At 62.8% G+C, this 115,343-nt stretch carries 96 protein-coding genes and 4 tRNA genes (2 of these 100 cut by a window edge); 38 read left to right on the plus strand and 62 right to left on the minus strand.

What is annotated here, in order from left to right; all coding sequences use genetic code 11:
* Both RIG82_00245 and RIG82_00250 read right to left on the minus strand, forming a co-directional pair.
* Nucleotides 1-580, minus strand: partial view of a response regulator gene (locus RIG82_00245; GenBank protein MEQ9459368.1) — the 5' portion only. Its footprint begins 65 nt before the window's first position; 580 of the gene's 645 nt are visible here — the first part of the coding sequence; the start codon lies at nucleotides 578-580; its stop codon lies beyond the left edge, outside the window.
* A gap of 95 nt (nucleotides 581-675) precedes the next feature.
* Nucleotides 676-1,941, minus strand: a complete 1,266-nt coding sequence (locus RIG82_00250; protein MEQ9459369.1) for an ATP-binding protein — start codon at nucleotides 1,939-1,941, stop codon at nucleotides 676-678.
* Between the two features lie 213 nt (nucleotides 1,942-2,154).
* On the opposite strand from RIG82_00250, the gene RIG82_00255 reads away from it, so the two are divergent.
* Nucleotides 2,155-3,090: an MBL fold metallo-hydrolase gene (locus tag RIG82_00255; protein MEQ9459370.1), complete on the plus strand. Its 936-nt coding sequence runs from the start codon at nucleotides 2,155-2,157 to the stop codon at nucleotides 3,088-3,090.
* Nucleotides 3,087-3,881 (plus strand): class I SAM-dependent methyltransferase, encoded by a 795-nt coding sequence (locus RIG82_00260; GenBank protein ID MEQ9459371.1) that lies wholly within the window; start codon nucleotides 3,087-3,089, stop codon nucleotides 3,879-3,881. Before RIG82_00255 ends, RIG82_00260 begins: the two co-directional genes overlap by 4 nt.
* Before the next feature lie 59 nt (nucleotides 3,882-3,940).
* Here RIG82_00260 and secD read toward each other — a convergent pair whose 3' ends face one another.
* The 11 genes from secD to RIG82_00315 all read right to left on the minus strand — a co-directional run bounded on the left by secD (nucleotide 3,941) and on the right by RIG82_00315 (nucleotide 17,194).
* Complete coding sequence (gene secD / locus RIG82_00265; protein ID MEQ9459372.1) at nucleotides 3,941-7,747, minus strand: protein translocase subunit SecD; 3,807 nt, start codon at nucleotides 7,745-7,747, stop codon at nucleotides 3,941-3,943.
* Nucleotides 7,748-7,822: 75 nt separating this feature from the next.
* A complete protein-coding gene (gene yajC / locus RIG82_00270) occupies nucleotides 7,823-8,239 on the minus strand; it encodes a preprotein translocase subunit YajC (protein MEQ9459373.1) in 417 nt (138 codons plus the stop codon).
* Nucleotides 8,232-9,461 carry a tRNA guanosine(34) transglycosylase Tgt gene (gene tgt, locus RIG82_00275; GenBank protein MEQ9459374.1) on the minus strand — a complete coding sequence of 410 codons (1,230 nt, stop codon included), beginning with the start codon at nucleotides 9,459-9,461 and terminating at the stop codon, nucleotides 8,232-8,234. The genes yajC and tgt overlap by 8 nt, the downstream gene beginning before the upstream one ends.
* A gap of 25 nt (nucleotides 9,462-9,486) precedes the next feature.
* Nucleotides 9,487-10,371 (minus strand): rhomboid family intramembrane serine protease, encoded by an 885-nt coding sequence (locus RIG82_00280; protein MEQ9459375.1) that lies wholly within the window; start codon nucleotides 10,369-10,371, stop codon nucleotides 9,487-9,489.
* Nucleotides 10,368-10,898, minus strand: a complete 531-nt coding sequence (locus tag RIG82_00285; protein ID MEQ9459376.1) for an NUDIX hydrolase — start codon at nucleotides 10,896-10,898, stop codon at nucleotides 10,368-10,370. Before RIG82_00285 ends, RIG82_00280 begins: the two co-directional genes overlap by 4 nt.
* Nucleotides 10,895-11,965 carry an aldo/keto reductase gene (locus tag RIG82_00290; GenBank protein ID MEQ9459377.1) on the minus strand — a complete coding sequence of 357 codons (1,071 nt, stop codon included), beginning with the start codon at nucleotides 11,963-11,965 and terminating at the stop codon, nucleotides 10,895-10,897. Before RIG82_00290 ends, RIG82_00285 begins: the two co-directional genes overlap by 4 nt.
* Before the next feature lie 78 nt (nucleotides 11,966-12,043).
* Nucleotides 12,044-14,557, minus strand: coding sequence for a hypothetical protein (locus RIG82_00295; GenBank protein ID MEQ9459378.1), 2,514 nt, complete (start codon nucleotides 14,555-14,557; stop codon nucleotides 12,044-12,046).
* On the minus strand, nucleotides 14,554-15,030 hold the full coding sequence (locus RIG82_00300) for a biopolymer transporter ExbD (GenBank protein ID MEQ9459379.1): 477 nt from the start codon (nucleotides 15,028-15,030) through the stop codon (nucleotides 14,554-14,556). The genes RIG82_00295 and RIG82_00300 overlap by 4 nt, the downstream gene beginning before the upstream one ends.
* Nucleotides 15,031-15,033: 3 nt before the next feature.
* Nucleotides 15,034-15,507, minus strand: a complete 474-nt coding sequence (locus RIG82_00305; GenBank protein ID MEQ9459380.1) for a biopolymer transporter ExbD — start codon at nucleotides 15,505-15,507, stop codon at nucleotides 15,034-15,036.
* A gap of 12 nt (nucleotides 15,508-15,519) precedes the next feature.
* Nucleotides 15,520-16,212 carry a MotA/TolQ/ExbB proton channel family protein gene (locus tag RIG82_00310; protein ID MEQ9459381.1) on the minus strand — a complete coding sequence of 231 codons (693 nt, stop codon included), beginning with the start codon at nucleotides 16,210-16,212 and terminating at the stop codon, nucleotides 15,520-15,522.
* A 49-nt stretch (nucleotides 16,213-16,261) separates the two neighbouring features.
* Nucleotides 16,262-17,194 carry a hypothetical protein gene (locus tag RIG82_00315; GenBank protein MEQ9459382.1) on the minus strand — a complete coding sequence of 311 codons (933 nt, stop codon included), beginning with the start codon at nucleotides 17,192-17,194 and terminating at the stop codon, nucleotides 16,262-16,264.
* 105 nt (nucleotides 17,195-17,299) lie between these two features.
* On the opposite strand from RIG82_00315, the gene RIG82_00320 reads away from it, so the two are divergent.
* On the plus strand, nucleotides 17,300-18,376 hold the full coding sequence (locus RIG82_00320) for a Gfo/Idh/MocA family oxidoreductase (protein ID MEQ9459383.1): 1,077 nt from the start codon (nucleotides 17,300-17,302) through the stop codon (nucleotides 18,374-18,376).
* A 121-nt stretch (nucleotides 18,377-18,497) separates the two neighbouring features.
* Here RIG82_00320 and RIG82_00325 read toward each other — a convergent pair whose 3' ends face one another.
* Nucleotides 18,498-19,514 (minus strand): dipeptide epimerase, encoded by a 1,017-nt coding sequence (locus RIG82_00325; protein MEQ9459384.1) that lies wholly within the window; start codon nucleotides 19,512-19,514, stop codon nucleotides 18,498-18,500.
* Nucleotides 19,515-19,555: 41 nt separating this feature from the next.
* A tRNA-Lys gene (locus tag RIG82_00330) sits at nucleotides 19,556-19,628 on the minus strand.
* A 95-nt stretch (nucleotides 19,629-19,723) separates the two neighbouring features.
* On the opposite strand from RIG82_00330, the gene RIG82_00335 reads away from it, so the two are divergent.
* Genes RIG82_00335 through RIG82_00355 form a run of 5 tightly spaced genes read left to right on the plus strand, consistent with a single transcriptional unit; the run spans nucleotide 19,724 to nucleotide 25,133 of the window.
* Complete coding sequence (locus RIG82_00335; protein ID MEQ9459385.1) at nucleotides 19,724-21,061, plus strand: hypothetical protein; 1,338 nt, start codon at nucleotides 19,724-19,726, stop codon at nucleotides 21,059-21,061.
* A gap of 23 nt (nucleotides 21,062-21,084) precedes the next feature.
* Nucleotides 21,085-22,116: a glycosyltransferase gene (locus RIG82_00340; GenBank protein ID MEQ9459386.1), complete on the plus strand. Its 1,032-nt coding sequence runs from the start codon at nucleotides 21,085-21,087 to the stop codon at nucleotides 22,114-22,116.
* Nucleotides 22,116-22,709 (plus strand): HAD-IIIA family hydrolase, encoded by a 594-nt coding sequence (locus RIG82_00345; protein ID MEQ9459387.1) that lies wholly within the window; start codon nucleotides 22,116-22,118, stop codon nucleotides 22,707-22,709. The genes RIG82_00340 and RIG82_00345 overlap by 1 nt, the downstream gene beginning before the upstream one ends.
* Nucleotides 22,710-22,722: 13 nt before the next feature.
* Nucleotides 22,723-23,931 carry a glycosyltransferase gene (locus RIG82_00350; GenBank protein MEQ9459388.1) on the plus strand — a complete coding sequence of 403 codons (1,209 nt, stop codon included), beginning with the start codon at nucleotides 22,723-22,725 and terminating at the stop codon, nucleotides 23,929-23,931.
* Nucleotides 23,928-25,133, plus strand: a complete 1,206-nt coding sequence (locus RIG82_00355) for a glycosyltransferase family 2 protein (GenBank protein ID MEQ9459389.1) — start codon at nucleotides 23,928-23,930, stop codon at nucleotides 25,131-25,133. The genes RIG82_00350 and RIG82_00355 overlap by 4 nt, the downstream gene beginning before the upstream one ends.
* A gap of 11 nt (nucleotides 25,134-25,144) precedes the next feature.
* Here RIG82_00355 and cysN read toward each other — a convergent pair whose 3' ends face one another.
* Both cysN and cysD read right to left on the minus strand, forming a co-directional pair.
* On the minus strand, nucleotides 25,145-27,130 hold the full coding sequence (cysN, locus tag RIG82_00360) for a sulfate adenylyltransferase subunit CysN (GenBank protein ID MEQ9459390.1): 1,986 nt from the start codon (nucleotides 27,128-27,130) through the stop codon (nucleotides 25,145-25,147).
* Nucleotides 27,131-27,151: 21 nt separating this feature from the next.
* Entirely contained in the window at nucleotides 27,152-28,096 is a 945-nt protein-coding gene (gene cysD / locus RIG82_00365) for a sulfate adenylyltransferase subunit CysD (GenBank protein ID MEQ9459391.1), read from the minus strand.
* A 155-nt stretch (nucleotides 28,097-28,251) separates the two neighbouring features.
* On the opposite strand from cysD, the gene RIG82_00370 reads away from it, so the two are divergent.
* The 3 genes from RIG82_00370 to RIG82_00380 are packed head-to-tail and all read left to right on the plus strand — an operon-like array spanning nucleotide 28,252 to nucleotide 31,689.
* Entirely contained in the window at nucleotides 28,252-29,256 is a 1,005-nt protein-coding gene (locus RIG82_00370; GenBank protein ID MEQ9459392.1) for a 3'(2'),5'-bisphosphate nucleotidase, read from the plus strand.
* A gap of 3 nt (nucleotides 29,257-29,259) precedes the next feature.
* Nucleotides 29,260-29,877 (plus strand): adenylyl-sulfate kinase, encoded by a 618-nt coding sequence (gene cysC / locus RIG82_00375; protein MEQ9459393.1) that lies wholly within the window; start codon nucleotides 29,260-29,262, stop codon nucleotides 29,875-29,877.
* A 24-nt stretch (nucleotides 29,878-29,901) separates the two neighbouring features.
* Nucleotides 29,902-31,689, plus strand: coding sequence for an SLC13 family permease (locus RIG82_00380; protein ID MEQ9459394.1), 1,788 nt, complete (start codon nucleotides 29,902-29,904; stop codon nucleotides 31,687-31,689).
* A gap of 1 nt (nucleotide 31,690) precedes the next feature.
* Here the strand turns inward: RIG82_00380 and rfbD are convergent, their stop codons facing one another.
* Genes rfbD through RIG82_00400 form a run of 4 tightly spaced genes read right to left on the minus strand, consistent with a single transcriptional unit; the run spans nucleotide 31,691 to nucleotide 34,505 of the window.
* On the minus strand, nucleotides 31,691-32,524 hold the full coding sequence (gene rfbD, locus RIG82_00385; protein MEQ9459395.1) for a dTDP-4-dehydrorhamnose reductase: 834 nt from the start codon (nucleotides 32,522-32,524) through the stop codon (nucleotides 31,691-31,693).
* On the minus strand, nucleotides 32,524-33,096 hold the full coding sequence (rfbC, locus tag RIG82_00390) for a dTDP-4-dehydrorhamnose 3,5-epimerase (protein ID MEQ9459396.1): 573 nt from the start codon (nucleotides 33,094-33,096) through the stop codon (nucleotides 32,524-32,526). Before rfbC ends, rfbD begins: the two co-directional genes overlap by 1 nt.
* On the minus strand, nucleotides 33,083-33,697 hold the full coding sequence (locus RIG82_00395; protein MEQ9459397.1) for a hypothetical protein: 615 nt from the start codon (nucleotides 33,695-33,697) through the stop codon (nucleotides 33,083-33,085). Before RIG82_00395 ends, rfbC begins: the two co-directional genes overlap by 14 nt.
* Nucleotides 33,698-33,725: 28 nt before the next feature.
* Nucleotides 33,726-34,505, minus strand: coding sequence for a sugar phosphate nucleotidyltransferase (locus tag RIG82_00400; protein MEQ9459398.1), 780 nt, complete (start codon nucleotides 34,503-34,505; stop codon nucleotides 33,726-33,728).
* A gap of 96 nt (nucleotides 34,506-34,601) precedes the next feature.
* On the opposite strand from RIG82_00400, the gene rfbB reads away from it, so the two are divergent.
* Both rfbB and RIG82_00410 read left to right on the plus strand, forming a co-directional pair.
* Nucleotides 34,602-35,651 carry a dTDP-glucose 4,6-dehydratase gene (gene rfbB / locus RIG82_00405; GenBank protein MEQ9459399.1) on the plus strand — a complete coding sequence of 350 codons (1,050 nt, stop codon included), beginning with the start codon at nucleotides 34,602-34,604 and terminating at the stop codon, nucleotides 35,649-35,651.
* A 24-nt stretch (nucleotides 35,652-35,675) separates the two neighbouring features.
* On the plus strand, nucleotides 35,676-36,728 hold the full coding sequence (locus RIG82_00410) for an N-acetylneuraminate synthase family protein (protein ID MEQ9459400.1): 1,053 nt from the start codon (nucleotides 35,676-35,678) through the stop codon (nucleotides 36,726-36,728).
* A 65-nt stretch (nucleotides 36,729-36,793) separates the two neighbouring features.
* Here RIG82_00410 and ftsH read toward each other — a convergent pair whose 3' ends face one another.
* From ftsH to bamD, 3 genes are all read right to left on the minus strand, one after another.
* Nucleotides 36,794-38,848, minus strand: a complete 2,055-nt coding sequence (gene ftsH / locus RIG82_00415) for an ATP-dependent zinc metalloprotease FtsH (GenBank protein MEQ9459401.1) — start codon at nucleotides 38,846-38,848, stop codon at nucleotides 36,794-36,796.
* 126 nt (nucleotides 38,849-38,974) lie between these two features.
* Nucleotides 38,975-39,472, minus strand: coding sequence for an LptE family protein (locus tag RIG82_00420; protein ID MEQ9459402.1), 498 nt, complete (start codon nucleotides 39,470-39,472; stop codon nucleotides 38,975-38,977).
* On the minus strand, nucleotides 39,469-40,431 hold the full coding sequence (gene bamD / locus RIG82_00425; protein ID MEQ9459403.1) for an outer membrane protein assembly factor BamD: 963 nt from the start codon (nucleotides 40,429-40,431) through the stop codon (nucleotides 39,469-39,471). Before bamD ends, RIG82_00420 begins: the two co-directional genes overlap by 4 nt.
* 107 nt (nucleotides 40,432-40,538) lie before the next feature.
* On the opposite strand from bamD, the gene RIG82_00430 reads away from it, so the two are divergent.
* Nucleotides 40,539-40,611: transfer RNA gene (locus tag RIG82_00430), tRNA-Lys, on the plus strand.
* 51 nt (nucleotides 40,612-40,662) lie between these two features.
* Here RIG82_00430 and RIG82_00435 read toward each other — a convergent pair.
* From RIG82_00435 to RIG82_00480, 10 genes are all read right to left on the minus strand, one after another.
* Nucleotides 40,663-41,232, minus strand: coding sequence for an FkbM family methyltransferase (locus tag RIG82_00435; GenBank protein ID MEQ9459404.1), 570 nt, complete (start codon nucleotides 41,230-41,232; stop codon nucleotides 40,663-40,665).
* 177 nt (nucleotides 41,233-41,409) lie between these two features.
* Complete coding sequence (locus RIG82_00440) at nucleotides 41,410-42,042, minus strand: methyltransferase domain-containing protein (protein ID MEQ9459405.1); 633 nt, start codon at nucleotides 42,040-42,042, stop codon at nucleotides 41,410-41,412.
* 245 nt (nucleotides 42,043-42,287) lie between these two features.
* Nucleotides 42,288-43,310: a glycosyltransferase family 4 protein gene (locus RIG82_00445; protein MEQ9459406.1), complete on the minus strand. Its 1,023-nt coding sequence runs from the start codon at nucleotides 43,308-43,310 to the stop codon at nucleotides 42,288-42,290.
* 71 nt (nucleotides 43,311-43,381) lie between these two features.
* On the minus strand, nucleotides 43,382-44,359 hold the full coding sequence (locus tag RIG82_00450) for a glycosyltransferase family A protein (GenBank protein MEQ9459407.1): 978 nt from the start codon (nucleotides 44,357-44,359) through the stop codon (nucleotides 43,382-43,384).
* Nucleotides 44,360-44,752: 393 nt separating this feature from the next.
* Nucleotides 44,753-45,316, minus strand: a complete 564-nt coding sequence (locus tag RIG82_00455; protein ID MEQ9459408.1) for a PEP-CTERM sorting domain-containing protein — start codon at nucleotides 45,314-45,316, stop codon at nucleotides 44,753-44,755.
* A gap of 174 nt (nucleotides 45,317-45,490) precedes the next feature.
* Nucleotides 45,491-47,443, minus strand: coding sequence for a translational GTPase TypA (gene typA, locus RIG82_00460; GenBank protein ID MEQ9459409.1), 1,953 nt, complete (start codon nucleotides 47,441-47,443; stop codon nucleotides 45,491-45,493).
* A gap of 167 nt (nucleotides 47,444-47,610) precedes the next feature.
* The gene (locus RIG82_00465; protein MEQ9459410.1) at nucleotides 47,611-49,023 is read right to left on the minus strand and encodes a hypothetical protein; all 1,413 of its coding nucleotides are present in this window, start codon (nucleotides 49,021-49,023) and stop codon (nucleotides 47,611-47,613) included.
* A gap of 203 nt (nucleotides 49,024-49,226) precedes the next feature.
* Nucleotides 49,227-50,786, minus strand: coding sequence for an Asp-tRNA(Asn)/Glu-tRNA(Gln) amidotransferase subunit GatB (gene gatB, locus RIG82_00470; GenBank protein MEQ9459411.1), 1,560 nt, complete (start codon nucleotides 50,784-50,786; stop codon nucleotides 49,227-49,229).
* 47 nt (nucleotides 50,787-50,833) lie between these two features.
* Nucleotides 50,834-51,547 (minus strand): 7-cyano-7-deazaguanine synthase QueC, encoded by a 714-nt coding sequence (gene queC / locus RIG82_00475; GenBank protein ID MEQ9459412.1) that lies wholly within the window; start codon nucleotides 51,545-51,547, stop codon nucleotides 50,834-50,836.
* On the minus strand, nucleotides 51,534-53,288 hold the full coding sequence (locus tag RIG82_00480) for an RDD family protein (GenBank protein ID MEQ9459413.1): 1,755 nt from the start codon (nucleotides 53,286-53,288) through the stop codon (nucleotides 51,534-51,536). The genes queC and RIG82_00480 overlap by 14 nt, the downstream gene beginning before the upstream one ends.
* A 63-nt stretch (nucleotides 53,289-53,351) precedes the next feature.
* Between RIG82_00480 and RIG82_00485 the strand changes: the two genes are divergently transcribed.
* From RIG82_00485 to RIG82_00495, 3 genes are all read left to right on the plus strand, one after another.
* Nucleotides 53,352-54,323: a phosphatidate cytidylyltransferase gene (locus tag RIG82_00485; protein MEQ9459414.1), complete on the plus strand. Its 972-nt coding sequence runs from the start codon at nucleotides 53,352-53,354 to the stop codon at nucleotides 54,321-54,323.
* 229 nt (nucleotides 54,324-54,552) lie between these two features.
* Nucleotides 54,553-55,176, plus strand: a complete 624-nt coding sequence (infC, locus tag RIG82_00490) for a translation initiation factor IF-3 (GenBank protein ID MEQ9459415.1) — start codon at nucleotides 54,553-54,555, stop codon at nucleotides 55,174-55,176.
* Nucleotides 55,177-55,231: 55 nt separating this feature from the next.
* Nucleotides 55,232-56,233: an HD domain-containing phosphohydrolase gene (locus RIG82_00495; protein MEQ9459416.1), complete on the plus strand. Its 1,002-nt coding sequence runs from the start codon at nucleotides 55,232-55,234 to the stop codon at nucleotides 56,231-56,233.
* A gap of 38 nt (nucleotides 56,234-56,271) precedes the next feature.
* Here the strand turns inward: RIG82_00495 and ahcY are convergent, their stop codons facing one another.
* Both ahcY and RIG82_00505 read right to left on the minus strand, forming a co-directional pair.
* Nucleotides 56,272-57,759 carry an adenosylhomocysteinase gene (gene ahcY / locus RIG82_00500; protein ID MEQ9459417.1) on the minus strand — a complete coding sequence of 496 codons (1,488 nt, stop codon included), beginning with the start codon at nucleotides 57,757-57,759 and terminating at the stop codon, nucleotides 56,272-56,274.
* A gap of 39 nt (nucleotides 57,760-57,798) precedes the next feature.
* The gene (locus RIG82_00505) at nucleotides 57,799-58,743 is read right to left on the minus strand and encodes a metalloregulator ArsR/SmtB family transcription factor (protein ID MEQ9459418.1); all 945 of its coding nucleotides are present in this window, start codon (nucleotides 58,741-58,743) and stop codon (nucleotides 57,799-57,801) included.
* 136 nt (nucleotides 58,744-58,879) lie between these two features.
* On the opposite strand from RIG82_00505, the gene RIG82_00510 reads away from it, so the two are divergent.
* A complete protein-coding gene (locus tag RIG82_00510) occupies nucleotides 58,880-59,668 on the plus strand; it encodes a hypothetical protein (GenBank protein MEQ9459419.1) in 789 nt (262 codons plus the stop codon).
* On the opposite strand, the gene RIG82_00515 is transcribed toward RIG82_00510, so the two are convergent.
* Both RIG82_00515 and lipB read right to left on the minus strand, forming a co-directional pair.
* Nucleotides 59,648-61,060 (minus strand): hypothetical protein, encoded by a 1,413-nt coding sequence (locus RIG82_00515; GenBank protein MEQ9459420.1) that lies wholly within the window; start codon nucleotides 61,058-61,060, stop codon nucleotides 59,648-59,650. The two genes, RIG82_00510 and RIG82_00515, sit on opposite strands and share 21 nt — an antisense overlap.
* Nucleotides 61,053-61,769 (minus strand): lipoyl(octanoyl) transferase LipB, encoded by a 717-nt coding sequence (lipB, locus tag RIG82_00520; GenBank protein ID MEQ9459421.1) that lies wholly within the window; start codon nucleotides 61,767-61,769, stop codon nucleotides 61,053-61,055. Before lipB ends, RIG82_00515 begins: the two co-directional genes overlap by 8 nt.
* A gap of 53 nt (nucleotides 61,770-61,822) precedes the next feature.
* On the opposite strand from lipB, the gene lpxA reads away from it, so the two are divergent.
* Nucleotides 61,823-62,629 (plus strand): acyl-ACP--UDP-N-acetylglucosamine O-acyltransferase, encoded by an 807-nt coding sequence (gene lpxA, locus RIG82_00525; protein ID MEQ9459422.1) that lies wholly within the window; start codon nucleotides 61,823-61,825, stop codon nucleotides 62,627-62,629.
* On the opposite strand, the gene purB is transcribed toward lpxA, so the two are convergent.
* Nucleotides 62,630-64,090, minus strand: coding sequence for an adenylosuccinate lyase (purB, locus tag RIG82_00530; protein ID MEQ9459423.1), 1,461 nt, complete (start codon nucleotides 64,088-64,090; stop codon nucleotides 62,630-62,632). It lies immediately after the preceding gene.
* An 87-nt stretch (nucleotides 64,091-64,177) separates the two neighbouring features.
* Between purB and RIG82_00535 the strand changes: the two genes are divergently transcribed.
* The gene (locus tag RIG82_00535; GenBank protein ID MEQ9459424.1) at nucleotides 64,178-64,780 is read left to right on the plus strand and encodes a sigma-70 family RNA polymerase sigma factor; all 603 of its coding nucleotides are present in this window, start codon (nucleotides 64,178-64,180) and stop codon (nucleotides 64,778-64,780) included.
* Nucleotides 64,773-66,278, plus strand: a complete 1,506-nt coding sequence (locus tag RIG82_00540) for a hypothetical protein (protein MEQ9459425.1) — start codon at nucleotides 64,773-64,775, stop codon at nucleotides 66,276-66,278. The genes RIG82_00535 and RIG82_00540 overlap by 8 nt, the downstream gene beginning before the upstream one ends.
* Nucleotides 66,279-66,510: 232 nt before the next feature.
* Here the strand turns inward: RIG82_00540 and RIG82_00545 are convergent, their stop codons facing one another.
* From RIG82_00545 to RIG82_00560, 4 genes are all read right to left on the minus strand, one after another.
* A complete protein-coding gene (locus tag RIG82_00545) occupies nucleotides 66,511-68,970 on the minus strand; it encodes a ComEC/Rec2 family competence protein (GenBank protein MEQ9459426.1) in 2,460 nt (819 codons plus the stop codon).
* 46 nt (nucleotides 68,971-69,016) lie between these two features.
* Nucleotides 69,017-69,868 (minus strand): serine/threonine-protein kinase, encoded by an 852-nt coding sequence (locus RIG82_00550; GenBank protein ID MEQ9459427.1) that lies wholly within the window; start codon nucleotides 69,866-69,868, stop codon nucleotides 69,017-69,019.
* Nucleotides 69,869-70,079: 211 nt separating this feature from the next.
* Nucleotides 70,080-70,709, minus strand: a complete 630-nt coding sequence (locus RIG82_00555; protein MEQ9459428.1) for a peptidoglycan recognition family protein — start codon at nucleotides 70,707-70,709, stop codon at nucleotides 70,080-70,082.
* Nucleotides 70,710-70,864: 155 nt separating this feature from the next.
* The gene (locus RIG82_00560) at nucleotides 70,865-71,089 is read right to left on the minus strand and encodes a hypothetical protein (protein ID MEQ9459429.1); all 225 of its coding nucleotides are present in this window, start codon (nucleotides 71,087-71,089) and stop codon (nucleotides 70,865-70,867) included.
* An 89-nt stretch (nucleotides 71,090-71,178) separates the two neighbouring features.
* Here RIG82_00560 and RIG82_00565 point away from each other — a divergent pair, with 89 nt between their 5' ends.
* The 3 genes from RIG82_00565 to RIG82_00575 all read left to right on the plus strand — a co-directional run bounded on the left by RIG82_00565 (nucleotide 71,179) and on the right by RIG82_00575 (nucleotide 74,036).
* Nucleotides 71,179-72,450 carry a CCA tRNA nucleotidyltransferase gene (locus RIG82_00565; GenBank protein ID MEQ9459430.1) on the plus strand — a complete coding sequence of 424 codons (1,272 nt, stop codon included), beginning with the start codon at nucleotides 71,179-71,181 and terminating at the stop codon, nucleotides 72,448-72,450.
* Nucleotides 72,451-72,540: 90 nt separating this feature from the next.
* Nucleotides 72,541-73,176: a DedA family protein gene (locus tag RIG82_00570; GenBank protein MEQ9459431.1), complete on the plus strand. Its 636-nt coding sequence runs from the start codon at nucleotides 72,541-72,543 to the stop codon at nucleotides 73,174-73,176.
* Nucleotides 73,177-73,241: 65 nt separating this feature from the next.
* Nucleotides 73,242-74,036: a YggS family pyridoxal phosphate-dependent enzyme gene (locus tag RIG82_00575; protein ID MEQ9459432.1), complete on the plus strand. Its 795-nt coding sequence runs from the start codon at nucleotides 73,242-73,244 to the stop codon at nucleotides 74,034-74,036.
* A 10-nt stretch (nucleotides 74,037-74,046) separates the two neighbouring features.
* Here RIG82_00575 and priA read toward each other — a convergent pair whose 3' ends face one another.
* Nucleotides 74,047-76,377, minus strand: coding sequence for a primosomal protein N' (gene priA / locus RIG82_00580; GenBank protein MEQ9459433.1), 2,331 nt, complete (start codon nucleotides 76,375-76,377; stop codon nucleotides 74,047-74,049).
* 90 nt (nucleotides 76,378-76,467) lie between these two features.
* Entirely contained in the window at nucleotides 76,468-78,756 is a 2,289-nt protein-coding gene (locus RIG82_00585; protein ID MEQ9459434.1) for a hypothetical protein, read from the minus strand.
* Nucleotides 78,757-79,317: 561 nt separating this feature from the next.
* Between RIG82_00585 and RIG82_00590 the strand changes: the two genes are divergently transcribed.
* The 3 genes from RIG82_00590 to tpx all read left to right on the plus strand — a co-directional run bounded on the left by RIG82_00590 (nucleotide 79,318) and on the right by tpx (nucleotide 81,035).
* Nucleotides 79,318-79,824, plus strand: coding sequence for a sigma-70 family RNA polymerase sigma factor (locus RIG82_00590; GenBank protein MEQ9459435.1), 507 nt, complete (start codon nucleotides 79,318-79,320; stop codon nucleotides 79,822-79,824).
* Nucleotides 79,821-80,444 (plus strand): NrsF family protein, encoded by a 624-nt coding sequence (locus RIG82_00595; GenBank protein MEQ9459436.1) that lies wholly within the window; start codon nucleotides 79,821-79,823, stop codon nucleotides 80,442-80,444. Before RIG82_00590 ends, RIG82_00595 begins: the two co-directional genes overlap by 4 nt.
* Before the next feature lie 75 nt (nucleotides 80,445-80,519).
* The gene (tpx, locus tag RIG82_00600) at nucleotides 80,520-81,035 is read left to right on the plus strand and encodes a thiol peroxidase (protein MEQ9459437.1); all 516 of its coding nucleotides are present in this window, start codon (nucleotides 80,520-80,522) and stop codon (nucleotides 81,033-81,035) included.
* A gap of 112 nt (nucleotides 81,036-81,147) precedes the next feature.
* Here the strand turns inward: tpx and RIG82_00605 are convergent, their stop codons facing one another.
* Both RIG82_00605 and RIG82_00610 read right to left on the minus strand, forming a co-directional pair.
* Nucleotides 81,148-81,924 carry an SDR family oxidoreductase gene (locus RIG82_00605; GenBank protein MEQ9459438.1) on the minus strand — a complete coding sequence of 259 codons (777 nt, stop codon included), beginning with the start codon at nucleotides 81,922-81,924 and terminating at the stop codon, nucleotides 81,148-81,150.
* On the minus strand, nucleotides 81,917-82,939 hold the full coding sequence (locus RIG82_00610; protein ID MEQ9459439.1) for a zinc-binding alcohol dehydrogenase family protein: 1,023 nt from the start codon (nucleotides 82,937-82,939) through the stop codon (nucleotides 81,917-81,919). The genes RIG82_00605 and RIG82_00610 overlap by 8 nt, the downstream gene beginning before the upstream one ends.
* Nucleotides 82,940-83,127: 188 nt before the next feature.
* Here RIG82_00610 and RIG82_00615 point away from each other — a divergent pair, with 188 nt between their 5' ends.
* Entirely contained in the window at nucleotides 83,128-83,979 is an 852-nt protein-coding gene (locus RIG82_00615; protein ID MEQ9459440.1) for a DUF1559 domain-containing protein, read from the plus strand.
* Between the two features lie 342 nt (nucleotides 83,980-84,321).
* On the opposite strand, the gene RIG82_00620 is transcribed toward RIG82_00615, so the two are convergent.
* The gene (locus tag RIG82_00620; GenBank protein ID MEQ9459441.1) at nucleotides 84,322-85,344 is read right to left on the minus strand and encodes an amidohydrolase family protein; all 1,023 of its coding nucleotides are present in this window, start codon (nucleotides 85,342-85,344) and stop codon (nucleotides 84,322-84,324) included.
* Between the two features lie 35 nt (nucleotides 85,345-85,379).
* On the opposite strand from RIG82_00620, the gene RIG82_00625 reads away from it, so the two are divergent.
* The gene (locus RIG82_00625) at nucleotides 85,380-86,195 is read left to right on the plus strand and encodes an HAD family hydrolase (protein ID MEQ9459442.1); all 816 of its coding nucleotides are present in this window, start codon (nucleotides 85,380-85,382) and stop codon (nucleotides 86,193-86,195) included.
* A gap of 122 nt (nucleotides 86,196-86,317) precedes the next feature.
* Here the strand turns inward: RIG82_00625 and RIG82_00630 are convergent, their stop codons facing one another.
* Nucleotides 86,318-86,791 carry an Hsp20/alpha crystallin family protein gene (locus RIG82_00630; GenBank protein ID MEQ9459443.1) on the minus strand — a complete coding sequence of 158 codons (474 nt, stop codon included), beginning with the start codon at nucleotides 86,789-86,791 and terminating at the stop codon, nucleotides 86,318-86,320.
* 225 nt (nucleotides 86,792-87,016) lie between these two features.
* On the opposite strand from RIG82_00630, the gene argC reads away from it, so the two are divergent.
* Nucleotides 87,017-88,060: an N-acetyl-gamma-glutamyl-phosphate reductase gene (gene argC, locus RIG82_00635; protein ID MEQ9459444.1), complete on the plus strand. Its 1,044-nt coding sequence runs from the start codon at nucleotides 87,017-87,019 to the stop codon at nucleotides 88,058-88,060.
* Nucleotides 88,061-88,150: 90 nt separating this feature from the next.
* Nucleotides 88,151-88,654, plus strand: coding sequence for a DinB family protein (locus RIG82_00640; protein MEQ9459445.1), 504 nt, complete (start codon nucleotides 88,151-88,153; stop codon nucleotides 88,652-88,654).
* Between the two features lie 19 nt (nucleotides 88,655-88,673).
* Here RIG82_00640 and nth read toward each other — a convergent pair whose 3' ends face one another.
* From nth to RIG82_00660, 4 genes are read right to left on the minus strand one after another with little or no spacing between them, the layout of a single operon-like run.
* Nucleotides 88,674-89,357 (minus strand): endonuclease III, encoded by a 684-nt coding sequence (gene nth / locus RIG82_00645; protein MEQ9459446.1) that lies wholly within the window; start codon nucleotides 89,355-89,357, stop codon nucleotides 88,674-88,676.
* Nucleotides 89,354-89,941 (minus strand): hypothetical protein, encoded by a 588-nt coding sequence (locus tag RIG82_00650; GenBank protein ID MEQ9459447.1) that lies wholly within the window; start codon nucleotides 89,939-89,941, stop codon nucleotides 89,354-89,356. Before RIG82_00650 ends, nth begins: the two co-directional genes overlap by 4 nt.
* Before the next feature lie 8 nt (nucleotides 89,942-89,949).
* Nucleotides 89,950-92,661 (minus strand): DNA mismatch repair protein MutS, encoded by a 2,712-nt coding sequence (gene mutS / locus RIG82_00655; GenBank protein ID MEQ9459448.1) that lies wholly within the window; start codon nucleotides 92,659-92,661, stop codon nucleotides 89,950-89,952.
* 4 nt (nucleotides 92,662-92,665) lie between these two features.
* Complete coding sequence (locus RIG82_00660; protein ID MEQ9459449.1) at nucleotides 92,666-93,556, minus strand: alpha/beta hydrolase; 891 nt, start codon at nucleotides 93,554-93,556, stop codon at nucleotides 92,666-92,668.
* Nucleotides 93,557-93,687: 131 nt separating this feature from the next.
* Here RIG82_00660 and cysK point away from each other — a divergent pair, with 131 nt between their 5' ends.
* Nucleotides 93,688-94,650: a cysteine synthase A gene (gene cysK, locus RIG82_00665; protein MEQ9459450.1), complete on the plus strand. Its 963-nt coding sequence runs from the start codon at nucleotides 93,688-93,690 to the stop codon at nucleotides 94,648-94,650.
* Between the two features lie 36 nt (nucleotides 94,651-94,686).
* Nucleotides 94,687-94,760, plus strand: a tRNA-Cys gene (locus RIG82_00670).
* Nucleotides 94,761-95,546: 786 nt separating this feature from the next.
* Here the strand turns inward: RIG82_00670 and RIG82_00675 are convergent.
* The 5 genes from RIG82_00675 to RIG82_00695 all read right to left on the minus strand — a co-directional run bounded on the left by RIG82_00675 (nucleotide 95,547) and on the right by RIG82_00695 (nucleotide 99,927).
* On the minus strand, nucleotides 95,547-96,338 hold the full coding sequence (locus tag RIG82_00675; GenBank protein ID MEQ9459451.1) for a prepilin-type N-terminal cleavage/methylation domain-containing protein: 792 nt from the start codon (nucleotides 96,336-96,338) through the stop codon (nucleotides 95,547-95,549).
* A complete protein-coding gene (locus tag RIG82_00680; protein MEQ9459452.1) occupies nucleotides 96,335-97,342 on the minus strand; it encodes a hypothetical protein in 1,008 nt (335 codons plus the stop codon). The genes RIG82_00675 and RIG82_00680 overlap by 4 nt, the downstream gene beginning before the upstream one ends.
* Nucleotides 97,339-98,052, minus strand: a complete 714-nt coding sequence (locus tag RIG82_00685) for a hypothetical protein (protein MEQ9459453.1) — start codon at nucleotides 98,050-98,052, stop codon at nucleotides 97,339-97,341. Before RIG82_00685 ends, RIG82_00680 begins: the two co-directional genes overlap by 4 nt.
* A gap of 140 nt (nucleotides 98,053-98,192) precedes the next feature.
* Nucleotides 98,193-98,558 carry a hypothetical protein gene (locus tag RIG82_00690; GenBank protein ID MEQ9459454.1) on the minus strand — a complete coding sequence of 122 codons (366 nt, stop codon included), beginning with the start codon at nucleotides 98,556-98,558 and terminating at the stop codon, nucleotides 98,193-98,195.
* A 67-nt stretch (nucleotides 98,559-98,625) separates the two neighbouring features.
* Nucleotides 98,626-99,927 carry a hypothetical protein gene (locus RIG82_00695; GenBank protein MEQ9459455.1) on the minus strand — a complete coding sequence of 434 codons (1,302 nt, stop codon included), beginning with the start codon at nucleotides 99,925-99,927 and terminating at the stop codon, nucleotides 98,626-98,628.
* 108 nt (nucleotides 99,928-100,035) lie between these two features.
* On the opposite strand from RIG82_00695, the gene RIG82_00700 reads away from it, so the two are divergent.
* The 3 genes from RIG82_00700 to polA all read left to right on the plus strand — a co-directional run bounded on the left by RIG82_00700 (nucleotide 100,036) and on the right by polA (nucleotide 107,634).
* On the plus strand, nucleotides 100,036-101,424 hold the full coding sequence (locus RIG82_00700) for an alkaline phosphatase (protein ID MEQ9459456.1): 1,389 nt from the start codon (nucleotides 100,036-100,038) through the stop codon (nucleotides 101,422-101,424).
* Between the two features lie 193 nt (nucleotides 101,425-101,617).
* Complete coding sequence (locus RIG82_00705; protein ID MEQ9459457.1) at nucleotides 101,618-104,656, plus strand: AIR synthase-related protein; 3,039 nt, start codon at nucleotides 101,618-101,620, stop codon at nucleotides 104,654-104,656.
* Between the two features lie 86 nt (nucleotides 104,657-104,742).
* A complete protein-coding gene (gene polA, locus RIG82_00710) occupies nucleotides 104,743-107,634 on the plus strand; it encodes a DNA polymerase I (GenBank protein MEQ9459458.1) in 2,892 nt (963 codons plus the stop codon).
* Nucleotides 107,635-107,657: 23 nt separating this feature from the next.
* Here polA and RIG82_00715 read toward each other — a convergent pair whose 3' ends face one another.
* Nucleotides 107,658-109,322: a hypothetical protein gene (locus RIG82_00715; GenBank protein ID MEQ9459459.1), complete on the minus strand. Its 1,665-nt coding sequence runs from the start codon at nucleotides 109,320-109,322 to the stop codon at nucleotides 107,658-107,660.
* Between the two features lie 21 nt (nucleotides 109,323-109,343).
* Nucleotides 109,344-109,772 (minus strand): metallopeptidase family protein, encoded by a 429-nt coding sequence (locus RIG82_00720; GenBank protein MEQ9459460.1) that lies wholly within the window; start codon nucleotides 109,770-109,772, stop codon nucleotides 109,344-109,346.
* Nucleotides 109,773-109,807: 35 nt separating this feature from the next.
* On the opposite strand from RIG82_00720, the gene rlmN reads away from it, so the two are divergent.
* Both rlmN and RIG82_00730 read left to right on the plus strand, forming a co-directional pair.
* Complete coding sequence (gene rlmN / locus RIG82_00725; protein MEQ9459461.1) at nucleotides 109,808-110,977, plus strand: 23S rRNA (adenine(2503)-C(2))-methyltransferase RlmN; 1,170 nt, start codon at nucleotides 109,808-109,810, stop codon at nucleotides 110,975-110,977.
* 61 nt (nucleotides 110,978-111,038) lie between these two features.
* Nucleotides 111,039-111,112, plus strand: a tRNA-Arg gene (locus RIG82_00730).
* A gap of 3 nt (nucleotides 111,113-111,115) precedes the next feature.
* Here the strand turns inward: RIG82_00730 and RIG82_00735 are convergent.
* Nucleotides 111,116-111,751 carry a hypothetical protein gene (locus RIG82_00735; GenBank protein MEQ9459462.1) on the minus strand — a complete coding sequence of 212 codons (636 nt, stop codon included), beginning with the start codon at nucleotides 111,749-111,751 and terminating at the stop codon, nucleotides 111,116-111,118.
* Nucleotides 111,752-112,044: 293 nt separating this feature from the next.
* A protein-coding gene (gene rpoC, locus RIG82_00740) for a DNA-directed RNA polymerase subunit beta' (GenBank protein ID MEQ9459463.1) crosses the window boundary here: on the minus strand, nucleotides 112,045-115,343 show its 3' portion. 1,153 nt of this gene lie beyond the right edge of the window; only the last 3,299 of its 4,452 coding nucleotides appear in the window; its start codon lies off the right edge, out of view — the gene reads right to left on this strand; its stop codon occupies nucleotides 112,045-112,047.

The raw sequence follows: 115,343 nt of genomic DNA on the forward strand, positions 1-115,343 counted from the left end.
GGCTGGTGGCGTGCATCTTCTGCATCACGTGGGCGCGATGGACCTCGACGGTCTTCTGAGACAGGCCGAGTTCGGTGGCGATCTGCTTGTTAAGCATCCCGCGCACGACCATCTTCATCACCGTGGACTCACGGGGCGTCAGGGAATCAAGCCGCTCACAGATCGAGCGGATCTGGATATCTTCGGATTGCTGACGCTCACAGGCCTCCAGAGTCTGGTGCACACGCGAGAGCAGGACTTCGCGTGGGAACGGTTTCTCGACGAAGTCGATCGCCCCGGCTTTCATCGAGCGGACAGCGTCGGTCACGTCGGCGTGGCCGGAGATCATGATGACCTTGAGCGTCGCCTCGGACTCGGCGAGTTTCTCCATGAGATCGACGCCTGACATCCCCGGCAAGCGAACATCGAGCAGGACGCAGCCGGTGGTCTCGAGGGTCAGGGACTCTAGAAACGTATCGGCGTCGGGGTAGAGCAGGACGGTAAGACCTTCTGATTCGAGCAACCAACGCAGCGAGTCACGAACAGCGGGGTCATCGTCGATAACGTGCACGGGAATCGAGTTGCGGTCTGGAAGTTGCATGGTGATCACTCCTACCCCGTATTCGGACGAACCTCACCCCTGAGGTCATCTAACAGTTTAATCGATTCTGTCCCCATCGAAAAGCCTAAAACGACTTAAACGGTCAGATCGTCAGATGGGGTCACGGGGAGTTCGATGATCATCTCAAGGCCAGAAGGCATCCGGCGGTGGGCGGAGAGGCAGCCACGCTGGGCCTCGATGATGCGCTTGGCGATGGCCAGACCGATGCCCATGCCCTCTTTTTTCGTCGTGTAGAACGGCTCGAAAATGCGGATGAGGTCATCTGCGGGGACGCCCGGGCCCCAGTCGCGGACACGGACCTGGACCCAGTTGTGATTGCTAGAGACAGTGGTCCGAAGACGGATTTGGCGGTTCTCGGGGGCAACGTCGCTGGAGGCATCCAGGGCGTTGTGAACCACATTAAACAGGACCTGCTTAAAAAGGATGGGATCGCCTCGCGTGGTAAGGAGATGGTCGGCAGGATCAAAATCAATCCGAATCTGACGCGAACGCGCCGTAAACTCCGTCAGACTCAGGGTCTCCGAGACCAGCTCATTGATGTTGAGGGGCACAACCTGCGCCTGGCGCTTACGGAAGAACTCGCGAAGCTGGCGGATGACGTTGCCCGCTCGTTCGGCCTGCGCCGCCACCTCACGCAGGGGTACAGCGAGTTCTTCGATGCTGGCGTCGCCTTTTTCCATGCGTTTGAGGACCGCCGAGGCGTAGTTCGAGATCGCGGCGAGGGGCTGGTTGAGCTCGTGGGCGAGCGCGGTGGCGGTCTCGCCCAGAACCGAGATTCTTGAGACGTGGGCGAGCTCTTCGCGGTGCTCGGTGAGTTGCTGTTCGGCAGCGTGCCGGCTGTCGATCTCGTGGCGGAGTTCTGTGTTGAGCTGCTGGAGTTCCTGGGTTCTGTGGGCGATGCGAGCCTCGAGTTCGGCGTTTTCCTGCTCGAGAAGGTCCTGAGCAGCGCGTATTTCGGCCATGTCCTCGATCACAATGAGGCAACCGGTGAGTGAGGTGGTCGCATCAGTTTCAGGGATTAGTCTGATTCGGACGGTCCGGGGCTTGGCATCGGCGGGCAGGGGAAGCGTCGCTTCGTGCTCGACCGTGTGCCCCTCGTGGACCTGCGGGCAGCCCTGCTTGAGGATGTGGTAGGCCTCGTCGCCGAAGAGGTCGCGGATGGACTGGCCGATGATCTGCGAGGCGGGCTGGCCGAGCCAGCGGGAGGCCCGGTTGTTCGCGAACCGGCAGGTCTCATCCGGCAGCGAGATGAACAAAATAGCCCAGGGCAGGGCGTCGACAATGTGATGCGGCGGATGGCCCAAGCTAGCCTGATCGGGAGTCGATGAACGCTTTCCCATAGACACGAAGTCTGGCAGGCTTCGGGGCATGAGGCAAATGGTAGTTGGGCGGCGATTTGACAAAGGCGTGCCGTCGGGGATGCTGTCGGCGGCTGGGCCAATGGGTCTGGCGTGTTGGGCCGCTGGCGTGAAGGCGTTCGTGGCTAATTGAGGTGGGCTGTCCGACTCGCGGCCGGACTGGCTCTGATCACTACCGGCCGCGTGGGCTTGTCCATGATTCCTCACGAACCCCAGCGTCGCCCTCAGATGGGCTTCTTGTATCTACCCCCCTACCGGGTCCAGGGCTTGTCGGTCGCCGGTGAAGAGACGGTCGTCCAGGTCCCCGAACTCGATGTCTGTTTTGACATCGGGTTGTGTCCCCGGCCCGCGCTGAGTGCGAATCACGTCGCGCTGTCGCACGGCCACATGGATCACGCCGCCGCGTTGACCTACTACCTGTCCCAGCGGCATTTCCAGGGCATGGGAACCGGCACGGTGCTCTGCCATCCCGAGATGGAAGCCCCGATTCGTGGCCTGATGGACGCCTGGGTGTCGGTGGAGAACCAGAAGACGCCTTACAACCTCGTGCCGATGGAGGCCGAGGCCGAATACAAGATCAAGAACGATCACTACCTCCGTGCGTTCAAGACCAGCCACACCGTGCCGTCGCTCGGGTTCGTGGTGGTCGAGAGGCGGAGCAAGCTCAAGCCCGAATACAACGGCCTGCCGCAGGCGAAGCTGGTCGAACTCAAGCAGAAGGGCGAGGAGATCACACGAACGCTGGAGATCCCGCTGGTGGCTTATCTCGGCGACACCGCCTGGGGTGAGCACTTCGAGCGCCCCGATGTGCTCCAGAGCAAAATCCTGATTACCGAGTGCACCTTCCTCGAACGCGATGACCACGCCCGGGCCAAAGTGGGCAAGCACCTGCACCTGAATAACATCGTTGAGCTGCTGAAGGTGGCTGCGTCGCCTTATGTCGTGCTGACGCACCTTTCCCGGCGAACGAACATGGGCGCGGCACGGAAGGTGATCGATCAGGCGATCCCCGAGCAGGATCGCGAGCGATTGTTCGTGCTGATGGATCACCGAAGCAATCGACGCCGGTACGAGGAGCAGCAGGCGGCGGTGGCAGCGGACACGACCGAGGGGTCGGGCGAGGCGTCATGAGCGCCGTGGTCGCTGCGGAGGGCGAGGCTCACGAGGACCGAGCCCAAGCGCTGTCGCAGTGGCTACAAGAACGGGGCGCAAGGCTTCCAGAAGGCATGAGGCTGTCGCTGAGTGATGACGGGTTGTCGCTTCGGGATGGCGACGACCGACGGGTCCGGGCAGACTGGGAATCGATCGATATCCGTTCTGGAGCCGGGCGAAGTCAGCGGGCACCGGTTTATCGCGCGATCGCTTCCAAGAGCACCCGGCTCGCAGGGCTCCGGGTGCTCGACGCCACGGCGGGTTGGGGTGAGGACGCGCTGTTGCTGCTGGCCACAGGCTGCGTGGTCACCGCCATCGAGCGCGACCCGGTCATCGCCCTCCTGCTGGCCGATACCGCGAGGCGAGCCGAGGCCGCTGGCCTGATCGAGGAATTAAGTCAGCGCTTAACCGTCTTGTGGGGGGAGAGCGCATCTTGGTTGCAAGGCGGACCCGCTGAGGTGCTCTACGGGCAGGAGGTGGACCCCTCAGCGGCATGGGATGCGGCGATGTTCGACCCGATGTTTGCCGCAGAACGCAAGGCCGCAGAGCGCCAGGCGATGCGCAGCCTGCGAGCAATCGTCAGCGAGATAGCTAAGCCGGCGAACGATGATTCGGAGGTCCTGCGTGCATTGCTGGAGTCGGGAATCCGGCGTGTCGCTGTCAAGCGATCGAGAAAAGCCCCCGCGATCCCACACCTGCCATCGACCGATGGCGTGCATCACGTGATCGAGGGCAAGGGGTTCCGGTTCGATGTCTATCTGAGGGTATGACAGCAAAGAACCCAGGATGTTGATCCTGGGTTCTTCGTGTTGCTGTTTCACACCAAGGTTCAGGCGTGGATCACGTCTTTTTCGGGCAAGGGCTCGGAGGGCTGGCGTCCCAGCAGCAAGAACTGGGCCGCGATCGCGATCGACGAGTAGGTCCCGACAATCACGCCGATGAGCATCGCAAAACCGAAGCCGTGGACGGCGTCGCCGCCGAAGTAATAGAGGATGTAGACCGCCAGGAACGTCGTGAACGAGGTCAGGATCGTTCGCGAGATCGTCTGGTTGATGGAGTGGTTGATCATGGCTTTGGTGACATAGGGCAGCCGTCCGCGGGTTTCACGGATGCGGTCGAAGACCACGATGGTGTCGTTGAGCGAGTAACCAACGAGGGTGAGCATCGCCGCGATCATCGCCGGGTTGATCTTGAAATCCATTAACGCCGCCCAGGACCACTCGGGCTTGTTGTAGAGCCAGCCCGCAGTGGCGACGATACCGAGCGTGATCGTCACATCATGGACAAGCGCCATGATCGCGGCCGGGCCATAACGCAGCGCAGGGAAGTACCAGGTGACGATACCCAGCACGATCGCTGGCGGTGCGATCGCAATGGCCATGAGGATCCAGAAGCCCTCGCCCCGGACGCCGATGCCGAAGTATTGCCCGACAACCAGCTGGGCGAGACCGCCCGCGAACGTGGCCAACGCGAGCACCGCGGTCGCAGCCAGACCCTTGTCGAACCCGGCAAAACGAATCCAGATGTACGCAACGATGCCAACCAGCGCCAACAGCACAGCGGCAATCGCGTTGTTCCGCAGGTACGTCGCGATCTGACTGGAGAAGTTACTCACCGAGGAAAGCGAGGTGTCACGGCGCAGCGCATCGACCACCAGTTCCCACTCGGTCGCGGCCAGGCCGTTGTTGTCCACCAGCGAAGCGGGGTCCTCCGCGTAGTTGGTCGTGGCATCACTGGTGACGACGGCAACCGAACGGTAAAGCGGATCGCCTGACTCGGTCGAGTCATCGGCAAGGTCCAGCGGGATGACCGTAAACGCGCGGTAGCCAAGCTGCTCGTAGGCAGGCTGCCGTCGCATGCGATCGATACGGCGCTCAAGGTCCTCGATCGTCGCGGCAGGCCGCAGGTCGTTGAGCACGATGGCCACCCCGCCGAGGTAGTCCGACACGTCAGCAGTGATCTCGGGCTGCCCGATGTTCTCACCCAGCGTGGTCACATCGCCGCTGGAGTCGGTGATGGCGTACACGGGTGCAAGACCGACATCGGTGATGTCCGCCCTGTCGAAGGTGATCGGCCGCGTCGTGTCGAGCACGTCGGCAAACACCGCTTTCACCGCAGCGGAGACGGCGTCAGGGTCAGTAATGAGCGCCGAAACAGAGAAGCCCGACGCCTGGGTGCCCTCGATATCGCCTTCGGGAACCACTGAAGCACCGAGCAGTCGAGTCAGGTCAGCCGGCTCGCCGGGGGCATCGGCCTGCAAGCCAGCGGCAATCGATTCTTCGTAGTCAGCCATCTGCGCGGCGATCCGAGCCGCGGATTCCTGCTCGATATCGAGCACCGTCTGGTAGAGCGCACGGTCCTCAGCCGTCAGCGTGTTGGGATCAAAACCCTCAGCCTCCATGCTGCGTGCCATCTCGCCAAGCGCCTCGACGCGCATACGCGCCTCGGCATTCTCCATCTTGGCTTCATCAGCGAGCACAAAGCTGACCTGCGTGCCGGCCCGGAACTCGATGTCGAGCAGGTCTTCACCCCGCTCGTTGACCATCCACACGCCCCAGACCATCAGGAACGCCGAGATCGGCAGAACGATCCACCGAAGCCCGATCCAGTCGAGCTTAGGCGACAGCACCTTCCGGATCGGCGGGAACACCGTCGACATCATCGGCAGCGAGCGAACAAACTGCAGATACGTCTCGATGATCACACGGGCCGCAAACAGCGACGAGAACAGCGTCGCGATGATGCCGATCCCCAGCGTGTAAGCAAAACCCTTGATGTCCGACGTCGCCGTCGCGCCCAGAATCACGCACACCAGCAGCGTCGTCAGGTTGGCGTCGAGAATCGACGAGAAGGCCTTCTCATAACCATTGCGCACCGCCACCAGCAGGTCTCGACGCTTATCCTGGAGTTCCTCGCGGATACGCTCGAAGATCAGCACGTTGGCGTCCACCGCCATACCGATGGTCAGGATGATGCCCGCGATACCCGGAAGCGTAAACGTCGCCCCAAGCAGTGCCATCACACCGAGGATGATGCAAATGTTCATCATCAACGCGAGCACCGTCACGATGCCCGGAACGAGGTAGTAGAACAGCACGAAAAACGAGACAACAATCAGCGAGAGCTGCGCCGCGTTGGTGCCCTTGGCGATGTTGTCGGCCCCGACCGCCGAGCCCGTCGTCTTGATCGAGACCGGATACTCCGAGAGCTGCCCTTCGAGGGAGCCCGCCTTGAGCGTCCGTAGCAGGTAAGTGAGCTCGTCCTGCGAGAAGCCCCCCTGCCCGCCAGAGATCATCCCCTGCGAGCCGATCCGGGAGTTGAGCGTCGGTGCCGAGATCACCCGACCATCCAGCACAATCGCCATTGGCTTGCCGACATTCGGGGCGGTGATCTGCGCGAGGATCTGCCCGCCATAGTCGTTGAGCGTGAACGAAACCGCAGGCTGCCCGACTTCATCCTGCGTCGGGCTGGCCGAGTTCATCCGCCAACCCTCGATATCGTGAGCCAGTGCCTTGTCGCGGGTGTTCGCCAGGAGGATGTAAAGCGACCCGGCGTACTCGGTCATCACGACCTCGGGGCCAGCGTCGAACTCCTCGGGATCATCAACCGGGAACCAGCGGAACGGGCGATCGGCCCCGGCCCGAGGCCCGCGCTCACGCATCTGCTCAAGGTATTCCTCAGCGTTTACCTCATCAGCAAACGGCGCAATCCGAAACTCAAGCACGCCCGAGCCGCGGAGCAGAGCGATCAGGTCGTTGGGGTCATCAAGCGGACCCTTGACCCGGTCGTAGGCGTTCCATGCGTCGATCAGATCCTGCAGATCAGCCGCACGATCCGGGTGGGCGGCGATCAGCTCAGCCCCGGCCTCTTCACGAGGTGTCGAGGTGTTGGGTTCGTTGGTGGTGTTGGGCTGCGAGAGAACCCGCTCGACCTCGTGCGGCTCGATGTTGGCTTCGAGCACAGCCGAACGAGCCGCTTCCCGCTGCATCCGGGCTTCGAGGTACTGCTCGGTCACCTCGATCATCCGAGGAAACAGCTCATCCACAAGAGCCTGAGCCTGCTCGATCCCCGTCGTGCCAGGCGGCATCGAGTCAAGCCGGGTCTGCGCCTCGTTGTACGCACGCTCCGCCGCCTCGGCCTCGGGTCGCAGGGCGACAAACAGGTCGTGGGTCGCCGCGAACGTCTCGAGCTTCTCACGATACGAGTCGTCCCCAGCCGCCAGCGCATTGATCTCACGCTCACGACTCGAAGGGCTGAGCCGCGCGATGGCATCCAGCCGACGCGGGTCAACATTGCGTTCGAGCACCTGCGACCGCAGGGCATAGAATGCTTCACGACGATTGCGCGTCTCAGGACTGGCCAGTGCCATCTGAATCTCGACACGATTACCAGCGATCCGACGCCACACGAGGTTGCGCGTGCCCGTCGGGTCGATCCGGTCACGGAGCACGTCAATCGTGTTGTCGATGATCTCCCCGGGATCGCGTCCCGAAGGCACATCAACGGTATAGACCAGCGTGGTCCCGCCGGCCAAGTCAAGACCGGGCTTGAGCTTCTCCTCCGGCGGCCAGAACGAGGCGAAGCTGATCCCGAGGACCAGGAAGATGACGATCCATTTCCAGACAGGGACGTTCATAGACGGTGCATTCCGGTGGGCTAGCAGGGCGTGATTCAACCATCCGCAGCGCGTGCGGAATCAGGGTGCGTTCGATCAGTCGTCGGAAACGACCGTCTGGATCGCGCCCTTGGTGAAGCGGACTGTGGTGTTGTTGTTCTCATCAATGCGCACAACGATCTCGTCGTCGCGCACCGCGGTGATCGTCCCGATCATCCCGCCAATAGTCTGGACCTTCGCCCCCTTGGTCAGCGCTGAGAGCATCTTCTCACGCTTCTTGCGCTCCTTCGACTGTGTCCGCCAGGACATCAGCAGGATTAGCACCATGAAGCCGACCATGAACAGCAGCAGGTATTCCATCCCTCCCCCCGAGGCGGGCTGCGTGGCGGGAACCCCATTGGGACCCACGCCGGGAGCACCAGGCGTCGAGGTGGTGGCCGGCAGCGAGTCCGGGGCGACGGGAGGGGCATCTGCATCGGCCTGGGCGATCCAGACCGGGAGGATTTCAAGCATCGTGAGTAGGCTCCAAGGGGGGCAAACCGTTATCCCTGGGTCCTGAGGGGCCCTGATCGAGGGTCACAGGCCAGTCCCGGGCAACGTCAAGCCACCTGTTATCCCGGATCGCGGTGCGGATGTCCAACATCAGCCGCTGGAAGTGCCGCAGGTTGTGAAGCGTCAGCAGGATCGGCCCCAGCATCTCCTCAGCGACGATCAGGTGCCGGAGGTACGACCGGGTAAAGCCCCCCGCACAAGCCCGGCAGTCGCAGCCATCGTCGATCACCCCGGTGTCGCTGGCAAAGCGGGCGTTCCGCAGCCGGATCTGGCCCCTGGGGGTAAACGCGTTGCCGTTTCGGGCGTTCCGCGTCGGCAGAACACAGTCAAACATATCCACACCAGCCCGGACCGCCGCCACCAGGTCCCGCTCATACCCAACCCCCATCAGATACCGGGGCTTGCCCTCGGGAAGCAACGGGGCCGTGTGTGCCGTTACCCGCTTGAGCTGCTCGTACCCCTCACCGACCGCCACGCCCCCAATCGCAAAGCCCGGCAGGTCGTGCTGGGTGATTTGCTCCGCCGATTGCGACCGCGCGTCGAGGTCGATCCCGCCCTGCACGATGCCAAACAGCGCCTGGTCGTCCGGCCGCTGATGTGCCTTGATGCACCGTTCGAGCCACCGGGCCGTCCGCTCGTTCGAAGCCTCCAGCCGCTGGGCATAGTCCGCCGACGCCACCGCGTGCCTCGGCTTGCCCCCGTCTCCCTCAACCACCGGTGCAGGCGGGCAATCGTCAAACGCCATAATGATGTCCGCACCCAGCGCGTTCTGCACATGGATCGATCGCTCTGGCGACAAATGAATCTCCCGACCATCCAGATGCGACCGGAACTGCACGCCGTCGTCGTTGATCGCGTTCTTGTCCGCGAACGAAAACACCTGATACCCTCCCGAGTCCGTCAGCATCGGCTTCTGCCACCGGGTCCAGTGCTGCAACCCCCCCACCTCGGCGATCAGCTCCGGGCCGGGACGAAGCAGCAGGTGATACGTGTTGGCCAGAATGATCTGCGCCCCCGTCCCCGCCACGGCATCAGGCAACTGACCCTTCACCGTCGCCGCCGTACCAACCGGCATGAACGCCGGCGTGTCAAAAGCACCATGAGGCGTCTCGACACGGCCCAGCCGAGCCCTCGACTCAGGGTCGGCGTCCTGCTGAATAAGGGTGTACGTCAGAGCGGGCATGGGCTACAGAGAGTAACGGATCGCTTTAGCCAGCCTTGCGTTTCTTGTCCGTGGCCTTCTGCAGCATCTTCCGCTCGCGACTCGACAGCGACTGCAACCCCTGATCCCGGACCTTGTCGAGGATGCGATCGACCTCCGCCTGCTCCTTCGCTTCCTGATCCGCCTTGAGCTGAGTGAGCTTGCGGTTGAAGGCTTCACGCGGCGAATCGAGCGAAAAACGCGAGCCCTCCGCGAAGTTGAGCAACCCGATGTTGCGGATCAGCAGGAAGCCCAGCAACGCCCCGCCAAGGTGGGCCGCCTCACCGCCATCGTTACGCGAACCCGCCAGAACCGACAACGCCGCGATCCCCATGAACACCAACGCCATCGTCCGCATCGTCATCGGCACAGGCGGGATCAACAGCATCACACGTAGATTCGGAAACAGCACCGCACACGCCGCCAGAATGCCAAACAGCGAGCCCGACGCACCAATCAGAATCGCCGAAGGCGGCATCATGATCAAACCCGGGATCGCACCCAGCAACGAAGCCACCACCGCACCGGAAACGCCACACAGCAGATAAAACGCCAGAAAACGACGACTGCCAAGCGTGCGCTCAAGCAGCGGCCCAAAGAAAAACAGACCGATCATGTTGAACAGGATGTGGAAGAAGTCGGCGTGCAAAAACTGGTAGGTAAACAAACGCCAGACCTGCAAACCATAGATGCCCTCATCCACGGAAAAATACCCGTAAGGCAGCAGGCCCAGCGCCGACCCACGACGACTGCCCATCATGATGTTGTCCCACAAAAAGATCACGGCGTTGATGATGATCAGCCACTTCACGACAGACGCCCCGCCGAAGCGGCCGCCCCCAAAGCCACCCCCAGATCGATCTCGGTAATAGTCTCGGTTCTCGAAGCTCATGGGTCTCTCTTGATAAAAGCCTGGGCGTAAAGAAGCGTGGCTAGGGTCTTGGCATCGGCGATCACGCCATCTCTAACCATCGTCATCGTCTCATTCCATGCCACGACTTCGGGCGTGATGCGCTCAGTCGGATCGAGCTTCTGCTGGCTGGGCTCCAGGTCGCGAGCCAGAAACGCGAACATCCGCTCGGTGCAGATGCCCGGACACGAAACAAACTCGGTCAGAGCCGTCACGTTATCGGACCGGTACCCCGCCTCCTCTTCGAGCTCACGGGCGGCGCAAGGCAGCGGGTCTTCGCCGGTCTCGATCGTGCCCGCAGGCAACTCCCAAAGCTCCTGACCCACGGCAAAACGATGATTACGGATCAGCACCACGTGCTCAGCATCGAGCAACGGCAGGATCACCACCGCATTCGCCGGGCGGACGTACTGCGCATCAACCATCGAACCGTCCCGGCGGGCCAGCGCCGTCTGCTCGACGGAAAACCGGGCGTACTGCGCGATCGTGGTGCGCTCGGCATCACTCATCGTGCCACGCTCGGAGCGAGGTAGGAACTCCGCACAGCACCCGACTCTGCGGTCGACGACTTGATGTCACAAGGCTGTGCCTCCTCGCCCAGACCGAAGTTGGTCTCATACATCGCCGCCAGTTGGTCAAGCACCTCCTCCGGGAGCCTGTCACCCTGACACGCCGATGCGTACTCCTTCACATCCTCGATCGAGAGAAGGTTGGGCTGAATCGAGACCATCCCCGGCTGGCTGGCCAGCCACTTGGTCGCAAACTGTCGGATCGTGAGCCCCAGACCCGCCGCCATCGGCCGGATGATGTCATTCTTCTGCAGCCCGTACACCAGCCAGTTCTTATCTCGGAACTTCCGGTGATCGTGAGGCGGAAACTTGTGATCCGCCGACGAAAACTCCTCATCAAGCATCCCCGAGTTCGTCGGCACCCGCGCAATGATGCCCCCACGACCGGTCTGTGATGCGATCTCGCACAACTCACGGCCGGGTGCCTGCTCGTACAGGTTGTAGACCGTCTGCACCGTCGCCGCGTTCTTCTCCAGCAGCGCGATATGGCCCTCCTCCCGCCAGCCGATCGCCGGACCCAGCGCGATACCCCAGTGCCGGATCTTGCCCTCGCTCTTGAGCGCCTCAAGCGTCTCAAACAACTCATCGCTGTAGTGCGGGAGCTTGATGTTGTGAGCCTGATAGAGGTCAATCATCTCGACACCCAGGTCCTTAAGCGACTGGTCTAGCTCCCGCCGCACGTTGTCAGGCGAGAAGTTCTGCGTCCGCTCCCGATGCGAGCCTTCCTCCCCCGGATCCGCGACCAGGTCGTAACCAAACTTGGTGGAGATCACCAGCCTGTCACGGCCGACCTCCTTGATCGTCCGGGACAGCAGCTTCTCGGCCCGGCCGTTGCCGTAAGCCGGTGCGGTGTCAAAAAAAGTGACGCCCAGATCAACCGCCTGATTCTGCATCGCGAGCGCCTGATCATCCGAAAAGTCGCCCCACCACGTCGTGCCAAAGACAAAGTTGCCAAACGCCAGCAGCGAGAGCTGGAGGTCGGTACCGGGGACTGTGCGCACATCCATGAGCTTAATTCCTGCGTTTGACCACGTTTGATTGACGTTGCCGGTCGGTTTCGGTCCAGTTCAGGGGGATTGTAGCCCCTAAGGCTGCAGCTTCGCGGCCCTCTCGGCCAGCGCCAGGAAGCGTGGACGCAGTTCCGCGCCCCCCAGATTGGGGTTTGTGCGCTCAAGCCGGCGCACCTGAGGCGGGATCTGCGCCGTCGCCACCCCCATCCGCTCCAGGATCAGCAGCCGCCGCAGCCAGCACCGCCACCACCGATCCGGGTAAGGCGGATCGCTATAACCCTGGATAATACGGTCAGCTAGGAGCGCCGCCTCCCCCAGCCCCGCCGGGTCACCCGTCCGCAACTGTGCCACCAAAGCCAGCTCAATGACCTCCGGCGTCGCAAAATCCGACTCGATCAACCCCCCCGCCAACCCCGCCGCCGCCACCGCCTCACCCCGCAAAAGCAGCGCGCGCGCACGCAGCAACGACGCCGCGTAACGCTCCGCCTGCGCAGCCGGGTTCGGGTCCTCCGGATCAATCGTGCGCAGGCTCCGGCTCGTCGACGCCTCGGCCAGAGCCAGCGCCGCCGCATCAGGCGCGGGCGGAGGGATCGTGTCATCCGGCGGATCAAGTTCCAGCAGATCAATCGGCGTCAGCCGCGCGGTGATCGCGCTCATGATGTCAATCGCCAGCCGCCGGACCACGGTCTGATTCGCAGGAAGCTGCTCAAGACGCTCAAGTCCCTCAGCGATCCGGCCCTGATCGACGAGGAAACGGGTCGCCATGACATCGACCTCCAGACGCGCTCCCGGCCGGCTGTCGATGCTCAGGGCCTCCTCGAGCCAGTCGCGCGCCGCGGCGAAATCGTTGTTGTCCGCCGCTAATCGCCCACGCAACACCCTGACCCGGAAGAGCGCCGTGCGGGCACCGTCCCGCTGGGCGACCGTCGCGCTCTCGTTGGTCAGCAACCGCGACGCCTCGGCCTCCATCCGAGCCATCTCAAGCTGCAACTCCTGCCGGTACCGGCGGCGCACAGGCGGGTCAACCGCCTCGATCGACCCGCGATGCAACGCCAGCAGCAACAACGGCTGAGCCTGCCAGTAGCCCGCAGCGTCAAGAGGGACCGCGCGATAAAACGCGATCGCACGCGCCGCGGGCACACCCGGCTGGTCGAGATGGCTCGCCGCCATCAACACATGGTTCGGCGTGTCCGCGAGCAGCAGCGGGTTCTGACTCAGCACACTGTCGAGCGCCGCATCGAGCAGCGGCGAGACCGGGTCCTCGTCCTGACCAAGAAACGCCGCATCGTGCGGCCAGAGCAGATCGGCCGCTTCACGCGTCAGCGTGATCGACCGCGCGTCCTTGCGGGTGTAGCGCACCAGCTCGAGTAGTTGGCCTGCGGCATCGACAGCATCCAGCGGTTGACGGGGCGAGATCGCAAAGCCCGCGAGGATCGCCGTGCGGGCGGACTCCCGGCGGGCATCGGCGAGCAGATCGGTGCGGTCGGCCAGTTGCTGAGCCAGGCCGCGGACCCAGCCCAGTCGATCGAGCTGCACGGGGCTGAGCATCGCCGTGGGGGCAAACGCCAGGGCCTCGACCGGATGCACCGGCAGGCGTTCCCATGCGGACTGAACCAGCTGGGTCTTGATCCACAGCGGGAGGTCGGTGAGCTGATCAGGAGGTGTGTCGGCGAACTGTTCGAGCCAGCGATTGGCGAGCGTCGCACGGACCCACTCGACGCCCGGGCCCGCAAGTGTCAGCGGGCGGTAGATTTCCAGGTCATCGCGCTCGCGGGCCATCCAGTCGGCGAGCAGAAGCCGCCAGGGAGCGTCGGCGGGTGAGGAGAGCGTCCGATTCAAGCGCGCGATCGTGGCCTCGCCTGCGGCTGGGTCATCAAGAAGCCGGAAGGTTTCAGCGACCAGCAGTTGAGCCGTGCGCGTCGTACCGTCATTTGGAAGCGGCTCGGTTTCGAGAAGCGGCTGGGCCAGACCCCGGGCCGCGTCGGCTTCGCCTGAGGCAAGGAGGATGCGCGCCCTGAGCAGGCTGACCGCGGGCGGGATCGGGCGGCGGCCGATCTCTTCGGTGATGCGGTCAAGGGCCGCCAGCGCGGCAGCCAAGTGGGACTCAGGACTCTCGGCGATCAGGGCGGCGGCGTGATGGGCGGTGGCGAAGGACAGCAGCAACCGCCAGCGGAGCGGGTCATCAACACGATCCGAATCGAGGTCGAACGCCTCGATCTGGTTGATAACCAGCGGCAGCGCGTCGCGCATGGCTGCGGTTTGCGTCGGGGATGCGACGCCGAACTCGTGAGCGAGAATAGCCAGACTTTCAAGGGCACCGAGTCGTTCGTACAGCTCGGCTTCGGCCCATTCGGCGAGATGCGTAGGAAAAGCCTCCGCCTCGGGGAAGTCGAGGACGAGCTGACGCATCGCCTCGATTCGTGCACGGGCAATGGCGACGCGGTCTTCGGGCTCAGTCTGCTCCGAGGTCACCTGCTCGCGGGACCGCTCGATCTGCTGGTTGAGGTCGTCCACCGAGATCTCTAGGTCCTGGGCGGCGAGGCTCAGGGGCATCAGCAGGAGGATGGCGAGGGCGTAGACGCGGGTCACTGGAAAGGCTCCGGGTCGAGGGCGATCGCCTGGAGACCGGCCTGACGGGCAGCATCGATGAGGTTCACGGCGAGTTCCCAGCTCAGGCCGTCTTCGAGGGCAAGCAGGACCGGGTCGCCGGGCATGACGTAGGAGGGACCGGACTGCCGGTTGGGATCAAACACGATCCGCTGGACAGCGGACCGGAAGGTTTCGAGGTCGGTGGCGTAGCCGAGTCGGCCGGGCACCGAGGCACCCCAGCCGGTGGCGGTGGCCTCGACCGTGATGCGCACGGGCTGAACCGGGAGGCGCTCGGGGGTCGCGGCGGCGGGGTCGGACGAGGGCAGCGGCAGGTCCATCGCCGCGCGGTCGGGGGTGATGTCGAGGGCGATGACGAAGTAGATCAGCAGGAGGAACACGACATCGACCAGCGCTACCGGGAGGACGGCGGAGTAGGAGCGAGAGCGACCAAACTGTGACTGGCGGTGCTTCATGGGTTACGGCGGGGTGGGCTCGCCTTCGGCTCGGGGTCGTGTGGCCGCGACACGGATGCGATCGACACCCTCATCGCGGAGGGTCACCAGCAGCGGGCGGATGGAAGCGATAGGTAGCCCTGCGTCGCCACGGACCAGAACGGGGACGCCTGGGGTGCGTGACAGATCGGCGTTGACGGCGACGGCGATGTCTTCGGCGGTCAGGGCCGTGGCTTCGAGGTTGATGTACCGGACCCTGGCCTGCGACGGGTCGGTTGGGTCAGGTCCCGCGTAGACGTCGATGACCAACTCCTGCGGCGGTCGATAGGAGGGAGGCCCCTCGAGTTCAAGCTCGGGGAGCCTGGCGGCATCGGCCCCGGTCTCGAAGCGGGTGCCAGCGAGCATCAGGAACACGATGAGCAGGAACACCACATCGACGAGGGGCGTCAACGGGAGGCTCAGCGGTTTGCGGTCGAAGTGTCTGACGAAGCCGATCACGGGGTGCTCCGATCAGCGGGGCGTAGCGGGGTCGTTGGCCTGGAGAATGGATGCGAGTTTCTGGGCTTGCGAGAGGGCTTCGGAGAGCTTCTGCTCGATCCAGGCGAGGATGAGCTGGGCGATGATCGAGGCCGGGATGGCCACAACCAGTCCCCAGAAGGTGGTGACCAGGGCGGTGGAGATGCCCGCGGCGAGTTTGAGGTCGCCGCCGCCGGAGACGCCGGAGTCCACGAGGGCGACAAAGGCTCGGATCATGCCGTAAACGGTGCCGAACAGCCCGACCATCGGGGCGACCTGCCCCATGAGCGCGATGAGCTCGACGGGCTTGGTCAGGCGTTGCCATTCGATGCCGGCGGCTTCGTCAGCGGCGTGCCGGGCCGCGTCGCCGGTGGGCACGGCGGTGACGGCACGGGCGAGTCGTCCAAAGACCCCGCGGAGGCTTTCCGCTGCGGCGCGCGACTCACGGGTGTCACCCCGGCGGGCGGGTTCCATCAGCAGGCCATCGAGATTTCTGGGGAGTTGGAGCTCCTTGCGGGCGTTCATCCATGACCAGAAGGCCAGGGCGACACCAAAGAACGACATGAGCCAGAGGGCGATGAGGATGACTTGTCCGAAGGCGTCGTCGGTGACGAAGAACATCATGACGCCTGATTCGGACGCCTCGGCTTCGGCCTGGGCCAGGAGCAAGGCTGTTGAGTGGGGCATGCTACGTGGGCTCCGTTGTGGGTGGTGGTCAGGTTAGCGGGTGTGCGGTTTAGAAGAGTGGTTTGGGATCGGGTTTGACAACGCGGTAGTTCCCGCCGTGGCTGTTGGCGATCTGCGCCATGATGGACTGGGGGCCCTCGTCCTCGGGATCGGGTCGGAGGTGAATGGTGTGGATGATGGCGGAACCGGGGTTGGCCGCGGCGACGCGGGTGAGGATTTCGTCGGCACCGATGGAGCCGGCGAGACCATCGGAGAGGAAGAGGATTTCTTCAGCGTTGAGGGTGAGGGCGCGTTCGATGGCGGGGATGGGGTCGGAGCGCCCGCCGGGCCGGATGGCACCGGAATCGGTGGTGAGCCATTGGCGGATGCGCGCGACGGTGCCGGGGTCGGCGGGTTTGAGGCCGGGTCGTGGCGCTTCGACCAGACCTCGGCTGGCGAAGATCAGCACGGTGAAGGACTGGCTGGGGTCGAGCCCTGTGATGGCGCTGCGGAGTTCAGCGAGGATCTGGGGTAGATCGGCGGCAGAAGAACCCGAGGCGTCAACGACGTAGGCGATGCGGGAGGATCGTGCGGCAATGCCAAAGAACGACGCGGCTCCGGGATCAACTGAAGCGAGGAGATCCGGGGACGACAGGGAAGGGGGTGCCATGGCCGCTGCGGTGAGACCGGGGGCAACCGCGGCACCGGGAGCTGGCCCGGGGGCGACGGCCAGAGCGAGGGCGTCTGCGGAGGCGAGGCCGAGGGCCTGAGTGAGTTCCGCAGCGACCGGCGGCGCATCGAGCGGGGCTGGTGGCGGGGCGAGCATGACCACCGGCTCGCTGGGGGCTCGGGTGGTCTCGGGCTCGATCGCTCGCAGGGGTGCGATGCGGATCAGCAGGAACAGCGAGACAGCGAGCAGAAGGTGCACGGCAAGCGAAACAGCCCAGGGCTCGATCAGGAGTCGGATGCGGGCAAAGCCTTGATTGGCGGGTGCGATCGGCATGATGGGTATTGTGCGTCAGGAATGCTCGGCTTGCAGGCACGGGCGTGGGGCACGATACTCCGCGACCCCGGCCCGAGTTCTGGGCCACCCTGGAGAGTTACTGTTATGTCGGCGACTGGTAGTAAGAAGCTTCGTTTTGCGCTGATCGGTGCCGGCGGCATCGCCAAGCGACATTTGGATGCGATGAAAGCGATGTCGGACGAGGTCGAGATCGTCGCGATCGCCGACGTGAGCACCAAAGCGCTGGTGGAGCGATCAAAAGAGTACGGGATTGCCGACTCGGCTTGCTTCACGGATTACGAGGAGATGCTGGCGAAGATCAAGCCGGACGCGGTGAGCATCTGCACGCCGAATGGTCTGCACGCACCGAACTCGATCGCCGCGAGCAAGGCCGGAGCGCACGTGATTGTCGAGAAGCCGATGGCGATGAACGCCAGCGAGGCTAAGGAGATGATCGCGGCGGCCAAGACCACGGGCAAGAGTCTGGTTATTGGCTTTCAGTACCGCTTCGATCCGCGGACGCAGTATCTCAAGCGTGCGGTGGACGATGGCATGATGGGCGATCTGATTTTCGGTCGCGTCCAGGCGAATCGTCGGCGTGGCATCCCGAACTGGGGTGTGTTCGGTCGCAAGGAGCTGCAGGGTGGCGGGCCGATGATCGACATCGGCGTGCATATGCTCGAGCAGTGTCACTACGTCATGGGCTCGCCCAAGCCAGTCGCCGCCACGGGCATGTGTCGGACCTACATCGGCGATCAGCCCTCGGACAAGATCCACGCGCCGTGGGGGAGTTGGGATTACAAGACCTACACGGTCGAGGACCTGGCGGTGGGGAGCATCCGTTTTGAGAATGGGGCGACGATTCATATTGAAGCGACGTTCGCGGCGCACACCGAAGACAAGATGGGCTTTGAGGTCATGGGCACCAAGGGCGGCGGGACATGGGAAGACCCGACGATCCGGACCGATGACCACGGGCATATGCTCGACATCAAGCCGGGCTGGATCCAGAAGATCGAGTTTGCTGAGTTCTTCGGCGTGAAGCTGCGGAACTTTGTCGATCACGTGGTCCACGGTAAACCGTCCATGGCACCAGCAGAACACGGGCTGATGGTCCAGCAGATGCTCGATGGCGTGTACCAATCCGCTGAACAAGGCGGCAAGGAAGTCGCCATCGACTAACCCCCCCCGCAAGGGGCGAATGAGTCCCTGAAGTCGAGGGTTTTGGGCTTAACGAATCATAAGAATCAACCACGGGCTTCGGCCCGTGGTTTATTTATTTATGGACACATCGGTTCTGGGTTTAGCGGTTCCAGATGACGCCATTACCGGGTCGGTTGGGGAGGGTGACAACGCCTTGGTTGATGGTCGGGCCTTCAGCGGGGTCTTCGCCAAGGAGCAGGGCGCCGTCCATATCGACGTAGTCGAGCAGTGGGAGCAGTTGAGCGATGGCGGCGATGCCGACGGAGGTTTCTGTCATGCAGCCGACCATGGTTTTGAGCCCGAGTTCGCGGGCTTTCTGGAGCATGCGTCGTGCGGGGGTCATCCCGCCAGCTTTGAGGAGTTTGACGTTGACGCCATGGTAGAAGGGGGCGCAGCGTTCGACATCGGCTTCGATGATGCAGGACTCATCGGCGATGACGGGGAGGGCTGAGTGGTTTCGGACTCGGACCATGCCGTCCCAGTCGTCGACGCGAAGCGGTTGTTCGATGAACTCGACGCCCAGGGCTTTGAGAGACTTGGAATACTCGATGGTCTGATCGGCGGTCCATGCGGTGTTGGCGTCGATGCGGAAGGTGGCATCGGTGTGCTGGCGCAGTTCGCGGACGATGGCGAGGTCGTCTTCGGTGCCGAGCTTGATCTTGTAGATCGGCCAGCCGTCGAACTCTTTCATTTTGGCGACCATCTTGGGGATGGTGTCGATGCCGATGGTGTAGTCGGTGAGGGGGATGTGAGTCGGATCGAGTCCCCAGAGCTGGTGGACGGGTTTGCCGAGTCTCTTGCCCCAGAGGTCGTGAGCGGCTTCATCGACGGCGGCGAGGGCGAACCGATCGCCATCGGTGCGGGGGTAGAGCTGGTCCCAGAGGTCCTCGGGGGTGTCCCATGTGGCGGATTCGATGGCCTCGCGGAGCCGTTCGAGGGTGGCTGTCATGGACTGCTGGGTGACGTGGTAGTAGGGGATGGCGGCGGCTTCGCCGAAGCCGTGGTGGTCGCCGTCGATGAGTTCGACGACGAGGTTGTGCTGGGTGGATCGGACGCCATGGGCGACGCGGAAGGGGTGCCGAAGGGGAAGATCGAGGGTGTGGATCCGTAACTTCATGGAGCGAGAATCCGAGGCTGCGGGATCGGGCGATTATTGAATGACCGGGCTGGGACTCGAACCCAGGACCAGCGGCTTAAAAGGCCGATGCTCTACCGACTGAGCTACCCGGTCAGGTGGGGCCAGATTGTATCGGACCGGAGCGCGTTAGTCTGCCCGGCGGGGCGGGTTAGGCATGGCGGAGCCGATGAAGAGACGATAGGAGGTCTGTGGGTAACTTTGTCGCCCAGGCGGTGCTGTTCAGCTGGCTGCCGGTGGTTCTCGCCATGTTTTTGGCGATGCCAGCTCGGCGTGCTGTGGTGTGGTCGATCCTGATCGGGTGGTTGTTTCTGCCGATGTCGGGGTTTTCGTTCCCCGCGGTGCCTGATTACACCAAGATGTCGGCGACGTGCTTCGGGATTCTTCTGGGAGCGGCGTTGTTCGATCCGAACACGTTGTTGAGGCTCAAGCCCAGGCTGGCGGACCTGCCTTTTGTGGTGTTCTGTCTCGTGCCCATGGCGTCCTCGGTGATAAACGGTCTGGGGGCGTATGACGGGTTATCGGCGACGCTGGACCAGGTGGTGACCTGGGGCCTGCCCTACCTGATCGGGCGTGCGTATTTCAGCAGCGTGGAGGGGCTCAAGGAGTTGTCACGCGGCCTGGTGATTGGCGGCCTGATCTACGTCGCGTTCTGTCTGTACGAGGTTCGAATGAGTCCTCAGCTGCACCTGAAGCTCTACGGGTTCATGCAGCATGAGTTCTATCAGTCGGCTCGATCGGGTGGCTGGCGGCCGATGGTGTTCATGCAGCACGGCCTGATGGTGGGGATTTGGATGTGCATGAGCGCGCTGATGGCCTTGTGGATGTGGCGGTCGGGTTCGCTCAAGGGCGTCTGGTCGATCCCGATGGGGTGGATTGCTGCGGCGATCACGGTGACGGCGGTGTTGTGCAAGTCGTTTGGGGCGTTGGTGCTGCTGGGTCTGGGATGTGTGATGCTGCTTGTGCGTCAGAAGTGGGTGGCTGTGCCGTTGATGGTGTTTCTGACGCTGCTGCCTGCGGGGTACTACGCGGTGCGGTACCCGAGGGTTTTTACGGCAGACACGCTGATGTCGCTGGCGGGGCCCATGTTGTCTGAGGAACGCGCGGGCTCGCTGAACACGAGGCTTCAGAATGAGGACATTCTCAGTGCACGTGCGAGTCTGCAGCCCTTGTTTGGCTGGGGCGGGTGGGGTCGAAACCGGGTGCTGAATGAGGAGGGTCGTGATATCACGATCACGGATGGTCTGTGGATCATCATCGTGGGTGTCAACGGGCTGGTGGGGTTGGCTGCGTTCACGATTGCATTTAGTTATCCAGGTTGGGTGTTAATTCGGAGGATTGATTACGAGTCCTGGTCGCTGGACTGGGTGCCTTACTACGTTGGTCTGACGACCGTGGTTCTGCTGTATCAGGTTGACTGTATTCTCAACGCGATGGTGAACCCGGTGTTTACGCTTGTTCTGGGGAGTCTGGTCGGTGTGGCGGGGCTGATCCCGCGAGCCAGCGGGCGGAGGGTTGTGCGTTCGTGATGGAGCGTGAGGCACCGACGTCTGTGACAACGGCCGAGGCTGTTGGGGTGGTGGTGATCGGTCGAAACGAGGGCGAGCGGCTCCAACGCTGTCTGTTGTCGTTGAAGGGCTCGGGGATCACGCGGCTGGTGTATGTGGATTCGGGATCGACGGATGGTTCGGTGACTCTTGCGCGATCGATGCGTTTTGAGGTTCACGAGCTGGACACGTCGGCGGGGTTTACCATGGCGCGGGGGCGGAACGCGGGATTTGCTGCGTTGCTGGAGCGTTATCCGGATTTGCGCTATGTGCAGTTCGTTGATGGGGATTGCGAGGTCGAATCGGGCTGGATCGAGAAGGGGCGAGCGTGCCTGGATGCTAAGCCGCGGGTGGGGGCCGTGGCGGGGCGTCGACGGGAGCGGCATCCTGAAGCGTCGGTCTACAACCTGCTGGCGGATATCGAGTGGGATCAGCCGGTTGGGCTGGTGAAGGCGACGGGCGGGGACGTGATGATGCGGGTGGAGGCGTTTCGGGAGGGTGGCGGGTTCAACGGGGCGATGATCGCGGGGGAAGAGGCGGAGATGTTCATCCGTGTGCGAGCCAGAGGTTGGCGGGTTTGTCGACTGGGTGAGTCAATGACGCTGCACGATGCGGCGATGACTCGGTTGGGTCAGTGGTGGCGGCGGACGCGGCGGACGGGCCATGCCTACGCGGAGGGCTTTGCGCTGCATGGCGGGGCGCCGGAGTTTCATCACCGGCGGGAGGTCCTGAGGACTCTGCTGTGGGCGGGGTTGATGCCGTTGTTGTTCATGGTTTCTGCGGGGCTCGGGCTGCTGGTCTCGGCGTGGTGGTGGCTTATGGCTGCGGGGGTTGCGCTGCTGCATGTCGTGATGTTTGTGAAGATCGGGTTGGGTTGTCAGGATGATCGCGGGCGGCCGCAGTGGTGGTACGCATGGTTTATCGTGCTGGGAAAATATCCTGAGTTACTAGGGATCCTGACGTATGTTGTGAACCGTGTGCGGGGCAAGACGACGCCTCTGATCGAGTATCACCGCCCGCCGGCAGGAGTGAACTGATGAGACAAGCTGGACCGGGCTGGCCGACACGGGGGGGTCAGAAGGCGGTTTTTCTCGATCGTGACGGAACGCTGATTGAAGATGCGGACTATCTGGGCGATGCGAGCCGGGTGGTGTTGCTGCCTGGGGTGGTGGCGGGGCTCAGGCGGCTGCGTGATGCAGGTTATGGGCTGGCGATCGTGACGAACCAGTCGGGGGTCGGGCGGGGGATGATCACGGAAGAGGATGTGGTCGCTTGTCAGGATCGGCTGGACGGCTTGCTGGCTGAGGAGGGGATCGAGTTGGTGGCGAGCGGGTGGAGCACGATGGCACCGGGGACGGAGAATCGTCGAGTGGTCGAGCACTTCATGCGGAAACCGGGGCCGGGCCTTGTGATCGAGATTGCACGCGCGCACGGCCTGGATACCACGCGGAGCTGGATGATCGGTGATGCTGAGCGAGACCTGATCGCGGGGCGTGATGGCGGGTGTTGCGGGACAATATTGATTGATACGGGTCAGAAGCTCGAGCGCGATGATGCTGATCTGGTCGCGACGGAGCGTGTGTCGTCGTTTTCGGCGGCGGTGGATCAGGTTCTTCGGTCGGCGGGCTAGACAGGAGTTTGGTGTGCGGATTGCGTACGTGGTCAACCAGTATCCGAAGGTGAGTCACAGCTTTATTCGGCGTGAGATCGCTGCGTTGGAGTCGCTGGGACACGAGGTGGATCGGTACTCGATCCGGGCGACGGAGGGGCTGGTGGATGCGGCTGATCTCGCTGAGGCAGAGAAGACGCGCGTGCTGCTGCGGGGGCTGGGGCCTTTGCTGGCGGCGGTGACCTGGTGCAAGCTAACGCGGCCTGCGAGATGGGTCTCAGCGTCCTTCGCTGCCTGGAAGCTGGGGCGTCGGTCGGAGCGTGGTCTGCTGCGCCATCTGGTATACCTGATGGAGGCGGCGCGGCTGATGGCTGATTTAGCTCAGCGGCCCGTGGATCATGTGCATGCGCACTTCGGGACCAACTCGGCGGCGGTGGCGATGCTGGCTCGGCGGCTTGGCGGGCCGACCTGGAGTTTCACGGTTCACGGGCCTGAGGAGTTCGACAAGGTTCCGGCGATTGGGCTGGGCATGAAGATGGAGGAGGCCGACGCGGTGGTGGCGATCAGCTCGTTTGGGCGGAGTCAGTTGATGCGATGGATGCCCGCTGGGCGGTGGGATCGGATCGCTGAGGTGCACTGCGGGCTGGATGCGATGTTTCTGGAGACCGAGCCGACACCGATTCCGGATACGCCTCGACTGGTCTGCGTCGGGCGGCTGTGTGAACAGAAGGGCCAGTTGCTCCTTCTCGAAGCGGTCGCCCGGGCGCGTTCTGCGGGTCGTACCGTGGCGTTGGTCCTGGCGGGGGACGGTGAGATGCGGGAAGAAATCGAGAGGCGGATTGATGAGTTAGGTCTTCGAGATGTGGTAACGATCACCGGGTGGGTGGATGCGTCGCGGGTCCGGCAGGAGATCGAGACAAGTCTGGCGTTGGTGCTGCCTAGTTTCGCGGAGGGGTTGCCGGTCGTGTTAATGGAGGCGATGGCGCTGGGGCGGCCGGTGCTGAGCACCTATGTCGCGGGGATTCCGGAGCTGGTGCGTGATCCGGAGAACGGCGTGCTGGTTCCGGCGGGTGATGTGGAAGCGCTGACGCGGGGGATTGAGCGACTTGTCGATACCGACAGAACGACGCTGACTGAGATGGGAGCGAAGGGTCGTGCGCTGGTGCTGGATCGTCACTCGGCGGTGACTGAGGCCAGGAAGCTGGTCGAGGTGTTTGAGCGCTGTGTGAGGGCAACGCGATGATGCTGATCGAGCTGGTGCTGCTGGTGGGCACGTTGCCCGTGGTGCTGGCGATTCTTGTGGTGGCGGTGGAGGGATGGGCCGGTTTTTTGCTGCCTTCGGGCGGGTTGGCGGATGATGCGGAGCCTGGAACGATTGCGGTGCTGGTGCCCGCTCATAACGAGGAGGCGGGGATCGAGGTGACGTTGCGGTCCATGCTGTCCGAGCTGCGGGAAAAGGATCGCCTGCTGGTGGTGGCGGACAACTGCACCGATCGGACGGCTGAGATCGCGCGGAGTGCGGGCGCCGAGGTGATTGAACGGTTTGATGAAGAGCAGCGAGGTAAGGGTTATGCGTTGGCGTATGGGATCGAGTCGCTGGGGAAGAACCCACCAGCGACGCTGGTAATCGCGGATGCGGATTGTGTGCTGCGAGCTGGATCGCTACGACCCTTGGCGAGGCAGGCGGAGGTGAGTGGTCGGCCGGCGCAAGCGGTGTATTTGTTGGACCCGCCAACCGATGCTGGCATCAGGGACCGGGTGTCGGTGCTGGCATTTTTGTTTAAGAATCTGGTGCGCCCGCGCGGGCTGGCACGGCTTGGATTGTCCTGCCCGATGACGGGGACGGGGATGGCGCTGCCTTGGGCGTTGGTCGGTCGGGTGTCCTGGGCGTCAGGGCATCTGGTGGAGGACATGCAACTCGGGATTGACCTTGCGTTGCGGGGTCAGGGCGCGAGGCTATGCGAAGAGGCACTGGTGACGAGCGCCGCCCCGTCAGGTGAGCGAGCCTCGAACACGCAGCGCACGCGATGGGAGCACGGGCATCTGGAGACGCTGGTGCGTCACGCTCCGCGGCTGATCGTTCGAGGGTTGTTGCGGGGGCGGCTGGAGCCGGTGATGGCGGGGGTTGATCTGGCGGTTCCACCCTTGGCAATACTGTGCGTCGGCTGGCTGGCACTGACGGTGGTGCTGGTTCCATTAGCCTTGCTGCTAGGCGTTGGGAGTTTGGCGGCGCTGCTGCTGGTTGAGACGGGCGTGGTGTTGCTGGTGACGGTGCTGGTCGCGGTGGTCAGGGATGGTGGAGAGCGTGTTCGGGTGCGCGATCTGCTGGCGGTGCCGGGGTATGTGCTGTGGAAGATCCCGCTTTATGTGCGATTTTTTATTGACAAGCAGACCACCTGGGTGCGGACCGAGCGCCCCCAGCATTCTGATTCTGAGAAACCGTGAGGGCCGGTTGTTTAATCTGTGTTGAGCCAGCCGTGGGAGTCGATCAGGCTGATGACGCGATCGACGCAGGTGTCGAGATCGATTTCGTGGGTAGGTAGCGTGAGGTCAGGGCTTCGGGGAGCTTCGTAGGGCGCGTTGATGCCAGCGACATCGTGGAGTTCGCCCTTCTCGGCTTTGGTGTAGAAATCAGAGCCGGTGCGCTGCTTGCAGTAGTCGAGTGGAGCGGAGAGGTAGACCTCGGCGAAGCGGTGATCGCCTATGAGGTCGCGGGCCATGGTGCGGTCGGCCGCAGAGGGCGAGAGGAACGAGGCGATGGTGATGAGGCCGGCGTCGTTGGCGATGTGGGCGACTTCGGCGGCGCGGCGGGTGTGTTCGGTGCGGTCTTCGGGTGAGAAGCCGAGTCCGCGACTCAGACCCAGGCGTGTGCTGGCGCCATCGAGGACGTGGACAGCGCAGCCACGATCGAAGAGACGGCGTTCGAGGGCGTAAGCCAGCGCGGCCTTGCCGGAGCCGCTGAGCCCGGTGATCCATAGGGTGAAGGCCTGATGCCTGAGCTGGCGGGCACGCTCGGCGGGCTCGATCTCGCTCTTCTTACCCACCACAAACGGGCTCTGAATGACGGTCTGCTGACCGGCGCGGGTGTCGTTCTCGTCGGTGGACATCTCGAGGATCATGCCGGCACCGACGGTGTTGTTGGTCAGGCGGTCGATGACGATGAACGAGCCGGTCGTGCGGTTGACCTTGTAGGGGTCGTAGCAGATGGGTTCATCGACGGTGATCCGGCAGCGTCCGATGCCGTTGAGTTCGAGGTTGTCGGCGTCGTGTCGATGCAGGGTATTGACGTCGATGCGGTAGCGGAGTTCGGTGATGCGGCCCGGGACCAGCTTGTGAGTTTGCTTGATGATGTAGCCGCGGCCGGGGGTCATCGGCTCGTCGGTCATCCAGACCAGCATGGCCTCAAAGGTGCGCCCGGTGCGTGGGAGGTTGCGGGGGTGGACGATCATGTCGCCACGGGAGCAGTCGATCTCGTCCTCGAGGGTCAGGGTGACGGCCATGGGCGGGAAGGCTTCGTCTACAGGTCCCTCGAAGGTCACCACCTCGCGTACTTTCGAGGTTTTTCGGGACGGCAGCACCATCACCTCGTCGCCGGGACGAACGCGTCCGGAGGCGATGGTCCCGCAGAAGCCTCGGAAGTTGAGGTTGGGGCGGTTGACGATCTGAACGGGGTAGCGGAGGTCCACAAGGTTGCGGTCCGAGGCGATGTGCACGGTTTCGAGCAAGTGCATCAGCGTCGCGCCGCGGTACCAGGGCGTTTTCTCTGAGGGGTTGACCACGTTTTCCCCGTGGAGGGCGTCGATCGGGACAAAGCGGATGTCGGGGATGTCGAGGCGAGCAGCGAAGTCGGAGAAATCGGACTGGATGCGTTCGAAGGTCTCCTGACTGAAATCAACCAGGTCCATCTTGTTGATCGCGACGATGACGTGTCGGATGCCGAGGAGAGAGACGATAAAGGCGTGGCGTCGTGTCTGGGTGAGGACGCCGTGGCGTGCATCGATGAGGATGATGGCCAGGTCGCAGTTGGAGGCACCGGTGGCCATGTTGCGGGTGTACTGCTCGTGACCCGGGGTGTCGGCGATGATGAACTTGCGCTTGGGCGTCGAGAAGTAGCGGTAGGCGACATCGATGGTGATGCCCTGCTCGCGCTCGGCACGGAGGCCATCGGTCAGCAGCGCCGGGTCAAAGGCAGTGTCGGTGGTGCCGTAGCGGTCGGAATCGACCTGAAGCGCGGCGAGCTGGTCTTCGTAGACCATCTTCGAGTCGTAGAGCAGACGACCGATGAGTGTGGACTTGCCGTCATCGACAGACCCACAGGTAAGAAAGCGGAGCATCTCCTTGCGCTCGTTGAGGCGGAGATACGCATCGATATCGGTGGCGATGCTGTCGGCTTCGGCGTTGGCGTAGCTGGACGCGGATGATGGTTGGTCGCTGGTGGTCATGCTTATGTGGTCTGTAGAGGCTTAGTAATAGCCCTGGCGTTTCTTCTCTTCCATGGAAGCACCGGGGTCCTTATCGATCGTGCGGCCCTCGCGTTCTGAGCGGGTCGCCAGGAGCATCTCCTGGATGATCTGCGGGAGGGTGTTGGCTTTGCTGCGGGTGGCCCCGGAGAGGGGGTAGTCTCCGAGGGTTCGGAAGCGGACCCATTCTTTGGTTGCGTTTTTTGCGATCTCCGGGGGCACGCGGTCGTCATCGACGGCGATGAGCTGCCCTTCAAACTCGACAACGGGCAGCTCGGAGGCGAAGTAGATCGGGACGAGCTTGATGTTCTCGAGGTGGATGTACTGCCAGATATCGAGTTCGGTCCAGTTGGACAGGGGGAAGGATCGGATCTGTTCGCCCTTGTGGACCGAGCCGTTGTAGAGATTCCATAGTTCGGGCCGCTGGTTCTTGGGGTCCCAGCGGTGGTTCGAATCACGGAAGGAGTAGACGCGCTCCTTGGCGCGGGCTTTTTCCTCATCGCGGCGGCCGCCACCGAAGGCGGCATCGAAGCGGTACTTGTCGAGAGCCTGGCGGAGGGCACCGAGATTCATCACGTCGGTGAATGTCTTGCTGCCGTGGGTGAAGGGGCTTAGCCCCTGCTTGAGGCCTTCTTCGTTGATGTGGACCAGGACTTCGAGGCCGAGTTCGGCGACGATGTAGTCGTCGCGGAAGGTGTACATGGACTGGAAGTTCCAGCCGGTATCGATCTGGAGCAGCGGGAAGGGAGGCTTGCCCGGAGCGAACGCCTTGCGGGCGAGGTGGAGCATCACGCAGGAGTCTTTGCCGATCGAAAAGAGCATGACCGGCTTGTCGAACTGGGCGACGACCTCGCGGATGATGTGGATGCTCTCGGCCTCGAGGGTACGCAGGTGCGTGAGCCGGTAGGTGTCGAGATGAGCTGGAGGGTTGGCTGCGGGATCAGTCACGTCGTCGGGCTCTCCGGGGCGAGGGTGCCGGGTTCTACAGGGAGGGGTCGGGGTGTTACGATCAGACTCCCGTGGCTGGCGGATCTACCGATACGGTAACGGGTTGTGCGGTGAGATAAGCCGCTTGGGACCTTATCGGCGAAGGAGTTACTCGGTTGAGTCTATCGGAATCAGATGAGGTGTTGCTGGTGGCGGTTGAGGCGGCTGCGCTGGCGGCGGAGGCGTGCCGGCGGGTGCAGGCCCGGCGGGTGACGCCTGGGACACTGGAGAAGCGGGATAAGAGCCCGGTCACGGTCGCTGATTTCGCCTCACAGGCCCTGGTTTGCCGTCATCTGGCCAGCCATGCGGAAGTGACCGCAGTGGTCGGGGAGGAGTCGGCTGATGCCCTGCGGGGGGATGACGAGGCCCGGACCCGGTCCGCGGTGACCGAGGAGGTCGGGGCGTCACTGGGAGAAAACTGCTCGGAAGACGAGGTGCTGGGCTGGATCGAGCGGGGGTCTTCCGCGATCGAGCCCGGCAAGGGCTCTTATTGGACGCTGGACCCGATCGACGGGACCAAGGGCTTTCTTAGACGCGAGCAGTATGCGGTCGCCCTAGCGCTGATTGTGGAAGGGAAAGTGGAACTCGGCGTCCTGGCCTGCCCGAATCTGGAGATGCCCGACAGCCCGGGGGCTGGGACGCTGCTCGCGGCACGACGCGGGTCTGGTGTTACCCGGTTTGCACTTGGAGCGGACGGGTCGCTGGAAGCCAGAGACCTGCGGGTCATCGAGGGTGGGCCGCTGCGGTTCTGCGAGTCGGTCGAGTCGGCCCACAGCGATCAGAGCCAGTCGGCGGCGATCGCTGAGCGTGTCGGGATCACCGAGCCTCCCTACCGGATCGACAGCCAGGCGAAGTACGCGGCGCTGGCCTCGGGGCTGGCGTCGATCTACCTGCGGATGCCGACGCGCCCTGGGTATCGAGAAAAAATCTGGGACCACGCGGCGGGCTCGATCGTGGTCGAGGAGGCAGGCGGGGTCGTAACCGATGTCTCCGGACAACCGCTGGATTTCAGCCTCGGTCGCGAGCTAACCCGAAATCGGGGCATCGCGGCGAGTGTCGGTTTTGACCATGCTCGGATCATCGAAGCGATTGGTGCGGTGGCGACGCTGCCGGAGGAATAGAGCTTGAGCGACCCCAAAGCAACGAATGTGACGTGGCACGGCGGGGAGGTGGCTCGTGAGGATCGCGCGCGTCTGCTCGGCCAGCGCGGGGCGACGGTCTGGTTGACGGGCTTGTCGGGCAGCGGGAAGAGCACGGTGGCCGTGGCGGTCGAATCCGAGCTGACCCGCAGGGGCAAGCTGGCTTACCGGCTTGATGGCGACAACGTGCGGATGGGACTCAACGCGAACCTGGGCTTCTCTGACGAGGATCGTGTCGAGAACATCCGGCGGATCGGCGAGGTGACGAAGCTGATGGCCGACGCTGGGCTGATCGTGCTGAGCAGTTTCATCAGCCCGTTCCGGGAAGATCGAGGGCGCGTCCGCAAGCTGCACGAAGATGCGGGGTTGATGTTTATCGAGGTGTTCGTCGACTGCTCGCTCGAAGCAGCGGAGCACAGGGACCCCAAGGGCCTGTATCAAAAGGCACGTACCGGTCAGATCGCCGATTTCACCGGGATCAGCTCGCCGTATGAAGCGCCCGAACAAGCCGAGGTCACGCTGCGGACCGATGCGATGACGCTGAAGCAGGAAGTCGCTGCGGTGGTTGATGCGCTCGAATCGCGTGGTCTGTTGAGCGGCTGATTTCCTCCCGAACGGAACGTGTGCATGCCTTGGGAAGCCTGGTTTACGCTCGCGACACTGGTGGCCATGATCGTGGTGCTGGCGTGGAACCTGACTGGGCCTGATGTGGTGCTGCTGGGGACGATGACCGTGCTGGCTTCGCTGTCGCTCTTTAGTGATCGGATGCCGGGGATCGATGTGATGGTGAGCGGGTTTGGCAATCAGGGGTTGGTCACCATCGGCGTGCTGTTCGTCGTGGCAGCGGGTCTCCGGCAGACAGGCGCTGCGGAGATGCTGGCGCAGTGGTTTCTTGGGCGCCCCAAGGGTGCTTTAGCGGCTCAGCTACGGTTGATGCCGCCAGCCGCAGCGCTCTCGGCGTTTTTGAACAACACGGCGGTGGTGGCGGTGTTCCTACCGATCGTGCGCGACTGGGCGCGGAAGATTGGCGTGAGCCCGTCGCGACTGCTGATGCCACTGAGTTTCGCCACGATGCTTGGCGGGATGTGCACCCTCATCGGCACATCGACAAATCTGGTCGTTGACGGCCGGATGCGGTCGGACCCAAGCCTGCAAGGTGGATTGGGGATGTTCGAGATCGCCTGGGTGGGGCTGCCGTGCGCCATCGTTGGTATCGTCTACTTGCTGGTGGTGGGCCGCTGGTTGGTACCCGATCGTCAGCCCGCCCTTCAATCGGATGGGTGTGCGAGGGAATACGCCGTGGAGATGATCGTCGAACCCGATGGGGCGCTGGTCGGCTCGACGATCGAGGCGGCGGGCTTGAGGCATCTCCCCGGCCTCTACCTGGCTGAGATCGATCGTCGTGGCGAAGTCCTGGCGGCAGTCGGGCCGGGCGAGCGACTTGAAGCGGGCGACCGACTCGTTTTTGTGGGGATGGTGGCGTCGGTGGTGGACTTGCGGAAGATCAGGGGCTTGGCACCCGCGGAAGATGCGGTGTTCAAACTCGATGCCCCGCGCAGTGCCCGGCGGCTGATCGAGGGCGTGGTCTCGAATCGTTGCCCACTGGTGGGTAAATCGATCCGAGCGGGTCGTTTTCGCACGGTCTACAACGCCGCGGTGCTGGCAGTCGCGCGCAATGGCGAACGACTCCAACAGAAGATCGGCGACATCGTCCTCCAACCCGGTGACACGCTGCTGATGGAAGCCCCGTCGAGCTTCGTCGATCAGCGGCGTTACAGCCAGGACTTTTATCTGGTGAGCACGATCGATGATTCGGTCCCGCTTCGTCATGAAAAGGCCTGGGTTGCGCTGGTCGTTCTGACGCTGCTGGTGGTGGCTGTGGCGGCTGGTTTGCTGAGCATGCTGCATGCCTCGCTGGTCGCGGCGGGTCTAATGTGGCTCACACGCTGCTGCACGGCGGCGGAAGCCCGATCGTCCATCGACTGGCAGATCCTTCTGGTGATTGGTGCTGCACTAGGCCTCGGAACCGCCGTGGCCCAGTCGGGGCTTGCTGAGGGTGTTGCCTCAGCGATGATGACCCTCACAGGCGGGAGTGCTCTGCTCACCTTGATGGTGATCTTTGTGCTCGCGAATGTCTTTACCGAGATCATGACCAACGTGGCCGCCGCGCTGCTGGTCTACCCGATCGCGATGGCGAGTGCGGAGGGGCTGGGCGTCTCGCCGGTGCCGTACCTGATCACGATCATGATTGCCGCCTCGGCGAGTTTCTCGACGCCGATCGGGTATCAGACCAATCTGATGATCTACGGACCGGGCGGCTACCGATTCACGGATTACTCAAGGGTTGGGCTACCTTTGACGGCGCTGGTCCTGGTGGTGACGACGATCGTGACGCCTCTGATCTGGCCGTTCTGATTCACGAGTGACTGAGGACTCGATCGACGTTGTCACGCCAGTCGGGCATGGGACCAATCAGGTCCTCAGCGGGCTTGAGATCGAGCACGCTGTACGACGGACGCTTCGCCGGGCGAGGAAACTCACTGGTCGCGCAGGGCTGAACGACGCAAGCCGATCCAGTGGAACCAGCGACGTGGCTGGCCAGTTCGTGCCAGGTGCATTCGCCCCCATCGCAAACGTGGAAGAAGCCTTCGGCTTTCTTCTGCATCAGTTCGAGCGAAGCCATGGCGAGATGCTCTGCGGAGGTCGGTCGTCCGCGTTGATCAGCGACGACCTTCAACTCATCTCGATCAGCTGTGAGCTTGCGCATCGTCTGAACAAAGTTGTTGCCCCACGGCGCGTAGACCCAGCTCGTGCGGATCACCAGGTGTGAGGCTCGGGACTGCCGGATGGCTTTTTCGCCAGCGGCTTTCGAGCGTCCGTAAGCGTTCACAGGATCGTGGGGAGCATCAATCGGGTACGGGCTCGCGGCCTGACCGTTGAAGACGTAGTCGGTGGAGTAGTGGACAAGCTGCGCATTGATCTCGGCGGCGTGTTCGGCGAGCAGGCGTACGGCTGCACCGTTGATGACGGTCGCGGCGTGCTCGTGCTCTTCGGCACCATCAACATCCGTCCATGCCGCACAGTTGACGATGTGGGAGTAGCCCGATGACATCACGGCATCGATCGATGCGGGGCGTGTGAGATCGAGATCGGGTCGACCGATCGCCGTGTGGTCGATGCCCTTGGCTTCGAGCAAACGCTTCCACGCCGTGCCGAGCATCCCGTTGGGTGAGAGCAGGAGGGTCTTCATCAGGCGACTTCGGACTGGTAGGTGAAGGGCGAATCGAAATCACGCCAGGCGACAAGCTTGGCGTCCTTGTCCGACAGGATCGGTTCTCGACCGCCAAGACGCCAGTCGATGGCCAGGTCAGGGTCATCGAAACGGACGCCAGTGTCGCAGTCCGGGGCGTAGACATCGGAAACCTTGTACAGGAACTCCGTATCGGGTTCGAGGGTGACAAAGCCGTGGAGAAACCCGAAGGGAACGTACAGCTGGCGGGCGGAATCAGGATCTAGCTCGACAGCGACGTGCTGACCAAAGGTCGGCGAACCTTGACGAGCATCGACGGCGACATCGAGCACACGCCCACGGGTCACCCGAACCAGTTTGGCCTGCGCGTGGGGTGGTCGCTGGCAATGAAGTCCCCGGAGCGTTCCCGCCGAGGCAGACAGCGAATGATTGTCCTGCACGAAGTGGTCCGTGATCCCGGCTTCGGCCAGTCGCGGGCTGGAGTAGGTCTCCATAAAGAAGCCACGATGATCGCCAAACTTCTTCGGCTCGATGATGCGGACGCCCGGGATATCGGTCTCAAGGATCTGCATGATGGCGAGCTTCCGGTAATGAATGATCTGAGGGCGATACAGCACGCTGATTCTGTCTAAGCCACGCGGACCAGGCGACCAGCAGGATGCCCGGCAGCTCAAACAGAATGTTGAATCTCAGGACACCCGCTGGATCAATGGATCGTCCAAGGAAGATTTCAAGATTGTGGAACGAGACGGCGCGAGTCAGGACAAACCCAGCGATGATGACCAGCCCAATCAAGGCGATTCTCAGTCGCCAGAGAAGGGCGCGCATGAACCAGCAGATGCCACCCACGGCGAGGAACATCCCACCGGCCACAGACAAGACGAACCAGAGTTGCAAAGCGCGTTTGTAATCCATCCAGCCTTGTTCTCGTGCGATCTCGCGGCCGTACTGGGTGACCAGCGACTGAACATCGAGCTGCTTATTGAGGCATAGGACGCTCATGAGCACGGCAACACTCCACCAAAAAACCGATTCGCGCCCAGCCGCTGCCATGGCGGCTCGTGCCGAAGCAAACGCCGCCAGCGCGTAAGCAGCGACGATGATCCACGCCTCGATGGTCGGGTCGTTGATGCCGAGGTGCCAGCCCGGCGGAGTGGACAACGCCATCAGCATCACGACATCGGCTCCTCACGACTGCCGGTCAGACCGACTGGGCAACCGGCAACGCGAGGTGATTGGCTCCAGCGTCTTTCACAAGATTGGCCGCCCGATGCAGGCTCTCGAAGGTTCCCGCATCGGTCCACCAGCCTTCGAGAGGCTCGTACGTGAGGTCACCCCGTTCGAGGTAAGCCTGATTGACGTCGGTGATCTCGAGTTCACCGCGGCCTGAGGGCTTGAGGTTCTGGCACATCGAGAACACGTCGTTGTCGTAGAAGTAGATGCCCGTCACCGCCATGTTGCTCGGCGGGTTCTCGGGTTTCTCGATGATCCGGCTGACCTTGCCGTCGTCATCGAAAGCGACAACGCCAAAGCGCTCGGGATCGTGGACTTCCTTGAGCAGGAGCTTGGCTCCGGACCCCTGGGTAAAGAAATCGCCAGCAGCCTTGCGGATATTTCCCTCGACGATGTTGTCGCCGAGGATCACGCAGATCTTGTCGCCATCAGCGAAGTCCTCAGCCAGCTTCAGGGCATCGGCGATCCCGCCTTCACCTTCCTGATAGGCGTAGGCCAACTGCTTGAGACCGAGTTGCTTGCCGTTCTTGAGGAGCTTGAGGAAGTCGCCCGCGTGCTCCCCTCCTGTGACGATGAGGATCTCGTTTATCCCGGCGTTCAGCAGGCACTGGATGGGGTAATAGATCATCGGCCGGTCGTAGACCGGCAGCAGATGCTTGTTGGTGACGAGGGTCAGAGGACGCAACCGGGTCCCGAGACCTCCTGCCAGTATGACGCCTTTCATAGACAGCACCCTTAAGAGGTTCATCCATAGCTAGAATGAGGATCGGTCAACGTGGCACGCCGGTCAAGCCGATGGTCGGATTAACCCCGCGTCCTCAGCGAGAATGGGAGCACAGGCGTCATGAACATCCTGATCACAGGCGGCAGCGGCTTTATCGGGTCCAACTTTGTCCGCTTCGCCCTCGAAAGCCGAAACGACACGTCCGTCATCAACCTGGACGTCCTGACCTACTCGGGAAATCCCGATAACCTCCGCGACATCGAGACCCGCTTCCCGGAGCGATACCGGTTTGTACATGGCGATATCCGCGATATCGAGCTGATGGAATCCCTGATCGCAGAGGTCGATGTCGTCATCCACATGGCCGCGGAGAGTCACGTCGATCGCTCGATCATCGACGGACGGCCCTTCGTCGAGACCAACGTCCTCGGAACCCAGTGCCTCCTCGACGCCTTTCGACGGGCTGATGCGAAGAAGCAGAAGCGACTCGTGCACGTCTCGACCGATGAGGTCTATGGCGACCTCCCACTGGACCAGCCGGAGCTGAAGTTTAATGAGACCACGCCTTACCACCCCAGCAGCCCCTACTCGGCGAGCAAAGCGGCATCCGACCATCTTGTCCGCGCGTGCTATCACACCCACGGCATCCACGCCTGCATCACCAACTGCTCGAATAACTTCGGGCCGTATCAGTTTCCGGAAAAAGTCATTCCACTGTTCGTGACGAATCTGATCCAGGGGATGAAGGTCCCGCTCTACGGTGATGGCAAGAACGTGCGTGACTGGCTGCACGTCATCGATCACTGCGAGGCCGTCCTGCTGGTCGCCGAAAAGGGAACATCCGGCGAGACCTACAACATCGGCGGGAACAACGAGCGATCGAATCTAGAACTCACGCATGCGATCCTTGAGGTCATGGGGCATGGCGAGGAGATGATCGAGTACGTCCCGGACCGCAAAGGACACGACCGGCGCTACGCGATCGACGCTTCCAAGATCGCCCGGGAACTCGGGTGGGAACCCTCACGATCGGCCTGGCCCGAGGGTCTGGAGCAGACCTGCCAGTGGTACAAGGACAACGTCGACTGGTGGCAACGTATCCGCAGCGGGGCATACCGCGAGTATTATGAACAGCAGTACCAGGCCGGAGCCAGCTCTCTGGGCCACTAATCCTCTGTAACATCGTGAGAATGCATGGACGCGAATCAACCAACCTCCCTGCCGATCGCCCACGCAACCGAGCACGACCCGCCCAAGGTCTGGGTCATAGCCGAGATCGGCGTCAACCACGATGGGTCGGTCGAAAAGGCGATGACCCTTATCGATCACGCGGTGGAGACCGGCTGCAATGCGTTGAAGTTTCAACTCTTCCGCCCGGATCGACTCCTGTCTGCTGAGGCCTCCCTGGCTACCTATCAGCAATCCGCTGCGGACTCGCCCGCTGACCTGCTCGAGCCGTTAGCACTCTCCATCGAATCGATGAAAAAGCTGCGTGATAACGCACGAGATGCTGGGATTGCGTTCGGCGTCACGCCGTTTAGCCCGGATGATGTGGAAGACCTCAAAGCCTTAGGCGTTGATTTCATCAAGATCGCCTCGCCGGATGCCGTGAACCTCCCGCTCATCGATCGGTGCCTGAAGCTCGAGCTGCCGATGGTGATCTCGACCGGAGCCTGCGAACGCCACGAAGTCGAGCCAGTCGCCACTCGACTCAAGCAGCACAAAGCAGGCGGGGCACTGCTGCACTGTGTCTCGTCCTATCCGACGCCAATGAAGCAGGCCGCCCTCGGCGGGATCCAGGCATTGCGTGATGCCTTTGGCGTCCGCGTCGGATACTCCGACCACACCGCCTCGATCGAGACCGGTGCCTTGGCGGTTACCGCAGGCGCCTGTCTTCTCGAAAAACACCTGACACACGACCCCTCCGCCCCCGGTCCTGACCACAGTGCCAGCCTGTCGCCAACACAGATGAAGGCCTACGTTGCCCATGTACGGCAGGCACAGAGTGTGCTCGGGCCCATCCGCAAAACGGTTCAGGATGTCGAGCAGGATGTCCGGCGGGTGTCCCGGCAGAGCGTCTGCGCCGTCCGCGACCTCCCAGAAGGGCATCGCCTGACCCGGGAAGACCTGACCGTCAAACGACCCGGCCTGGGTATCCGTCCCGAGAGACTCAACGAAGTCATCGGACGATCGCTCCGCAAGGCCATCGAGGCCAATCACCTGCTCCAGGATGATCACCTGGTCTGAACATCAACAAAAACACCGGCGGGCAAGCCGCCGGTGTCTGCTGAGTTCATCGATCAATCTGTGGGTCAGGCCGGGTTGGGCATCGCCCCGCCTGTGGGCAGGTCGGGCTCCGGCGGGCTGATGGTCACGCCGGGCTTCTCTTCATCTTCGAGTTTCTTCTTCTTTTCAGCCGCCAGCAGATCACTGACCGTCTTGCGCGACAGCGGTTCACCGTCAAGAACCTTCTGCACCTCATCCGAGGTCAGGGTTTCATATTTGATCAGAGCCTGCGCGAGATCATCCGTCTGCTGACGATGTGTCTCGATGATCGTCTTGGCCTCGTTGTAGGTCCGGTCGATAATCGCCTTGATCTCCTGGTCAATCGTCTGGGCTGTCTCATCAGAGTAGGGACGATCAGACTGTTCCCAGGGGTTCTTACCCTCGTCAGCGCCGTAGAGCCTGAAACCAAGGCGCTCACTCATGCCGTACTCGGTGATCATCGCGCGAGCGATGTCGGTGACCTGGCGGATGTCGCCCGCGGTGCCGTTGTACTGGTCGCCGGTGAACATCTCTTCGGCGATACGCCCGCCGAATGAAACCCGCATGTACGCCAGCAACTGCCTGCGTGAAAGAATGTGCTTGTCCTTCTCGGGCAACATGTGGGTCGCCCCGAGCGAACGCCCGCGAGGGATGATCGTGACCTTATGAAGAGGCTCAGCGTCCTCGTCGAAGTGCGTCACGATCGCGTGCCCCGCCTCGTGATAGGCGATGACCTTCTTCTCATCCTCTTCCAACCGGGCACTCTTGCGCGACCGACCCCACCGGACCTTGTCCCGGGCCTCTTCGAGGTCCGTTTGCTCGACGAAATCCTTGCCCTGCATGGTCGCCGCGATCGCCGCCTCGTTGATGATCGCCGACAAGTCAGCCCCGGAGAACATCGGCGTCCCGCGAGCAACCTTCTCCAGATCGACATCAGGACCGGTCTTGATCTTCTGGGCATGGACCTTGAGGATCTCAAACCGCCCCGCCACATCGGGTAGCGGGACCTGGATCTGCCGGTCGAACCGGCCCGGACGGATCAGCGCCGGGTCGAGCACGTCAGCCCGGTTGGTCGCCGCCATCACGATCACCTGATCCGACGACTCGAAGCCGTCCATCTCGACGAGGATCGCGTTGAGGGTCTGCTCTCGTTCATCATGCCCGCCGGAGTTGAAGCCAGAACCACGCTTGCGGCCCACAGCGTCGATCTCATCCAGGAAAATGATGCAGGGCGACGATTCTTTTGCCTGCTTAAAAAGATCGCGGACGCGGCTGGCCCCGACGCCGACGAACATCTCAACAAAGTCCGACCCGCTGATCGAGAAGAACGGCACCTCGGCCTCGCCAGCGACCGCCTTGGCCAGCAGCGTCTTGCCGCAACCGGGCGAGCCGATCAGCAGCACACCCCGGGGGACACGCCCGCCAAGCCGCTGGAACTTCTTAGGGTTCTTGAGAAACTCGATGACCTCGGTCACCTCGTCCTTGGCCTCCTCGATGCCCGCAACATCGTTGAGCCGGACCGTGGAGTGCTCCTTGCTCACGACCTTGTGTCGTGACCGCCCGAACGCCCCGAGCATCCCGCCCCCTGCCCCGCCCGACCGCATCGGCCGGATGAAGAAGAAGTAGATCAGCAGAACGATGAACAGAATCGGTCCCCACGACAACAGGATCGGCAGCAGCAGGGAGTTGTCGACCTTCTCCTTCACATCCTGACCGACTTGATCGAGTTGATGCAGGCGCAGGTTCTTTGACTGCGGACTGATCACGGTCTGCCGCAGAAGGTTATCGGCCTCACCAGCCACCCCGGGAGCGTCGGGTTTGATCTTGCCCACGATCTTGGTGTCATGAGCGGTCACGGCCTCCTCGAACTGCCCCGTCTCCGCCAGTCCGTAGAACTGCTCCCAGGTTATCTCCTTGGCCTGCTGCGGGACATTGCTCGCCAGCAGCAGGACGGTCACGACCAGTGCCACGACCATGATCCAGCCGAACGCCCCGCGAGACATCATGCTGGGCGGTTTCTGGCCCTGAGGCTTCTTCCCGCCATCCGATTCCTGGTTCTCGTCGTTTCGTTCTTTGACTTTGTCGTGGTCCGGATCGGCCATCAGATTCCTTCGTTTGCTGGTCTCTCGTCCTGTCCCATGATAGCCCGCTTAGCGGGGCGATCGCGAGAGCGGTCCCATGGCTGCAACAAGACCGCTGCCCCTTGTCATCGGCCTCCCCGTCGAAGATCACCAGTCCGAGCGCATCTCGGACACGATCTCCCGAGCCAGGTTCTCGACCGCGGTGTGCTGAGCGACCTCCAGCCGCTCGCCGACCGGCAGCGACGCCACCTGACGACCCACGCCCCGGAGCCCGCGAACGCCGGCTTTTTGGGACCCATCACGCAGATCACGCCACTCAAAGTCCACCACCACCGTCAGTTCCAGCTCCTGCGGGACCCCGCCCTCACGGCGACGGCTGAGCTGCGTCCGGTCCACCGAGACGACCGTGCCCTGAAGGATCGTGTCGGCGGCCGAGGGCGTCGTGATCCGATAAGCCGTGCGCTTCTGGACCTCGATCACGATCGCCCGCGCCAGGTCCTGCTCGACCTCCCGGAGGAACGTGCGATTCTCAAAGGTCGCGATCGCGATGGTCCTCACCTCGGGATCGAAGGCGTCCTGAGCCGAATACTGGCAACCCGCCAGCATCATCGACAGACAGATAAGTGTCAGCAGCACACGATTCACTCGTAAGCTCCGAGTTCGTTGAGTCGTTCAGCGGCGTCACCAGCGACACCGGTGCGCGGGTACTCCGTCACGATCCGCCGGTAGATCGCGGCCGCGCCCCGCTTCTCACCCCGCCGCTCGTACCACTTGGCGTTCTCCATATCCGACATCGCCAGCGACTCATCCACCCGGAGAAGCAACGCCTCGATGCCGATCTTCTCTGCCGACGCGGGGAACTCGGCCCGGTAGATCAGCAGCCGCTCGCGAGCTTCGAGGAGTCCCGTCGCGTCGTACTTCGGCCCCTTGAACCGCGCGAGATTCGAGAGCACCAGCCGCAGCAGCGCCCACTCACGCCGGTTCGATTCCGGGTAGTTCTCCAGGAAAATGTCGTAGGCCTCGCTGGCCAGGAACATCTGCGCATTGTCGTAGTAATAATCCGCCAACAGGAGACTGGCTCGCTCTCCGAGGTCACTGCCCGGAACCCGCTCCTGAATCCGAATCAGCAGCTCCTCGCCCTCGCCGTCAGCCGGAAGAATCGCAAAGCCCAGCAGCTTTCGCTTGACGCCCGAGGTGTAGAGCCGAGCGATCTCGAACTCTCGCTCGAGTGCCGTAAAAAACGCCTCGCTGCCGGGATACACCCGGATGACGTATTCGTAGTCAAACAACGCCTTGTAGTACCGCTCCTGTGAGACCAGCGCATCCCCCCGGAGTAACCGTGCCTCGATCTCAAGCTCGTGGTCCGGGTGGTTCCTGATCCAGCGCGTCGCCAGGTCCTCAGCTTCCTCGCCCTCGCCCTCCGCGATGAGCCGCCGGATGTCCTCCAGCCCCGCCGCCGGCGTTCCCGGCTCAGGACCGGGCTGACGCACCAACTCACCCGACTCGTCCATCTCATAGCGCGTCTGTGCGCCCGCAGGGCATGCGGTAACGATCGCGAGCATCAATCCGGCCAGCAGGGCTGTGCACATCGTCCGTGTCGGCATAGGGCCATGCTACGCCAAGCCTGCGGGTCGAGCGACCCTGGCCCGGGGCTTGGAGGACCGGTGCGGAATGCGTATGATGCCGCCTGAGTCGGGTCACGTACCCGCACGCCTCCCTAGCTCAATCGGCAGAGCAGCTGACTCTTAATCAGCGGGTTGAAGGTTCGAGTCCTTCGGGAGGCATTTAGATAACCCGTACCCTCAAAGTCACCCAATAAAAAGGGCGAAGCCCCTCTAACCAGCGTGGTCTGGGGAGCGGATGTAGGTGACGGCCCAGCCATCGGCACCAGCGACCTGGTAGCCGTGCTTGGCGAGACGCTTGGTCCAGCGACGGGCTTTCGCGAGGGGGCGGTGGCCCTCGTAAGTGAGCGCGACGACGGTGGGGAAGATATTGGCTGCTTCGAGGGATTCGAGGACCTTGTCTTCAGCACCTTCGATGTTCATTTTAAGAAGGTCCAGGCGATCGTGTCCGAGTTCCTTCATGGCGGTCGCAACGGTCACACAGGGGGCCTCAAAGTAGGCTCTGCCCTCATCGTCTTCGACGATCGAGTGCGAGACATGATCGGGCTTCTCGGGAGCGAAGAACCGCATCGTGATGTCTTCTTTCCAGAGGCCCTTGGGCACGAGCGTGAAGTTTGGGAGGGGGGGATCAATACGTTCAACGAACTGAATCGCCCGAGGCGTGGGGTCGAAGCCGAACACATGAACGCCCTTTTTCTCCATGAGCGCAAGTTCAAAACGGATCTGTTCGCCAACTCCTGCGCAGTAGCAGACCCAGTCTGGCTGAATGAGATCTGATGGCATGATCCACCCGCTGAGGGTCTCGCAGGGGAAGGGTGTCTTGGGTCGGTGAGACCAATGGAGAAAGTGCTTGGTGATGTGCCAGTGAACGAAGAGGCTAATGCGTCGGGTGAGTTTGTTCAGCATGGCGGTGACCTATGATCAAACGAGCTGGGCCGCAGCGACGAGGTGGTGATACGCCTAGGCGGGGCGACGACATTCGATGCCGAGGCAATCGTGCCATCGGTCTGGGTGTTCAATGGTGCTGAACTTGGCGTCGGCAGAGTCGCCAAGGGAGGCGCGGCGGATGTCAGTAAAGCCAGCGTCCTTGAGCTCGGCCTCTAGGGCCAGGTAATCCCACATCCAGAGATGCCGGTAGTTTCCGAAACAAACAGCCATGAAGCCCTGAAGACCTCGAGGGCGTCGCTCGACGCCCAACAAGGCCTGCCTCATGAAGTTGGGGGCGGCCTCGTGAGAAGGATTGTCGACGTATGTGCGGATGTACTGTTCGAGGTCAGGGAGCACAAGGCGGAAGATGGCGCCTGGCTTGAGGACAGTGTGGGTGTTCTTCAGCGCAGCGCGCAAGTCGTTGAAGGACAGGTGTTCGAGGACGTGAGAGCAGTAGATGCCGTCGCAGGAGCCTGCGGGAAGAGGCAGACCTTTGACAATATCGCCGTACTCGACAGCATCGGGGAATCGGTTGGCATTCTTAGTGTAGAGCTTGCCGATAAGGGGGATTCGCTCGAAGCGGAGTGTTGGCGAGGCGTCAAAGTTGCGCCAGCCTTCGGGGGCGGAATGCCCGCAGCCGTATTGGACGTAAGAAGATTCAGTCATCAAGGGTGTCTTTGCCTTGAGGTAAGAACGACGGGCTCTCAAGTAAACATACGGAATCTGACATCGGCAAGGTAAGCCGGGGGCTTGTGGGCCTGCTGGCCAGATGGGTCAAGATTGTAACTAGTGTACTCGGCGAATCCAAGCAGACTGCACGAGACCACAAGAGAGATCCCTCGGGCCAATACCGGCTGACTCTAGCCAGCGGGGTCGGTGGCGAAGTCGGTGCGACCTTGGGCTATCCGGACTCAGGCTCGGCGGTGCTTCTGGTAAGCGGCCACCAGCGACCTTGCAGAGTTCTCCCATGTCAGATTGTTGAGCACATGAGTCTTCAGCTTGTCGGAGTCAGGGGCTTCCCAGGCGCGCATGATCGCGGCTCTGATGGACGCGACGGAACTAGGGTCTACATACTCGGCGAGATCCAGGAAGTAGTCAGGGGGACCGCCGTTCTGAGTAATGACGACACGGGCTCCGTGCACAGCGGCTTCGAGGGCAACCAGGCCGGTGCCCTCGAAGAGGCTCGGGAGGCAAAAGATTTTACAAGCCGCGTAGAGAGACTCGAGGGTTTCGTGGCTGAGCCAGCCGAAGAAGCGTATCTGAGGGAAAGGTCTGGCCGCGTCGATCAGTGCCGATTTATCAGGACCTTCCATGGCGTGGCCAGCGATGACAAGCGGGATACCGGTGGGACCGATGGCTTTGATCAGGCGGGCGACGTTCTTACGGCCTTGCGTGTAGGCAGAAACGTGAAGTGCGAACTCCTCAGGCAGGTCGAGCTCGCGGCGAGCGATCTGAGGGTCGGCGGGTTCGGGTGGGGTGACGCCATTGAGGACGATGCTGACTTTGTTCGGGTTGGTGCCCAACCCCTGAACCAGTCGGCCCTGTTCCTCTGTCGACCGGACGATCACGAGGTCTGAACCGTTGGCCTGGGCGGCGTGGAGAGAAGGCGTTGTAAAGACCTTCGGGAGGATGCGTCCGAGCTTTGCGGCAAACCGATAGCGGGCGTTGGACTCTTGAGAGTCAATCGTCGGCGCGAAAACGAGCATCTTGTAGCGGCGACGCGCATCGTGCTCGACTGAATACTGGTGAGTACCACCCAGGAAGAACTGGACCACGTCAAAGTCAGCAACGTCATAGCGTTGCCAGGGATCGAGGCGTGCGACAGGGTGCCCAAGGGCTTCGAGTGCGTCGGCCTGCTTCTCGGCCTGGACTCGCACACCGTTACCGGGGCTTCCGACGGCAAACGGTCCGGGGAGTAGGAAGGCAATCTTCATAGTTAAATCAAGACCTTGTATCGGTCATGCGCGAGCCAATGATGAGAGACCCAGGAACCGTATCTCACGACTCAAGCCGGCTGGGCCAGGGCCTCTGTGAGGGGAATGTATGAGCCGCTCTCGCGGCGGCCTCGTTTGAGTTTCGCCCGCCGCCTCGCATTCAACGCCCTAAAGAGGGGAGGAGCGACCATCGCAAGGGCGAAGACGAGCCTGCGGAAGGCAGGAAGCTGAGGCCAAGCCAAGGAGCGAACGCGCGCGAGATCCTCTGAGTCGCCGTCGGTCAGGGCGCTGCTCAACGCCCGAGAAGCGGTCGCGCGGATAATCGGGTCGAGACCTAGCTTGCCGTAGGCAGGTTGGTTCTTGACCAGGGCTCGGAGCATGTAGTACTCGCTGTTGGCCCATGATGTTCGGGAAATACTCCCAGCGTTGTCGGCCCGGTAGATCGATACGGGTCTGGGGTTGTACGACCAGGTGTGGTCATAGATCACGCGGAGCCACATCTCAAAGTCGTGACGGCGGACCTGCTCAGGGTCGAAGCCACCCACTTCAAGGAAGCGGTCGCGGCGGACAAGGGTGGGGCCTGTCGCGAACTTCAGGTAGGTGTTCCAGCACCTCATATAGTCCCGATGAGTGAGACCGGAAGTTGGGGTATCGATGGGCCAGCGATTCTCGGTCAGGAGGACCTCGTCCCCTTCGTAGAGGTAATGGTCGTAGGCGGTGTAGCCAACATCATTGGTGCCGCGGAGCAGGCCAGCGGCCTTCTCGAGGTGGTGGGGGTACCACATGTCGTCGGCGTCGAGAAAGGCGATCCAGTCTCCCGTGGCGTGGTCGACACCGAAGTTGCGGGCTGCCGCAGCGTTCCCGAAATCGGTGTGCAGGAGCTTGACCGGGACCCCGGATTTCTGGATCTGCTCGACTGAGTCGTCGGAGGAGCGATCATTGATGACGATGATCTCATGGGGCGCAAGGGTCTGCGCTTCGATCGAGTGGAGGGCTGCCACGACCCAGCGACCGGCGTTGTGGCAGGGCATGATGACGGAGGCTTGCATGGGCATTCCACGGGGTTTGATGAGGATGGAGATACTCTTGGACCAGGCTCAATCACTCAGTCCAAGAGCGACACCGTGTTATGGGGGGCAGGTCACCATAACCTTCCCACACGGCTCATAGCAGTGCGAATGCTAACCCCAAGTGGTTGCTGCTGCCTGCCTGCGGGGATGGATTGAAACAGTACCAAGATCATCAGGCTCTACCTGGTAGAGGCCTGATGGTCGAGTTTGCTGCCCGCCGCCATGTTTGAGCCAGATTAACACGCTGAAGTTTGAGAAACCTCAGGTGTTAGACCCCTGAGTGAGGCACCTGCTTCTCTCTCTCATCGAAAGAAAAAACCCCACGCCAGCTCGTGCCGGCGTGGGGCGATTTGATCATGTCAGGCGTCGGCTTCAGGCGGAACGCCGTGTCAGGGCCAGCATCCCAAGGCTCAGCAGGGCAACACTCGCGGGCTCGGGGATCTGCACGGCGTTGATCTCGCCGACCGCAAACACGGTACCTGACGCCTCGATGGTGTAATCAAAGTCAATCACACCCCCGCTGACAGTCCCGGTCAGGCTGTACGAGTCAAAGCCAAACGCGGGAGAGGTGACCGCAAAGTTCGTAGCAAAAAGCGATACGTTCCCGCTGCTGTCGGCAGAGCCTGTGATATCACCCAGCAATGGGTCACCAACTGTCGCGAAATCGATCTCCCCCGTGCCCCCGTTGATCGGGAAGCTGTAAACCAGCGGAGCCGCTGGGGCAGGGAAGCCAAACACAAACCCGCCGAGTTGAATCGAGACCGTGACCGATGAACCGTCACTGGTAAACGTGAAGTCCATGTTGCCGGTCGAACTGAAGGTCGTGTTGAACCAGTCGCCGTCGTAAAAACCCAGGTCACTGGCATCGAACGCCGAAGCGGGAGCAGCCATCGCCAGCGAACCCATCCCGGCCAACAAGAGTGAAGTACGCATCATACCCATTCTCCTCGTAGTCATCGTGCTTACTGACAGCCGAGACACCTGCTCAGAATCAGCAACGACATGTCTTCCCAAAGCAACCTTAATTGTAGAGTCGCACCCGATCCCTGCCAAGAACAATTCCAGATAATCTAACGACTAATTTGGTAAGCACCTGGGTTGATGTCGGCCTCAGGCCCCTGCTGCAGCGGTCTTGGCGTTGCGCACGACGCGTTTGCGGTCCGACTCGTTGAGCAGCTTCTTGCGCATCCGGATCGACTCGGGGGTGATCTCCACCAGCTCGTCCTCAGCGATGTACTCCAGACACGCTTCGAGAGACATCTCTCTGGCTGGCCTCACCTTGGTCGCGTCGTCCGAACCACTCGCTCGCATGTTGCTCAGCTTTTTGTTGATGATCAGGTTGACCGTGATGTCGTTGTCCTTGCAGTGCTCGCCGATGACCTGACCGGAATAAACCGTGTCGCCGGGACGCACGAAGAAGGTTCCGCGATCAAACAGCCGGTCCAGCGAGTACGCCGTCACGCGCCCGCCCTCAAGCGCGACCATCACACCCGCCACACGATTGGGGATCTCCCCGCGAACCGGCTCGTAGCGAAGCAGGTTGTGGTGCATGATCGCCCGGCCCTGCGTCGCCGTGAGCATCCGCGTCCGTAGGCCAATGAGGCCGCGAGCCGGGATCGTGAACTCCATGTGGATGTAGTCGCCCGTCCCCGCTTTGGGATCGATCCGAACAATCTCCGCTTTACGGTTGCTCACCAGCGACATCACCTCGTTCTGGCACTCGCTCGGGCAATCGACCACCAGCTGCTCGATCGGCTCACAGAGCGTGCCCGCATGCTCTTCACCCTCAGCCGGACGTTTGAGAATGACCTGCGGGCGACCGACCTGCATCTCATAACCCTCGCGGCGCATCTGCTCCAGCAGCACACCCAGGTGCATCAGCCCACGCCCCGACACGAGGAAGCTCTCGCCGGTATCGCCTCGCGCTACCGAGAGAGCGACGTTCGACTGGAGCTCTTTCTGCAACCGATCCCAGATCTGTCGACTGGTGACATACGTCCCCTCACGGCCCGCGACCGGCGAGTCGTTCACCCGGAACATCATGCTCAGCGTCGGCTCGTCAATCTTGACCACCGGCAGGGCCTCGGGACGGTCCGGACAAGCGATCGTGTCGCCGATATCGATCGGGTCCAGCCCCACCACCGCGCAGATATCACCGGCGATCACCTCGTTCGCCTCCTTCTGGGCCAGCCCGTCGAACTCATTGAGCTTGACCACACGCTGCATCGACCCCTCACCCGCCCGGTTGATGACCGTGACCTTCTGCCCCGCCGTGATCCGCCCCGCCGTCACCCGACCCACCGCGACACGGCCGACATAGTCGCTGTACTGCAGCGTGGTCACGCTCAACTGTAGCGGGGCCGCCAGCGCCAGGACGCCATTGGCAAAACCCGCCGTCGCCCCTCGGGAAGACCCCTCCGCATAGGGCGCGGGGATGTGCTTGAGGATCGCCTCGTACAACTCGGCCATGTTGGTCGGATGATCCTCGCCGAGATTCTTGACGTCCGCCGTCGCCCAGCCGTTCTTGGCTGAGGCAAAAATCACCGGGAAATCCAGCGCATCATCCGGCGCATGAAGCTGAACCAGTAGGTCAAAGACCTCGTTGATCACGTCATCCGGTCGGGCGTTGGGCTTGTCGATCTTGTTGATCACGACCAGGGGTTTGAGCCCGATCGCCAGGGCCTTGTTGAGCACAAACCGCGTCTGTGGCATCGGGCCCTCGAACGCATCGACCACCAGCAGGCAGCCATCCGCCATGTTCAGCACCCGCTCGACCTCGCCGCCAAAGTCCGCGTGCCCGGGCGTGTCGATCAGGTTGATCTTGTAGTCCGCCCCGTCCGAGTGCCGGTAGTGGATCGCGCAGTTCTTCGCTGTGATCGTGATCCCGCGCTCGCGCTCGATGTCGCCGGTGTCCATGATCAGGTTGTGCTGCCCGCCCGCGAGCTTGCTCAGCTCCTCGTGACGGAACATGCCCGACTGATAGAGCAGCTGATCGGTCAGCGTCGTCTTGCCGTGGTCGACGTGGGCAATGACAGCAACGTTACGCAGGTGGTTCTGGGCCATGGCGGTCCGGGTCGTTTCTTGGTCTTGGGTGATGGATGGGGCGATGGTTGGAAGGCGGGTCGGCATGGCCGATGCAACATTGTACCCATTCCTCGCCCGAAGAAGCAGGGAGAAAAACAGCCCCCAGCCGCAAAGCCGGGGGCTGCGTGTTTAAACAATCGACCGACTCACCGCCGCCGAGCCAAGCCGAGGAGTGCCAGACCCATCAGCGACGCCGACGCCGGCTCTGGAACCGCCCCGGTCACCCCGCCAAAGTTCCCCGCCAGCAGACTCAGGTCGATGAGATCGACGAGGCCGTCGGCGTTGAAATCGCCGCCAAACCAGTTGCTGGCAAGGCCAAAGTTGCTCGCCAGGTTCGACAGGTCGATCAGGTCCACCGAACCGTCGAAGTTCGAGTCGCCGGTCAACACCATCTCCAGAGCGTCAATATTGTCGCCCTCCAGCGAGAAACCCGTGCCCAAACCCAGATCGGGGCCACCGGCATACAACGCGAACGAGCCAGTGAAATCCGTGAAGAACACGTCTGCAGGGCCCACGGTGATACCGTTTGCGTTGAGTGTGAACAGCAACGCCGACCCGGGAGACAGGCTAAAGAGGGCGAAATCGCGCCCCGGCTCGACCTGCTGGTCCTCATCAACATCCCAGACCACAAGCCCATCGATATCCTCGCCGATCGCTTCGCCCTGGTCACCCACAAAAGGCGTCAGGCTCGGACCGAACACCTGGGCATCCGTCGCGTACAGAAAACTCGTGTTGGTCCCGCCGGGCGTCACATAAATGTGCGCTGGTGAATAACGCGGGCCGCCAATCGCGAAGTTCTTGAGCAACGCCTCATCGGGGTTAATCGAGTGGTACGCGGTCGAGTCGATCCACAGGTCGCCATCGACGTCCATATCACGAAACTCGAACGCGTCGATATTGTCGGCTTCCGGCTCGAACTGACCCAGCCCCTCCATCAGGCCAAAGTCATCACTCTCGTCGTACACCATCTGGTTGCTGCCGAACCCGGCGCTTGTCGCGCCGAGCGAGCCGACGTACCCGGCGTTAGCGGGGAGCGTGCCGACATAGGACGCTGGCGACCGGAACACCTTGCTGCTGACAAAAATGTCCGCGGGCTGCTCACCCGTCGCGGCCTGTATCGGTACATCACCGGCAAAGCCCTGCGTGATCCGATCCACACTGAACACGATGTTGAAGGAACGCCCCTGCGAGAGCTGGCGATTCCCCGCATCGTCGATCGCGCTGTTATTGCTGTACGCATCCAGATACGACCACGGATCACCCGTGCCGGTATCGATGAAGGGGGTTGAATCCGCGACTGGACCCTTTTCGAGGACCCACGCGTCACCATCGGGGCCAAACCCACTCAGCGTCGGCGAGGGAGCCAGGCCTGGGAAGAAGTAGTACCCAAACGGATCCTCGGCGCCGTAGCCCGCGATCGCCCCGGCCGCAGAAGAAATCGGCGAAGAAGGGTTGTCATCGAGGCTGAATACCGGCCCCAGCGCGGCGTGCGCCGAGCCCGTCCATGCGCCCGCCACGACCATTCCTGCCACACCCATCGCCATCGTTGAACGATTCATCATTCGGTCTCCTTGAGACTTCTCCGGTCTGTTGTCAGGTCGCCAGCCACCCATGGGCCCGCTTCTCCACGTCTCCCTGACACCCCATTTTTACCCGGTGTAAGCCCCCATCCTGCGCAGGGTTCCCCCTTACAGACCAGTCTGAAGCCCAGTCCTCAAACTTACCCCACAAAGCCATGATCGCCACCTGAATCTCAGGCGAATCAGGAACCGCGGAGCTTGGTGAATACCAACTCGCGGACGACCTGGGGGTTGGCCGCCCCGCCGGTCTTCTTCATGATCTGACCCAGCAGCATGCCGACCGCCTTGTCCTTGCCGCTGCGGATGTCCTCGATCGCGCGGGCGTTGCGGGGTTCGGCGAGGACCTCATCGACGAAGCCTTCCAATGCCGACGTGTCGCTGACCTGCATCAATCCCTCAGCGTCGGCCACCCGCTCGGGGTCGCCGCCACGATGTCCTGATTCAGGATCAATCAGGGCCTTGATCAGCTTGTCCGCTGCGGATGAGCTGAGCTTGTTGTCCGCGATCATGCTGTCGATCGTGGCGACCTGCTCGGCCGTGAGCGACGAACCGATGGCGACGCCCAACTCATTGGCCGACTTCAGACCGGCGTTGAGCAGCAGGGCGAGCGCACGCTTGGGGGTTACGCCACGATCGACGACGCCGTCGTAGAGCAAGGCCAGCCCCGGGTCATCCAGGAGCTGGCGTGTCTCGGAGGCGCCGATTCCGGCGTCCGCCCACGCCTTGAGGCGTTCGGGAAGCAACCGGGGCATGCGTGAGCGGATGTCGTTGAGCCAGTCCTCATCGACGACCAGGTCCACGAGGTCGGGGTCGGGGAAGTAGCGGTAATCGTGGGCGTCTTCCTTCTCACGCTGGAGGATGGTGACTTCGCGGTTGTCGTCCCACCCGCGGGTTGATTTCGCACCCGCAGACATGACCCGGCCGGTCTCGAGCCAATCCTCGACCTGGCGGACGTACTCGTGCTCGATCGACCCTTTGACGGCGCGGAACGAGTTGAGGTTCTTGATCTCGGCGATCGGGGTTTTGAACACCTCCCCGCCTCGCTCGATCACGACGTTGATGTTGGGCTCGAAGCGGATGTGCCCGCGCTGCATGATGCCCTCGGTGACGCCGAGGTGCCGGCAGAGGTCGCGGAGCATGACGGAGAAGGTGACGGCTTCGTCAGCGGTGGCGAAGTCGGGCTCAGTGACGATCTCCAGCAGCGGGGTGCCGGCGCGGTTGAGGTCGACGATCGAGTGGTCGATCATCAGCCCACCCGGAGCCTCGTGCATGAGCTTGCCGGCGTCCTCTTCGAGGTGTGCGCGCGTGATGCCGATGCGTTTGGTCGGTCCGTCCAGGGGACGGGTGGGGTCGAGGGGGAGATCGAGGTGTCCGGGTCCGCAGATGGGTTCCTCGTACTGGCTGATCTGGTAGTTCTTCGGTAAGTCCGGGTAGTAGTAGCTTTTACGATCCCAGTGGCAGCGATCGGCGATCTGACAGTGCAATGCGAGGCCGACCATCAGGGACATCTCGACGGCGGCTTTGTTCATGACTGGGAGGGTGCCGGGCATGCCGATGACGACCGGATCGGTGAGGGAATTGGGCTCAGCGTCGTGGAAATCGGGGTTTGCGACGTTGGGGGCGGAGGTCCACATCTTGGAGCGGGTGTCGAGCTCGACGTGGATCTCCATGCCGACGATGAGCCGGGTTTTGAGGCCCAGGGCGGCGAAGCGTTCCTGATCTGCGGGGGCAAGGCTCATCATCGTCCTCAAAACGGGGCTTTAGACAGTGCGCACAAGATACCGAACGCTCAAAACAGCGCCGGATCGGTCTGTCCGAGTCGATCAAACGCTGCCAAACGCAGCAAACAGGCGTCACAATGTGCGCACGGCCGGGCTCCGAGCGGGTGCTGCGCGTCTTCGATCGGGTCGTAGCAGGAGTGGGTCAGTCCGTAGTTGAGGCCGAGGCTCAGACCTTTTTCGATGATCTGGGTCTTGGTGAGATCGACGAGCGGGGCGTGGATGCGCAGCCAGTCTCCGCCGGGGGATTCGACGCCGGCGCGGGTGGCGAGGTTGGCCATGGCGCGGAAGGCTTCGAGGTAGTCGGGTCGGCAGTCGGGGTAGCCGGAGTAGTCGACGGCATTGACGCCGAGGAAGACGTCGCGGGCGCTCAGGACTTCGGCGAGACCGAGGGCGAAGCTCAGGAAGATGGTGTTGCGTGCGGGGACGTAGGTGATGGGGATGCCGTGGCTCATGGCGGAGGCTTCGCGGTCTTTGGGGACCTCGATGTCGGAGGTGAGGGCGGAGCCGCCAAAGGCTCGGAGGTCGATGGTGGCGACGCGGTGGCTGGCGGCGTCGAGTTCATCGGCGAGTCGTTTGGCGGCGTGGAGTTCGACGCGGTGGCGCTGGCCGTAGTCGAAGCTCAGGGCGTGGCAGTCGAAGCCCTCTTCGCGGGCGATGGCGAGGACGGTGGCGGAGTCGAGACCGCCGGAGAGGAGGACGATGGCGGGTTCACCCTTGCTCATCGAGATTGCTTCCCTTGCTTTGATCGTTGGGTGACCTGGGTTTGGTCTTGCTGACGACGACGAGCGTCTTGGCGACCATGTCGCCGAGACGTTGTCGAGGGCCGAACAGGGTGAGGATCAGGAGGAGCACGGCGACGAGGTCGAAGCTCTTGAGGAGGTTGCGGGCGATGATCTGGAGGATCGTTGGTTTGCTGCCATCGATCGATCGGACTTCGATGCCCATGAGTGCTTTGCCCGCGGTCCTGCCGGTGATGGCCTCGGCGATGCCGGTGGAGAGGATGAAGAGGGCGATGACCACGAGGCCGGGCATCACTCGTGTCCAGGTGTTGGCGAGGACCTGTCCAGGCCAGGAGGCGGCGAGCTGGGCGCTTTCGAGTTGGAAGAGCCACATCACCAGGAGCAGGCAGGGCATCAGGTCGATCATGCCAGCGGTCGCTCGCGTGCCGAAGGGGGCGAGCACGACCTGCTTGACCTTGAGTTTGGCCGGCATCCTGCGGTTTTCGAGGGTGATCAGTAGGAGCAGGAACGAGGTGATCCAGATGAAGACGGGGATGGCGTAATCGGGTCGGGACCAGGGCGGGGCGATGGGCTGGACTGAGAGGGAGCCGGCTTTGTCGTTGTTGCCATCGGGGTCGGACCAGGCCCAGGCAAGAGTCGGGATGCCCTCATCCCACCGAGTGACGCCGGCGAGGAGGAGCCCGCCATCGAAGGTGGTGGCTGCGATGGCGAGGGGGCCTGCGGATTGGTCATCGCCTAAGACGACGGTGCGTGGCGGGCGACGTTCGGCGGCGACTTCGACCGCGCCGCGACCGTCAGCGGTGATCCGCGTGAGCTGGCCGTGGTCCATGAGCAGGTCGCCAGCGATGGTCACGAGTCCTTGGGCATCGGTCACGGTGCCGAGTCGGAAACGGTCTTCGATGCGTTCGAGGGGTGCAACACCGATGGGGGCTTGCGGCGTGAAGCCGCTGATCTCCATGCCATCGACCTCGCCGAGGTCGGGTCGGAGGCTGACGATCGGGACACCTGCGGGTGTGACGCCGAGGAGCGTGGGGCGATCGCCATCGAGACCTTCGATGGGGAACGTTTCCCAGCTTGATCCGGTCCAGATCGCCAGGGCGATGGTGGGGAGAGGTGGATTGATGGGTTCGTCGGCTTCGGTCTCCGGCGGCTGAGGTTCTTCCGGGAGCGGCTGGGTCTCTTCGTCTGGCTGGGACTTGGCGAGTTCCTCAGCGGGGATGCCGAGGATCAGGGCGAGCGTTTCGAGGTTGCTGGAACGACGGCGGGCCTGGGTGACGATCTGATCGGCTGGCTGCTGGCGGATGAGGACGATCGGCCCGGTTTCGGCTGAGACGGCGGAGAGGGCGTGTCCGGGGAGTGGGGCACCGACGGTTTCGTCGTAGCCCCAACGGCCCGCGAGTTCGGACCAGGTCGCGTGTCGTTGGCGGACGACCTTGCCGTTGAAGATCCAGAGGGTCTGGTCGTGTGCGGTGAGGCCGTCGATGCCAACACCGGCGTCGAGGCGGCCGGCGCGGTGCAGCTCGCTCATCGATTCAGTCGCTGGGAGGTGATAGACCTTCCAGGGTTCGGTGGTGTTGAGTCGAGTCAGGACCCAGGCGTGCTCGAGGGAACCGGCGAGGCGCAACTCACTGGCGCTGGCGGTCTGGGCGAGCAGCAGCAGGAGCATGCCGAGGGCAGTCTGGAAGCGAGTCGGCCGACGATCTTGGCGGGTCAGAGCCATCATGTTGTCGAGCGTAGTCGCCTCACGGCCCCTCGGCGAGTCGGCAGGGTCGATACCATGCTCGCCATGCTTTGGAAGCGTGTGATCTCGGGCTCGCTGCTGGTCCTGATACTGCTGATCATGATCGCGGTCGATGACACCCTGGACCGGGTGCGGATCGACAGCTCGGTGCTGAGCGCGGTGCTGCCCGATGGCGATCGGCTGCCCCGGGGGGTGATCCTGCTGGTGATGCTGTTGCTGGCGCTGATCCCGGTGACCCGTGAGATGGCTTGGCTGATGAAGAGCCGGGGCTCGCGGGTGTCGTGGGGGTTTGCTTATCTGTGTGCTGCCTCGGGGGCGATCTACCTGTACACGATGCCGCAGGGTCCGAGCGGTCAGGGGGGGAGCACTCCGCTGGCGGGGTTGCTGGCGGCGGTGCTTTTCTTGTCGCTGGTTCAGCCCTTGCGTCGGGGTGAGCGGGAAGGGGCGATCATGAGCGCGGCGGCGGCGCTGCTGTGCATCGTGTACCTCGGGCTGATGCCGGGATTCCTGCTGGCGATGCGTTGGTGGCACTCGGCGTGGACGGTGGTGGCGTTGATTCTGGTCATCAAGGCGTGCGACATCGGGGCGTATTTTGCCGGGCGCTGGTTTGGGCGGACGCCGTTGATCCCGCTGGTGAGCCCGAAGAAGACGGTGGAGGGACTGATTGGGGGGCTGATTTTCTCGTCGCTGGTGGCGATGGGATTGGCCGCGCTGAGCAATGTGATGGGGGTGTCGGGGCACTGGGTGGTGGGCGATCAGGGGCCGGTGTTTGTCGCTTACGACTGGCCGCTGGGGTTTGCTGCGGTGTCGGGGGCGTTTCTGGGTCTGGTGGGGCATTTTGGCGACCTGATCGCGAGCCTGTTTAAGCGGGATGCCGCTGTGAAAGACGCGGGGGCGACAGTCCCGGGCTTCGGGGGCATGCTGGATGTTCTGGACTCGCTGCTGCTGGCGGCCCCGGCTGGCTACGCGGTCTTGCGGTTCGGGGCGTGGTGGCTGGCCCCTGACGGGTTTGGATAAAAACGTGTTATCTGTGCATAAGAAGCGAGCATCGCCTTGCCCCGGCCCCGGGCGCGGAGTACGCTGCTTATAGGACACAGGCCCGCTGACACGGCCAGAACAGGTCGATAAGGGTCTTATGGTCTCGCCTTGTGGCGAGCCGAGTGCGTAGTTTTTTCGATCCTTCTCAGGAGATTCGCCCATCGCTAGGGGACGCTTCCGACCGCAGCCCAAGCCCAACGACAAAGGCCTGCGCCATAACGACATGATCCGAGTCCCACAGGTCCGGCTCATTGATGAAGACAACGAGCAACTTGGCATCATTGATGTCAACGAAGCCAAAGAGCGAGCCCGCGAGGCCAATCTTGACCTCGTGGAGGTGTCGCCTAACTCCGATCCGCCGGTGTGCCGGATCATGGACTACGGCAAGTGGAAGTACGCCCAGAAGAAGAAGGAATCGAAGGCGAAGTCGCACGCGAGCCAGAGCGAGCTCAAGGGCATCCGCCTGCGTCCGAACATCGACGACCACGATCTCGATATCAAGCTGCGCAAGGCCCGGGAGTTCCTCGAAGACGGCCACAAGGTGCAGTTCACCATGCTGTTTCGTGGCCGGCAGATGGCGCATCAGGGGATGCACATCGATCAGCTCCGCAAGATCTGCGACAGCCTGGGCGATGTCTCGAAGATCGAGCAGGACCCGAAGATGATGGGTCGGCGGGCCACGATGGTGCTCGCGGCCGATCGCTCGGGTGCCGCGAAACCCAACAAGAAAAAGCCTGGGGGTGGTGAGGCCAAACCAGCCCCCGCTCCGGCTCCTGCTGCTGCCCCTGCTCAGCAGGCGGTGCCTGAGCCAGCGAGCTCGCCGAGCGAGTGACTGATCGTCACAAGCGACTTGATCGCTGTCGTCATCACCGGGTTACGATGCCCTGATGCCGTTAGGTTTCTCACACCGTTGGCTGATCATCTCCGGGCTGCTGGCTCTGCAGTTGCTGTGCCTGGTGGTGTCTGTTTCGCTGCTGGACGCCTGGGCGGATGAAGCCCTGCAACGAGCATCGCAGCCGGTGGCTGAATCGGCTCAGGCCCAGAGCCAAATCGACGCCAGCCTGGCTCGGCTACGCAGCGGAGCGATGATCGCGGCGGGGGTGGTGTTGCTGATTACGTGCACGCTGGTTTTCTGGTTCGTCCGCAGCTCCGAGCGCACGCTCCAGGCCCGGGGTGAGGCGCTGCAGCGGACTCTTGAGTCGCAGTTCAATCGGCGGACTCGGGACCTTGAGCGAGGGCGCGACGCGGTGGCGTTTGGGCTCGCGCGACTCGCGGAATCCCGGGATGATCAGACCGGCGACCATCTCGAACGGATCAGCCTGTACACCGAGGCGCTGGTCCGACACATGGAGCGGACGCGGACAGACCTGCGCATTGACGATGTGGAGATGATCATTCGGACCGCCCCGCTGCATGATATCGGGAAGGTCGGAATTCCTGACGCGGTGCTGCTCAAGCCCGGACCGTTGACGGACGACGAGCGCGAGATCATTCAGCGACATCCGTACATTGGCGGGGATACTTTGGTCGAGATGAAACGGCGGTGGGGCGACGACGATTTTCTTGATACCGCCTGCGAGATCATTTTTGGTCACCACGAGAGGTGGGACGGGACGGGGTATCCGTTCGGGCTCAAGGGGCAGAACATCCCGTTGTCGGCGCGCATCGTTGCGGTGGCGGATGTGTATGACGCACTGACCACGGCTCGGCCTTACAAGTCGGCGATGACTCACGAGAAGGCGTCGGCGATCCTGCGCGAGGGATCGGGGAGTCATTTCGACCCGGAGGTCATCACGGCCTTCGAGCAGATCGCTGAGGAGTTCCGAGAGATTGCCAGGAAGAACCAGGACGCGCCTTCCGAGGCGCAAGAACAACCCGCGGCCGGTTGACCGCGGGTTGCCGGGATTCAGATCAAGTCAGCCGTCGCTTAGTAGCGGTAGTGCTCGGGCTTGTAGGGGCCATCAACATCGACGCCGATGTAGTCGGCCTGCTCTTTGGAGAGCTTGGTGAGCTTGACGCCCAGCTTGTCGAGGTGGAGACGGGCGACCTTCTCGTCGAGCTTCTTGGAGAGAAGGGTGACCTTGTTCTCGTCGTAACTCATGCCTGAGAGCGTGTCCTGGCCCTTGTTAAAGAGGGCGAGGTCGATCTGGGCGATGGTCTGATTCGTGAACGAGGCGGACATCACGAACGAGGGGTGACCGGTCGCGCAACCGAGGTTGAGCAGACGGCCCTCAGCGAGAATCAGGACGCTGTGGCCGTCCTTGAAGGTCCACATGTCGTACTGCGGCTTGATGTTGGTGTGCTTGGCGAGCTGCTTGAGCTCGGCCATCTCGATCTCATTGTCGAAGTGGCCGATGTTGCCGACGATCGCCTTGTCCTTCATCTTCGACATGTGCTCGGCGGTGATGATCTTGTAGTTGCCGGTGGTCGTGATGAAGATATCAGCGGTATCGATGACATCCTCGATCGTGGTGACCTCATAGCCTTCCATGGCGGCCTGGAGGGCGCAGATCGGGTCGATCTCGGTGACGATCACGCGAGCGCCCTGGCCCTTGAGGGACTGGCAGGAGCCCTTGCCGACGTCGCCATAGCCGCAGACGACGGCGACCTTGCCGCTGACCATGACATCGGTCGCGCGGAAGAGGCCATCGACGAGCGAGTGACGGCAGCCGTAGAGGTTGTCGAACTTGCTCTTGGTGCAGGAGTCGTTGACGTTGATGGCGGGGAAGAGCAGGGTGCCTTCCTTCTGGAACTTGACCAAGTTCTTGATACCCGTGGTCGTTTCTTCGGTCACGCCCTTGCAGGTTTCAGCGGCCTTGACCCAGCGGTCTGGATTCTCTGAGATGGTCTTGGCCAGGACCTTGAGGACTTCCTTGAACTCCTCGTTGTCGGTGGTCTCGGGTCCGGGGACGCTGCCGGCCTTGGTGTACTCGGCACCCTTGTGGATCAGCAGGGTGGCGTCGCCGCCATCGTCGACGATCTGGTCGGGGCCCTGGCCGTCGCCGAAGTCGAGCATGCGCTCGGTGCACTGCCAGTACTCCTCGAGGCTCTCACCCTTCCAGGCGAAGACGGGGATGCCCTTGGGGTCTTCGGGGGTGCCATCGGGGCCGACGGCGATCGCGGCGGCGGCGTGGTCTTGGGTGCTGAAGATGTTGCAGGAGCACCAGCGGACGTTCGCGCCGAGGGCAACGAGGGTTTCGATCAGCACGGCGGTCTGCACGGTCATGTGCAGCGACCCGCCGATGTTCAGACCGGCGAGGGGCTGGCTGGGGCCGAACTCTTCACGGCAAGCCATGAGGCCGGGCATTTCCTGCTCGGCGAGGAGGATTTCCTTGCGTCCCCACTCGGCCAGCGAGAGGTCGGCGACTTTGTGTTCCAGGCCTGTTGGGGCCGCGACTGCGGTTGATGCGCTCATCAATCATGCTCCTTAAAAGCGTTGGGATTCGTAGAAAAATTATGCCCCGGTACGCCGGCCACGTGCCAGCATGAGGGCGGGGCCCTGGGTCTCGGGTTCGGGCGGGAGGACCCGCCGGTTCACGCTGACGAAACCAGCGTTCTCAAGAATGCCGGCGAGGGCTTCGGGGTCGAAGCCCGGGTGTCGCTGGCCGACCTGCCTGCGGAAGGCGTCGTCATCGTGCTGCAGGAGGTCGACGATCACCAGACGCCCGCCTGGCTTGAGTAGGCGCCGTGCCTCGGCGATGACCTCTTCGATCTGTTCGACGTAGGTCAGCACGAGCACGAGCAAGGCTGCGTCGAGAACGCGGTCGCCGAGCGGGATCGCTTCGACCGGTGCCTCGATCAGCTCGACGTTGCTCATGTCGGCGGTGGCATGACGGGCGGCCAAGAGCATCGAGGCGGAGTCATCGATGCCATAGACCTGCTTCACCTGCGGGGCCAGTTCGGCGACGACGCGACCGGTGCCGCAACCGAGGTCGCCGACGACCCACTCATCGGGAAGCAGGCCCAGCAGCGCACGATGACCAAAGAGTCGGCCGTAGAGCTCGACCCGGAGGTTGTCCCACGCCGAGGCGGCGTCGTCGAAGAAGGCTCGTGAGGATCCACGTCGCTCGCGGAGGCGCGAGGCTAGGCGCAATCGGTCCTGCTTGAGCGTGGGCCAGGTCTCGGTGCGCCCGCAGGCAAGGCCCCAGAGGTCCTCAGCACCATTGTGGATGCGCTCGCTGTCGAGGCGGTAATAGTTGGTGGTCCCGTCCTTGCGACTGACGACCCAGCCCTCATCCGTGAGCACCTTGAGGTGGCGGCTCACGGTGGACTGGGGCATTTGGAGGACGGCACAGAGGTCCGAGACCGCCAGTTCCCCGGTCTCCACGGCACGCAGCAGCCTGAGCCGGGTGGGCTCGGCCAGCGTGGCGAAATCGCGGAGCAAGTGATCGACGGACACTATTCATCCTTTCATCCGGATGAAGTAATATATCGGTCGATGGGCCGTGCGGCTACTGCCGAAGCGGAAATGAATCCCCTTTTCCCGATTTTGTCTGCTTTAATCTGACTCTTCCTCTTGTATCATTCTGATCGACATGAAGTTACGTCGATTCTCACCCATTCTGGTCCTGCTGCTCGTGGCGAGCCTGCCCGGCTGCTACAAGACGCGCGAGGTCAGCTCAACGTGGGATACCTACCGCGATCTGGCGTGGGCTGACCGCCGGAGCGATGGCCGGGGCGGCTCCAATCAGCAGACCTGGTCGATCCAAGCGGCGTCCTTCGCGGGTCCGGATCGTTTCGATCGGGCTCGCGTGGCGATGGCGTTGCTTCGCGATGAATACCGACTGGACCCGGTCTGGATGGAGGACCTGATGGGTCGTGCGACGATCTTCGCCGGGCGTTTCGATTCGCGGACAAGCCGGAGCACCCGCCGAATGGTTGATCGTGTGACGGACGCGGAGATCGAGGGCGTCAAGGTCTTCGCCGAGGCGAGGGCCGTGCCGGTTGCGGGCGGGCGCATCCCGGTGACCGACCCGTACAACCTCGCCGGGTATCCCGGGCGGTACAGCCTGCAGATCGCCGCCTACGACCGCGCCTTCGGCGACAACTTCCGCCAGGCCGCCGAGGAGGCGGTGAAGACGCTGCGCCAGGACGATCACGAGGCGTACTACTTCCACGGCCCACACCTGTCGCTGGTGACCATCGGGATTTTTGAGGACATGGATTTCGCCAACACCCCCGAGGGCTTCCGCGGGTACGGGCCACGGATCCGGGAGATACAGAAAGTGTTTCCCTACAACTCACTCAACGGGCTGACGATCCAGGAACGGTTCCAAGGCCAGACGCTGGGCAATCAACCCAGCTCACTGATCCGTGTGCCGTGAGACGCTGTCGGATGATCGACCTGCCCGCCAGAGGTCCCAAACCAGCAGCACATAGACCGGTAGGTATTCGATCCACATGACTGCTGACGGCAGTCGGTAGCCGGGTTGTGTGTGCGCAGCGTAGGCCCAGAGAACTGTCAGGCTCAGCATCCACGCGGAGGCCGCTGGCCGGATCGCGCAGAACGGCAGCATCCATAACGCGTACCACGGGTGCGCCGTGCTGGTGGTCAGCAACCCGGCGAAGCCCAGCCACATCACAGCGCTCGCCGAGTCGATCTTGCGCCATGAGATGAGGAGCACCACGCCTAGAAGTGTCGCGCCGCCTAGGGTGTCGGCCTGCGCTTTGCTGTCAAGAAGCCACATGAGCACTGCGTGCAACGATCCGTTGAATGACCAGACCTCGACGAAGCGCTCGCCGGTCTCGAACAACCGATCGACCCCGCCCTGCATCATGACGAACGGCAGCCCGACGGCGCAGCCGACGACGACTGCCGACCCTGCCGAGAGCAGGATCGCCCGCCATCGCGGCCACAGCGTGGTGATGATGATCGGGACCAGCAGAACACCCAAGGGCTTGACCAGCACGGACAGCGCGAGGCACCCGCCCAGCCCGATGGCATCTGCAACGCGCCAGCTCGATCGCTGGCGCAGGCCGATCCAGAACGACACGACGAGCACCAGGAACATTACGCCAATCGGGTCCTGATGCCCCGAGCCGGCGACCTCGACCAGAGCCAGCGGGTGCCAGGCATAGAGGCAGGCCCACCACGCTGAGAGCCTGAGTCGGCTGAGCACCAGCAGCAGGCCGATGACAACGCCAAGGTCGAACAGGCCAAACACGAGACGATACCAACGATCGCGCAGCAGATCACCCGCCCTCCACGACTCGGGGAGTTGTTCGTAGACGACCGCAGCGCCGGCAAAGACCCACTGACTGGTGGGTAGGTAGATCGTCACCAGTTCGGGGTTGTTGATGAGCTTGACCACCTCCGGCAACGGCGCTTGCGCTGGGTCCAGCTCTGCGGGCGCAGTGGCGTAGGGATTCCCGCCTTCGGCGAGGGTCGCGCCATCGTGGATGTAGCGCCAGATGTCATCCGACAGCACAGGCGGGCCGCCGAGTGAGACCAGCACCCGAGCCAGAGCCGCTACGGCAACGATGATCACGCTGGCTCGCTTGAAACACCCCGTTGCGGTTCGCTCGCTACGCAGGTCCCAGGCCAGCCAGGTCAGCATGAGCCAGCCGGTGGCTCCGCCGATCCAGAGCCAGACCAGCGAGATGATCCGCTCGTCGAGTGCCCGTGGCCAGCTCAGCGTCATCACGACCAGGCAGATCGACACCAGCAGCACACTCTTGCCCGCAGCAATCTTTGACCACGGCACGCGATCATTCATCGGAACGACCGCCCTCCCGCAAGCGCGTCGTCATCATCTTCGCCAGCGTCTTGCCCACTTCATCCAACGTGGGAGCCCGCTCGCCAAGCAGGCTCTGCAGGCTCGCGACGCCGCGCTCGGCGAGCCCGCAGGGCACGATCAACTCGAAGTGGCTCAGGTCGGTCGCGACGTTCAGCGCCAGACCGTGAAGCGTGACACCTCGCCTGATCCGCACGCCCATGGCGCAGATCTTTGTGGGCGTCTCGTTCTTCCGGCGTAGGCTGGCATCCCATCGAGTGGAGTCCACCCAGACGCCTGTGGCCCCCTCACGGCGGAAGCCGTTAACGCCATAGGCTTCGAGTGTTTCGATCACCACCGACTCCAGCAATCGCATGTACCGGCCGAGATTCAGCCCGTGATCGCGCAGGCGGATGATCGGGTACGCCACGAGCTGGCCCGGACCGTGATAGGTGACGTCCCCGCCACGGTCGGTGATGGCTAGATCGATACCGAGGCGTTGACGCTGCGCCTCACTGGCGAGGACGTGGGCGTGGTACGCGGGTCGATCGGGCAGCGTGATGACCGGCGGGTGCTCGACCAGCAGCAACTGCTCTGGCTCGCCAGCCTCGACTGTCTCGTGAACAGATCGTTGCTGATCGAGTGACTCGGCGTATCCAAGACGCCCGAGCCATTGCACCACGAGGGAGGTTGGTTGGGTCTCTGCGGTCATCGCCATAGCCTATGATGGGTCCACCTCAAGCACCCCTCAAGTGAAGCATTTTTTTGGCCAACATCCACCCCACCGCCCTGGTCGATCCGAAAGCCACCCTCGCTGACGATGCCGAGATCGGCCCGTGGTGCCGGATCGAGGGCGATGTCCGGATCGGCTCGGGCACGCGGCTGATCTCGAACGTCCATCTCGAAGGCCCGCTGCGTGTCGGCGACAACAACACCATCTACCCCAACGTCTGCCTGGGCTTCGCGGCGCAGGATCGAAAGTACGACCCGACCACGCCGGGGGCAGGCGTGACCATCGGAGACCACAACATCCTCCGCGAGGGCGTGACCATCCACCGGGCGACAGGGGATCACCCGACCGCCCTCGGCTCCGACAACTACCTGATGGTCAACAGTCACCTCGGCCACGATGTGATCGTCGGCGACCGGTGCAACCTCGCCAATGGCGTGCTGCTTGGGGGTCATGTGATCGTCCAGAATGACGTGACCATCGGCGGGGGCACCGCGGTGCACCAGAACTGCCGTCTCGGTCGCCGATCGATGGTCGCGGGTGTGATCGCCGTGATCCAGGATGTGCTGCCGTTCTGCGTGGTGTTCCACACCCGCGAGATCATCGGCCTGAACCTGATCGGTCTTCGCCGCGCTGGCATGCGTGATGAGATCCGACCACTCAAGCAGGCTCTGGCGTACGCCGGCAGCTCAGGCCTGAGCAACAAGGCCGCTTCCGAGCGCATCCGCGCCGAGTTGGCCGATCACTCGACCTGCCTGGAGATGGCGGACTTCATCGAATCGACCCAGCGCGGCATCAGCCCGTTTAGCAAGTCGTCTCGAAGCGCAGCGGACTCGGACTGATTACACCTTCAGGTCGGCCTCGTATCCCAGACTCTCCGCGTAGCGCTGGCGGATCGGCGTCACCACCTCGGCGATGAAGTGCTCGACCTGCTCCGGGGCCCGGCCGATGAAGCGCTGGGTGTCCATCGCCAGCCCCAGATCGACCTGCTTGAAGAGATCATCACTCCGCAGCCGCTCGATGAGGTCGTTCGCAACGCCTTCTTCTTTAACGCGTCTCGCGGCCGCCATGCTGTGCTGGCGGATGGATTCGTGGGCGTCCTGCCGATCGACGCCGTGTCGCGCTGCGGCCATGAGAATCTCTTCGGTCGCCATGAACGGAAGCTCGGCCTCGAGGTTGGCTCGGATCACCTGCGGGTAGACGACCAGACCGGACGCGACGTTGTTAAGCAGGTCGAGGACGCCGTCGATGGCCAGGAAAGGCTCGGGCAGGGTGAGTCGCCGGGCCGAGGAGTCGTCAAGGGTCCGTTCCATCCACTGCTCTGCTGCGGTGACAAACGGCGTCTGAACCATGCCGATGACAAACCGGCTGAGCCCGCAGATGCGCTCGCTGCGCATCGGATTCCGCTTGTATGCCATCGCAGAGGAACCTATCTGGTCGGCCTCAAAGGGCTCCTCGATCTCCTTGCGTGACGCGAGCAGGCGCAGGTCGGTTGCGCACTTCTGCGCCGCCGCCGCGACGGCACCGAGGCTCGCACCGATCTGCCCATCGATCACCCGGGGGTACGTCTGGCCCGAGATCGGCAGCAGGCGATCGACAGGCCAGCCCAGCTTCTGTGTGACGAGTCGATCGAGCGCCTCGACCCGTCGGTGCGCCTCGGCTTCATCGACACCCTCGACAGCTCGAAACAGCGCGAGGAACGACGCCTGAGTCCCGGTGGTTCCCTTGACGCCCCGGAAGGGCAGCCGATCAAGCCGATGCTCGATCTCTTCGAGCGTGATTGCCAGGTCCTGAGCCCACAGCGCCGCGCGCTTGCCTACGGTCGTCGGCTGGGCGGGCTGGAGGTGGGTGAAGCCCAGCGTCGCCAGGTCCTTGTGCTCCTGAGCGAACCGCGCAAGCTTGTCGATGGCGGACGCGAGCTTGTTGGCGACAATGCCCAGGGCTTCGCGGAGCAGCAGCAGTTCGGTGTTGCAGTTGATGAACTGCGAGGTCGCCCCGAGGTGGATGATGCCCCGGGCCTCGGGGGCCGCGTCACCGAAGGCGTGGACGTGGGCCATCACGTCGTGGCGGAGCTTCTTCTCGTAGGTCTCGGCAGCGGTCAGGTCGATCGACTCGACATTCTTCCTTAGCGCCTCGACCTGATCCCGGCTGACCGGCAGGCCCAAATCGTGCTCGGCCTCAGCGAGAACCACCCACAAACGCCGCCAGGTCGTGAACTTCCGCCGGGGCGACCAGACCGCCTGCATCGCCGCAGAGGCATTGCGCGAGGCCAGCGGGGAGACATATCGATCCTCAAGATTCATAGACCTGCCCGTTTTCTTACAGTATTCAGTCTGACCGCACGCCGCGGCGGGCCCATCGTAGCCGCTCGCCCCTCGCCTCCGCACCCTATGACCCACCAAGACGACCAAGGTCATCTCAACGCGATCCGTAGCGGAGACCGAACCCGCCTGACCCCCCTGCTGCGCGCCCACCAACGTCGGCTCTATACGCTCTGCCTGCGGGTCCTTGGCCACCACGAGGACGCCGCCGACGCCGCTCAGGACGCCTTGATCCAGATCATCGAGAACATCGATCGCTTCGAGGGCCGTTCCCAACTCTCGACGTGGATGTCACGGATCGCCATCAACCGGGCCCTGACGCTGCTGCGCAAGCGAAAGAGCCGACCGACGCTCCAGCTCACCGGGCCGGGTGACAGCGATCGCCCCGATCTGGCGCTGGCCGATTCCCGGGAACCTGACCCGACCTTGCGCGTCGAACAAGAGGAGCAGACACGGCAGTTGGCCAACGCCCTCAACGCTCTGGAGGAGCGCTTCCGCGTGGTCCTCGTACTCCGGGACATCGAAGGCATGAACTACGACGAGATCGCTACCACCACCGGACTCGCCATCGGCACCGTCAAGAGCCGGATCTTCCGGGCTCGACTGGCGCTGCGGCAAGCCCTGGATGACGCCGAGACTCGCTCGGACCAGCGGGAGGGTGCCCATGGCTGATCGCACCGACCAACTCTCCGCCGAACACGAGCTGCTGCTGCTGTGGATCGAGGACGAACTCAATCCTGAACAAACGGCCGCTTTCGAGCAGGTCCTCGCCGAGCGCGATGACCTCGCCGAACTGGCCGCCCGCCTGCGCGCCGACCGTGCCGGGCTCAAGCAGCTGCCTGACCTCGACCCGCCTCACGATCTGGCCGACGTGGCCATCGAGCGCCTCGAACGCAATCTGCTCCTGGACGACACTCCTTCCCGACGCTCGCCGCGCACCCCAAGGCAGACCTGGGGCCGCCCGCTCGCCTACGCCGCCGCCGCCGGGATCGGCCTGGTCTGTGGCGGGGTTCTCTGGCAGTCGCTGACCACGGGCTCATCACTCATCGATTCGTTCAAACTCCCCATCGAGCAGCAGGTCGCCATCGCTCCCACTGCGACTAAATCAGCCATCGACAGCGACGAGGCCTCAGATATGAGCGATGAGGCCCTGCCCTCATCCTCCAGCATGAAGCGTGTGGTCATCGCCGAAGCCGAAGCGACGCCCGCCGCAGACTCGCGCAACCTCACACCCGAAGAGCGACTCCAACGGCGTGCCGAACGACTGCGCAGCCCCGACGCCACCGCCAATCAGTCGATGCAGCTCGACAGCCAGCCCGCGTCCGCAGTCGCCACCAACCCGATCGACGAACTGCTGATCGAGAAGGCCGAGCAACTCGACTCCACAGACACCCCCAACGCACTCGCCGCTACGGGAGTCCCCGCCCGACAGTTAGCGGGCATGGGTGGAATCGTGCCGATGACACCGGCGAGCCGGGTGCCCCCGGAGACCTTGACACTCACCAACGAGCGTCCCGAGAGGATGGTCACGCTGATCGAGCAGTGGGCCGGGCGCAGAGCGTTGCCGGTCCAGCGCGTCAGCGTCATCAATCGACCAGAGATGGTCCAACCGCTCTTCACCCGCAGGGCGTTCATCCCGCCCGTGACGACCAGCTATCGCTCACCGACAGGCCCGGTCGATGCTGAGCAGGCCATCACGCTGACGATCACCGGCCCGCCAGAGGCGCTCAGCGCTCTACGTGATCGCCTGAGCCCTCGACCGGTTGAAGCCGACAGCAAACCATCGCCAGCGCCTGCCGCCTTTCAATCAGCCCACGATGCTCAGCCCGCCACCCTCACGGACCTCCTCCGCGCCCTGCAGTTGCCCGAACAACTCCGCAGCCTGATCCCTGTCGAGGAGGGCGTCGCTGTCCGCGACCTCGGCCAACCCCCATCACAGCTCACCATCATCATCCGCCCCGCTCAGCAGCAGCCCACCCCGGTCACACAACCCGATAGCAATCCGCAGGCCGAGAACAACTCAAACGGCGACGCCAACCCAGCGGGAGCCGGCACGCTCTCCATCCCGACCACCATCGACACCACGCCGGTGGAGCCACCACCACCCGCCGATGGCGAGCCAGGGGATGAAGCTCAGGAGCCCGAGTCCGAGCCCGGCCAGCAGCCCTGAGCCCACCGGCAGGGTCAGCCGATCATTGTCGGTGACGTTCTCCAGGTTAAGTAACACCAGCACCGCCAGCGTCGTCGCGACCGCGACACTCAGCAGCGTCAACCACCCAGCCCAGGTCGCAAACTTCGGGAACATCCGTGCCTCACTCCTTCCCTTAAGGGAAAAAGCTAGCCTAACACACCGTCCCACTCTTGTGTCGGCGTGTTTTCTCCCATGGACTCAGCCTGTCGGTTCACCGCTCGCTGGCGGCCGTCATCTCGCCGCTCGTATCGATCCTGATCGTTACGGCGCCATCACGATACGTCTCAAAGAGTCGGACGCCCGGCAACACGGCACCCCACGGGCTCGGCCCCGCAGCCCGTGGCCAACCGGACGACTGCACCGCGATCTCGAGTCTTAACTCGGCGAGCCAGCGCATCGCCGCCGGTCGTCTGGATCCGTGATGCGGGAGATCGATCACGTCGACCCGAGCATCCCTTAGCCGCTGCCCGACGCCCATCACACCGGCCTGATCGATGTCCCCGGTCAGCAACACCCGTCGACCGTGTGCCTCGATCACCAGCACCAGCGAGCTGTCGTTGTCCGATAATCCGATCACCCCCGCGTCCGGCCACACCACTCTGACGACCGCTTGGCTCGATCGCTCTTCCCAGCCCGCCGACACCGTCACCATTTCGACACCCGAATCGTCCAGGTGCCGACCGACTTCCGCCAACGCTGAGCCTTCGCCTGCCTCCTCCAACGACGTCGCGAATCCCTCGCTCACCAGCACACGCCCGACCTTGACCCCATCCAGCACCTCCGGCACCCCCGCGTAGTGATCCAGGTCGGCGTGCGTGATCACCAGTGTCTCAAGATGATCAATCCCTAACGACCGCAACGTCGGCAGCAACACCCGCTCGCCCACACCCGGCGACCCACCCGCATCGACCAGCCACACCCCGCCCGGACCCGGGAAGTCCACGACATAAGCGTTGCCGTGACCCACCGCCAGAAAACGAATCATCAGATCATCAGATTCATGACCTCTACCTACGGCCGACCACAAGGAAGCCCCGCCAAGGACCACAAGAACGCCCGCGCAAGTAAGAGACGCGCCAAGACGAGCTCGACCGGGCATGATCAGCCACCCCACAAACAACCCAACCCCCACCAACAACAAGACCACCCAGCCCAGGGCCTGATCGACACTGCCCTGCCAGGACAACCCGGACAAAGACGCCCCCAAGCCCGCCTGCCAGCGCAGCACCTCCGCGGGCCAGACCACCAGCGGCACCATCCAACTCGACACCTCAACCGACATCAGCCCCACCAGCATCTTCACCACCCCAGCGCCGAGCATCACGACCAACACCGGACCGGCCACCAGCGTCAACACCGGCCCCGCCAACGCGACCAACCCGAAATGCCACGCGGCAATCGGGAGCGTCGCTGCCCACGCAGACAACCCGGCCGCAAACGCTGCTCTCAGCCAGCTCACCAACTGCCTCGCAGGGGTCCGATGCACCTCGATTTCGGCGCGTTGCTGAGCCCGCCAGGATGACCACCTCATCTGCACCAGGATCCCCGCTACCGCCGCAAAACTCATCTGAAACCCAGGGTCCATCACCTGACCCGGGTCCCACGCCAGCACGATCAACGCCGCCAACCCTAGCGCATCAAATGCTCCCAACCGCCGACCCGACCAGCCAGCCAGCAGCAAGCACCCCGCCATGATGCCTGACCGCACCACCGATGGACGCCCGGGCAGCACCACCAGATACATCAGCAGCACCGCCAGCACCCACAGCCGCCGCTGGCCGGGATGCGCGACCACTAGCCCTGCGGCCAACCACGCCAACCCCGCGATGATCGCGATGTGTGTCCCGCTGATCGCCAGCAGGTGCGCGAGACCGCTGAGCCTGAAATCTTCCTGCAGCGAGCTGAGCAGGTTCGACCGCCGACCGAGCAGCACCGCATCAAGGATGGCTCCCGCCTCACGCTCGGGATCAATTCCCGCCAACAGGCCCGCCGACAGCCGATCGTTCGCCGCCGCGCGCCAGCCACGCCACGACCAACCCGGCTGCGCGAGTTCATCCCAATGCTCATCACCCGCCACCGCGAGTCGTCCGAACACCCCACGCCGTGCGTACATCGCCCGCGCATCGAACGCGCCGGGATTCGCCGGCGACTCGATCGCCGTCAACCAACCCCGAGCCATCATGGACGTCCCGACCGTGGGCCCGCGCTCGTCACCCTCGATCGACAGCTGCACACGACCCTCAACCGCCCGCGCCTCACCAGTAACCGTCAGCGTCACAATCTCCAACACCCCCAGCCGCCTCGGCGGGCGAAACGAGAACGCTGCCAGCGCCGCCTCCGACTCAGCCCTCAGGGTCGGCTCCTCCACCACCACGCCAGTCACCTCGACCAGCCTCCGCTCGGTCACGACATAGCCCCGCAGATCACGCTCCGACGCCTGCCCCTGCCGCACCGCCTGCCAACCGGCCAGCACCATCACCAGCGAGAGCACCAACGACACGCGCCCCACCCGACCGGGCACGAGCCCGAACCCCACCAGACACAGCCCCGCGCCGAGCCACCAGCCAGGCTCAACACCAAACAACCCTATCAACGCCCCAGCCAATGCCGCCACGCCAAGCGCGATCAGCAACCCACTCGACGACATCATTGCCTCATGACTTTGGGCCATGAAAATATGATATCAGTTAATATTCTTGCTTGTCGCCCGGCTGGCCTTAGGCAGCCCCCGCGTCCCGGCCTACCCCACGCTTGAGCTGCGACTGTGCGATCATCAGTCGGTCAATCACCGCAGGCATCGTCCGCGGGCGATCCTCCGGCTCCATCTCGACACAGTCCATTACCAGGCTCGACAACGCTGGCGGAACTTTTGAGTTCAACTCCGCAGGCGGCGTGCAACGCTCGACCGTCTTGAGGGACACCCCCGAACCCGCCCGCTGCCGGGGGATCAGCGTCGGGACGTGCTTCTTGGTCAGCATCCAGTACACCGTTGCCCCTAGGTTGAACACATCCGTCTGAGGCGTGATCGCCCGACGCTTGACCTGCTCGGGCGCGATGTAGTCGGGCGTCCCCTGAATCCGCTGCTTGATCGTACCGATCGGGCAGCTCTGTCCAAAGTCGATCAGCTTCACCTCGCGCTGAGGCGTCACCATGATGTTCGTCGGCTTCATGTCCGCGTGCACATAGCCAACCAGGTGCATGGTGTGCAACCCCTGAGCCGCGTGCGCGATGATCTCGATCAGCTCCAGCATGTTCCCCGGCTGGTACTGCTCCAGCGGCATCCCCTCGATCAGCTCCATCACCACGATGACTTCGCTCGTCCGGATCAGCTTGCGGATCCGAATCAGCTTCACACCCTTGCGCAGATACGGGCTGTCGAACTTCTTGGCGATCTCGTACTCACTGACCGCCTGATCCACAAAACGCTGGTCACTCGGCGAGTCCTTCACGACCCGCTTGAGCGCATAGCGCTTGTTGTCCGTGCCCCGGACTTCAAAGATCGTGCTCTTGGCACCCTGTCCCAGAGTCCCAAGCACCTGATAGCCGGCGATTTCATGCCAGTCTGCCATGCTTCACGGCGCAGTCGGTCTGGACGCTCTGCGCCCGCCTGCTGCATGCTCTCATCGGGTTGTCGAAACAACGTATAAACGAATTGACGCCAACCTTAGCCGCACGCTCTATGCATCACAACCTTCGGCTGGAAAAGACTTTCGCCTCATCAGACAGCATGGATACGTTCTGATCATCCCCGGCCTGCGCAACATGTAACGATTAGGGCAGTTAAGGATTCAACCGATCATCCAACTCACCCCGAAACGCATCGACCGAAAAGCCAGTACCCGACCCGCTCTCACCCAGATGAACAAAAACCCGGTTACTCCGGATACCAAACCGCTTCTGAATCGCCGACACCAGATCGATCAGCGACGCCTGCTGAGTCGCCGTCATCGGCCCGCCATCAGCATCCCCAACCACAGCGATCCCGATCGCGATGCGGTGCCAGCGATCCGACTCAGCACCTGCGAGAAAGCGCCCCTGCGACTGCAAACGCCACCGGAAGCCCGCCTCGATCTGACCATCGCCCGAGCCCGTGCCGTTGCCCACCACAAAGTGATAGCCCAGCCCGCCACGGCCATCTCGCTCGTGATCCCGATTGATCTGCTCAGCACTCCCCGCTGCGCTCCCGCTGTCGTGAATAATGATCGACTGCCACTGAGCCGGCTCGGCCACGTCAAGCAGCGCCTCGTCCAGCGCCGCCCCGTCGCTGTCCTGAGCCTGGATGTCCAGCCGCATCGCCACCGCCTGCACCGGGGCCACCGGCGACGGCTCAAGCACCAGCAGCAGGCTGCTGGTCAGCGTCATCGCCACCAGCAAGACACCCAGCACAGTGATCGTTCGCTGATCAGGCATTGAAACGTGAATCTCCTGCAGAACCCGTCATCCGCTGTTCTGCATCTTCGTTATCGGTCTAATAAAACAAGCTCTTCATCGCCAGGCCACTATTTCTATCGTCCCTGAACAGCACGGACATCAAAACTTGCCCGAATCCGCGCAAAACCTGCCGTTTAGGGCTGGTCCAGCGGCCGCAGTCGCTCCCGCAGGTTCGGCTGGTCACGGCCAAAAGCGTCCGTCACCGTCGCCGATCGATCACGGTCTCGCAGCGTCAGATAACGCTCATAAGGCGATCGTGAGGAGTTCTCAGGGAATAAACGGTCCCGAGACGTGCTGCATCCCGCCCCAAAACCCCCAAAGGGCACCACCAGCACCACCGCCCAGAGCCGTCGATCCATCCTCATGCCCCCCACATTACCACCATGCCTCCCACACGACCATCCGCCCCCATCCCCCTGAATAACCCGTCGAATAGACTGACCAGCCCATGGCTCAAACCCCCGAAACACCCCGCGAAGCCGCCATCGCGATCATCCAGACCCTCCGCGACAACGGCTTCACCGCCTACCTCGCCGGCGGATGCGTCCGCGATGCCCTCCTCGGCCTCGAACCCAAGGACTATGACATCGCCACCGACGCCCACCCCGCCAGCGTCAAAAAACTCTTCCCCCGCTGCCAGATGGTTGGCGAAGCCTTTGGCGTCGCACTCGTGCGCACCCGACACCACGCCACCGAAGTTGCCACCTTCCGTCAGGACGAGGGCTACTCCGACCGACGACGACCCGACGCCGTGACCTTCACCACCGCCGAACGTGACGCCGAGCGCCGCGACTTCACCATCAACGGACTCTTCGCTGATCCCCTCGACACCGACTCAAAGACACAACACGACCGCATCATCGACTACGTCGGCGGGCTCGACGACCTCAAAGCACAACGAATCCGCGCCATCGGCGACCCCGATGACCGCTTCGCCGAGGACTACCTCCGCATGCTCCGCGCTGTCCGCTTCGCCGCACGACTCGACTTTCAACTCGAACCCCGCACCGCCGCCTCCATCCAACCCCTCGCCCGCTACCTCGGCCAGATCAGCCGCGAGCGCATCGGCACCGAAGTCCTCGCCATGCTCGCCCACCCCCGCCGCGCTCGCGCTGTTCAACTCCTCGAAGAACTCCGCCTCGACGGACCCACCCTCAACGAAGACCATCTCGCACCCACCGACTCAAACCCGCCCCTCGATTCGCTCCCCGCCGATGCCACGCCCGCCCTGGCCCTCGCCGCCTGGTGGATCACACGTCAGCGTCTCCCGATGAACCTCACCACCATCGCACAGGCCATCAGCACACGATCCTCAGCCCACGCTGACCGCTGGCGCAAGGCCCTCTGCCTGAGCAATCAGGTCGACAACGACCTTCGCGGCATCCTCCGACTCATTACCCGCGCAGAAACCTGGGACAACCTGCGCATCGCAGCCAGAAAACGCCTCCTCGCCGAACCTCTCTGGCCGCAGACCCTCACCCTCCTCCGCGCCATCAACGACCAACCACGCACCGCTCAGATCGAAGCCGACAGCGCCCCACTCATCGCCCAAGGCGTCGCCCCCGAACCCCTCCTTCGTGGCGAAGACCTCTTGTCCCTCGGCATCCCCGCAGGACCCGACCTCGGCCGCATGCTCGACCAGGCCTACGATGCCCAACTCGAAGGCCTCTTCCATGACAAAACCTCTGCGCAACAGTGGCTCAAAAACCAAAACAGCTAACTGATCCGCGATCAATTACACCCACTCCCTCAAACCACTTCATTCCTCAACATGCCCGGCGCTGTTCCGGCCGATAGACTCCTTACCCCCATGGAAACCTGGCTCGAACATCTGGCGACCAACGCCCCCTACGTCGTTCTGGTTGGCGTTCTCCTCGCCAGCGGGTTCGGCGTCCCCATCCCCGAAGACCTCCCGCTTCTCGTAGGCGGATACCTCGCCGGGCAGGGCTACGCCGAACCCTATTCCCTCTTCGCCATGTGCTTCGCCGCCATCATGATCGCCGACGGAACCCTGTTCTTCCTCGGCCGCACCTACGGCCACCACGTCCCGCAGATGCCCATCCTCAACCGATTCCTCACCGATGAACGCGTCCTCCAAGCCGAACGCCTCCTCCAACGCCATGGCGGGAAGTTCATCTTCGTCGGACGATTCATCCCCGGCGTCCGCGCCCCGGTCATGTTCGGAGCCGGTGCCCTCAAGGTCCCCTACTGGAAGTTTGTCCTCTTCGACGCCGGCGCCGCCATCATCACCGCCCCCGTCTTCTTCTTTCTCGGCTACTACTTCGCCGACCACATCGAGGCCATTCGCCGCTGGATCATCGATGGCCAGCTCATCGTCGGACTCGCCGTCATCGCTGTCCTGGCCATCGTCATCATCCGCTGGCGCAAACGCCGCCAGCGCATGAAACTCGCCCGATCACAGCACCGCAGCCGTGACGCCGCCTAGGATCGCGGTTCATAATCCCAACTCCGCCCTTGCGGCCTCACACCCCCGGGTCTAGGCTTTACCCCATGTCAACCGAACCCATGGTCGGCCCCACCGATGTCCGGCAGACCTACCCTCAGATCATGAAGCGCGTCGCCGACGCCGCCCGCCGCGTCGGGAGACGCCCCGAGGACATCCTCGCCGTCGCCGTCACCAAGAACGCCACACCCGATCAGATCCGCACCCTCGTCGATCTCGGTCACTCCGACCTCGGCGAAAACCGCGTCCAGCAACTCGTCCAACGCGCTGCCCAGCTCGACGAATACCTCTCCCGCCGACGATCCCTGGGTGGAGCCGTCGAGGGCGAACCCACCATCATCCCCGACCGCATCCGCTGGCACATGATCGGCCACCTCCAACGCAACAAAGTCAAACAGGTCGTCCCCCTCGTCGATCTCATCCACGGCATCGATTCCCTCCGACTCGCCGAAGAGCTCCACGCCTACGGCGCCCGCACCGATCAGGTCATCGACATCCTCCTCCAGATCAACGTCTCCGGCGAGGTCTCCAAGCAAGGCGTCGCCGCCCCCGCAGCCATCCACGTCGCCGAGCAGATCGACACCATGATGCACCTGCGCCTCCGCGGGATCATGACCATGGCCCCCTATTCCGATCAGCCCGAAGACGCCCGCCCCATCTTCTCCCGCGCCGCCGGTATCTTCCACGACATCCGCAAAGAGGGCATCGGCGGAAACGACTTCACCGTCCTCTCTATGGGCATGTCCGGTGACTTCGAAGTCGCCATCGAAGAAGGCGCCAACCTCGTCCGCATCGGCCGCGCTCTCTTTGGCGAAACCGACTCCGAAGACCCAGACCAATAAGCCAACGCACTCACAGCAAACTCACCGGGTCCACATCCACCGCGATCGTCGTGTTCGAGATCAGCCGCCCGTGATTCCGCAGCGCCGTCATCACCCGCTGTAGCGCCCCCGCCGTGCCATCCGCTGGCCCCAGCAACTCGATCTGCTGACGATGATGATCCGCCACCCGCGCCATCGCCGGCACCATCGGCCCGCGCACCCGCACCGGCAAACCCAGTTGATCCCGCGCCTCAGTCAGCGCACCCGCCAACTCCGCAGCCAGCTTCGCACACATCGCCAGGTCCCGATGCCGGATCACCAGCCGCACCATCCGCGCCACGGGCGGCAACTTCAGCTTCCCCCGCAAAGCCAGCTCTCGCGCCGCAAAACCATCGTAATCACCCGCCATCGCCAGCGCTAGCGTCGGGTCCTCCGCGTTGAGCGTCTGCACAATCACTCGCCCCGCACCCTCCCCACGCCCCGCACGACCCGCCACCTGCGCCACCAACTGAAACGTCCGCTCCGCAGCCCGAAAATCCGGCAGATGCATCCCCGTATCCGCCGACACGATCCCCACCAGCCGCACCCGCGGAAAATCCAAACCCTTCGCCACCAACTGCGTACCCAACAACACATCCGCCTCACCACGCCCAAACCGCCCCAACGCCTCCAGATAATCCCGATGCCCCCGCATCGTGTCCGAGTCCATCCGAATCAGCCGCACCCCAGGCAGCTTCCGCGCCAACTCATCCTCCACCCGCTGCGTGCCCCACCCAAACAACGTCACCTTCCGCCCACAATCCGGACACGTCGCCGGAACCATCTGCTCCGCCTCGCAGTGATGACAACGCACCAACCCGCCCCTCGGCAGATCACCCTGACGATGAAACACCATCGTCGCGTCACAGTGATCACACGACTTGACCCACGCACAACCATGATCCGGACAAGCAATATGACTTGCGTACCCACGCCGGTTCAGCAGGATAATCGCCTGCCCCCGCTTCGCCGGATCAGCCTCCTCCAGCATCCGCCCCAGCTCCGACTCCAGTCGCTGCCCAATCAGATGAATCCCGCGCCGACTCCGCCGCTCCTCGATCAGGTCCACCAACTCAGCCTTCGGCATCGACATCCCAGGCGGGCGCTTGGTCAACCTCATCAGCGCATAACGATCTCGCTGCTTCGCGTTGTGCAACGACTCCAGACTCGGCGTCGCCGACCCCAGCACCACCAACGCCCCCACCCGCTGGGCCCGCCGAATCGCTACATCTCGCGCGTGATACCTCGGCAGCTGATCCTGCTTGTAACTGCTGTCATGCTCCTCATCCACGATCACCAACCGCAGCCGCCCCACCGGCGCAAACACCGCCGAACGCGCCCCGACGACAACCTTCGCCTCACCACGACGCACCCGATGCCACTGCGCATTGCGCTGCGCCGCCGTCAACCCCGAATGCAACACCGCCACATCCGCGAACCGCGCCATGAACCGCCCCACCGTCTGAGGCGTCAGCGCAATCTCCGGAACCAAAACAATCACACCCGCCTCCGCATCCTCACCACGCAACCTCTCAATCAGCCGCAGGTAAACCTCCGTCTTGCCCGACCCCGTAATGCCGTGCAGCAAACCCACCCCAAACCCATCCCCAGCCATCACCCGCAACCGCTCGAGCGCATCAGCCTGCTCATCCGTCAACTGGAGATCATTCGCCGTCTCTAAACCATTCGCCGGTGAAGAAACAGGGTCCGCCATGATCGTGTCCACCCGCCGCTGCTCCAGCAACCCCGCCTCGATCAGCTTGTTCACCGGACCCAACGTCTTCGCCCCACCCATCGCCGCCAACGCCTGACGATCCACCCAACCATCCTTCTCCATCACCCCCCGCCCCGCCTCCATCACCGCCCGCTGAACCTTCGGCAGCTTCAAGCCCTCATCAATCCCCTCAGCGACACGAACCTCCACCCGCGTCGTCGTACCGATCCCCTTCGACACCGCCGCCGGCGTGACCGCCCCAAACACCATCCCCAGCGGACACACGTAATACCGCGCGATCCACTTGGCCAGCTCCACCAACTCCTCAGGCAGCGCCCCCACCGGGTCCACCGCCAACACCGCCTTGATCTTCCCCGCATCCAGCCCACTCGAATCCGAACCCACCTCGATCACCACACCCCCCGCCACCTTGTTCCCACGCCCCAACGGCACCTTCACCCGCTGCCCCACCCGCGCCTCCATCCCCTCAGCCAGCCGATACGTCAACCCATCCGCCGTGACATCCACCCCCTGCTCAATCGCCACCCGCACATACCGCGCCGCCAGATCACCATCCGAAAACACCGGACTCGGGAACAACTCATTCATTACCCCCGAGTCTATCCGCATAATCAAAAACCCCCGCGGCCTTTGGATGGCCGCAGGGGCTCAAGTTCCCTTGATTCCGGTCACATCTGCTCAGCGACGCCGAGCAAGCCCCAGCATCCCCAGCCCCAGCAACGCAGCCGTCGCCGGCTCCGGCAACGCGTTCACATCAACCCCGAAGTTCGTCGCCAGCAGCGACAAGTCAATCAGGTCAACCAGCGTGTCCCCATTAAAGTTCCCGTCCGTCCACGTCCCGCCACCCTCAAAGTTACCCGCCAGAATCGACAGGTCCACCAGGTCCACCACGCCATCAAGATTCGCATCACCTGGCAGGGCCACCACCACCTGAACATCAGTCGCTTGATAAATCACAGCCAACGCAAATGTAGGCGTCACCACCTGATCAATAACCTCATCAAACTCACCAACCCGCGACAAGCCATCAATCAGCGGGATCACCGTCCCGTAATCCAGCAGCAGCCCGCCCGGAACATTCAGGTCCAGCGTACCCGCTAACTCAACCGCGCCATCAATAAACAGCCGGTCGTACTGACCAGGATTCTCGCCCACAATCTTCATCACCAGCGTCCCACCCTCGCCCTGACTAAAACCCGCCGCAAACAGATTCCCCGCCGTCGGACCCACCAGCATCACGCCATCATTATCAACCACGGTCAGCCCGACATCTGCTCCAGCCTCAAAACGCATCTCACCAGACACGCCATTACTCAGCGTCCCCTCACCCGCAAACGTCGCCGCACTGTCCACCGCCGTCAATCCCTGCATCCGCAGCGAAGAACTCGGATTAATCCACGTCGTCGTGCTCGAACCCAGGAAGTTCACATCCGCCGTCACCCCAACACCAAAGTTGACCTCAAGATCACCACTCAGGTCCATCCGCGAACCCGCCAGCTTGGTCGTCACAAACAAGTTGCTCCCGTTAAGCCTCATCAACCCGCCCATCCCCCAGGACGTCTCATCACCCGTCAGATTCACCGTCAGGCTCGCCGTCAAGCCCGCACTCACGTCGATCTCGCCATCAAAATCGTGTCCCTGGCCGACCTGTTCAATCCGCCCCGCGTTGACCGTCAACGCTGAGTTCACATCCCAGTCACTGTTCGTCAGACCATCCATGTCGAATACGTCCGCCACGATCACCGAACTCAGATTCACACTCGCATCAGCGCCCTGATACGCAACCCCCTCGATCGTGGTCGTCCCCCCGACCCAGTTCGTCGAGCCATTGAACAGAACCACGCCATCCGACGAGTCCGTGCTCGGCGTCATAAACGTCCCCCCACTGATCGACGTCGTGTCCTCAAACCGAAGAATCCCCCCGTTACTCACCGTAAACGTCCCGCCGTTGACATCACTCAGGCTCCCGTCAAACGTCAGCTGCCCCCCATCCACCACCACTGACGCCGCCGCCTCAATCACCACATCCGACTCCACCCGCGCGTCGGCAAAACCCGCCGTGTCATTCAACACCTCAAATGCCCCCCCCGCCAGGGTCCATTCCCCACCCGTGATCCGAAGCGTCCCAACAGCATTCCCCCCAACCCTCACCGTCGAACCCGCCGCCGTCGTCCAGCCCTCGCTCAGGTTCATCGCCAGTAAACCACCCCGACGCAGATAGATCGTCCCATTGAAATCGTCACTCAGCCCCGTCCCATTGAACGTCATCTGATCGATCGCAATCCCCGCCCCGCCTCGCGCCGCAATGACGCCCCCACCCAAATCCCCATCCAGGTCCATCCGACCACTGCCCACCTGGTTGAACACCAACCCGTTCTGCGCGCCCCCGACCTGAGGATCAATCTCCCCGTCATTCACCAGACTACGAAACCCATTGCCAACCAGATTCACGACGCCATCCCCACGGATAATCGCCGTCGAGTTGATGTCCAACAACTCATCAACCTCGATTTCCGCCCCCGGCCAGAGCGTCACGATCGCCCGATCACTGATCACCAGATTGTCCGTATCCAGGGCATCCGAAGCACCCCCGGACCAAGGATAAATCTCCAACCTCGACGAATAGGTCTGCGCTGGCGTGACGTTCCGACCCGACACGCTCGTCGTCCCGGTCACCACCAGACGATTCGTATCCATATTCAATCGCATCCCATCCGTGATCGTCAGCCCCGCCACCGTGTCGTTCACGTTCAGCGTGACCACATCATTCTCAATCCCCGCCAGGTCGCCTATGAATGCGTTATCCGTCGAGTTAGGCGTCCCAAAAGGCGTCCAGTTCCCCAGCGTGCTCCAAAGATCACTGTTCGAACCATCCCAACTCTTATCCACCGCCCACACCGGCGACACACCCACCGCACTCACAAAACCAGCTACCAAGACACCCGTACACAGACCTGAATAAGACATGACGAAAACCTTTCTTTAAGCCATACACCATGGCAGTTGATCGAAATAAAAAACCCAGAAGTAGCCCCTGAGTTACGCACACTTGGCGCGAACCCTGCACAGCCAGCGACATAATCTCACGACCTCACAAAACTCCCTTGAAGACTCTTAGCCCATCCCTCCACTACCAGACCAAGCCAATCGCCAACTCGATACATAAGCCCATGAGATGGACATCCCATACGCGACCAAGACTGCGCAGATTCCCTACAAGTCATCAGACTCCACCACCAGTCATTTCTTATTCAGAATAGAACGACAACCTAGACCATCGACTGCAAAACAGTCTCTAATCTCTCAACCCGGAGAACATCGAGCAGCACCAAACCGCCCGTACAATAATAGATTCGCCACAGAACCGCTGATGGTTACACTCGTTTTGGAAGATCGGATGACATGAAGCCGACAACAGCCTGATTCAGAGTCAGGGAAACAAAAAAAACAAAGAATATGTGACACTTGACGTAACCCATGAGACCCGAGCAACGAATCAACCTTACAGACGAACAGTACCAACGCTGGATGGTAGCCGCCCAGCAAGGCGACGCTGCCAGCTATCGCCACTTGCTCCAAGCCCTCGACGCCTGGCTGCGAAAGTACCTCGGCGCTCAACACTCCGCAGTTGACACCGACGACCTGGTCCAGGAAACCCTCCTCGCGATTCATCTCAAACGAGCGACCTATGATCCCGCTCAGCCGCTGCTCCCCTGGGTCAGAGCGATCGCACGCTACAAGAAAACCGACTTCTACCGCCGTCACAAACGTCGCCGCGAAGCACACACCAACGACTTCACCATGATCCATGCCACCGAGACCATCTCGACACAGGCCGAAAATACCGAAGCCCTCGATCACCTCCTCGATCGCCTCCCCAGACCGCAGGCCGAGGTCATCCGCCTCGTCAGGATCGAGGGACTTACCATCCAGGAAGCCGCAACACGACTGGGACGAAGCCCCGCATGGGTCAAGGTCAACGTCCACCGAGCTCTCAAAGCGATGAAACAGCACGCCGACGGAGCCGCACCATGAACAAGAAACTCATCGACGCACTCGTCGAAGACCTCCAGCCCGTTAAACGACCCTCACCCTGGGCCGCGACACGACTCTTCCTCGTCTGCCTGCTCACCACCCTGATCTTCGCCTGGCTCATGCGCGGCAACCGCATGCTCGCCGCCGATCCCACACTCACCCTCTGGTCATGGCTCAAGCTCCTCCCCTTCGCACTCGGCGCCGTCGCATGTGTCTTGCTCACCTGTGACACCACCATCCCCGCTCGCCACACCAAACGATGGACTCTCGCCCTCCTCATCACCGCCGCCCTCATCCTCATCAGCTTCGTCACAGCAGGCCTGATGAGCCCGGACGCCAACGTGCTCAACCCCTCCGCCTTGGGCTGCGTCAGATCGATCGTCATCTTCGCCATACCCCCACTCGCCTTCATGCTCTGGTTCGCCCGCCAGCGAGCAACCACCCATCCAGCCTTCGCCGGGGCCTGCGCCGGGGCCGCAGCAGGCCTCCTCGGATCCCTCGCCTACGGCATGAGCTGCCGCATCGACGGCCTCGCCTTCATCAGCGTCTGGTACTCCACCGCAATCCTCGCCGTCGCCGCCATCGGCTTACTACTCGGCCCCAGAATCCTCCGGTGGTAGCCCCCTCCCCAGGTCACCATCCCCCACAACCCGCTAAACTCCCCCTCCCAACCACACCAAACCAGGAGCTACCCCATGTCCGATCGACCCGCAGCCGTCACCCTCAAAGGCAACCCCATGACCCTCGTCGGCCCCGAACTCAAAGCCGGCGACAAGGCACCCGCCTTCTCCCTCGTCGCCAACGACATGTCCGCCAAATCCCTCGACGACTACGCCGGCAAGGTCAAAATCCTCTCCGTCGTCCCCTCACTCGACACCCCCGTCTGCGACACCGAGACCCGCAAGTTCAACCAGGAAGCCGCCTCCCTGGGCGACAACGTCGTCATCCTCACCGTCTCCGTCGACACACCCATGGCCCAGAAACGCTGGTGCGCCGCCGCCGGCGTCGACAAGGTCCACACCCTCTCCGACTTCAAAGACCACAAGTTCGGCACCGCCTACGGCGTCCGCATCAAAGAAATCGGACTCCTCGCCCGCCAGGTCTTCGTCATCGACAAAGACAACACCATCACCCTCGCCCACCTCGTCAAAGAAGTCGCCGAAGAACCCAACTACACCGCCGTCCTAGACGCCGCCAAAAAAGCCCTCTGACAAGAGCCCCTCCCCACCAACAGCCCCTCCCCAACGAGCCCGGGACGGCAGTCCCGGGGCCAAACCAGCTCTCATCAAGCCGCCCACCCGGGCGGCTTTTTCATACGCCCCCCTAAACCCCCGCCAACAACCCACCATCCACATAAATCACCTGACCACTCACATAGTCCGACGCCCCCGACGACAGAAACACCGCCGCACCCACCAGCTCCTCCGGCCGCCCCCAGCGACCCGCTGGCGTCCGCTTACAAATCCACGCATTAAACTCCGGGTCCGCCACCAGCTTCGCCGTCAGCTCCGTCTCGAAATACCCAGGACCGATCCCGTTCACCTGCACGTTGTGCCCCGCCCACTCCACCGCCATCGCCCGCGTTAGCATCTTCAAACCACCCTTCGCCGCCGCGTAGTTCCCCGTCGTCGGCCGCCCCACCTCACTCATCAGCGAGCACGTATTCACAATTTTACCAGCTCCCCTCCGAATCATTCCGGGGGCCACAAACCGCGACACCAAAAACGCACTCGTCAGATTCACCTCGATCACGCCCCGCCACTGCGCCGCCGTCATCTCCGCCAGCGGCGCACGATCATGAATCCCAACATTATTCACCAGCACATCCACAGGCGTCTCCCGCTCCAACACCCCAATCGCCTCCTCCACCGCCACCTCATCCGTCACGTCACACACCAGCGTCCCCGCCTCAAACCCCTCACCCCGCAGACCCTCCGCCGTCGCTTCCACCGCCTCCGCACCCCGACCGTTAATTACGACCCGCGCCCCATGCTCCGCCAACCCCCGCGCCATCGCCAACCCCAACCCGCGCGTCGACCCCGTCACCAGCGCCGTCTTCCCCGTTAAATCAAACAGCCCACGCCGCGCAACATCAGTCATCAAAACTCACCACACCCTTCAGCAGCCCCGCCTCCGGCCGCAACCAACCCTCGAACACATCCACAAACGACGCCACCCCCGCCCGATGCGTGACCCACGCCTCCACATCGATCCGACCCGCCTCCAGATGCCCGATGATCTCTCGGAAATCCGCCGCCACCGCGTTCCGGCTCGCCAGCAGCGTCAACTCCTTCCGGTGAAACTCCGGATCGTCAAACGACACCTCACCCCGCACCAGCCCCACAAACGTCAGCGTCCCCCCCTGACCCGTCAGCCCGAACGAACCCTCCATCGAACCCCGATGACCCGTCGCATCAAACACCTTGAACGGTAGGTCACCCCGCCCCTCAACCCACTGCTCAGCACCCGATCGCGCCGGATCAATCACCAGCGTCTCAATCCCCAGCAGCCGCTCCGCCGCCCGCGCCCGATCACCCGACACATCCACACCCACCACCTCAGCACCCGCCAGCACCGCAAACTGCGCCGCCGTCAACCCGATCGGCCCCAACCCCACCACCGCCACCCGCTCACCCGCCTCCACCCGCGCCCGCGACACCGCGTGCTTCCCGATCCCCAGCGTCTCCACCAGCGCCAGCGCATCCAACCCCAACACCTCCGACCGATGCAGCTTCCCCGCCGGCAGCACGATCCGATCCCGCATCCCCCCATCCGTATGCACCCCCAGACACTTCAGCGTCTCACAACAGTTCGTCCGCCCCAACCGACACACGCCACACACCCCGCAGTTCAGATAAGGCTCCACCGCACACCGATCCCCAGCCACCAGCCCCTCAACCCCATCCCCCACCGCCACCACCTCGACCCCCAGCTCATGCCCCAGAATACGCGGGTACTCAAAAAACGGCTGCTCCCCCCGATACGCATGGATGTCCGTCCCACACACCCCCACCCGACGCACCCGCACCACCACCTCACCCGCCCCAGGCGACGCCGGCTCACCCGTCTCCACCATCCCCCAAACCCCAGGCTTCTCCAACACCAAAGTCCGCATCACATCACTCCTGACTCTCACGATCACCCATTAGACCACAGCAAACCTACCCAACACACACGACTTACCGACAAGCCCGCGCGCCAACCATGCCAGCACCCCGCCAAAATCACAACAACAGCGCAGACCCACGCACGCCCCCCAGTTACGATGGCAACTGAACTCACACGCCGAAGGGACACCAAACCATGCCGATCTCATCATCCCGTGCCCACCTCGGCGGGTTCACCCTCATCGAACTCCTCGTCGTCATCTCTATCATCGCGCTACTCATCGGCATCCTCCTCCCCTCACTCTCCGCAGCCCGCGCCTCCGCCAAACAGGCCCAGTGCATGTCCAACCTCCGCCAGATCAGCATCGCGCTGGCCGCCTACGAAGTCGACAACGGCGCCTACCCAATCATCTGGACCCACAACGTCCCAACCGGATGGAAGTCCCGCATCGATACCTACCTCAGCGCCCAGGCCCTCGAACTAACCGAGACCGCCATCCAGTGCCCCTCCGCCGATACCGATGAACTCCTCGCAGCACCCTCCGACGCCACTCGCGGGTTCATCGCCACCAGCTACGGACTCAATGGCGCTCTCCAGTTCCCCCAATGGTCCTTCAAATCAGCAGTCGTCCCCAACCCCTCACAAATCATCATCGCCGGGGAACAACCCGTCGAGATCCTCGAAGCCATGATCACCGCCGACCAGTACGGCGTCCTCGCCACACCCACCATCACCGGCTGGTTCGCCTCAAACAACCACCGCGCCGAACGAGCCTTCCGTCACCTCCCCGATGACGCATGCCTCTTCACCTTCGTCGATGGTCACGTCGACTGGCTCGACTACACCGCCCAAAAACGCGACAACGGACACTGGTACTGGTGGCCCGAAGACGACTCTCCCGAAATCGAAGGCGAAATCGACGACCTCCTCCCCGACCTCCCCAGCGGTAACACCGGCAACAACTCAGGCGGCTCCTCAGGCGGCAGCATCGGCAGCGGCCTCGGCGGCAACACCCCCTCCCCCAACATCCCAGGCTGCGGCTGCTGAGCCACCCCCAACCCGGGCATAACACAACACGAGCCCGGGGCGGAAGCCCCGGGGCCAAAGCCGGGTGCCAACCCTGCGAAGCCTTGGCGAAGCAGGGCCAACCCACAACCCAAGCGTGTCACGAGTCCCGAACTTGCTTCTGGAGCCCAGCCCTTCGCCAACCCGCCACCACCAAAAGCACACCAACCATCTCACCCCTTCACGCACCTGTCCCCGGATATACCGCGCTTCAGCGCACCGCCCCAACTTGCCACCGCGCGCGCACAAACCGTTGCACTTCAACCCCCATCGGTCACGTTTGATTGACGACTTCGGCCGCTTCCGCGCCCAAAACGCTCCGTTTCACACCCCAAAGAAGGCCGCTGGCGCCTCGTAATACACCTCCCGCAGCAGCGGCTCATCGAACCCCGCCCCCCGCAAAACCGCCGTGCTGTCCGCCGGCAGCGACGGGTCCACCATGCTCAGATCCGGGTCCACAATCGGGCTCGGACCATCGTAATCCGTTTCCATCAAAGTCTTTAACGCCCAGAAACGACTCGCGTACAAGTCGTAATCAATGTTCTCATCGTTCGTCACGATGTCCGTCCCAAACAGCACCCGCCCCGGATTCCGACGACAAAAGTCCGCAAACGCCCCCGGATGCTGGCTCAGCTCCCGCACCATCCACTTCGTCGCCGAAGTGTCCACCACGTAGTTCGGGTAATCATCCATAAACCCTTGCAAAACCTCAAGATCCTCAGGCGTACCCCCCATATGCGCGCCCAGCCACGGCACCTCCCCGTAACGATCCAGCACCCGCCGGAACCGATCAAAGTGCTCCCGCTTCGTCCCGTACTTGTCGCCGTGCGCATACCTCGTAGCAAACCACGTGTCCGGGTCCCCCACATGACTCATCAGCTTCATCCCCAGCGACACCGCCAGGTCCATCGCCTCAAAACGGATCGGATCGTCAATCCAGAAGTGCTCCGCCAGGTCCAGCCCCCGCGGCGCCGCCCAGATCTTGCAGATCGCACACCCACGCTCCGCAAACTGCTCAATCCGCTTAAGCCACTCGCTGGTAAACGTCTCCGGCTTGTCCCGCTCCTCATAGTTCGGCACCGCGATAAACGCGATCTTCTCCCCCCAGCGCTCCGCCAGCGCGTCCACCTGATCCATCCGGTTGGTCATCGACCACGCCTTGACCACGCCGTACCGCTCCGCCGCCTCAAAATAAACCTCCGACGACGCCACCGTCCCGATGTGCGTGTGCACATCCAGAATCGGCCCGCGATACCCAAACGTCTCCGCCTCCGCGTGATAGTCCAGCCCCAGCGTGTTCGCTGGATTCACCCCCCGCTGTGCGGCCTGGTCTTGATTCTGTGCCATGCCCCGCATGGTAGGCTCTTGCCCAAGAGATCGGCATGGCTAACGTAAACCCAATCAAACTCATCGCTTGCGACGTCGATGGCACCCTCATCGCACCCGATGGCACCATCCCCGACCGCAACCGCGAAGCGATCGCCGCGGCCTCAGCACGCGGGGTCCACTTCGTCCTCGCCTCGGCCCGCCCGCCCCGGATGGCCCGGCCCATCTACGACGAACTGGCTCTAAGCTCCTATCAGATCAACTACAACGGTGCGGTCATCCAGCGGCCCAGCGATGCCGAGTACGCCGTCCACCGCCCGATCGAGCCCGCCTTGGCCCGGCGCCTCGTCGCCGTCGCCCGCCGCATCGACCCGCAACTCGCCGTCAGCCTTGAGGTGAAGGACCAGTGGTTCACCGATGGCCAGATCGACGGCCTCACCACCGCCACCTCCCTCAACCTCAAGCCCGACTACGAAGGCCCCCTCGACGCGGTGATGAACCAGCCCATCACCAAGGTCCTCCTGCTCATCCCCCCCGAGCGCATGTCGCATCTTCACCGAGGCTTACGCGCCTTCTTCCGGCACCACCTCCGCTTCCAGATCAGCGACGCCCATCTCATTCAGGCCGTCCAGCCCCAAGCCGACAAGCACCATGGCGTCCAATGGATCGCCAACCACGATGGCGTCTCTCCGGAAAATGTCCTGACCCTCGGCGACGCCCCCAATGACGCCGGCATGTTGCGCTGGGCGCACACCAGCGTGGCCGTCGCCAACGCCTGGCCCGAAGCGCAGGATGCCGCCAAACACATCGCCAACGTCACCGCAGAGCAAGGCGCTGTTGGCTGGGCCATCGAGAAGTTTGTGCTCTCCTGACTCGATCCTGAATCGGCGCATCAATGAAAACACCCACGAACCTGTAACAGCTCGCGGGCGCGGAGAAGGGAAGCGCCCCCGACGCGCAAGGCGCGTCGGGAGCGTGGTGGTGGGGCAGGTGATTAACGGATCTCGATCTGTCGCGGCAGCGTCTGCTCATGCTTAGGCAGCGTAAGCGTCAGCACGCCGTTTTCGAGCGTGGCCTGGATCTTGTCCGCGTCGAGCTCGCTGGGCATCCTGAAGCGTCGGACCACCCGCTGCGCCCGTCGCTCGTGCAGATGCACGTTCGCCGTCTTCTGCGACTGATCCTGCACTTGCGCTACCTCGGTCGTGTCTGCGGCTGTCGCCGCGGGCTCACTCTTATGAGCCGTCTCCGACCGATCCGCCTCGATCGTGAGCACGCCATCCTCAAGCGTCACGCTCACCTGATCCCGGGTATAGCCCGGCAGCTCCGCCTCGACGACGTAAGCGGTGTCGTTCTCGGTGACATCCACGGGGTACCACCCCGCGGTGGTGCCACTCGGGCGGTAAGCTCGATTGAACGCGCGGTCGAACTCTTCGAACAGGTCGACGGTGTTGGGTCGTGTGAGCAACATGGGTTGCCTCCTTTTCGTTGTGGCCCTGGTCTTAACGTCGCCGGGCCGGTGCTTTCATTTCACTCACCCCACAGGTTGCACAAGGCGTGCCAGCGGGGTCGATCTGCTGTAAGCCCTGATATGATCGTCAGATAGACACAAAATGCGAAATGCGATTTTCTGCCATAGTGGCAGTTTTCGTAGGAGGAGATGTCTTTTGAATGCCAGTTGGTAACAATGCGACGTATGAGTATTCGCGCCGCAGTTGTGGGGCCCACCGGTTACGCCGGGGCCGAGTTGATTCGCCTGTTGCTGGGTCATCCCGGGGCGGAGCTGACGTACCTGGCCTCGCATCGCGACGAGCTGCCGGACCTGCGCGTCGAGTTCCCGCGGTTCGCGGGTCAGTTGTCGGATGTGGTCGCGGTCGCCAGGCCGATCGACAGTCGCGCGATCGCGGCGGCTGCGGACGTGGTGTTCCTCGCGTTGCCGCACACAGCATCCATGGCGCACGTGCCGGGTTTGATCGACGCGAGGCTGCGCGTGATTGACCTTTCGGCGGACTACCGACTGGCTTCGGCGGGGTTGTATGAGGCGGTCTACGGCGTGGCGCACACCGATGCCGGGCGCATCGGAGAGGCGGTGTACGGGCTGCCGGAGTTGTTCCGGGATCAGATCACCAAGGAGACACGGCTGGTCGCTTCGCCGGGGTGCTATCCCACGGCAGCGCTGCTGGGGCTGACGCCCTTGCTTCGCGCCGGTCTGGTCGAGACCTCTTCGATCGTGATCAACGCGGCATCGGGGACGACGGGTGCCGGTCGGGCGGCGAAGGTCGGGCTATTGCACGCCGAGGCGAACGAGGGCTTTGCGGCCTACGGAAAGATTGGCGGGCACCGACATCAGCCGGAGATCCGGTACACGCTCGAACGGCTGGGGCTGCCGGGGATTGATCCGTTGTTTGTTCCGCATCTCCTGCCGCTGGATCGTGGCATCCTGGAGACGATCTACCTGGAACCGAAAGCCGGTGTGACCGAATCAGATGTCGCGCGGGCTTACACCGAAGCGTATGCGGATGAGTTCTTCGTTCATGTGGTGGATCACCTGCCGAGCGTGAAGCACGTCACAGGGACGAATCATGTGCAGATCGGTTTCCGGATGGCGGAGACCGCGACCTCGCGGAAGCTGGTGGTGTTTGTCGCGGAAGACAACATCGTCAAGGGTGCCTCTGGCCAGGCGGTGCAGGCGATGAATCTGATGTTTGGGTTGGAGGAAGGCGCGGGGTTGTCTTTCTAAGCCGCAACATGAAGTCGGTCTCGTAAGGCTGCATAGATATCTAGATATCTATAGGATATGGGCACTTCCTGACCGTATAGAGGCTAGATCATGGATGCTATGGAAGCGATCAGAGCTGCGTTGCGCCAGAGTTACGACTGGAACCGGATGCTCGCCGAAGACATGAGAGATGTGCCCTTGACGTTCCCGACACCAACCGGGGGAAACCATCCGGTGTGGGTGGTTGGTCATGCCGCGTTTGCTCGGGCTGCTTTGCTGTCGTTTATCACGGGAGAACCGAATCCACTGGCAGAGTGGGAAGCGAAGCTCGGCGGTCAATCTCAACCGAGCGGTGACGGCAGCGTTTATCCCAGCTATGACGAGGTCATGGCGCTCTGGGAACGTGAGCACCAGCGGACCTTGCAGGCTTTAGCCAAGTTTGGCGAGGCCGGGCTCGATCAGCCAGCGCTGGGTGTGCCTCCAAAGTTAAAAGATGATCCGGATTTTCAGACGGTCGGTCGGATTTTTCTGTTTACCGCCTTGCACGAGATGTCGCATCGTGGCCAGCTCGCTGACGCGCGCCGTGCGTTGGGCCGAGGCCCGCTGGCGTTTTGAGTAGTGTCTATCGAGTCGCCTATTTTGTTTGATTGGTTGCGACGCCGATCTGTGGACAGGAGCGTTGCAGGGTGCAGGTTGAGCAGGCGGGTCGGCGGGCGTCGCAGACCGCTCGTCCGTGTTCGATGAGGAGGTGGGCGAGGAGGGTCCAGTTTTGTTGGGGGAAGCGTGCGGCGAGGTCGCGTTCGACTTTGACGGGGTCGGTGTGGTTGGTGAAGGCGAGTCGTCGGGAGAGGCGGCCGATGTGGGTATCGACGACAACGCCGGCGTTGATGTTGAAGGCGTTGCCGAGGACGACGTTGGCGGTTTTGCGTGCGACGCCTGGGAGGGTGAGCAGTTCGTCCATGGTTTGCGGGACTTCGCCGTCGAAGGTCTCGACGACTTCGATGGCGGCGCCGTGGATGTTCTTGGCTTTGTTGCGGAAGAACCCGCAGGTCTTGACGTAGGGTTCGATCTTCCTGGGTGATGACTTGGCGAAGGCTTGGGGGGTGGGAAAGGCTTTGAAGAGGTCAGGGGTGACCTTGTTGACGCGGACATCCGTGCACTGAGCCGAGAGGATGGTGGCGACGACGAGTTCCCACGGTGATGTGTAGTTCAGAGCGCAGTGGGCATCGGGATAGAGGTCGAGGAGTTTTTTGTAGAGGCGGGCGCAGCGGCGGCGTTCGGCGGGGTCGACCTGGGGCAGTTCGATGGTGTTGGTCACGCCTGAGTCTCGTCGCTGGGGATGGGCGTGTCTTTCAGTTGCTTTGATGCGGGGATTTGCCAGGGCGCTGCGAGGAGGATGATCAGGGCGAAGAGGGCTTCGGTCCCGACCGCGCGTTCGGCGGACTTATGAAGCGGCTGGAAGGCGTCGCGGGCGGCGGCGCGGTCGAGTTCGGGGAGCGCGGGATTGTAGATGTCAGCGCGGAGATCGTTCATCTGCGGGACGAGGTTGGTCTGTTCGTAGAGGAGGATGCCGAGGGCGATGAGTAGAGCGGCGAGCTGAAGTTTCGAGAGCTTTCCGCCAGCCCAGGGGACGAGCAGGAGCGTGAGAAGGACGGTTCCGACGGCGGCGTAGCGGATGATGGCGTGCTTCTCGAATAGGCACAGCGCGATGACGCCTGCGAGTCGTTGGGGGTCATCATTTCGGAGCAGGACATGGTCGTGCTGCGAGGCGGTGATGAGCGGCTGGTACTCGCGCATGGTCCAGAAGATCTGTGGGGCGCCGAGACCCATCATCAGCGTGGAGCCGAGCCAGAGGCCCAGGGCGGTGATCTGAATGGCGATGAGTGTGCGGAGGAGGGTCATGGAGGATCCTAGGGCTTGTTGTCCTTGGCTTCATTGATGAGTTGGCGGAGTAGGTCAAAAGCCTGCATGGGAGAGAGGTTATCGAGTTGCGTCTCGCGGAGCTGGTCGATGACGGGGTGTTCGAGGACGCGGTTGAACAGGGGGAGGTCGGGTTCGGAGCGGGTTGCGGGTTTGGCTAGTTGGGCGACGTTCTGAGCGGTGTGCTGCTCGGAGAGTGCGGCGAGGAGCGTGTTGGCGCGCTGGACGACAGCGTCGGGCATGCCAGCGAGTTTGGCGACGTGGATGCCGTAGGAGCGGTCGGTGGCGCCCGGTTCGATGCGGTGGAGGAAGACGACCTGGTCGTTCCACTCGCGGACCTTGACGTGGAGGTTCTCGACGGTGGGGATCTGGTCGGCTAGTTCGGTGAGCTCGTGGTAGTGAGTCGCCATAAGGACGCGAGGCGGGTCGGGTCGGGTGGCGAAGTGTTCGGCGATGGCCCAGGCGAGGGACAGGCCGTCGAGGGTGGAGGTCCCGCGGCCAATCTCGTCGAGGATGATCAGGGATCGTCCGGTGGCGTGGTGGCACATGCGGGCGGTCTCAGCCATCTCGACCATGAAGGTGGACTGACCGGTGTGGAGCTCGTCGGAGGCACCGATGCGGGTGAAGATGCGATCGGTGACGCCTAGCGTGGCAGACTTGGCGGGGACGAAGGAGCCGGCGTGGGCCATGAGGGTGATCAGAGCGGCCTGGCGGATGAAGGTGGACTTGCCAGCCATGTTGGGACCGGTGATGAGCGCGAGCCCTCCCGCCTTGCGCACGTCGGATTCAGTCGTGTTGAGGAACATGTCGTTGGGCACGAAGCGGTCGGCGAGGATGATGTCGAGGACGGGGTGGCGGGCTTCGATGAGTTGGAGGGTGGGTTCATCAGTGAGGGTGGGTTTGACGTAGCGGTGGCGCGCGGCGGTGCGGGCGAAGGAGGCGAGGGTGTCGAGTTCGGCGACGACGGTGGCAAAGGCACGGAGGGCGTCGGTGTGCGCGAGGATGTCGGCGGTGAGTTGCTCGAAGAGTTGTTTTTCGCGTTCGACGGCTTCGGACTCGGCGTGGAGGACGCGGGTCTCGTAGGTCTTGAGCTCGGTCGTGATGAAGCGTTCGGCGTTTTTGAGGGTCTGCTTGCGGGTCCATGAGTCGGGGGCTTTGTCGCGGTGGAGCGCGGTGAGCTCGATGTAGTAGCCGAAGACGCGGTTAAAGCCGACCTTGAGGGAGGGGACGTTGATCTCGTCGATGAGTTTCTTCTGGTAGCGGGCGAGCCAGGCCTGGGAGTCACGCTGGAGGCTGCGGGTTTCGTCGAGGGCGGGATCGACACCATCCCGGATGAGCCCGCCTTCGCGGAGGTGGTTGGGGGGTTCATCGACGCAGCGGGTGGTGATGGCGGCGGTGATGGTGGCAAGGGCCTCGCGGTTTTCGCGGAGAGCTGAGACCAGCGGATCGAGTTGTGGGTGATCATTGAGTTGTTCGAGGAGTTGATCGGCTTGTGCGGTGCTGCGACCGAGAGCGACGACGTCGCGGGGCGCGGCGCGGCCGAGAGTCAGGCGGGCGAGGATGCGTTCGATGTCCTGGATGTCGGCGAGACGATTGCGGAGAGCTTCGAGCAGGCGTGGCGCGGCGACGAGGGCTTCGACGGCGGCGTGACGCTGCTCGATGGCGGCGCGATCCCGGAGCGGGTAGGCGAGCCAGCGGCGGAGCGTCCGGCGGCCAAGGGCGGTGGAGGGTTTCTCGAATACTGAGAGGAGCGAGCCTTCTTCAGACTCCGAGCGGGTTGTGCGGGTGATCTCGAGACTGCGCAGGGCCGACTCGTCGAGGACAAGGTGCTGTTCACGCGGGAAGCGCTTGGGCGGCTGGAGATGAGCCAAAGCCCCCTGACCGGATGCCTTCTCGGTGGCGTTGGGTTTCTGGGTCTCGCGGAGGTAGTGGAGGATGGCGGCGGCGGGGAGGAGTTCGGGGCTGTCGTCGGCCAGGCCAAAGCCGGTGAAGGAGGCGACGGCGTAGTGGCTGCGGAGCAGGTCGACGGCCTCATCACGGTGGAACTGCCAGCCCGGGCGACCGGTGCCGATGGCGGCATCGAGTCGGTCGAGGAGTTGCTGGGCGCGGGGCGGGGTCTGGCCGGTGGCGGTCTGGCTGTAGAGCAGTTCGCTGGGGGCGAGGCGGGAGAGCTCGTCGAGGAGGTCGGCTTCCGGGAGCGTGGCGACCCAGAAGGTTCCTGTCGACAGGTCAGTCCAGGCGAGGGCGACGTGGTGATCTTCGATGAAGGCGACGGCGGCGAGGGAGTTGTCGCGGCCCTCGTCGAGGAGTGAGGATTCGGTGAGGGTGCCGGGGGTGACGACGCGGGTGACCTCGCGTTTGACGATGCCTTTGGCTTCGGCGGGGGTTTCGACCTGATCGCAGACGGCGACGCGGTAGCCGGCCTGGATCATTCGGCGGAGGTAGCCATCGACGGCGTGGTAGGGCACGCCGGCCATGTCGATGCCCTTGGTGCGCTGGGTGAGGGTGACGCCCATGACACGGTGGGCGAGCTTGGCGTCGTCGTAGAAGAGTTCGTAGAAGTCGCCCATGCGGAAGAAGAGCACGCAGTCGGGGTGCTGCTTCTTGAAGGTGTGGAACTGCCGCATCGCCGGGGTCTGGTGCTGGCTGCCCTCGGGGATGTCTTGGGCGGCTGGCGGATCGGAGGGCGGGGCGTCGGGCATTGGGTCAGTTTAGTGGTTGTGGTGGTGGGGATGGGTCGGGGGCGATGGTTTCGATCCAGCCGAGTCTGGCTAGAAATGCGGTGATTTCCGCATGCCACTGAGGGTGGATGGGGTCGAGTTCGTGGCCGATGCCGGGGTAGGTGATGAGGGTGGCGTTGGGGTTGGCTGCGAGATTGTCCTGGGCGTGGTGATAAGGGATGACGGGGTCGGTGTCGCCGTGGCCGAGGAGGATGGGCCCCTGGAAGTCGCGGATGACGTCGATGGAGTCGAAGGGGTGTTTGAGGAGAAAACCCGGAACCCAGAGCTGGGCGGCGATGGGGCGGATCGAGGTGAAGGAGGACTCGATAATGAGCGCGACGGGGGTGCGGTCGCGGGCGATGGCACAGACGACGCCCCCGCCAAGGGAGCGGCCATGAAAAGCGATGCGGGCGGGATCGACTTCGGGGCGTACGGCGAGCAGGTCGTAGAAGGCGACTCCATCGGCGCGGGCGGTGGCCTCGGAGGGTGATCCAGCGGAGCGGCCAAAGCCGCGGTATTCGATCATCAAGACTGACACACCCAGGTCGGCGTACCACGAGGCGTGCTGGAAGCAGAGTTGGATGTACTCGAAGTTGCCGTGGGCGTAGAGGATCGCGGGGCCGGGATTCTCGGCGGAACGTCCCTTGCCCGGGAAGAACCAGGCCTCGACGGGTCCGGCGTCGGTCTCCAGCCAGATGACCTTGATGTTGAGGTTGGGCGGGGGTTCGAGATTGACGTTGTCGGGCTTGAACTGGCCGGGGAAGATCATGCCGGTCTGGGTGACGTAGAGCGTGGTCCACCAGGCCAGCGGGAGGATGATGGTGATCAGGAAGGCGATGCGGAGGAGCGAGCGGGACCAGGAGCGGCGCTTGGGCATGGGGAGAGTTTAGGGGGTGTGCAGATGTGGGGAGGGATGTTTTCTTGTCGGCAGGGCTGGGGATGTCTAGGATCGGGGTTGAGGCTAGGCTGTGCCTTTGAAACGACCCATTTGACCCTGGAGATCATGCGATGACCACGGCGACTGCAAACCTGCTGCACCGGAAGACCTACTCGAACATGGCCGAGACGGTGTTCAACACGCCGTTGGTGAAGCTCAACCGCGTGGTGCCCGAAGGCGGGGCGACGGTGCTGGTGAAGTGCGAGTTCTTCAACCCGATGGCATCCGTGAAAGACCGGATCGGCAAGGCGATGATCGAGGCGGGGGAGAAATCGGGAGCGATCGGGAAAGGGACGCACATCATCGAGCCGACTTCGGGGAACACGGGGATTGCCTTGGCGTTCATCTGCGCGGCGAAGGGCTACAAGTTGACGCTAACGATGCCGGAGTCGATGAGTCTGGAGCGGCGAGCGCTGCTCAAGGCGTTGGGAGCATCGCTGGTGCTCACGCCTGCGGCGGAGGGGATGAAGGGGGCGATCGCCAAGGCGGGGGAGCTGGTGGCGACGCAGGACAACGCGTGGATGCCGCAGCAGTTCGAGAACCCGGCCAACCCGGAGGTTCACTACCGGACGACGGGCCCGGAGATCTGGGCAGACACTGACGGTAAGGTGGACATCTTTGTGGCGGGTGTGGGCACAGGTGGGACAATCTCGGGCGGTGGGAAGTTTCTCAAAGAGCAGAAGTCGTCGGTCAAGTGCATCGCGGTGGAACCGGAAGATTCGCCGGTGATCTCGGGCGGGAAGCCAGGCCCGCACAAGATCCAGGGGATTGGCGCTGGGTTCATCCCGAAGAACCTGGACATGGATATCGTCGATGGCGTCGAGAAGGTCGGGAACGAGGAGGCCTTTACGATGGGTCGCCGGGTGTGCCAGGAAGAGGCGCTGTTTGGCGGGATCAGCACCGGAGCCAACGTGGCGGCGGCGTGCCGTCTGGCAGCGATGCCTGAGAACCAGGGCAAGACCATCGTGACGATCGGCTGCAGCTTCGGCGAGCGGTATCTCTCGACGGCGATGTTCGCGGACCTAGTGGGCTAAGAGCGGTCGGTTTGGCTAGAATGCTGGATCATGTATGGCCGCGTGCCCGAGTGGACTAAGGGAGCGGATTGCAAATCCGCGATTCGTGGGTTCGAATCCCACCGCGGCCTTTTACGTATCTGGAATACCCAGTGCCTTTTGAGTATGTTTACGAGCTTTCTCCAGAACAGTTTGAGATAGCGGTCAAGCAACATCTTGAGCGCAATGTGGATCATCTAGACCAGTTTTCTGTTAAACATCGCGAGCAAATCAAGGGCCTTGATGGACACTACGAGATTGATGTAGTAGTGCGATTCACTGCTCTGGATGTTCCATTTGTATGTTTAGTCGAGTGCAAGCACCAGAAGAACAAAGTCAAGCGCGAACAGGTGCAAATATTGCATAGAAGAATGGACTCTATAGGCGCACACAAAGGCATTTTATTCTCATGCAGTGGCTTTCAGAGTGGAGCTATAAAATATGCACAAGCGCACGGTATTGCCCTCGCCACCGTAACACCTACGGATATATGCTATTTCACAAGGTCGCTGAATCAGATCAAGCCCGGAAGTATGCAAAAAAGAAAGCCTGACTGCATAGTCTGGATGATTTCCTTGACCGATGAAGGATACTCTTCAATGTCTAACGTCAGTCAAGGGGGTGACAATAGTCTTCGTAGATATCTTGCATCTCAACCAGAGGCTTCGGACTAAGAGTTCTCTTGCGCTCAGTTGAGCGATAGCGGTCGAGGTCATGACGGCAAGGGTAGAAAGAGTCCGAAGATCTTGTTTGCAAGTGAGATGAAGGCATCGCTGGTGGATCTGAGAATGACATCTGTGCGTCGTCAGCGCTGAGATCTTGTAGTGCAGATTGATTGGTCAAGTTGGTGGCCCGTCAGGAGCCGTCCGTTTCTTTGCTCACCGCGCGGTCGCTGGGTTCCAGCGGTCTCGCTGCTGCGTGCGCGAGAAGGTGTCGCTGACGGGTCCGAGGGTGGCGTGCCCGTCGGCGAAGGTCGTGCTCAGCCCGCCCCCGCCTGAGCCGCGGTGGCGAAGGACGAGATCGTCTTGGGGATTCACGTTCCTGGTGATCCAGTAGTGGGCCATGATGTGGTTGGAGGAGGTGCTGACTTCGCCGTGGATCACGGTCGCGGAGGGTGCGGGGAGCGAGCTGGCGCGGTGCCAGAGGCGGCCGGCGAGCACAGCGCGTTCTTCGGCGACATCGGGTGAGAGGCTCGGGTAGACGGACTGGGCGTAGGAGAAGTCATAGGTGGCGGTGCGTTCGTCGGCGGGGCAGCGGAGGTGATGGTTGTAGTAGTGAACCGCTTCCTCGTTGTCTTCAAGATAGAAATCGCCAAAGACAACAGCGAGTCGAACCTCAGGAGCACCAAGGTAAGGTGCGAGTTCGAGGTCCCAGTCGAGCCCAGCCCCGAAGCCCTGATGATTGGTCGGCGGGAAGTAGTCGGCGTGGTCGTGAAGGTACATCGTGAGGGCCTGCGCGATCGAACGGGTTTTGGTGAGGCAGTTGAGGGCACGGGCCTGATCACGGGCGGCACCCAGGGCGGGGAGCAGGACGCCGATGAGCAGGGCGATGATCGAGATGACAACCAGCAACTCGATCAGCGTGAACCCCCCCACCCCCCCCACGACCCAGGCACGGTGCGGGGGCCGTCGTGTCTGGGTTGTCGGGTTGGTTCGGCTCAGAAAGATCATGATCTGTGTCGCCTGCGGAGGGTGAGGGCGAACAGCGAGAGGGCGCTGACGGGTTCGGGGACTTGGGTGAGGTCGCTGCCGAAGTTTGTGGCGAGCATCGAGAGGTCGATGAGGTCTACGGAGCCGTCGCCTGAGATATCCCCGTGCTGCCAGAGGGCGTCGGATGTTGAGAAGTTGGCGGCGAGTGCAGAGAGGTCGATGAGATCGACGCTGAAGTCGAGGTTGGTGTCGCCCAGGACGGTGCCGATGAGCGTCTGGATGAGGTACAGGCGATCGTCATCATCGACTGTTCCGGACTGGTCGTAATCCTGATCGGGCGTGGTGGTGGCGAGGCGGAGGTCCTCGGCGAGTTGGTTGATGTCATCGACGCCGTTAGACGCTGTGGAGACCGTGTCGATCCAGGTGAGGGTGATCTCGCCGGGAATAAAGGTCGGGCTGAGGTCGCCGGGGAGCCCGTTGAGGTTCTCGGCGACGAAGACACGGAACGTTGTCTCATAGCTGCCGGGGGCATCGGAGACATTCCAGTGATGGGTCATGCGGCCATCCCACTGCCAGACCATGGGAGAGCCATCGGTACCGAATATGGGATTGAGGCTGTGTTCGCCGTTGAGCCCGTCAGAGATCCCTCCGCCTGAGTCTGAGGCGAAGGCACCCTCGTAGATCGAGAGCCCGGGGGTGGCGTCGATGAGTTCGATGAAGGCGGCCTCTCCCGGACCGGGTGCCCAGCGACCTTGCCTCAGCCAGCCGAACTGGGCGTTGTACGCGCGGTCTACGAGGACATCGTAGGGCTCGGGGAGAGGCGGTTCGCCGAGGATCATCTCGAGTCCATCGCCCGGATCGGTGTCGAGGGTGATGGTGAGGGGGAAGCTGCCATCGACGGGTGCAGAGACGCCGACATTGATGTGGTTCATCAGCCCCCCGAGGGAGACGCCATCGGCTCTGGTAAGGTTGGTCGCGGCCAGGGTGAGCGTGACGACGATGAGCTTTGTGATGAGCGATCTCATGGGCGACCGCCTCTGCGTGTGACGAGAGAGAGTGTGGCGAGGGTGATGAACGCCGTGGAGGGCTCTGGCAGCACGGTGTAGGCGAAGGTGATGTCATCGGCGGTGTAGCCAGTGAGCGGATTGCCTAAGAGATCGGCGACGAAGATGCTGAAGGTCAGGTCGTAATCGCCTGGAGCCGAGAAGGCGACCCAGTTGTGCTGCATCAGGAAGTCGTCGTCCCACAGCCAAGCGGCGGGCGAGCCACCGGTTCCCTGGATGGGGTTCATGGTGTGGCCGGTGGTCATGAGCTGATTACCGTTGCCGCCCTCATAGATCGAGACGATGCCGGGACCGGAGACCGCGATGAGTTCGATAGCGATGGTGGCGTCGATGGGGATATCGATGGGCTTGAAGCCGATGGACTGGTCCTCGAGCCATCCGATCTGAGCGTTGAAGGGCTGGTTGTTGAGCACATCGTAAGGCGACTCGAAGGGGCCGGCGGCCTGGTTGGCGGACATGGCAACGAGACGATCCGAGGAGCTTGCGTTGCCACTGGGACCATCACGAAGGATGGCGTTCACGATGTTGTTCTGGACGGCGATCTCGGCGTGGATCATGCCGTTACCGGTCATGCTGAGTCCGGAGGTGAGGCCCGGCATCGGCGGGATGGCTGCCTGAACAGGGGAGGCGCAGAGGGCTGCCAATAACGCCGAGCTGATGATTCGGAGCATGGGAGTGTTACCTTGTGAAATCGAGGCTGACGCCTCAGTCATGTGGATGGATCAGTCAGATCAATGGACCGTGCACCATAAACATGGTGCTACGGTCGGGTAGGCCCCGGGAGGTGGGCGTGTACTAGGGCGAGCGAAGCTCAGGCGACAGGCGGAGCGCGGCCCGCGGTGATGTTTGGCGGTTCGATCGCACCGATCTGAGGCGGCTCGAGGATCAGCGGGAGTTCATCGAGCAGGATAACGATGGGGTCAAAGACCATCGCGGGCGGCGGGGTGTTGAGCCCCGTTTTGAGATGGCAGATCAGGCATCCGCCCGAGCAGGGTTCCAGAGGGGTGCCATCGGGTGAGGACTTGATGAGGTCGCAGAGAGGGCAGAAAGAGACGCTGGCGGCGTTCTGGCTTTCGCTTGGGAGAGCGATAGCGCCGCGCTTGTGGCCGGGGAGGATCACAGCGAACCAGAGGACGCACCAGGCGATCATGAGCCAGCGGAGCTTATTGCTGTTCATGGCGTGTCTTGAGGGGTGAGACGTTATGAACGTATCACCGGGTGCGGTCAATGGCAGAGGTAATAATTTACTGGACTTCATCGAGCGTGCAAGCAGTGAATGCGGCGAGGGTGGTCATGGCGGTGAAGGCGAGAAGGGTGGCGGAGACGCCCAGTGTCTGGGCGAGGAGGGCGAAGGCAGAGGCGGCGAGCAGGAGCAGGCCGATGGCGGTGTTGGCGATGGCGGTGTAGGCGGCGCGGGTGTCGGGCGTAGCCATGTCGGTGAGGTGGACCGAGCGGCCAAGGCGGACGCCTTGGTAAGCGATCATGAGAATAAACAGACAAGCGGGAAGAGCGTATACAAGCCATGGGGCATCGGCGGCGAGGACACCGAGGGCGGCGGTGGCACCGAGAGTCACCGCGGCGATGACCGAAGTGAGGATGAGGACCTTGCGGGAGGAGCGGTCAGCGAGCCTGCCCCAGATGTAGTTGCTCACGAGGGCGGCGAGGGCAGAAGCAATGATAAAGAAGCCCAGCCGAGCGTCATCGGGAGCGTTTGAGCCCGCGAGGGCAATCATGTAGGGCGGAGCGAGGGCGGTCGCGGTGAGGAGTCCACGGGTGGCGATGAAGCGGCGCAGGTGGCAGTCGGTGAGGACTAGCTTGAGGTTATCGCGGGCTGTGATGAGGGCATTCGCCCCGCCTTCGGTGCTGCCTGAGTCTTCGGTGAGGCTGGTCATGAGCGCGGCGGCGGTGAGCCAGAGGCCAGCGGCGAGGAACAGGACGATGGCGATGGTGGTCGGCGTGCGCGGGAGGAGATTGGTGGCGAGTAAGATCCCAAAGGTTAGAACAGCTGCCGCCGCGACGGTGCCTGCGGTACCCGTGGCGGTCCCTCGGGTGGACTTGGCGACGGTCTTGCCAAGGACATCTTTGTAAGACACGGAGCAGATAGAACGCCCCAGAGCAAAGAGCGCGAGGAGGGCAACGATGGTGAGACCCGCAGACGTGCCTTCAAGTACCAGGGAAGCGGCGGCCATGGCAAGGACTGCGAGGCCTTGAACAATGGAGCCGGCAACCCACGCCCATTTACGTCGGGGCATCGTACGGATGTAGCTGGCGGTGATGAGTTGGGGGAGGAGGGCACCGGCTTCGCGGACAGGAACGAGGAGTCCGATGAGGGAAGCGGGGCTGCCCAAGGCGGTGAGAAGCCAGGACAGAACGAGTTTGGGGTCGAGGAGTCCGTCGCCCGTTTTGGTCATGGCGAGTGCGGCCACGTGGGTGAGGAAATTGGCAGGCTGCTCGCGGCAGGCCTCATCAGGGATATCCCGACAGGCGCGGCTGTCGTCTTCGGCGGTGAGGGCTTCGTGGACGTGCTCGAGGGTGGACTGGGTCATAAGCTCGCTGCTGCGGGGAAGTGTAGACAGGATCTGGTCTGTGATCGACGAGAGCGGATCGACTAAAGTCAGAGTGTCAGATTGCTTAACCAATAAGGAGTCATCGTGATGAATACTCTGTTGTCCGGTGGGGGCTCTCGGCGTGAGTTTCTCAAGGGCGCGGCTGCCGCGGCGGCGGGGCTGGGTCTTGGAGGGCAGGGGTCGATAGCTCTGGGTCAGGTCGGGGGTGGATCGACTCGTTGGGGCGGGAAAGCAAAGAACGTGGTGTTCATGGTGTCGGACGGGATGAGTCAGGGGACGTGGACGATGGCGGATATGGCGCACCGGCTGCGCTCGGGTCGGCGGTCGTTCTGGGCTTCGCTGATGATGGAGGGGATGCCGTCGGCGCAGGTGATGACGCACTCGAAGGACTCGCTGGTGACCGACTCGGCGGCGGGTGGCTCGGCGTGGGGCAGCGGGGTGCACCTCAACAACGGCGAGATCAATCGACACGGTGGGAAGGATTACGAGCCTATTCTGGTCACGGCCAGGAAGGCGGGGATGGGTACGGGCCTGGTGACGACAACCCGGGTGACGCACGCGACCCCCGCGAGTTTCGTCGCGAATGTTGACCACCGCGACATGGAAGATGAGATCGCGGGGCAGATGATGGAGAGAGGGGTGGATGTCGTGCTGGGCGGGGGCGCGCGGTATTTTCCTGATGAGCTACTGACAGAGTATGAAGATGTGACCGTGGTACGCACCGCTACGGACCTGGCCATCAAGCGAGGCGTCGAGGGTCGATTGCTGGGGCTGTTTAACGACAGCCATCTGGCATATGAGTTGGATCGGCCGGCGGAGGAACCTTCGCTGCGTGCGATGTCGATGGTGGCGCTTGAGAAGCTCGCTGCACGCGAGACTGGGTTTGTGTTGCAGATCGAGGGCGGTCGTGTGGATCATGGCGGGCACGGGACGGACGCGCCGGCAAATCTCTTTGATCAACTGGCGTTTGATGAGGCGGTCGAGGCGGTGGTGGGTTGGGCCAGACGGCGCGGGGACACGCTGGTGATCGTGACGACCGATCACGGGTGCGGCGGGCCGGAGTTGACCCTCTATCAGGAGGAGGGCAACGAGGGGTTTGCGAAGTTGCTGACAGCCAAGAGCACGGTGACGGCGGTGCAGATGAAGGCGGGGCGTGAGGCGGATCGCGTGGACCGGTTGATCGCTGGCTTCCGAGACGCTTTGGACATCGAGCTGAGTGCTGCGGAGCAGGACTATCTGCGTGGATCGCTCGGTCGTGATCGTGAGGGCGAGGGGTTCAAGGGTTTGCAGGGTGACAGCAGGGTCATCTCGACGGTGCTAGCCAATCACTGGGGGGTGAGTTTTGTGAGCGGGAACCACACGGCGGAGATGGTGCACGCCTCGGCAGTCGGCCCGGGGAGCGAGCTGCTGCGGCCGATGATGGATAATGTGGAGTTTTATGGGTTAATGACGGGGGCGATGGGATTGAGCGTGTGATAGGGCATTCAGAGACGGAATACGGTTGACTCTGGGTATGAACCGGCTGTTTGGTCAATGGGACGACGGACCCGGCTGGCGAGAGCGAGCGATGAAATAGAGTCATAGCGGTGATCAGTCCAGCGGACCGAGGATGTCCGCCAGGCTGTTATGGTGTGCTCTGCGATGTTGATCGCTGACGAAGGAGCACACGATGGCGGTGTATCGCATTGAGGTCTGGGATCAGGGTGTGGATGAGGACCCGGCGGGGGTGACAGGGGACCTGCGGGCGCTGGTGGAGGGTCTGGCGGGGCTGAAGCGGCCGGCAAGAAGCGTGCGGTCGGCTCGTGTGTACCTGGTGGAGGCGGGGATTGATGAGGCGGGCGCATCGGCAATCGCGGAGGGGCTGCTGGCCGATCCGGTGGATCAGGTCGCGGTGGTTGGCTCTCGTCTTGCGAGCACAGGGGCGGTGAGTCTGGAGGTCCACGACCTGCCGGGGGTGATGGACCCGGCGGCGGAGACGGCGCGGGTGGCGATCGCCGATCGGCTCCACGATTCGGGTGATGGCGTGCGCGTGCGAACCGGGCGGCGGATTGATCTGGTGTTCGACGGGCAGCGGCCCGGAGATGAAGAACTGATCGGCGTGGCGGAGCGGTCGGTGGCGAACCGGGTGATCGAGCGGGTGGTGGTGGGCCACGAGCACCCCCCTACTCTGGAGTTGGGTCGGCCCTACGAGTTTGTGTTGGGTCGGATCGAGCTGAGTGGATTGGGGGATGATGCGCTCAAGAAGCTGTCTCGCGAGCAGCACCTGTTCCTGAGTCTCGAAGAGATGAAGACCATCCAGGCATACTTCGGGGAGTTGGGGCGGGAGCCGACAGACATTGAGTTGGAGACGCTGGCGCAGACGTGGAGTGAGCACTGTGTTCACAAGACGCTCAAGAGTGCTGTGCGTTACACCGGTTTCGGCAAGGAATGGCTCGAGGCGTTGCCCGGTGCCGTGGTCGAGGGAGATGCGGTGGTCATCCCGAATCTACTCAAACACTCCGTGGCGGCGGCGACGTTTGAGCTGATGGAAGACCCGACGATCGGTGACTGGTGCGTGAGTGTGTTTCACGATAACTCGGGCATCGTCCGCTTCGATGATGAGGACGGAGTGTGTATCAAGGTCGAAACACACAACCATCCATCCGCGCTCGAGCCGTACGGCGGCGCTGCGACGGGCATTGGCGGGTGTATCCGTGACATCATCGGCACCGGTCTCGCAGCGAAGCCGATCGCCAATACCAACGTCTTCTGCGTTGCCCCCCCGCCCACATGGGCCGAAGGTAATCTTGATGTCCCTGAGGGAGTGATTGCGCCCGAGCGGGTGTTGCGGCGAGTGGTCGAGGGGGTGAGAGATTACGGGAATCGGATGGGGATCCCGACGGTCGCGGGTGCGGTGGCCTTTGATCCGGATTATGTGGCGAACCCGCTGGTGTTCGCGGGGTGTGTGGGGTTGATCCCGCTGGATCGAGTCGAGGGGACAGCGCAGCCCGGCGATCGGATCATCGCGGTGGGGGGAGCGACCGGAAGAGATGGAATTCACGGTGCGACGTTCTCGTCTGCGGAGTTGACCGATGCGCACGCAGAGGAGTTCTCCCACGCGGTGCAGATCGGAAACCCGATCACGCAGAAGAAGCTGCTGGACGCGATCCTGGCGGCACGGGATTACGTTGATCCAAAGACAGGCCAGCGCCGGTGTCTGTACAGCGCGATCACAGACTGCGGAGCCGGCGGGTTTTCATCGGCGATCGGCGAGATGGCGGAGAAGGTGGGGGCGGTGGTCGAGCTGGACCGCGCCCCGCTGAAATATGAGGGATTGAGTTACACCGAGGTCTGGATCAGCGAGGCCCAGGAGCGGATGGTGCTGTCGGTGCCAGAGTCGGATGTCGCAGCGTTTGCAGCGTTCTGCGAAGCGGAGGGCGCCGAGTGGTGTGATCTGGGTCGATTCGGCGAGGGAGATGACGGAGCCGCCGAACTGGTGCTGCGCTATAGCGAGCAAGAAGTCGGTCGCATGGCGATGGATTTCCTGCACGACGGATTGCCAAAAACGCATCGAGTCGCGCACGCCCCCCCCCGCTTGGTTGATGAGGAGGTGCAGGCTGTTGATGTTGACCCGTCGAAGGCCGAGAAGGTCCTGCGTGGATTGCTTGGGCATCCGACCATCGCGTCGAAGCACTGGATCATCCGGCAGTACGACCACGAGGTACAGGGCGGGTCGGTGGTGAAGCCATTGGTGGGCGTGCGCGGGGATGGACCATCGGATGCGGCGGTGGTGCGTCCGAAGCTGAGCAGCCGTAAGGCGGTGGCGCTGGGCTGTGGTCTGGCTCCGCAGTTGTCGGAGAAGTCCATCGAGCGCGGGACCTCAACGGATGGGGATGCGTACTACGCGGTACTCGCAGCGATTGATGAGGCCATCAGAAACGTAGTTTGCGTCGGCGCCGACCCGGAGCAAGTCGCGATCCTGGATAACTTCTGCTGGCCATCGTGTGATGATCCGGAGTCGATGGCATCGCTCGCGCGAGCGGCGGCAGCCTGTTATCACGGGGCGAAGGCGTACCGATCACCCTTTGTGTCGGGCAAGGACTCGCTGCACAACCAGTTCACGACAGAAGACGGCAGGCTCATCACCATCCCGTCAACGATGTTGATCACGGCGATGGGGATCGTCGAGGACGCCGGTCGCTGCATCACCAGCGATGGCAAGCGAGCGGGCGGGGTGCTCGTGCAGGTCGGAGCGGTGGGTGATGAGCTGGGCGGCAGTCACCTGGCTGAGCTGGAACAACTAAGCGGCCCTGTCCCGAAGGTGGACCTGGACCTTGGTCCGATGACGGCGAAAGCTGTCGCGAAAGCGATCAAACGTGGCATGGTGCGATCGGCGCACGATGTATCGGATGGCGGGCTGGTCGTGGCGGCCTTCGAGATGGCGATGGGGGGTCGGCTGGGGGTCAAGCTTGACCTAGCGGCATTGCGCGGGCTGCCGTGGCCTGCCGCGTGTTTTGGTGAAGGTCCATCTCGCTACCTGCTTGAGGTTGATGCCGATCAGCTCGAAGCGATGATGGGTTACTTCATCGCCACAGGCGTCGATGCAGCGGCGATCGGAATGCTCGACGAGGGTGATCGCCTGGTCGTAACAGGTGCAGATGGTAGGCTGCTGATCTCGGCAGCGATGGACGATCTGCGTGGCGTGTGGCTGGGCACGCTGGACTGGTAGGGCCCCATCGTGGGCAACGGTATCCCGGCAGCGGGGATGAGGCGGGTTGGCCTGATCTGCGCGTAGCGGTGGTACCTTATAATCTGATGGTGACTACACCAACCGATCCATCGAAGACGATCTACCTGATTGACGGGCATGCGCAAATCTTTCGGTCGTTTTTCGCGATCCGTTCGGCGATGACCTCGCCTGTGACGGGAGAGCCGACGAACGCGACGTTTGGTTTTGTAGGGATGCTCATTAAGCTGTTTCAGCAGTGCACCCCCTCGCAGGTCGTGCTGGCGGTGGACTCGAAGGGAGACACGTTCCGTCACGAGTTGTACCAGCAGTACAAGGGAACGCGCGACGCCCCGCCGCAGGAGTTGCCCGCACAGATCCCGCGGATCCTGGAGTTGAGCAAGCTGTTCGGGATCCCAGTGCTGGCGAAAGTTGGCGCGGAAGCGGACGACATCATGGCGACGCTGGTGCGTCGAATTTTGGAGGACCCTGCGTACGCCGATGCCCGGGTCATGCTGGTGTCGAAGGACAAGGACCTTGAGCAACTGCTCGGGGATCGAGTGTCGATGTACGACATCCATACAGACACCATGATCGATCCGGCGTATCTCACTGAGACCAAGGGCATCACGCCAGCGCAGGCGATTGACCTGCAGGTGCTGACGGGGGATTCGGTGGACAACGTGCCGGGGGTCAAGGGAATCGGGAACAAGACGGCGGCCCAGTTATTGGGTGAGTTTGGGTCGATTGATGGCTTGCTTGCAAGATTAGATGAGGTCAAGGGCAAGCGGAAAGAGAACATCGAGGCGGCGCGGGAGTTCTTTCCGATCGCGCGCAAGCTCGTGACGCTGGACCAGCACGTCGAGTTGGACATCGATTTAGATGATCTGGCGTTGGGGCCGATGGACGGCGAGACGCTGTTGACGCGCTTCCGGGAGTTGGGCTTTAACCGCCACGCTGAGGACCTCAAGCGATTGCTGGGTAAGCCGGCTGAGGCGAGAACCACGCCAACGCCAACGAAAAAGAGCAGGGCTAAGCCTGCGGACCCGCTTCAGAGCACGCTGTTTGGGGGAGAGCTGGCGGAGACGGCTGGGGAGGATGCTGAGTCCTATGACACGGCGGATGCGGATCAGTATGAAGCGGTGACGACCGCGAAGCGGCTGGCTGAAGTCGTGCAGGCCATCGAAGCGCTCGCGGGGACAGACCGAGTGCTCGCGGTCGATACCGAGACAACGGGGCTCGGTTGGAAAGCGGATTTGTGCGGGTTGTGTCTGAGTTGGGAAGCCGGGTCGGGCGTCTACATCCCGGTGATGGCACCGGAAGGCGAGACGATTCTGTCGCTCGAGGAGGTGCGATCGGCCCTCTCTGGCGTGATGGCAGATGAACGGATCAGGAAGGTTGGTCATCACCTGAAGTTCGACCTTCACGTGCTGCATCGTGCCGGGTTGATCGTGAAGGGGATCGCGTTCGACACGATGATCGCTGGCGCGCTGACCGAAGCGCCGGGTCTCAAGCTCGATGACCTGGCGTTGTCCATGCTGGGTCATCGGATGATCCCGATTACCGATCTGATCGGGAACAAGCCCAGAAAGAAGTCTGATCCGGCGCAGAAGACGATGGATCAGGTCCCGCTGGCCGTGGTAACGACGTACTCGGCGGAGGACGCCGACATCACCTTGCGGTTGTACGAACGATTGCGGCCGATGGTGATAGATTCTGGCGTGGCGAATCTGATGGATGACGTGGAGACGCCCCTGATCGCGGTACTAACGGACATGGAGGAGGCGGGGATCACTGTCGATGCGGGGGGTCTGGATCGTCAGCGGGAACTACTGGAAAAACGGATCGACGAGCTCCGTGATCTGACTTTAGAGAAGGCCCAGCAGGCAGGCGCGACGGTTCCATTTAATCTCGATTCGCCCAAGCAGTTGGGCGATGTGTTATTCAAGCAGTTGAAGCTGCCGGTCATCAAGCGAACCAAAACCGGCCCATCGACAGACGCTGAAGTTCTGGAGAAGCTCGCGGACCGTGATGATCTCGACGGGCCTGGGGCAGAGGTGCCGAAACTGCTGGCCGAGTACCGGATGCTGACCAAGCTGGTCGGGACGTACCTGGTGTCGCTGAAGGAAGCCATTGACGACGAGACAGGCCGGGTGCACGCGACGTTTCATCAGACCGGGGCGGCAACGGGCAGATTGTCATCGAGTGATCCGAACCTCCAGAACATCCCGATCCGCACGGAAGTGGGGCGAGAGATTCGGCGGGCGTTCGTGGCGACGCCCGGCAAGATGCTGGTGGTGGCCGACTACTCACAGATCGAGCTGCGCGTGCTGGCGCATCTGTCCGAGGACCCGGCCCTGATCGAGGCGTTCACCACGGGTGAAGATATTCACCGCGCGGTGGCTGCGGAGGTGTTTGAGGTTACGCCCGAGGAGGTCACGAGTGAGCAGCGGGGACACGCCAAAACGATCAACTTCGGGATCATCTACGGCATCACCGCTTACGGACTGGCACGACGAATCGGAAACCTCGATCGAGGGTCGGCTCAGGCGCTGATCGATGCGTACAAGGATCGCTTCAAGGGGATTAACACCTTCCTTGAGGCTTGCATCGAGGAGGCGAAGAGTAAGGGGTATGTATCGACGATTCTCGGTCGGCGGCGGGCGATCCCGCAGATCGAGGCGAAGCAGCCGAACCTGCGAGCACTCGGTGAGCGATTGGCCATCAACAGCGTGGTGCAGGGCTCGGCGGCGGACCTGATCAAGGTGGCCATGGTCCGGCTGCATGAGAAGCTCGCGGATGAAGCATCAGGCGCACGCATGCTGCTGCAGATTCACGATGAACTGGTGGTCGAGGCGGATGAAGACAAGGCGGACGAGGTCGCGGCGTTAATGAAGAAGGTCATGGAGGAGGCGATGACGCTGCGGGTGCCGCTGGAGGTCGAGGTCGGGATGGGCAAGAACTGGCACGAGGCGAAGTAACGGCGACTCAAGAATGTTGAGGGTCAGGTCGAGAGCGCCTGATCCAAATCAGTCAGTATTTCCTGCGTAAGATCCCAGAAGCCATTCTCGCGGAAGGGTGTAGCGGCCTGCCGGTAGGCGGTGTGGCGCTGCGTGTGGTGGTTCCAGTGCGACTGGGCATGGTAGAGCGCTCGCCGGGCCGTTTCGGCGGCAGACTTGGAGCGCGTCGACTGAAAACTCCGGTAGGCAATGAGCCCGGCGAACAGGTCGTGGATCGCTTCGAGCAAGGATTCGGTGTAGATCATCGACCCGAGCAGCGGGGCCATCGTCTCGTGCTCTCGGTCGCCTAAGGCTTCCTGCAGTTTTCGGTAGAGTCGCGCCGCGGTGGCGGCGGCGGCGGCTTTTTCATCGAGTACGGCGTCAAGGTCAGTCAGCGGGATGCGCTGGATCATCCGCCAGGCGGCGTGGGCATCGAGCGTGTCGTCCTCGATCCAGTCGCCGTTGGGATGCCATGGCGAAGGCTTGAGACGCGCGAAGGGGCCGATGTAAAAAGCCTGGCGGATCATCTCGGCTGAGTCGGCGAGGATCTCGGTCAGCACCTCGACGAGCGGGTCGTTCTCGTGGAGTTCGAGGCGGGTGATGGCCCACTCGCGAGCAAGCGCCGCAGGATCAGCCTGAGGGTCATCGGCGAGTCGAGGGGCGGCGAACGCAGAGGCGTCGATCCAGGTCTCGTTCTTGATGAACGGTCCGCCCCAGCCGCCGCCTCGGACCCAGCACCACAGGCCGGCTAAGGGCAGACGCTCGGCGAGCTGCGCAAGTCCCTGCGGTTGATCGGTCGTCGCCGACTCCGGATACCCATCACGCCAAAGAGCTGCCTGGTTGTTCGGTAACGCGCCTTTTCCCTCGAACTCCCGCTGACACTGAAGCTCGTACAAGATCGGGGTCTGCCCGCAGACGAGTGACGACGGGTTCCAGTTCTGATAGCGCCAGAAGTCGGTCTGTGTGAACTTGAATGACAGGATGAGCCGGTCGTCATCACGCTGTGGGAGTCGAGGCGCAACCATCGCAGCCAGATCAGGATTATCGTGCAGGCCATCGGGGCGGACGTTCCAGGCACGGACGATCATGCGCTTGCCGAGCTTTTCGACGATGCGGTCGTGTCCCTGCGTGATCGCGTGGACGATCCGGTCCGCAGCGGACCAGTCAGCGCAACGAGAGCAGTGCGGGGTATACAGATCATTACCGATCAGGTGCGGAAGCCGCTGGGCATCGTTGTCGCCGAACCGCAGAACAACACCCGCCACCGCGGGATAGCGTTCGAGTAGAGCTTCCAACACGGCGTAGACGCGATCCCAGATGTCGGGGCTGGCCGGGCACAGCACCTTGCCACGACCCCGACAGCAGAGGTTGTTGTTCTTGCCCTCAACAGCATCCGTGGCCAGAACCAGAAGGTCGTAGGAAAGATACGTCTCCAGACCGGCGCCGCTGATCTGATCGATCCGCTCCGTCAGTGCCTGAAGCGCGTGGTTGAGCCAGTTGCGGAGTTCAGGGTCGCGAACGAACTCGGGCGATGTGACACCCGAGAGTGCCGTGGTCTCGTAGAGGACGACGCCGGTGTAACCGAGGGCGGCGAGTTCGGCCGGATCACGATATCGGGACTGGACCGGCGGTTCGCCAGCGTTGTCCAGGATGGTGGCGAGCTTGAGCATCTCCCGAATGATAACGGGTGCTCAGGCGTAGCCGAGCCGGTCCAGGTCATCCTCGTCCAGACCGTAGTGGTGGCCGATCTCGTGCAGAACGGTGATGCGGATCTGCTCATCGAGCCCCACTTCTCCTTCTGACTGCTCACCATGGGTCCGGGCTTCTGCCTGCTGATCCTCAGCGAAGCGAATGATCGGCCCACGGAAGACCCGGATCTCATCCGGGAGGATGGCGGAGTCCTCGACGGAGCGCTCGGTCAGCCCAAAACCGGTGTGGAGCCCAAAAAGCTCCTCCTCGGCATCCATGCCGATCTCCTCCAGCAGCTCAGGGTCGGGCTCGTCCTCGATAATCAGCGGCATCTCGTCCAGACGGGCAATGACCTCCTCCGGAAGGCTGTGGAGGATATGATCGAGGATTCGGTCGAAGCGGTCACGCATCGGCTGGGGTAACGAGTCCATGCGTGTGAGCGTAGCGTTCGAGGTTAAAGCCCGCCATGTCGTTGATGAACCGTCTCGAAACTGATGACCTGACCCACGTGTTCGCCCACACACCCGAGTCGCTGGCGACCGTGTTCCGGGGCTGGGGTCTGCCCGCGTACCGGGCCAGGCAGGTCCTGGGGTGGGTCTATCAGAAAGGCGTGTGCGATCTCGAAGCCATGACCGACCTGGGCAAACGCGACCGAGAGGTCATCCGTGAACGACTCCGCTTCGTCAGCGGCGATGTCATCAAGCACCAACGAGCCACCGACGGCGTCCAGAAGCTCCTCGTCCAATGGCCCCCCCCCGCATCAAGTCAAAGTGATGAGTTGCTCGATGGGGATCAAGAGCACAAGCCTGATGCCATGACGCTGCCTGTGGTGGGGGTTCCTGCGGGGATGCGGACCGAGTGCGTGATGATCCCGTCGGAGAACGAGGGCGGAGGCTCGCGGAAGACAGCATGCATCTCGTCGCAGGCAGGATGCCCGGTAGGCTGCCGGTTCTGTGCCTCGGGCATGGAGGGGCTGGAGGCGAACCTGACGGCGGATCAGATCGTTGAGCAGGTGTGGCAGTTGGGCCGGCTGCCCGGGGTTGGGCGGATCAGCAACGTCGTGTTCATGGGCATGGGCGAGCCGCTGGCGAATCTGGGCGCGGTGACTTCGGCAATCAGGACGATGTCAGCGGGCTGGGGACTCGGGATCGGGTCCAGGCGCATCACGGTCTCGACCGTCGGCCTGCCAGCCCAGATCCGAAGACTGGCCGATCTGGAGCTGCCGATCACGCTGGCGATCAGTCTTCACGCCCCAAATGATGCGCTTAGGCGGGAACTGATCCCCTGGGCCGAGTACGTCACCGTGCAGCAGTTGATCGATGCGGGGCAGCACTACTTCAAGAAGACCGGCCGGGAGGTGACGCTGGAGTACATCCTGCTGCGCGACGTCAACGACCAACCGGAGCACGCCCGGGAGCTGGCCCGTGTGGCCAGGAAGCTGCGGAGCAACATCAACCTGATCCGCTACAACGAGGTCGATGCCCTGCCATTCGGACGACCAAGAAAAGACGATGTCCTGGCCTTCCAACAGGTGCTCCGCGAGGCGGGGGCCAACGTGCACATCCGGGCCTCACGCGGGCGCGATATTGCCGCTGCGTGCGGGCAGCTCAAGTACGAGGCCGCCGGAAAAGCCTGATCCTCCAGGCATTCGGCGGTCTTTACCCCCCTACCGTGATCGGCTAGATTGTTGGGTTGCAGGCCCTGTAGCTCAGCTGGATAGAGCGGCTGCCTCCGGAGCAGCAGGTCAGAGGTTCGAATCCTCTCAGGGTCATTCTTACCGCCGACGCATCACCGATAGACCCAGGGGCAGCATCAGCAGCACTGCTGAAGCCGGCTCGGGCAGCGTCAGGGTTACGTCAAGGTTGAGATGATCGAAGAGGTAAGAGCCGTTGTTCCCGATGACGACTTTCAGCGTATCGCCAGGGTTGAGGATGAGGCTTCCGACCGGGATCGGTGTGTGGAAGGCGTTGGCATTGCCCGCGACGACAATCCCGCCGTGATGGCTCGTCAGGCTGTTGATCGTGCTGTAGACATCGATCGTCAGGCCATTACCCGTCAGGCCGTTGGTAACCAGTTCGGCGTGCAACTCAACGATCGAGACCGGCGTCGAGGTCTGAGGTGCATAGACCAGAACCGCAGGCTGGCTGGGGCCGGGGTGGACAAAGGTACCCGGGAAGGTGGCGGGGCCAGCCGCACCGTTGTTGTCGCCAATTTCAAGCAGGCCGCTAAACAGCGGAGTGTTGATGGAATCGGTTGGGGTAACCCAAGCGGTCCCGCTGACGCCCATCAAAGGGCCATTGACCCCCGTGGTGCCGTACCACAGATTGGTGGTGGCATTCGTGGAGAAGCCGTTGACGCCTAGCCAGCTGCGAAAGTTATTGACCGGATCGGCCTGAGCCGCTGTGGTCAAGCTAGCCAGGACAATCATGGCGGTTAGGCGCGAACCCGCTGAATGGAACATCATCTTCTCCTTGAAGGCTGAACTATGCCTTAGATTCAGAGTAAGACAAGCCATGATCCTGCTTTTTCGACGCCCTAAATAACGGAAACGACTAGGTAACCTAGCGGGTTAACAAAGGGAAACCGTGGACATCTGGGCAAACGGATGGGTGACATTTTTACGCGCCTCAACCCAATCCATCAAAACAACAACCGCCCCTTGCGGGGCGGTTGAGAGGGGTTGAGTTGTAACGGACGCCAGCGTCAGTTCTTGCTGCTGTCCTCGCCCAGGAGCTGGGCCACCAGCCGGGACTCGCCGACCGTCGTGCCGATCTCCTCGGGAGCCTCGGCACCCGCAGCCTCGGCCATGGCCGCTGCGGCTTCGATCTCTTCAGCAGGAGACAGCATCTCGCTGGCCGGTGGCTCGGCGAGCTTGATGACCTGAAGGTCCTGGTACTCGCGGAAGCCAGTACCCACCGGGATGAGGTGGCCAAGCAGCACGTTCTCTTTCAGTCCCTGCAACTCGTCGGACTTCCCGGCCAGAGCCGCCTCGGTGAGAACCTTGGTGGTCTCCTGGAAAGACGCACCCGAGAGGAACGACTCGGACTGCAGCGACGCCTTGGTGATGCCAAGCAGCAACGTCTTACCCATCGCGGGCTTGCACTTGACCGCCTTCGCGGGTGTCTTGCCATCGGCCTCGATCTGGGCGTTGATCTCTTTAAGCTCAGCCTTGGTGACTTTCGCTCCGATCGGGAGCATCGAGTCGCCAGCGTCCTTGATCTTGCCCATGGCGGCAACGCCCTCGTTAGCCTCGCGGAAGCGGAACTTATCCACGACCTCGTTGGGCAGGAGGTTGGTGTCGCCGGGATGCTCGACACGGATCTTTCGGAGCATCTGGTTGATGATGATCTCGATGTGCTTGTCGTTGATCGGCACGCCCTGAGCGCGGTAGACGTTCTGCACCTCGTTGATGAGGTAGGCATACAGCGCCTCCTCACCCTTGACACGCAGGATGTCCTGCGGGACGAGCGGGCCTTCGACAAGCTGATCGCCGGCCTCGACGAAGTCTCCGGTGTGGACCAGCAGATGACGGTCCTGCGGGACGTGGTGATCCTGCTCCAGACCCGACTCCGACCGGACAATCACAGTCATCTTGCCACGACGCTTATCGGATCGCAGCTCCACCGTGCCGGAGATCTCGGCCATGATGGCCGCATCCTTGGGCTTGCGAGCCTCGAAAATCTCGGTCACGCGAGGCAGACCGCCGACGATGTCAGCCGAGCCTGTCGCCTCACGAGGCTGACGCGCGAGCATGTGGCCAGCGGTCACCGTGTCGCCTTCCTTAACGTCAATACGCGCCTTCGCGGGCAGGTAGTGGAAGTCAAGAATCTTGCCGTCGTTGTCCTCGATGACAATCCGCGGGTGCAGATCGCCCTTGTGCTCGATGACCACCAGGCCAGCGGCACCAGCTCCCTTCGCGGTGGTCTGCTCGGGACGAACCGTCTCGCCGACGATGATGTCCTCGTAACGGACCTTGCCACCTTTCTCCGCGAGAATCGGCATCCGGTGCGGGTCCCAACTGACCAGCAGCGTACCCTTCTTGATCTTCTCGCCTTCCTTGACGTGGATGTACGAGCCGTACTGCACCTTGAACTTCTCGAGCTCACGACCCTTGTCATCGTTGACGATGATCTCGCCGTTTCGCTTGAGGGTGACCAGCACCTCACCGTGGTCCTCAGTGCTTGTCGGCACAGCGTTGGCATCACGGATCTCAATCGAGCCGGCCTGATTGGCAACAAACGAGGTCTCGACCGCAGAGGTAGTCGCCACACCACCGGTGTGGAACGTCCGCATCGTGAGCTGCGTGCCCGGCTCGCCGATCGACTGGGCCGCGATGATGCCGATGGCCAGTCCGTTCTCAACAATCTTGGACGTCGACATGTCGACGCCGTAGCACTTGGCACAGATGCCCTCGCGAGCCTCACAGGTCAGAGACGAACGGATGTTGACCGAGTCAATACCAAGCACTTCGATCTTCCGCGCAATCTCGTCAGTAAAGGTGTCGTTCTCAGCGACGATCAGCTCGTCAGTGATCGGGTTGCGGACGGTCTCGCGTGCCGAGCGACCGATGATCTGCTCGAGCAACGGGATATCGACCTCTTCACCCTTATAGAGAGCACGCTTGGTGATGCCGTTCTTGGTTCCACAGTCCAGCGTCGTAACAAACATGTTCTGAGCAACATCGCAGAGCTTACGGGTGAGGTACCCGGAGTCTGCGGTCTTCAGGGCCGTGTCCGCCAGTCCCTTACGGGCACCGTGGGTCGATGAGAAGTACTCGAGAACCGACAAACCTTCGCGAGCGTTGGCACGAATCGGCGTCTCGATGATCTCACCAGACGGCTTGGCCATCAGACCACGCATACCAGCGAGCTGCTGGAGCTGCCCGATCTTGCCACGAGCACCGGACTCTACCTCGACCCACGCGGGGTTGAGGTAGAACAGCCCGGTCGGGTCGTCGATGCTGACCGACCGCCCCTCGGGATCGCGACGGTCGCGCTTCATCTCGTCAACGACCTGCTTGGTGATCTCCTCGCGGCAGTGCGTCCAGAGGTCAACGAGCTGGTTGTAACGCTCACGCTCGGTCAGGGCACCGGCGTTGTAAGCCTTCTCAACACGATCAACCTTCTTCTGCGTGGCATCAAGGATGTCCTGCTTCCTCGCGGGTATGCGCAGGTCGGTGATCGCCAGCGACAAACCAGCGGTCGTCGCAGCACGGAAGCCAAGCGTCTTCATCGCATCGAGAATGTCAATCGTCGCCGGTCGGCCATTGGATGCGTAAGTATCGTCAATCACACGCGAGCAGCCACGCTTACCCAGGGCACAGTTGTAGAACGGCATCCCGTCAGCAAGGATCTCGCTGAAGTGCAGACGACCAACCGTCGTGACCACGCGGTTGGTCTCAGGCAGCGGCTGAACGTCTTCCTTCTCGTGAAGGATCTGGCCAGCGTAGCGCTTGGGATTGAGCCGAACCACGATCGGCTGGTGCAGCTTGATTTTGCCCAGGTCGTAGGCCATGAAGGCCTCTGCCTCGTTGCGATAATCCGGGATCGTGCGCATCAGCGCGACCTGATCATCCGACAACTCGCCCGAGCGGTGCACCAACTCGTGCACGATGTCATCAGGCAACGGCTGGGGCATCAACGTCAGGTAGTACACGCCGTACACGATGTCCTGGCCGGCCGAGATGATCGGGCCGCCGTGAGCAGGCGAGAAAATGTTATGTGGCGAGAGCATCAGTACCTGAGCCTCGGCCTGTGCCTCGACCGACAAGGGCAGGTGAACAGCCATCTGGTCGCCGTCGAAGTCGGCATTGAAGCCCGAGCACACCAGCGGGTGAATACGGATCGCGTTGCCTTCCACCAGCACGGGCTCGAAAGCCTGGATACCCATGCGGTGCAGCGTGGGAGCACGGTTGAGAAGCACCGGATGCTGGTGAATCACCTCTTCAAGGATGTCCCAGACCTCGGGGTCCCGGCGTTCAAGCATCTTCTTGGCCGACTTGA

It is taken from the genome of Phycisphaeraceae bacterium (assembly GCA_040222855.1).
Classification (GTDB): Bacteria; Planctomycetota; Phycisphaerae; order Phycisphaerales; family Phycisphaeraceae; genus Mucisphaera.

Bases quoted from the DNA above. Each gene is read 5' to 3' on its own strand.
- RIG82_00435 (MEQ9459404.1), bottom strand. From the start codon at position 41,232: ATGCCATCAGATCTCATTCAGCCAGACTGGGTCTGCTACTGCGCAGGA.
- RIG82_00310 (MEQ9459381.1), bottom strand. From the start codon at position 16,212: ATGCCCCACTCAACAGCCTTGCTCCTGGCCCAGGCCGAAGCCGAGGCG.
- RIG82_00450 (MEQ9459407.1), bottom strand. From the start codon at position 44,359: ATGCAAGCCTCCGTCATCATGCCCTGCCACAACGCCGGTCGCTGGGTC.
- RIG82_00380 (MEQ9459394.1), top strand. From the start codon at position 29,902: ATGCCTTGGGAAGCCTGGTTTACGCTCGCGACACTGGTGGCCATGATC.
- priA (MEQ9459433.1), bottom strand. From the start codon at position 76,377: ATGAATGAGTTGTTCCCGAGTCCGGTGTTTTCGGATGGTGATCTGGCG.
- RIG82_00620 (MEQ9459441.1), bottom strand. From the start codon at position 85,344: ATGGCACAGAATCAAGACCAGGCCGCACAGCGGGGGGTGAATCCAGCG.
- RIG82_00260 (MEQ9459371.1), top strand. From the start codon at position 3,087: ATGAGCGCCGTGGTCGCTGCGGAGGGCGAGGCTCACGAGGACCGAGCC.
- RIG82_00300 (MEQ9459379.1), bottom strand. From the start codon at position 15,030: ATGAAGCACCGCCAGTCACAGTTTGGTCGCTCTCGCTCCTACTCCGCC.
- RIG82_00615 (MEQ9459440.1), top strand. From the start codon at position 83,128: ATGCCGATCTCATCATCCCGTGCCCACCTCGGCGGGTTCACCCTCATC.
- RIG82_00595 (MEQ9459436.1), top strand. From the start codon at position 79,821: ATGAACAAGAAACTCATCGACGCACTCGTCGAAGACCTCCAGCCCGTT.
- RIG82_00465 (MEQ9459410.1), bottom strand. From the start codon at position 49,023: ATGAATCGTTCAACGATGGCGATGGGTGTGGCAGGAATGGTCGTGGCG.
- RIG82_00440 (MEQ9459405.1), bottom strand. From the start codon at position 42,042: ATGACTGAATCTTCTTACGTCCAATACGGCTGCGGGCATTCCGCCCCC.
- ftsH (MEQ9459401.1), bottom strand. From the start codon at position 38,848: ATGGCCGATCCGGACCACGACAAAGTCAAAGAACGAAACGACGAGAAC.
- RIG82_00345 (MEQ9459387.1), top strand. From the start codon at position 22,116: ATGAGACAAGCTGGACCGGGCTGGCCGACACGGGGGGGTCAGAAGGCG.
- RIG82_00550 (MEQ9459427.1), bottom strand. From the start codon at position 69,868: ATGGCAGACTGGCATGAAATCGCCGGCTATCAGGTGCTTGGGACTCTG.
- RIG82_00485 (MEQ9459414.1), top strand. From the start codon at position 53,352: ATGCTTTGGAAGCGTGTGATCTCGGGCTCGCTGCTGGTCCTGATACTG.
- purB (MEQ9459423.1), bottom strand. From the start codon at position 64,090: ATGAATCTTGAGGATCGATATGTCTCCCCGCTGGCCTCGCGCAATGCC.
- RIG82_00625 (MEQ9459442.1), top strand. From the start codon at position 85,380: ATGGCTAACGTAAACCCAATCAAACTCATCGCTTGCGACGTCGATGGC.
- RIG82_00685 (MEQ9459453.1), bottom strand. From the start codon at position 98,052: ATGCTCCGAATCATCAGCTCGGCGTTATTGGCAGCCCTCTGCGCCTCC.
- mutS (MEQ9459448.1), bottom strand. From the start codon at position 92,661: ATGCCCGACGCCCCGCCCTCCGATCCGCCAGCCGCCCAAGACATCCCC.
- bamD (MEQ9459403.1), bottom strand. From the start codon at position 40,431: ATGCCGACACGGACGATGTGCACAGCCCTGCTGGCCGGATTGATGCTC.
- rfbC (MEQ9459396.1), bottom strand. From the start codon at position 33,096: ATGCAGATCCTTGAGACCGATATCCCGGGCGTCCGCATCATCGAGCCG.
- RIG82_00445 (MEQ9459406.1), bottom strand. From the start codon at position 43,310: ATGAAGATTGCCTTCCTACTCCCCGGACCGTTTGCCGTCGGAAGCCCC.
- RIG82_00560 (MEQ9459429.1), bottom strand. From the start codon at position 71,089: ATGGATCGACGGCTCTGGGCGGTGGTGCTGGTGGTGCCCTTTGGGGGT.
- tgt (MEQ9459374.1), bottom strand. From the start codon at position 9,461: ATGCCCGCTCTGACGTACACCCTTATTCAGCAGGACGCCGACCCTGAG.
- RIG82_00565 (MEQ9459430.1), top strand. From the start codon at position 71,179: ATGGCTCAAACCCCCGAAACACCCCGCGAAGCCGCCATCGCGATCATC.
- RIG82_00630 (MEQ9459443.1), bottom strand. From the start codon at position 86,791: ATGTTGCTCACACGACCCAACACCGTCGACCTGTTCGAAGAGTTCGAC.
- gatB (MEQ9459411.1), bottom strand. From the start codon at position 50,786: ATGATGAGCCTTGCCCCCGCAGATCAGGAACGCTTCGCCGCCCTGGGC.
- RIG82_00315 (MEQ9459382.1), bottom strand. From the start codon at position 17,194: ATGCCGATCGCACCCGCCAATCAAGGCTTTGCCCGCATCCGACTCCTG.
- RIG82_00610 (MEQ9459439.1), bottom strand. From the start codon at position 82,939: ATGCGGACTTTGGTGTTGGAGAAGCCTGGGGTTTGGGGGATGGTGGAG.
- RIG82_00290 (MEQ9459377.1), bottom strand. From the start codon at position 11,965: ATGGATGTGCGCACAGTCCCCGGTACCGACCTCCAGCTCTCGCTGCTG.
- RIG82_00660 (MEQ9459449.1), bottom strand. From the start codon at position 93,556: ATGCCCAAGCGCCGCTCCTGGTCCCGCTCGCTCCTCCGCATCGCCTTC.
- RIG82_00355 (MEQ9459389.1), top strand. From the start codon at position 23,928: ATGATGCTGATCGAGCTGGTGCTGCTGGTGGGCACGTTGCCCGTGGTG.
- polA (MEQ9459458.1), top strand. From the start codon at position 104,743: ATGGTGACTACACCAACCGATCCATCGAAGACGATCTACCTGATTGAC.
- RIG82_00675 (MEQ9459451.1), bottom strand. From the start codon at position 96,338: ATGATCTTTCTGAGCCGAACCAACCCGACAACCCAGACACGACGGCCC.
- rfbB (MEQ9459399.1), top strand. From the start codon at position 34,602: ATGAACATCCTGATCACAGGCGGCAGCGGCTTTATCGGGTCCAACTTT.
- RIG82_00705 (MEQ9459457.1), top strand. From the start codon at position 101,618: ATGGCGGTGTATCGCATTGAGGTCTGGGATCAGGGTGTGGATGAGGAC.
- RIG82_00570 (MEQ9459431.1), top strand. From the start codon at position 72,541: ATGGAAACCTGGCTCGAACATCTGGCGACCAACGCCCCCTACGTCGTT.
- argC (MEQ9459444.1), top strand. From the start codon at position 87,017: ATGAGTATTCGCGCCGCAGTTGTGGGGCCCACCGGTTACGCCGGGGCC.
- yajC (MEQ9459373.1), bottom strand. From the start codon at position 8,239: ATGCTTGAAATCCTCCCGGTCTGGATCGCCCAGGCCGATGCAGATGCC.
- RIG82_00510 (MEQ9459419.1), top strand. From the start codon at position 58,880: ATGAAGTTACGTCGATTCTCACCCATTCTGGTCCTGCTGCTCGTGGCG.
- rfbD (MEQ9459395.1), bottom strand. From the start codon at position 32,524: ATGAAGACCCTCCTGCTCTCACCCAACGGGATGCTCGGCACGGCGTGG.
- RIG82_00640 (MEQ9459445.1), top strand. From the start codon at position 88,151: ATGGATGCTATGGAAGCGATCAGAGCTGCGTTGCGCCAGAGTTACGAC.
- RIG82_00695 (MEQ9459455.1), bottom strand. From the start codon at position 99,927: ATGACCCAGTCCACCCTCGAGCACGTCCACGAAGCCCTCACCGCCGAA.
- RIG82_00540 (MEQ9459425.1), top strand. From the start codon at position 64,773: ATGGCTGATCGCACCGACCAACTCTCCGCCGAACACGAGCTGCTGCTG.
- RIG82_00555 (MEQ9459428.1), bottom strand. From the start codon at position 70,709: ATGCCTGATCAGCGAACGATCACTGTGCTGGGTGTCTTGCTGGTGGCG.
- RIG82_00720 (MEQ9459460.1), bottom strand. From the start codon at position 109,772: ATGGACTCGTTACCCCAGCCGATGCGTGACCGCTTCGACCGAATCCTC.
- typA (MEQ9459409.1), bottom strand. From the start codon at position 47,443: ATGGCCCAGAACCACCTGCGTAACGTTGCTGTCATTGCCCACGTCGAC.
- RIG82_00395 (MEQ9459397.1), bottom strand. From the start codon at position 33,697: ATGCTGATGGCGTTGTCCACTCCGCCGGGCTGGCACCTCGGCATCAAC.
- RIG82_00545 (MEQ9459426.1), bottom strand. From the start codon at position 68,970: ATGGCCCAAAGTCATGAGGCAATGATGTCGTCGAGTGGGTTGCTGATC.
- RIG82_00250 (MEQ9459369.1), bottom strand. From the start codon at position 1,941: ATGGGAAAGCGTTCATCGACTCCCGATCAGGCTAGCTTGGGCCATCCG.
- RIG82_00690 (MEQ9459454.1), bottom strand. From the start codon at position 98,558: ATGAACAGCAATAAGCTCCGCTGGCTCATGATCGCCTGGTGCGTCCTC.
- rlmN (MEQ9459461.1), top strand. From the start codon at position 109,808: ATGTCGTTGATGAACCGTCTCGAAACTGATGACCTGACCCACGTGTTC.
- RIG82_00325 (MEQ9459384.1), bottom strand. From the start codon at position 19,514: ATGAAGTTACGGATCCACACCCTCGATCTTCCCCTTCGGCACCCCTTC.
- RIG82_00535 (MEQ9459424.1), top strand. From the start codon at position 64,178: ATGACCCACCAAGACGACCAAGGTCATCTCAACGCGATCCGTAGCGGA.
- RIG82_00575 (MEQ9459432.1), top strand. From the start codon at position 73,242: ATGTCAACCGAACCCATGGTCGGCCCCACCGATGTCCGGCAGACCTAC.
- RIG82_00715 (MEQ9459459.1), bottom strand. From the start codon at position 109,322: ATGCTCAAGCTCGCCACCATCCTGGACAACGCTGGCGAACCGCCGGTC.
- RIG82_00285 (MEQ9459376.1), bottom strand. From the start codon at position 10,898: ATGAGTGATGCCGAGCGCACCACGATCGCGCAGTACGCCCGGTTTTCC.
- RIG82_00495 (MEQ9459416.1), top strand. From the start codon at position 55,232: ATGCCGTTAGGTTTCTCACACCGTTGGCTGATCATCTCCGGGCTGCTG.
- RIG82_00650 (MEQ9459447.1), bottom strand. From the start codon at position 89,941: ATGACCCTCCTCCGCACACTCATCGCCATTCAGATCACCGCCCTGGGC.
- RIG82_00400 (MEQ9459398.1), bottom strand. From the start codon at position 34,505: ATGAACCTCTTAAGGGTGCTGTCTATGAAAGGCGTCATACTGGCAGGA.
- RIG82_00455 (MEQ9459408.1), bottom strand. From the start codon at position 45,316: ATGATGCGTACTTCACTCTTGTTGGCCGGGATGGGTTCGCTGGCGATG.
- cysN (MEQ9459390.1), bottom strand. From the start codon at position 27,130: ATGACCACCAGCGACCAACCATCATCCGCGTCCAGCTACGCCAACGCC.
- ahcY (MEQ9459417.1), bottom strand. From the start codon at position 57,759: ATGAGCGCATCAACCGCAGTCGCGGCCCCAACAGGCCTGGAACACAAA.
- RIG82_00480 (MEQ9459413.1), bottom strand. From the start codon at position 53,288: ATGATGGCTCTGACCCGCCAAGATCGTCGGCCGACTCGCTTCCAGACT.
- RIG82_00410 (MEQ9459400.1), top strand. From the start codon at position 35,676: ATGGACGCGAATCAACCAACCTCCCTGCCGATCGCCCACGCAACCGAG.
- RIG82_00515 (MEQ9459420.1), bottom strand. From the start codon at position 61,060: ATGAATGATCGCGTGCCGTGGTCAAAGATTGCTGCGGGCAAGAGTGTG.
- RIG82_00590 (MEQ9459435.1), top strand. From the start codon at position 79,318: ATGGTAGCCGCCCAGCAAGGCGACGCTGCCAGCTATCGCCACTTGCTC.
- queC (MEQ9459412.1), bottom strand. From the start codon at position 51,547: ATGAGCAAGGGTGAACCCGCCATCGTCCTCCTCTCCGGCGGTCTCGAC.
- RIG82_00255 (MEQ9459370.1), top strand. From the start codon at position 2,155: ATGATTCCTCACGAACCCCAGCGTCGCCCTCAGATGGGCTTCTTGTAT.
- RIG82_00585 (MEQ9459434.1), bottom strand. From the start codon at position 78,756: ATGTCTTATTCAGGTCTGTGTACGGGTGTCTTGGTAGCTGGTTTTGTG.
- lipB (MEQ9459421.1), bottom strand. From the start codon at position 61,769: ATGACCGCAGAGACCCAACCAACCTCCCTCGTGGTGCAATGGCTCGGG.
- secD (MEQ9459372.1), bottom strand. From the start codon at position 7,747: ATGAACGTCCCTGTCTGGAAATGGATCGTCATCTTCCTGGTCCTCGGG.
- cysK (MEQ9459450.1), top strand. From the start codon at position 93,688: ATGACCACGGCGACTGCAAACCTGCTGCACCGGAAGACCTACTCGAAC.
- tpx (MEQ9459437.1), top strand. From the start codon at position 80,520: ATGTCCGATCGACCCGCAGCCGTCACCCTCAAAGGCAACCCCATGACC.
- RIG82_00280 (MEQ9459375.1), bottom strand. From the start codon at position 10,371: ATGAGCTTCGAGAACCGAGACTATTACCGAGATCGATCTGGGGGTGGC.
- RIG82_00700 (MEQ9459456.1), top strand. From the start codon at position 100,036: ATGAATACTCTGTTGTCCGGTGGGGGCTCTCGGCGTGAGTTTCTCAAG.
- RIG82_00605 (MEQ9459438.1), bottom strand. From the start codon at position 81,924: ATGACTGATGTTGCGCGGCGTGGGCTGTTTGATTTAACGGGGAAGACG.
- RIG82_00680 (MEQ9459452.1), bottom strand. From the start codon at position 97,342: ATGAGATCGCTCATCACAAAGCTCATCGTCGTCACGCTCACCCTGGCC.
- RIG82_00320 (MEQ9459383.1), top strand. From the start codon at position 17,300: ATGTCGGCGACTGGTAGTAAGAAGCTTCGTTTTGCGCTGATCGGTGCC.